The sequence below is a fragment of the Natronorubrum halophilum genome (genome assembly GCF_003670115.1).
Taxonomy (GTDB): Archaea; Halobacteriota; Halobacteria; order Halobacteriales; family Natrialbaceae; genus Natronorubrum; species Natronorubrum halophilum.
The window spans coordinates 614,991-729,914 of sequence record NZ_QQTY01000002.1; the positions used below are offsets into that span (position 1 = coordinate 614,991).

Genomic DNA, 114,924 nt, shown 5'->3' on the forward strand with positions numbered 1-114,924 from the left:
TATCGTGATATTCCTGTTGTCCCTCCTCGGAGACGTCGGCATCGTTCTGGCCCTTCTCGTCGTATTGGTGGCGTTCGCAGTCGTCCTGCTCTTCGTGGCGCTCGTCTGGACGCCCATCACCACCTACTTCCGGTACTACGCGCTGTTGGTGCTCGGCGATACGAACGCCGAACTCGACCTTATTCCCGACCAGCGTGCGGCGGCGCGGTTCGACGGCGGCGAACCGACCGGTCGCGACGATCACTGGAACGACGGACGTGGCGACGAGCGGGATCGATCGGATCGCGGCGACGGCTGGTCGACGGACGACGGCGACGCGTGGGATAACGACTCGAGCGCGTGGGACGACCCGAACGACGCCGCCGACCCCGATTCGGACGACCGCGACTCGGATGACGATCGGGGCTGGTAACGGCATCGATCGGTGACGTTCCGCCTCACTCGAGGCATCTAGTAGCCACTGGAACGAATTTACACTGATCGCAACGCCGCGGTTCGGAGCGAACGGAGTGAGCGAGAACCGCGCTGCCCTCGTGCGATCAGGTGTGTATTGACTTTCAGTGACTACTATAACTGTCGACGACCGCGTCTGTCGGTGCGTTTATTTCATACGGCGGCAAGTATTGCGTATGGACACCGATCTGCCTGACGAACACCGAATGATTCGGGAGTCCGTCAGGGACTTCTGCGAGACCGAGATCGAGCCGATCGCTCAGGAGATCGAGGACGAGCACCGTTTTCCCGCCGAAATCTTCGAGCAACTCGCGGATCTCGACATGATGGGTGTCCCTATCGCGGAGGCAAACGGCGGTCTCGGGGGAGACACGCTCATGTACGCGCTCGTCGCCGAGGAACTCGGTCGCGTTTCCGGCTCCATCGGTCTGTCGTACGTCGCGCACACGTCGCTCGCGTCGAAACCGATCGAACTGTTCGGAACCGATGCACAGAAAGAGCGCTGGCTGCGCCCGCTCGCGGAGGGCGAGCACCTCGGCGGCTGGGCGCTGACCGAACCGGCCAGCGGCTCCGACGCGTCGGACATGGACACGACCGCACGGAAGGAGGGTGGAGAGTGGGTGTTAAACGGCACCAAGCAGTTCATCACGAACGCCTCCGAGGCCGGTTCCGTCCTGGTGAAAGCCGTTACGGACCCCGACGCGGGCTACGACGGCATCTCGACGTTCATCGTTGATCCGCGCGAAGACGACGGCTTCGAGGTCACGACGATCTGGGAGAAGATGGGACTGAACGCCTCGCCGACCTGCGAAATTCACCTCGAGGACGTTCGACTCCCCGAGGACCGCCTGCTCGGCGGGGAAGGCGAGGGCTGGGACCAGACCAAAAAGACGCTCGACGGCGGACGGATCTCCATCGCCGCGCTCTCGACCGGACTGGCCCAAGGAGCCTACGAGCACGCGAAGACCTACAGCAAAGAGCGCGAGCAGTTCGGTCAGCCGATTTCGAAGTTCGACGCCATCCGGGACAAGATCGTCGATATGCATCGGAAAACCGAGCGCGCACGCCTGCTCACCTACCGCGCTGCCCGCACGTACGACAAGGGAGAACCGGTGACTCGAGAGTCCGCCCTCGCGAAACTCGACGCCAGCGAGGCCGCCCGCGAAGTCGCCGAAGACGCCGTACAGGTGCTCGGCGGGTACGGCTACACCACCGACTTCGCGCCCCAGCGGTTCTACCGGGACGCCAAGCTGATGGAGATCGGCGAAGGAACCAGCGAGATCCAGCACCTCGTGATCGGCCGGGAGCTAGGGCTCTAATCCGGACGCGAGTCGTCGCGCTCACAACACCATGTTCACACTCGCCGTCAGCCTCGTGCTCGTCGTCCTCGGAACCGCCGGAATCCGATACGCGCCGGCCGTCGTCGCCGCTCAGCACCGACAGGGGATGGCCCCGCTCGAGGACGACGACCACGGCGTTCTCGACGAGACCGACCGGAAACGGGCCACGAGAGGAACGGGCGTCGTCTTCGTGGTCGTCGGTTTCGCACTCCTCGCGTACGGATCTGGCGCTATTTGAGGAGAGACAAACGCTACTCGAGCGCACCGAGTATACCGCCGTCGTCGCTACCGTTGTCGTCCGCGTCGTTCCCGTCGGTATCGTCGTTTCCGCTTCCATCGGCGTCGTCCCCCTCAGTGTCGTTACCGCTATCCTCGTCGGTATCGCCGTCGTTCGACTCCGCGTCGTCCGTCTCGATATCCGTAACTACTCCCTCCATGAGAGCGACGATGTTCGCCTCCTCCTGCCCGCGGAGCTGTCGGGGGTAGACGCCGATCGTCACGAGCAGGTCGTCGCCCGCCTCGACGGCCTCGCTGACGTGGAGGTCGACCTCGAGGCTCTGCCCGGAGAAGACCGCATCGGCGCGAAACCGCGACCGGGTCGCCGTCTGCTCGAGGGACGTGACGTCGGCGTCTTCCTCGTGAGAGATATCGCTGATGTCGTCGTAGTTGTGCTGGATCAGTTCGACAAGCTCCGCAGCCGACATATCCTCGACGGGGTTGAAATTACGGCCCACCAAGCTGACCTTCGGCGTTGTGAGCACCATGAAGACGGCTCCGCGCTGACGACCGAGGGGGCCCATGTCCACCGCCTTCTCGTGTTCGGTGAGGTAGTTCGTGACGACGATGGTCTCCGACGCGGGTCCGATGCCGACGTCCTCTTCGACGACGATCTCGTCGACGTTCGTCTGGTCGTATCCCGTCTCCGAACGAACGTTTGCGTCGACGCCCGCTGGCGACGATTCGTGTTCGGCCATTCCGATCAGGCCGAGACAGCCGGAGAGACCGGCGAGTCCCGCGACGCCGAGTCCGCCGAGAAGCGTTCTGCGATTCATTTTCGAACTAATGGATGTTCATTTCATAAATGTGTATTGAATCGGTGATTGTCTGTTGAACCGTGAACACATTCTGCTCGAACTCGGTCACGCTCTGTCTACGCCGGGACGACTTACTCCCGCCGGAAGAATCCCAGTATCTCCGAAGCGAGTGACGAACCGGACTGTCGGCTGAACCGTTCACGATGTACGCGCGTCAGGTACAAGACGAGGACGTATCCGAGCGACGAGAGAATAACCGCGATAACGACGTTTCCGAGAAGCAGTTGCTGAATCGCGACCCACGCCGTCTCTGTGTTTATCGCGTCGCGCGAACGAACCGAATCCGAACCCAACAAGAACGCCCCGGTCTGAAAACTCGCGAGGTACACCAGGGGTTTGATGATCGGGTTGAGCACGGCAACGGAGGCGAAAATCGCGGGTTTGCTGATCCACGACCATATCGCGACGAGAACGAAAAACAGACCGATCCCGAGACCGCCGGTCGGGAGCGACGTGATGAAGATGCCGATGGCAAAGCTCAGGGCAACCTGTTCTGGGGTGTGTTCCTCGCGGAACGCCGCGAGGAGCTTTCGACGGACTCGATCGCGATACTGGGCGAGCCGTTCCCCTACCATTCACTCTACCCGTCGGTAACCAGCAATCGGGAAAAAGATACCGAGTTCCCCCGGTATATCAGGGGAACGAACCGGCTTCCTCGAAGGCGTCGGCGACGCGCTGGATCGCTACCACGTACGCCGCGGTCCGCGGATTGTCGAGTGCGTTCTCCTCGAGCGTCTCGACGAGCGCGACGAAGGCGTCGACGATGATCTCCTCGAGTTCGTCGTTAACTCGCTGTTCGGTCCAGGAGAAGCGCTGCCGGTTCTGGACCCACTCGAAGTAACTGACCGTGACGCCGCCGGCGTTGGCGAGAATGTCCGGAACGACGAACACGTCCCTGCGTTCGAGGAGCGCGTCGGCCTCGGGCGTCAGCGGCCCGTTCGCGGCCTCCGAGATGACGTCCGCCTCGACCGCGTTGGCGAGATCGGCGTCGATGGCGTTCTCGAGCGCGGCGGGGATGAGCAAGTCGACGTCCATCGTCAGAACCTCCTCGTTCGTCACGTCCTCCTCGCTCTCCGCGTAGCCGACGATGCTGCCGGTCTCGTTCTTGTGATCTTTGGCCGCGACCGGATCGAAGCCGTCGGGGTTGTAGATCCCACCGCTCGAGTCGCTGGCGGCGACGACGGTCGCGCCCATCTCGTCGATCAGCTTCGCGGCGATCCAGCCGGCGTTACCGTAGCCCTGAACGGCGACGGTCGCTCCCTCGAGATCTTTGTCGAGGTAGTCGAAGGCCTCGCGGGCCGCGATTACCGTCGATCGACCGGTCGCCTCGACGCGTCCCTCGCTGCCGCCGCTGGCGATGTTCTTGCCCGTGATGACGCCCGGTTCCGTGGTGTTCTCGAGCGTCTCGTAGGTGTCTTTGATCCAGTTCATCTCCCGCTGGCCCGTGTTCACGTCGGGGGCGGGGATGTCGCGGTCTTCACCGATCATGGGGCGGAGTTCCGTTGCGAACGCGCGAGTGACGCGCTCGAGTTCGCTCTCGGAGTAGTCGTCGGGATCGATGACGATCCCTCCCTTTCCGCCGCCGTAGGGAATCCCGACAGTTGCACATTTGTACACCATCCAGCCCGATAGCGCCTTCACTTCGTCGCGGGAAACCTGTGGATGGTAGCGGATGCCACCTTTGTACGGGCCGCGATCGCCGTTGAACTGCGAGCGGAAGGCTTTGAAGCGCTCGAGTTCGCCGTCGTCCCGTTCGATCGTGAGGTTGGTCTCGAGAACTCGCTCCGGGTGTTTGAGCCGCTCGATCACGTCGCTGCCAATCTCGAGGTGGGCTGCAGCCTCGTCGATCTGTGACTGCAGGCTTTCGAATGGGTTCACGCCCTCGGTCATAGTAGCCCGTTTACGGGACGCAAGGATAAGCATAGCGAATATCTATCATGCCATACTGTTGGCAATGTTACACCATCGTTTAACGATGATTAGATACTGGTCGATCGGTCGTTTTTCGTCGCCGTCGGCCGTCCGCCTGATTCGCGTGAGCAGCGTGGTATCGGTGGTCCCACTGGTGCTCGCGCTATTGACGCTGTTCGGCGCATCTCGAGACAGTCGACGGGATGTACGACGCGCGTTCGCGAACCACGATCCCGTCGACTGTCTCGACGTCATCTCTGATCGCTGTCTCGCAGAAGACGTCCTCGGTGAGAACTGGCGTCGCGAGTATCGACGGCCACCCCTCGTTCAGAGTGAAAAACGTTCGATGCGCTTCGCGTGGTCAGCGTGGAACTGATGCACCCGACCGGACCGATCGACTGCGGACGCGTCCTCGACGGTCGCTCGAGTTCGCCGTCGAAGGATCTCGAAGGTATGGCGTCGGTCGGTTTTGGAGCCGCCATCGGGACCGATGACGGTCTCAGTTGACCACCGGAGGGTGACACCCCTCGTTCAGAGTGAAACGGGCGCGACGGTGTCGCCTGCGTTCGAGGGAAGGTATCCAACGTTCGGTTCGAACGGGAACTAGGAGAAATCGGACGCTGAAATTCTACGCTGAGAGACGATCCGTGGAACGCTGGTACCCACACCCCCCGTTCAGAGTGAAAACGGAACGCGATGGGGTGCCCCGAAAACGAGTAGCGGGACTCGAGACTAATTCTCACTATCTCTGTCGAGATATGATATCCAATTCGAAGAGATCTTCCGGAAACAACATCCGGTATTAGAAGACATAATACTACTATGTTAGCTAGACAAGTGTTTCTAGAAGAAAGAGTGGTAAAAAACGGAGGCTGCGCTCCTCGAACTGCCGCTTCGATCGTTACCACTGTGATCGGAGATTAGACGCCGTTACGACGACAACCGCGTTCATAACCCGACGGCAGTCGCCGCAGCTTCGATCCCGTTTTCACTCTGAACGGGGGGCGTAGGGGTTCGACTCGAGACCATCACCGAGGTGGCAGTACAGTCTGCATGTGGGGTATCTCCCGATCGGGAGGAGACGGCCGAAAAGCCGGACAACGAAACGTCTGGCGAGCCGTTATCAGTCTGAACTACCTTCCATAGTTTTATTATGTCTGTCTCCAAGAACGGAGACATGGCTGAACAGGCTGGGGACCCGCTCTTCCACTCTCACGACCCCATCTTTAATCGGAAGGAACTCCTCCACGTCGGTCACGTGCCCGACGAAGACCGCATCGTCGGTCGCGACGACGAGATTGAATCCGTCGCCGCCGAAGTCGGCGCGATCACGCGCGGTGATCCGCCGAACAACGTGATGATCTACGGCAAGACCGGCACCGGAAAGAGTCTTATCTCTCGACACGTGGCCACTCGAGCGCAAAACGCCGCTCGAGGCAACGACATCGACTGCGGTGTTCTCTACGTCGACTGTTCCGAAGCGAACACGGAAACCCGTACGACGCGCCAGTTGGCGCTCAGTCTGAAAGATCAAACCGGCTATCAGGAGAGCATTCCGGTCCGCGGTGTCGGAACGATGGAGTACTACCAGCACATCTGGCAAATTCTCGAGGAGTGTTTTAACGCGATCATCGTCATCCTAGACGAGATCGATAAGCTGGACAACAGTAACATCCTGATGCAGCTCTCGCGCGCTCGAGAAGCCCAGAAGACGGACGCATACATCGGCGTTATCGGAATCAGTAACAAGGTCAAGTACCGCGAGACGCTCGACGAGCGCATCGACAGCAGCTTCGGTCACCGGGAGCTGTTTTTCCACCCCTACGACGCCTCGCAGCTCCGCGAAATCATGCGCAACCGCGAGGACGCCTTCCAGCCTGACGTCCTGGAGGGCGGCACGATCGAACTCTGTGCGGCGCTGGCCGCCAAGAAACACGGCGACGCTCGGAAGGCGATCGAGATCCTCAAGGAAGCCGGCGAACTCGCTCGTCGCACCGGTTCGGAAACCGTCTCCGAGAGCCACATCCAGCAGGCCCAGGAAGTCGCCGAGATCAACCGGATCGAAGAACTCACGAGCGGCGCGACCGTCCACGCGAAACTCGCCCTGTACGCGCTGGCGAGTCGCATCATCACCGGCGACCGCGAGACGCATAAGACGCGGAAGATCTACGAGCGATACGTCAGTATCTGCGACCTAGTCGCCACCGATCCGATCACCGAGAACGGCCTCTATCGACAGCTCAAGGAACAGGCCTTCCTCGGCGTCATCGAGTCCGAAAAGACCGGCGGCGGCCGCTCCCAGGGGAGTTACCTTCTGCACCGCCTCGTCACCGACCCGAAACACATCATCAAGGCAGTTCGACGGGACAGCTCGCTCGAGGACTTGCCGACGTACGATCGACTCGGCGATAGCGCAAGCGCGACGGCGGAGCGTGACGCCGAACTCTCCTCGTTCTCCTGAGCCGTTTACCGGCCCGAACCTCACTGCCGGAACTCGTGCGGTGGTTTCCAACGGAGAATCGGCCGCGATTGGCGTGGACCCCGCCACACTCCGTTACAGTCTGAACGAGGGGTGTGGGCGCTCGCTCGTACTGACGCTCGCGGCGATCTCACCGGCCTACGGCCGGAGTTGCTGCGCCTCGTGCGCTGCAGCCGAAGTCCCCGCACCTCGTGCGTTGCGACCGGAGTTTTCGCGTCTCGTGCGCTACAGCCGTAATCTCCACACCACGTGCGCTACGGCCAGAATCCCCGCGTCTCGTGGGCCTCGGCGATCCGCTCGAGGGCCACGATATACGTCGCGTCGCGCCAGGTCACGTCCCGCGCCTCGTACTCTTTGCGAACGGCGTTCCAGGCCCGGAGCATCTCGGTCTCGAGTTCTTCGTTGACGCGCTCGAGACGCCACGATCGGCGGTTGATGTCCTGGAGCCATTCGAAGTAGCTGACCGTGACGCCGCCGGCGTTGGCGATGATGTCCGGTATCACGCGAATTCCGCGCTCTTCGAGGATCTGGTCGGCGCTCGAGGTCGTCGGTCCGTTGGCTCCTTCGACGATCACGTCTGCGGAGACGTCACGGGCGTTTTCCCGAGTGAGGACGTTCCCGATCGCAGCGGGAATGAGAACGTCGACGTCTAACTCGAGGAGTTCGTCGTTCGTGAGCGTCTCGGGTGCCTCGTAGCCGGAGACCATCCCCGGCGTTTCGTCGTGATCTTCGACGTCGTTGGTGTCGAGTCCGTCGGGATCGTAGATCGCGCCATCGACGTCCGAAACGGCGACGACGGAGGCTCCGAGATCGTCGAGGTATCGGGCAGCGTTGGCTCCGACGCTCCCGAACCCTTGGACGGCGACCGTCGTCTCCTCGATGTCCCAGTCGTAGTACTGGATCGTCTCTCGAGTAACGATGCCGACGCTCCGTCCGGGCGCTTCTTCGCGGCCGTACGAACCGCCGACGACGGGTGGTTTACCGGTGACGATACCGGGGGTCGTTTCGCCTTCCTGCATCGAGTAGGCGTCCATGAACCAGGCCATCGTTTGCGGACCGGTCCCCATGTCGGGTGCGGGGATGTCCCGCATCGGACCGATAACTGGACGGAGTTCCTCCGCGAAGCGCCGAGTGAGTCGTTCCTTCTCGTCGGTGCTGAGTTCCTTCGGATCGACGACGACGCCGCCTTTGCCGCCGCCGAAGGGGATGTCCATCACGGCGCACTTCCAGGTCATCCACATCGACAGCCCGACGCACTCCTCCTCGCTCACGTCGGGGTGGTAGCGCAACCCGCCCTTGTACGGCCCGCGAACGCTGTCGTGGTGGGCGCGATACCCCGTGTACATCTCTCTGGAGCCGTCGTCGCGCTCGAGGGGTACCGTCACGCGATAGACGCTCGTGGGATGCCACAGCCGTTCGATGACCCCCTCGTCGACGTCGAGGTGGGCGGCCGCCCGCTCGAGTTGGCGGCGGGCCGTTTCGACCGCGCTTTCGGGCTCGTCCGCTTTTGTATCTGAGACAGTCATCGTTGTGAGTCCGTCTACGTCGTGACCGCCGAAGTACGTCGGCTTGCCAACTCACCCTCTCGTCGGGCGAGTGCTCGCGTCCGTCGCCCCCTCACTCGAGTCGTCCCTTCCATAGCCACCCTCACGTTTGAAGCGCCTCCTCGTGGTCGACTCTCCCATGTCGATCGAGAGCCAGAATCCGGCGACCGGTGAAGTAGTCGACACCTTCGACGAGACCTCGAACGAGGACCGGGAGCGCCATCTCGAGCGAGCGATCGAGACCTTCGAGGAGTGGCGGGACACGCCGGTCGAGCACCGCCAGCAGTTGCTGTCGACGGCGGCGGACGTGCTCCGCGACGGGGCCGACGAGTACGCCGAACTGATGACCCGCGAGATGGGCAAGCCGATCGGACAGGCTCACGACGAGGTCGAGAAGTGCGCGTGGGTCTGTGAGTACTACGCCGAACACGCCGCCGAGTTCCTCGCGGACGACGTCGTCGCCGGCGAGCCGAACGCTCGCACGCTGATCGCCTATCAGCCGCTGGGGCCGATCCTGGCGATCATGCCGTGGAACTTCCCCTTCTGGCAGGTGTTTCGCTTCGCCGCGCCGAATCTCGTTGCGGGCAACGTGGGCCTGCTAAAACACGCCTCGAACGTCCCCGGCTGCGCGAAGGCAATCGAGGACATCTTCCGCGAGGCGGGGTTCCCCGAGGGCGCGTTCACCGCCCTCCTGATTAGCTCCGACGAGATCGACGACGTGATCGCGGACGACCGGATCAGGGGCGTCACCCTTACCGGCAGCGACGGCGCGGGCCGCGCGGTCGCCGAAACCGCCGGCAGCGAACTGAAGACGAGCGTGCTCGAACTCGGCGGCAGCGACCCCTTCGTCGTCCTCGAGGACGCGCCGATGGAGAAAACAGTCGAGACGGCGGTTCAGGCGCGGCTCATCAACTCCGGCCAGTCCTGTATCGCGGCGAAGCGCTTCATCGTCGTCGACGACGTCTACGACGAGTTCGTCGACCGGTTCGTCGAGGCCATGGACGAGCAAACCGTCGGCGACCCGATCGACGAGGACACCGACCTCGGCCCGCAGGCCCGCGAGGATCTCATGGAGGACCTTCACGGGCAGGTCGAGGAGACGCTCGAGGCGGGCGGCGAGTGTCGCCTCGGCGGCGAGCCGATGGACCGCGACGGCGCGTTCTACCCGCCGACGGTGCTGACGGACGTTCCCGAAGACGCACCCGCAGATCGCGAAGAACTGTTCGGACCCGTCGCGACCGTCTTTCGGGTGCCCGACGAAGCGGCCGCGATAGAGAAAGCCAACGACACCCGCTTCGGTCTCGGCGCGAGCGTCTGGACGGAAGACCTAGCGCGCGGCGAGCGGGTCGCCCGCCGGTTCGAGTCGGGACTCGCCTTCGTAAACGAACTCGTCAAGTCCGACCCCCGACTGCCCTTCGGCGGCGTGAAGGACTCGGGCTACGGTCGCGAACTCGCCCGGGACGGGATCCGGGAGTTCGTGAACGCGAAGACGATCTGGGTTCAACACGAAGCCGGCGAAGAAACCGGAATGGTCGAGTGATACGGATCGTTGTACCGTTTTACCCGTGATCGCTCGACCGGGCTAGCGATCACCGGTAACGAATTACGACGGACCGTATGAGTGAGCGCTGACCCCTCGGCGAGCACCACGCTTTTGCCGTCGCTGTGCGACCTCGAACCTATGACCGGACTGTACTACGAGGAGTTCACCGTCGGGGAGACGATCGAACACGAACGTCGGCGGACGATTTCCGAGAGCGACAACCAGCGATTCTGCGATATGACGATGAACCAGCAGCCCTTGCACCTGGACGGGGAGTTCGCGGCCGAGACCGAGTTCGGCGAGCGACTGGTCAACGGCCTCTACACGATGTCGCTGGCCGTCGGCCTCTCCATTCCGGAGACGACCGACGGAACGATCGTCGCGAACCTCTCCTACGACGACGTCGAGCATCCGAACCCGGTCTTTCACGGCGACACGATCCGCGCCCGATCGACGGTGACGGACAAACGCGAGACCAGCGACGGCGAGCGCGGCGTCGTCACCATGCGCGTCGAGGCGTTCACGCAGGACGACGACCTCGTCTGCGAGTTCGATCGAACCGTGCTCTCGCTGAAACGCGAGCATGAGACGGTGGACTGAACGATGGCTGCACCATCATCGATCGACGATCAGGACCTCGAGTGGCTGTCGCTGGACGACAGCGAGTCCGTGCTCTGGTCCGGCGAGCCGGACCGTCGGACGATCGTACCGACGGCGTTACTCCTCGTGTTGCCGGTTCTCGCGCTCGCTGTCGTCCCGTTCAACTGGGTTGCGGGAATCGGTCTCACCGCCGTCCTGACACTCTTTACCGTTCCGACCGTCGCCTGGGCCGTTCTCTGGGTCCGGAGCACGGACTACGTCGTCACCTCGAACGGACTGTACGCGAAACACGGGGTCCTCTCGCGGGACGTCAAACGGATCGACTTCGAGAAGGTTCAAAACACCTCCTACAGCCAGAGCGCACTCGGGACGCACTTCGGGTACGGCCACGTCGAGGTTAGCTCCGCGGGCGGCTCGGGCGTCGAGATGCGGTTCCGATCCGTTCCATCCCCGCGGGAGATCCAGCAACTGATCAGCAGCCGCGTGAAACCGGCTCGATCGCCGGATCGAACCGACGCGAAGCGCACGGACGACGACGTGCTCGAGGAGATTCTCGCGGAACTCCGAGCGATTCGATCGACGCTGGAAGGCGGTACTGGTACCCCAGGCCGGTCGGACGAATCGCGGTCGACCGCTGCCTCGAGCGAGGGCGTCACCTTCGAGCGCGAGTCCTCCGACGGGGACGCGTCGAACTGAGGGGTCACACCGACCGAATCCGGTTTCGTGACCCGACTATATCGCGCCTCGCGTCGACCAAATCGCGTCTCGCGGTCCAACTCGAGCGCGTAGGGATCCCTCAGGTCGCCATCGAGATCATGTACAGGTTGATACAGACGGCGATCACCCACGGGATCGCGAGTCCGGCGGGAACGATGGGGCGGTAGGCTTCGGGGAGCATGGGTCGACAGATCAATCCGATACCGACCGCCACCCCTTTTAGCGCGAGCATGCCGGCGAGCCCGTGCCCCTCGATCGCGCCGCGGGCGACCGGGTTCGATTCGGCCAGCCCCAGATGGAGGCCGGCGAACGTCGTCACGACGTCGCCGACTAACGAAAGCACGACGAGCGCCCAGAGCGCTCGCTCGAGGGATTCCGGTGTCGTATTGCCCGGTAGCTGATAGCGCGGATACGCGCCGTCGGAACTCATAGTCTCCCCGCCGGAGTCGAACCGGTCGTCAGCGGCGTCGACCGTCGGGAGCCCGCCCGTCCGCACGCGACGGTTTCACCACTCCGGATATTGTTATGCTAACCGTAGACGTCACTCGAGTACCGTCGCAGGCGGGTAACCGGCGCAAAACGTCTCGAAACGGTCTCGAGTGAGCGGACGTTCGCTCGAAGTCCACGAACCGACGTCCCGCCGCTGATCGAAAACGAGTAGCCGACACCCTCACGCAAAGCGAAACCCGTCGGTAGCGCGCCCCCGTCTCAGAGGATCGTTCCGTGTTTCTTGTCCGGCAGGGACTTCTCGACGTCTTCGTAAAACGCGAATCGAGCGGCCAGTTCCTCGCGTAACGCGCTCGGCGGCACGATCTCGTCGATGACCACCTCGCTGGCCATCCGGTGGATGTCGATATCTTCCCGGTACGCCTCGCGGAGTTCCTGCTCCGTCCGTTCGCGCTCCTCGGGGTCGTCGATCTCGGCGAGCTTTCGGGCGTAGACGGCGTTGATCGCCGCTTCGGGACCCATGATGGCGATCTCGCCGGAGGGAAGCCCGATGACGCTCTCGGGGTCGTAGGCGGGTCCGCCCATCGCGTAGATCCCCGCGCCGTAGGCTTTGCGGACCACGACGGTCTGTTTCGGGACCGTCGCCGAGGACGTCGCGTAGATCATCTTCTTGCCCTGCTCGAGGATGCCCTCCTTTTCAACCTGCGAGCCGGCCATGAACCCCGGCGTGTCACAGAGGTAGAGTAAGGGAATGTTGAACGCGTCGGATTTCCAGATGAACTCGGCGGCCTTCTCCGCGGCGTCGGGGAAAATCGCGCCGGCGCGGTGGGCCGGCTGGTTCGCGACGATCCCCACCGGGCGACCGTCGATCCGGGCGTAGGCCGTGATGATCTCCGCGCCGTAATCGGGGCGTAACTCGAAGTACGACCCGTCGTCGACCACCCGATCGATGACCTCGGTCATGTCGTAGCCCCTGTTCGGCTCCTGCGGGACGACGGCGTCGATTCCCGCCGGCGAGCTAGCGGGCGGTATCGACGCCCGTCGCGGCGGCTTCTCGTCTGCGTTGTCCGGGAGGTACGTGATCAACTGCGCCACGAGTTCGCGGGCGTGCTCTTCGTCTTCGGCGACGAGATCCGCGGAGCCCGATTCGCGGGCGTGAACCTCCGGACCGCCCAGTTCCTGGAGGTCGATATCCTCGCCGGTGACCATTTGAACCATCCGCGGCGACGCGATCGCCATCGCGGACATGCCCTCGACCATGATCGTGAAGTCGGCGAAGACCGGGGTGTACGCCGCACCGGCGATAGACGGTCCGTAGAGCACGCAAACCTGTGGTACGCGTCCCGAGAGCATCGAGTGGTTGTAGTAGTACTTTCCGATCCCCTCGCGGTTCGCGAAGAACCCCGTCTGCTGGTCGATGCGCCCCCCGGAGGAATCCATCAGGTAGAACACGGGTTTTCCGGTCTTCAGCGCGCGCTGTTGCATCCGCAGGAACTTCTCGACGCCCTTCTTGGCCATGCTCCCGCGTTTGACGGTGTAGTCGTTGGCCATGTAGTGGACGTCGCGGCCCTCGAAGGTCGCCCCGCCCGTGATCAGCCCGTCCGCCGGCAACCGATCGTCCGTCTCCTCGCCCGCGCCGTCGGGATGCCAGTCGTCGAACGCCGCGAACTTGCCGTCCTCGAACTGAAACTCGCTGTTCTCTCCGTCGAACCACAACGCGAGGCGATCCCGGACGAACAGTTTGTCCGACTCGTCGAGTTGGTCGCGGTACTTCTCGGGGCCGCCCTCGAGGATGTCGTCGATCTCCGCTCGAAGCCGCCGCTCTCGATCGGTCGGGCCGAGGCCGGCGTCCGAATCCGACTCCGACTCCGGACCGGGACGAGGTTCCGACGGAGGGGTTCGGTCCGGGTCCGCGCTCGAGTCGTCCGTCGCGTCGTGGACCGCCAGCGGTTCGTCATCGTCGTCGGCGTACAGTTCGACCGTCTCGCCGACGTGTTCGGCGAGCGCGGCGGCGATGGCCGACGCTTCTTCGTCGGACGCCCCTGCGGAAATTCGGACTTTCATGATCGTTCCTGTGTCGGGTGGCTAAAAACCGTTTTCGCCCGACGCGGATGGCGACCCGTCGATCTCGTCCATTCGAGACGGATAACGGACATGAGTGCGGGAATCTGTCCATACGCCGACCACGCGACCGTCGTGCGATCGGGCGTGCAGTGACGTTCAGCGGCCGTTAGAGAATGCAATTTCGATAATTCCAAAACAACCGAATAACGTCGATTCGGACGGGTATATCCGTCGAACGCGTAGTATATAGCGCGCGGCATCTGCAGGCATAATGGCTATCCTCGATTTCGTCGTCTTATTCGACCACGAGAACACCTCCTGTGGACGTGAACAGTAGCGTCGGCGTCACGGCGCGACCACACGGCTGAGTCTCAGATATCGCGGTATGGAAGGCACACACACCGAGCATCTTGGCCACCGGCTTGCGACGATCCGTGACCGACTCGAGGCGGGCATGGACCGTCGCGAATTTCTTCGGACCCTCGTTACCGGCGGGTACGCGATCGGCATGGCCCAGTTTCTCGGCGTCGACGACTTCCTGGGAGCGGACGACGGTGAGGTCCCCATCGTCACCGCTCTCGTGAGATCCGATCCCGACGATCCGTGGTCGCTCGAGGAGCGGACGCGAACCGTCCCAGCTACGTGGTACGCCGCCGTCGAGAAAGCCTTCGAGTTGAACAATCTGCTCGCACGAACCGCGTTTACCGGCTATCTCGGGAGTGCCGTCGTTCCGGGCTCGTACAAGAGCGGAGCCGCAACCGTCTCCGTCGGCATCTCGGGCGGCGTGGACTCGTTTCGAGAGACGTTCGGTGGGCTCTTCGAGAACGTTTCGCTCGATTTCGAGACGATCCTCGATATCGGGGACATCGAGGAGACTCACGAGGGGTTCGAGCCGCGAACCGTCACCTCCGTCTCGAACAATGACATTCCGGGTGGCGTCGCCTGCGAAACGGCCGAGAGCATTGCGACGCTCGGTCCTGCACTGTACGATCCGGAGACGGAACAGCGGCTCTTCGTGACGGCCGAACACGCGTTCGAGGGCGGAGCCGATCCACACGGCGACCAGCTGTCGCTGCCGGTTCAGGGAACCGATTCCGCCGAGTTGGGGACCGTCGAGTACGCCCATCCCGTCGAGGATATCGCCGCCGTCGCCCCCACAACCCAACTCCAGCCGTCGAACGTGATCGATACGCCGTCGCCGACTCGCGTTCGCGGGCAACTCACTCGTCTCGGACTCGCGGATCTCTTGGCTCGCGGTCGAGAACTCGAGAAAGTCGGTGCGATGACCGGGCACACGGAAGGGAAAATTCAGGGCATCGACGCGGTCACCTGCTTTACCGACGATTTCTGTCGCCACGGTCAGATTCGCTGGGGCGGCGAGATGGATCTGACCGACGGCGACAGTGGATCAGTAAGCTACTACACCGATCCCGAAGGCGATGACGGGGACATCCTCATCGCCGGATTCAACAACGCCCGCACGTGGTGGCCGGGACAGAGCTACGTCTGGGGCGTCAGCGCCTACAAACTGACAGAATCATATGGATATCACTTCTGAGTCGACGCTCGACTCCCGACGAATCCCGTTGTACGACACCCTGACCGAACTCGCCGAGATCAACCTGACTGGCATCCGAGCGAAGAGTCCACCGATGATCGTCCGAACACCACTCCCCGACACGCACGCATCCGATGGCTACTGACGACGCTTCCGATTCCGATCGAATCGGTCGCACTGTGAAAGGGTTTGCGAGCACCGCCGCTCGACTCGTCGCCGACCTGTTCATCGCCACCTGCTGGGTCCTCCTCTTGACGCTGCTCTTCCTCGAGAACGGGTGGCCGGAATGGGCGTTTTACGCGCTTCTCATCGTCGGTATCGGCGTTTACGTGGCGATTACGGCGGCGTGGCGTGCGGACGATCCGTCGGCGTAGTCGTCTGTCGACGACTCGCGGGCGAACGACGGCGGCGAGAGCGGCCGGATCGCCGCCTACTCGAGTCGATCCTCGAGACGATCGATCAGATCGGCGTTGCCGACGTGGACCGGCGTTCGCTCGTGGATGTCGTCGGGTTCGACGGACAGCAGCGACTGCCGGCCGTTCGAGGACCGACCGCCGGCGCGTTCGATGATGTAGCCGATGGGGTTCCCCTCGAACTGGAGCCGAAGCTTTCCCTCGGGTCGCGACTCGAGGCCGGGGTAGCCGAAGATCCCGCCGTAGGTGAGCACCTGATTGACGTCGCCGATCATCGCGCCGCCGTATCGGAGTTTGAGCTCCTGTTCGATCTCGCGGGCGTACGCCTGAAAGGCGTCGGGCCAGTCGGGGATCCGACCGCCGAAGCCGTAGACGACCGGTTCGTCGGGGAGGGTGACGTTCCGTTCGACGATGGTTCGCTCGCCGCCGGTCAGTTCGTACTCGGAGACGGTCTCCTCGGTGGCGAGCACCATCGTCGTGATCGGGCCGTAGAGGATGTATCCCGCGGCCACGATGGACTCGCCGCGGGCCGGTACGGCGTCGTCGTAGATGCCGAAGATCGTCCCCATCGAGTTGTTCGACTTGAGGTTCGAGGAGCCGTCTAACGGATCGACGGCGACCGCGTACGCATCCGCCTCCGCGTCGGGGTCGCCGCCACAGTCGACGACCTCGGCTCGCTCTTCGCTCGCGTACTGGCCGACGCCGTCGATCGTGGCGAGGCGGTCCCCGAGCAGTTCGTCCGCCCAGATATCGGCTTCGACCTGAGTCTCACCGCTGGGATTTTCCTCGTCGACGGTCCCGCGGCGTCCGATAAGTCCCTGTCTGATCTCGGTCGCCGAGCGGCTGATCGTGGCGATAACCTCCTCGACGACTGGATCGGACACCGTCATCCCTACGCCTCGAGTGCGGCGTCGGCGGTTTGTTCCTCGAAGATGACCTTCTCGAGGGCGTCGAGAATATCGGTGGGGTTCTCGCGCTGCCAGACGTTCCGGCCGACGGCGAGACCCGTACAGCCGGCGCTGACGGCCGCTTCGACGGTCGAGAGGAACTCGTAGTCCGAGGTCTTCGAACCGCCGCTCATGACGACGTTCATGTTACCCGCGGCCTTGCAGGCGTGAGCCATCGCATCGGGATCGCCGGGATACTTGACCTTCGCGATATCGGCGCCGAGTTCGAGGGCGATCCGGGTCGCATAGGAGATGGTGCCGGGCTTGGTGTCGTTTTTCAGCCCCTGTCCGCGCGGGTAGGACCACATGACCATCGGGATGTCGTGTTCGCGGGCTTTCTCTTGGGCGTCGCGGAACTCCTCGAACATCTCGACCTCGTGGTTCGAGCCGCTGTAGACGGTGAACCCGACCGCGTCGGCGCCGAGTTCGGCGGCGTAATCGACCGAGCAGTTGACCGGCGAATCGGGTTCGCCCATCCAGAGGTTCGAGGTCCCGTTGAGCTTCAGGAGGAGGTTGACGTCGTCCTCGTAGCTCGGGTAGTACCCTTCGGCGATTCCCTTCTGGACGGCCATCGCGGTGACGGCGTCGTGGGTCGCCGTCTCGAAGACCGTCGACGGATCGAGTTTCGCCGGGACCTCCTCGAAGTCGACGGGACCGTGTTCTAACCCGTGGTCCATCGCGAGAATCAGTGATTTGCCGTCGCGTACGATCGGAGAGTCGTCGATCGGAATCATCTGTAAGACGGTCCAACAGGCCGCTATAAATCTCTGATGGTCCGCGTTATCGAAATTACGTACAACCGTAGTAACACGCGCTGCAACCGCTTCGGTTCCGCTCGAGACCGATCGGTCTCACTCGAGCAGTTCCCGCGCGTTGTGTCGCCACGTTCGGACGTGCAAGACGTTGATCTCGAGCACTCTGGCCACCTCGAAGGCGCTGATCGTCGCCAGTCGTTCCGCTGAACGGATGCCGGCTTCGGCCAGTTTGTCGGCGTCGTCGGGGCCGACACCCGTGACGGCGGTAACGGGCGTCGGCTTCGGCCACGGTCGCTCCGACGGTTTCTCCCGGACGACCGTCGTGATGGGCGAGCGCTCGTACTCGAAGGCCTGCCAGTCCTCGTCTCCGCTGACGGCGATCCATTCGCGTTCGGCGTCCCCGAGGCCGCGAACCTCCGCGGATCGCCGCTCGAGGTCGCCGTCGCTCTCGAACGACCACGGCAGCGAAAACCGCCGCCGAAGTGCGGCCGCAGTCGATTCGTCGATAGCCGCCTCCAGTAGCATTCGGTAGGAGTACTCCTTTTCCCGGACCGCATCGGGATCGATATCGGCCGCTTCGAGCACCTCCCGCGTCGCGGAGTCGATCTCGTCGGGATCGCGTCGTAACTCCTCGCCAGCCTCGTCCTGTCCCGACGCGTCCGCCGAGCCGAGGGCACCTTCCTCGTCGAGATCGAGTTCGATCCGGTCGGCGTCCTCCTCGGCGTCGACGTCGATAGCGACCGAGATGCCGATCCCCAGGTCGACGGTCTCGGTCGCGTCGTCCGCCTCACTCCCCCTCTTCGCGTTCGGCTCGCTGACGGCATCGTTCCTGCTCACGCGATTCACCAGTTACCGGTAGCTCACACTGTCGATCCTTGAAGGTTCCCCTCAAACGGCCGGTGCCGACAGCCGGACGGCGCGTTTCGGATCCTGCGGTCGGTCGTGACTGGTTTCTATGGCGGTTCGGTCTCGCCTTCAACGGCGCGGCGGTGACCGCGGGTCGTCCTCGAGCAGCGACTCGAGTTCGGCGGCGAGGGTTTCGCCCATCGTGATCATCGCGTTATCGCCGGGGTGGACCAGATCGGTCGTGAGCCCGTCGATGGTGGGAAGCAGTTCGGGTCCCTCGAGCAGGTGGACGTTTTCGTGGGGCGTTTCGGCGACGACCTCGCGCAGTTCTTGGCGGAATCGCTCGCACATCCCCTCCGGATCGGCGCTCCGACGGACGTCGCGGGCGTTCGTGAAGATGGTGATCGGGACGACCGGTTTCTCAGGGTTGGCACCCGCCACTCGGTCGATCAGCCGCGCGGCCCGCTCGCGGAACGTCGACGCAGAGAACGTTCCGACCATATTCACCGACACCGAGAGCGTTGCGACGTCCCAGTCGTCGCGCTGGGCGATGTGGTCGGCCATCGCACCGTCGCAGTAGGCGGTGCCACAGGAGCCGAGGTTGATGAGATCGGCGTCCAACCGGCGCGCCGTCTGACTCACGTAGGTCAGGTGCTCGGCTAGGGCTGCCTCGCCCTCGGTGATCGACGTCCCGTACGCGAGATACCGACGATCCGGGAGTTCGTCCTCCCGCGGCGGACGAACGTCGCCGTCGACGCCGTGATAGACCATCGGTCCGCCGCGGTGTTCGCCCGGCAACCGGAGCCGACAGACGCGGGGATCGAAGGGGAGATCCTCGTAGGCCGCCGGCTCGAGGTCGATTACCGATTCGGGGATCGAAACCTCGATCGGCGTCGGTTCCGGGCCGACGACGACTTCCGTCGGTCCCTGGATCGGCCCCCAGAAGACGCGGACGGTTCCTTCCTCGGCGCTCCCGCCGGGCATCGTCGAGAGCGTCACCGTCGCGGAACCGTCGGGAACGAACCGAAGTTCAACGCCCGCGGGGTGGCGCATCCGCGACTGCGAACCCTCGTTGAGCTCGCGTCGAACCGATTCCGGAACGCGTTGTAGCAGATGTCCGTCTCGGTCCTCGGCCGGTCGGCTATCGCCGACGTTGTGAAATCGGATCCCGTCTCGTCGCATGGTTCTACCGACGTTCCCACCGTCTTATAAGTTTAGTCACGGTTCGGCTGCGCCGGTGGATGAGAATTCCCCGCCGCCGCCGGCGACCTTTCCCTACGTTCCCCACCCGAAGCGCGTAACCCGAGACATGGGACGCGAGCGGATCGAAGGAACGACGACCACACTCCATCAATTCAACGGCAGATAAATTATTTAAACCTGACATTCCCATCTCGAGATGATGCGATCCGCTCGGTTCACGCTCGCCGTCCTCTGTTGCAGTCTCGTCGTCCTGATCGGTGTCGCGGCCGTCGTCGCCGCACCGCCGCCGACCCACCTCTGTGGCGTCTGCGGTTCCGGAGTCGCCGACGACGCCGAAATCGACGGCGCGGCCGAACCGGGGACGCTCGACATCTACGTCGACGAGTCCGGGGACTCGCTGTGGAGCGCCCGCGTCCCCGTCACCGACTCGGCCGCAGAGCGGTACCGATCCAACGGGACCGCACTCGAGGTCGCGGTCGACGACGCGTGGTTCCGCTCTCACGCGGCCAGCGGCGACGTCGAAGCCGCCGAGTCGACCCTCGAGGACGAAACCGTCGTCGTGAACTACACCGTCGCGGACGTCGCGCGCCCGGGTGTCGGCGAGTCCTGGATCGTCGATTACTTCGCTGCTGGATCCTCGAACACGCGGTATCAACTGGCCGCACAGCGGGTGACGATCCACGCACCCGACGGGGCCGTCGTCACGAATCAGCCCCGGCACGCGACCGTCGACGACGCGGCCACGTGGACGGCGAGCGCCGAGGACGCCTTCGAAAGCGACTTCGATGACCAGACGTACGTCACCTACGCGCCGTCCGGACTTCGGGGAACCGCGAGCGGGTACGCGACGATCGGCCTCGAGACCGGTCCGACCGCACTCGAGAAGGGCGTTACCGGCGGCCTCGTTCCCGGAGCGCTGATCGCGCTCGCGGGGATGGCGGTCGGCCGCGTCGACTGGGGACGCGATGCGTTCGACCTGGCGGGCTTCGAGCGACTGTTCGTCGCGATCGGATCGATCGGTGCGATCGGTCTGCTCGCCACGAGTGCGGTGGCGACCGGACGCCCCTTCAACCCCGTTTTCGGCGCACTGAGTGCGCTCGGTATCGGGTACGCCGCGATCGGGATCGCGGCTCGCCGGAGCGATTATCGACGCAGTACCCGCGGGTTGAGCGCTCTCGCGGCGCTCGTAACCCTGGGGACCGGCGCGTTGCTGTGGCTCCTCGGCGGTCCGGCAGCCACGTTCGTCCTCCCCTTCGGACTGGCGACTGCGCTCTTCTTGCCGATCGGGTACGCGTTCGAACGCCGCTCGAGGCCGCTCGTTCCGCTCTTCCTCGCGACTCTCGCCGCGTTCGCGTCGATTGCGGCGGCCGTGCTCCTCGCGCTGCTCGTCTCGCCGAGGGGATTCGGCGTGTTCATCTACTGGCTCATGGTGGCGTTCTGGGTCCCCGTTGTCGTGGTGTTCGGCTATCCGCTCGCGCTCATGGGCCGTCGCCTCGCGAGGGAGTAGTCACTGGCGCGGTTCGCGAACGACGGTATCGCGCGGCAAAAAGGATTTACGGACCGACCAGGCCGAGCGCCTCGGGGCGGTTCACTGGTGCAGCGGTTTCTCGGCCATCTCCCTGCGGAGTTCGGCCAGCGTCGACCGCGAGATATCCCCCTCGAACGTTTGTAAGAGCGCGTACACTTCCGTCCGCGAGATTTTGACGTCGCCCTCGCGGACGACGTCCTCCGGGCGTTCGCGAAGTTCGCGCATCGTCCCGACCGCGAGCAGGTACGGAATCGCCCACGCCGAGAGCCGGTTGCCGTGGGTCTCCGGCACCACCTCGAGGTAGCGCTGGGCGTCGTCGAGGTACGTCTCCGCCCGGCCGGTCACTCGCTTGATCACGTTCGTAACCCCGCCGTGGTTGTCCATGTCGGTGACCTGCTCGACGTCGACGTTCTCGGCCTCGAGCCACTCGGCCGGGAGATAGACGTTATTCTCGTCGTGATAGTCCGACTCGACGTCCTTGGCGATGTTGACCAGTTGCAAGAGCAACGCGAACGAGCGGGCGTTCTCTCGCAACTCCTCGGCGCGCTCCTGAGAGGCACCGCGGGCGACGAGCCCCGTGATCAGCGTGCCAACCGTGCCGGCGGCGTACCAGCAGTACTCCTCGAGTTCCTCGAGCGTCTGTAAGCGCAATCCGCCTTCGTCGGCGTACCGACTCGTGAACATCGCCATTCCGTCGACGAGTTCGCGGACGGGTTCGCGCATGATCTCCCGAGGATCGTCGTCGAGGGATTCGAACGTCCGCAACACGCGCGGGGTCTCGGCGACGACGTCCCAGTCTTCGTTGCGCTCGTCGGGAATCCACGGCTCGACGTCGTCCATGAACGCTACAGCGGTCTGATCCGAGTTCGGATCGAGCAACCGATCGTAGTCGGTCAGCAGTTCGGTCTGTACCTCCGGCGGAATGTGACCCGCGTCTTCGATCGTGTCGGCGACACGACAGAGGAGGTATCCCAGACAGATGTGTCTCGCCATCGGCTCCTCGAGTCGGTCGATAGTAATCGAGAAGGTCCGTGAAACGCCGTGAACCGCGTCGTAACACCACTTGAGGTCGGCGTCAGTTGGAGGTTCGGTCTGGCCCGTGGTCATCTACTCTCTGTGCGTTCGTTCCCGTTCCGGAAAAACGCCGCGGTCCCGGCGGGATATTCCGTTCGAGGATCGTTTCGAGATCCTTTCCGAGATTGAAGCATTGGTTCCGGAAGGGACCGGCCTCTAGTAATCGGTCCCCAGCGTGTTCCGACAATACGTCTATGGGAAGCGACGATGAGGCGCACACGTGACACGAACCGTACTCGTCGCCGGTGCTCACGGACAAGTGGGACAGCACCTCACCGAACTACTCGGCGAACGCGACCACGAGGTCAGGGCGATGATCCGCGACGAGTCCCAGGTCGAGGACGTGGAGTCCCTCGGTGCCGAGGCGGTCGTCGCGGATCTCACGGCGTCCGTCGATCACGCCGTCGAGGGCTGCGATTCGATCGTCTTCGCCGCCGGCTCCGGTGGCAACGACGTCTACGGGGTCGATCGTGACGGGGCGATCAACCTACTCGAAGCCGCGGAAGAGTCGGGAGTCGACCGATTCGTCATGCTCAGTTCGATGGGGGCCGACGACCCCGAATCGGGTCCCGACGCGCTCGAGGACTATCTGATCGCGAAAGCGGAAGCCGACGAACGGCTCCGACGGAGCGAGGTCGCACATACGATCGTCCGACCGGGCGAATTGACGAACGAGCCGGGAACCGGCCGGATTCGGGCCGCAGAGTCCCTCGAGTCGGGCGACGGCGACATCCCTCGCGAAGACGTCGCGCGGACGCTCGCGGCGGCGCTCGAGCGGGACGACCTCGCCGGCGAGACATTCGAGATCCTCGGCGGTGACGAGCCGATCGACGAGGAACTCGAAGCGGTCGGCTCGAGGTGAACCGCGACCGTTTTTTGAGCTGTGCTCCCCGGACTGGAGGCTACTCCCCGGACAGGAGAGCACAGCGGTAACAATAACAAGGCGACACCCCGATGACTCGAACATGGACTTTTCGCTCTCGGCCGAGCAACAGCAGATCCGGGACATGGTATCGGAGTTCGTCGACGAGGAAATCGTTCCCGTCGCGGAGGCGATCGACCACGAGGACGAGTTCCCAGCGGATCTCGTGGACGAGATGGCCGAACTGGGTCTGATGGGAATGCCGTTTCCCGAGGAGTACGGCGGTGCCGGACTCGATTACCACTCCTACGCGATCGGCCTCGAGGAGATTTCGCGCGGCTCGGGCGGCCTGGGAACGATCGTCGCGGCCCACACCTCGCTGGCGGGTAACATGCTCTACGAGTTCGGGGACGAGTCCCAGAAGGAGGAGTTCCTGACGCCGTTGGCTGCGGGCGAGGACATCGGCGCGTTCGCGCTCTCCGAAGCGGGTGCGGGCAGCGACGTCCCGGCGATGGAGACGACCGCGGAGAAGAGCGAGGCGCAAAGCGCCTCGGAACGGAGTAGCGCGGAACGACGTTCCGCGGACCGTTCGAACGGGCAACGCCCGCGAGAAGACGGCGCAGCCGCGGAGAAGGACGGCGACGAGTACGTCGTCAACGGCGGCAAGCTCTGGATCTCGAACGGCTCCGTCGCGGACACGGTCACGCTCTTCGCGAAGACCGATCCCGAGGCGGGCAACAGGGGGATCTCCTCGTTTATCGTCCGTCCCGAGGAGGACGACGGGTTCATCGTCGAGGGTACCGAGGAGAAACTCGGCGACAAGGGCTGTCCGACGGCCGAACTCCGGTTCGACGATCTGCGTCTCCACGAGGACCGCCGACTCGGCGAGGAGGGCGAGGGCTTCGTTCACGCGCTGAAGACGCTCAACGGCGGTCGCATCACGATCGCCGCCCGCGGCGTCGGCATCGCCCGCGCGGCCTTCGAGGAGGCCCGCGACTACGCGAACGAGCGCGAGCAGTTCGGCCACCCCATCGGCGAGTTCCAGTCGATCAAGCACAAGCTGGCGGACATGGACACGAAGATTCAGGCGGCCAGCATGCTGATGCACAAGGCCGCCGACAAGAAAATCCGCGGCGAGAACTACATCAAGGACGCCGCGCAGGCCAAACTCTACGCCAGCGAGGTGAGCCGCGAGGTTGCCAACGAGGGCATCCAGATTCACGGCGGCTACGGCTATACCAAGGATTTCCCCGCCGAGCGGTTCTACCGGGACGCCAAACTCAACGAGATCTACGAGGGGACCAGCGAGGTGCTCCGAAACACGATCGGCGACCAGTTGCTCGAGGAGTAGTCCTCGATATCGGCCCGTCGCGCTCACCGACAACCGGATTCTGTTCAATGGGTTCGGAACGAAGGCTCCGTGTCCGATACCGCGTCTGTACATCTCATCAACATATTTGCACCCTGATTGTCTACGTCGAAGTAGATGGACCGAACGGAGTTGTTTCTCGCGATCATCGCGTACACGCTGATCGTGATGGTCTTCGTGGATAGCGGTGAATACGGCGAGTTCGCGCTGATACCGCTTTTTGTACTGCTGTTTGCGCTCCCGATCTACGTCGTGATTCATCTCGTCAACAATCCATCCCTCGAGTGATCGATTCGGTCGACCCGTCCGGTTTCGGTCCGCCGTCTACGCTTGTCCCCCGTCGTCCTCGAGACACCCTCGTACCCACTCGTAGTGGTCTCGAACCCGTCGCTCGCCGCCGTCGGTGAGCGCGTAGACGTCGTGAATGCCGTCCGTTCGCTTTTCGACGAAGCCCGCGTCCACGAGCGCCGACAGCGAGCCGTAGAACGCCTTCGGCTCGAGGTGGGCGTCGTAGTGGGACTCGAGACGGGACTTCAACTGCTGGCTGCGCAGTTCGCCCTCGTCCGCGCCGGCGAGCAGGAAACAGATGTCGCGGCGGCGACCGCTTCGGAGCCACTTGGTCATACCTCGGCGTTGGGCGGCGGACGCTCGAGCGTTACGGTTTCGCCGTCCGGAACCCGACTCGCGTCGGCTCCGTCCCACAGGCACGAACCGCTCGAAGACTGAACTCGATTACTCGAGGCCGAGCGCGCGATACCCTTCGCGGCCGAGCGCCCACGTGATGCCGCCGAGCGCCGTGAGACCGACCACGAGGGGAGTCCCGATCTCGAGATGGACCTGGCCGTACGAGCGGAGTTCGTGCCGGAAGAGGAACCAGCGACCGGCCGGATCGCCGAGGACGACGGTTCCCGAGCCGACGGCGAGCGAGAGAAACACCATGCCGAGGACCGCGATCGAAAGTATCGCGAGCGTGCCGACAGCGCCGGAGATGACCGTCGAGAAGAGCTGCGTGCCGGGAATCCGGCTACAGCCTCCGTCGGTCGTGCTGTAGATGCCGAACCCTTGCGTCTCCGCGTCGGGGAGCGCGCCGACGCGAACGTCGGCGGGATACTGCAGGAGGACGCCGGCCATCCAGAGGTCGCCGATCGAGCCGGCGGCGTTGGCCGCCAGCGGGACGAGCAACAGGGCGGAGGGATAGACGACCAGTGCGGCGAGACCGACCGCCGTGATTCCGACGAACGGTGCCAACAGGGCGACGAGCAACTGGTTTCGCGTGTAACTCGTCCCCGCCGTCTCCGCGTAGGCGTACGGCAGGAGGAAGTACGAGACGCCGATACCGTACCCCGGATCGCCGCCGTATCGGGCCATGAACACGCCGTGAAGCAGTTCGTGTAAAATCACGACGAGCGCGACTACCCCGACCGAAACGACGAGCCAGACGACCGCGTCCGTCGGCCCAAGTATCGTGATGACGATCGGCTCGAGCGAACCGCCGCGGATCGCCGCGAGGACGTGGCCGAACGCGTACGCGGAAGCGAAAAAGCCGACTACGGAGACGACGACCCACTGGAACGCGACCGATCGCGTACGGCGGAACGTCGCGATCAGTTGTGGCGGGCTCTGGGGGACCGTATCGCTCACGGGCAGATCCTCACACGGCACCGAAAAATCGGTATCGGTTCCCGGCGTTCACGGTCGTCCCGCTATCTTCCAGTCGGACCCGCCGAAATCGATAGCTTCCCGGTACTCGGTCCGTGAGTCACGACCATGTCCGACGATCGAACGGCCGAGGCGAACGGCATCAGGGCGAGCTACGACGAGACCGAGACGGAACGCGTCCTCGAGTTCGAGGCCGCCGGCGAGGGGTCGGCGATCCGACCCGGTGCGACCGCGGCGATCGCGCAGAACCGCGAGGGGTACGCCATGTTGAAAGTGCGACCGACGGCCGACGGCGACGAACTCGAGCGCTACTACGGCTTCGATATGGCGCTCGACCACGCCGCGGAACTGCTGGGCGTCTCCCAGCGTGATCTGCCGGTACCGCCGGCGGCGGAAGATCTCGGGATGTAAGCGACCCGTTCGCTCAGCCTCACGTAACGACCGCATACAGAAACAGCATGCAAAAGTAAACGAGTATCAACGCGCCGAGCGCCTGCAGACGGAACCGACGGATCTCCGCTCTTTCCTCGAGATAGGCGCGTTCGAACGCCGCCTGTTCCCGATCGGAGATCCGGGCCGGATGCTCGAGGCCCCGATGGAGCGTCTCGAGTCGCGCGTCGTGAAACGGTTGTCCGCAGTAGGGACACTGAACGGCGGGTTCGTCACCGCGAACGACGGTGTTCGGGCCGTCGCTCTTGACGTCGCCGTCGTCGAAGCGCTCGTGATCGATCGCGTCTGGTTGGCCGGACGTGGTCACTGTCGAGTGGGTACGCGATCATTCCCTATCCGTGCTCGCCTTCGTTCCATATGTGTTACACTATCGCGACTCGAGACGATGCCGAACGATCGACTAACGCACAGCCTGACAGTCAGTGTCTCTCGGATAGTGGGTTCCAAAAGCGGGAGCCATAAATACACGGAGTCGAAGTTTTAGACAAGAATAGCCGTGGCAACCGCATCCGCGCCGTTTCCTCGTCCGATCGGCACCCGACAGCGCTTTTCTGCGCTTCTCGCAGCGACCGCGCTGGGCGTCTACCTCCTGTTGATCATCGGCGCAACGACTTCGATCACGAACGCGGCGTCGGCCTGTTCGACGTGGCCGACCTGTCACGCGCCGGTCGACCCGCTGAGCCAGACGGAACTCGCGATCGCGTGGGGCCACCGCATCGCGGCCGTCCTCGTCGGCGCGCTCGTCGCCGTAACGGCCGTTACTGCCCTCCTCGGTGACGTCTCGAGTCGCGTTCGGTGGACGATCCTCGTCGGTGCCGTCCTCTACGTCGTCCAGGTCGGCGTCGGCGCTGTCACGGCCATCTCCGGTCCCGCGGCCATCGCTCCCGGACTCCACCTCGGACTCGGGCTGGTGATCTTCGCGGCCATCGTGCTCGCCCTCGCGTGGGATCTCGAACTCGCGACCGGCACCGCGAACGATTCGATGGACGCGCCCGAACCGCTCGAGGCCGACGCGACCGGGGCGGAGGCGGGGAGCGCCCGATCCCTCCCCTCCAGCGGCCTCGCTCGCGCCCGACTCACCGCCTTCGCGTACTTCAAGATGATGAAACCGCGGCTGATGTGGCTGCTCTGTCTCGTCGCCGCCGCGGGGATGGCGCTGGCTGCCGGTCCCGCGCTCGATCGCTACACGATCGTCGCGACGCTCGGCGGCGGCGTCCTCGCGATCGGTGCGAGCGGGACCTTCAACCACGTCCTCGAGCGCGACGTCGATCGGAAGATGTCCCGCACGGCGGATCGACCGCTGGCCACCGACCTCGTTCCCGTCCGGAACGCGCTGGCGTTCGGCGGGCTGTTGACGGTCGTCTCGCTGGGCATGTTTCTGACGATCAACAGACTCGCGGCCGCGCTCGGACTCGCCGCGATCATCTTTTACAGCGTGGTCTACACGCTCATGCTCAAACCCAATACGGTCCAGAATACGGTTATCGGCGGGGCTGCGGGTGCGCTCCCTGCGCTCATCGGCTGGGCTGCCGTGACCAACGAGATCGGACTGCCCGGGCTCGCGCTCGCGGGCGTGATCTTCCTCTGGACGCCGGCGCACTTCTACAACCTCGCGCTGGCCTACCAGGACGACTACGCTCGCGGCGGCTTCCCGATGATGCCCGTCGTGCGCGGCGAAACCGAGACGCGAAAGCACATCATCTACTACATCGCGGCGACACTCGTCGGGACGGTCGCGCTCGCCTGGATTACGGACCTCGGCGCGCTCTACGCGGCGACGGTCGCGATCTTCGGCGGCATCTTCCTCTGGGCCGCCATCGTCCTTCACTTCGAGCAGACGGAGACCGCGGCGTTCCGCGCGTTCCACGCCTCGAACGCTTTCCTCGGTGCCGTCCTCGTGGTGATCCTCGTCGAGGCGCTCGTGTTCACCGGATCGATCGTCTGATCCGGTCGAGGCGGCGTTCTGATCGGATCACACAACGATATCCGGATTCCGGAATCCACACCCCTCACACGCTCTGGAACCGACACTCGCTGCCGACTGATCCGTCGGCGACGCCGCGTCGCTCTCACCGAACCGGGAACCGACTCATCGGGACGCAGCGATGAATCGGTTGACGGTTTCGTCGCTGCCGGCGACGATGAGGGCGTCGTCTCGCCGGACGGTGAACTCCGGACCGAGATCCGTCATCAACTCGCGGTTTCGCTCGGCCGCGACGACCGTACACCCCAGCCGTGCACGGACATCGATCTCTCCCAGCGTTCGCCCGGCGAACGCGGGAGCGTCCGTGCGGACGATCTCGAACTGGGTCTCCGGCGTCAGCACCTGCTCGTCCTCGAGCAGGATCGAGGAGAGCATCCGCCCGGTCACCGTCGACAACGCGAGGACGTATTCGGCACCCGCTCGGTAGAGTTTTCGAACGGTTTCGGTTTCGTTGGCTCGAGCGATCACCTCGGTCTTGGGCGCGATCTTCTCGATAACGAGCGTCGCGTAGATGGCGGCCGTATCGTCGTTCACTGCGAGAACGACTGATCGGGCGTTCGCGATATCCGCGGCGGCGAGCGTCGTTTCGTCCGTGATATCTCCGACGATATCGACGCTGTCGGCCTCACGCCTGTCGATGACCGTGTGGGCGAGGTCGTCCGTCTCGAGCGCCTCGCTGACGGTGCGACCGACCTCGCCGTGTCCGGCGACGATCACGCGGTTCGAACGGTCTTCCGCCGGTGCGACCGTTCGCGAGGTCAACTCCGTTAGCCGCTCGTGAGAGCCGGCGACGAGCAAGATCGTGTTCTCTTCGATGACCGTCTCGGGACCTGGCGCGGGGACGAATTCGCCGTTGAGCCACGTGCCGATCACGCTGATGCCCATGCGGTTCCGAATGCTCGACTCGCCGATCGTCCGTCCGATGAGCGCACTGCCTCGCTCGACGAGGAACTCGGTAATCTCGAGGCGTTCGCCGAGTTCGATCGTCTCCTGGAGTTCGGTGGTCACCGCCATCGCGGCCTTCGCTGCGAGACCGCGACCGAGAACCTGGCGCGGCCGAACGACGACGTCCGCGCCGGCGTAGCGGTGGTAGACCGTGACGCCCTCGTCCTCGGCGACGCTAATGATCTGTATGTCGTCGTGAAGCTCTCTCGCCGTGAGGATCACTTCGGGGTTGGCTTCGTCGGAGATGTCGACCACGAGAGCGCGCGCGTCGTCGATGTTCGCCGCTCGCAGCGTCTGTTCGTGCTCCGGATCGCCCACCATAGCCTCGATGCCGTCGTCGGTGAGTTCCATGACGGTCTCCGGGTTGTCGTCGACGAACACGGACGGAACATCCGCGGCCTCGAGTTCGTTTCTGAGAACGTCTTCACGTTCCCTGTGCGAACAGATGATGACGTGATCTGCGAGATCGGTCGACGCCGGCGGCTGCGTCGCAAGCGCCCGCTGAAAGAGCGGCACGACGAACAGCGGGAGCGCGAGAAAGACGAGCAACACCCCGCTGAGATTCATCCCGATCACGATGAGATTCATCGGGGTGGTGTTCCAGGCGTCCGTATCGCCGCCGAACCCGGCGGTCGTCAGCGACTCGATAACGACCTGAATCGACTGGTATATCGTTCGCTCCTCGCCCTCGAACGTCATCATCCCCCATCGGTAGATGTAGCCGTAGGCGATGACGATCCCGAAAACGGCGACGAGCGACAGCACGATCCGTCGCCACCACGTGTTCATTGCTCACTATACACGTTGGTGCGTGTGTGCTGTATAGGTTCGCCACGTCAGCGAGCGGCGATCAGCGGGCTCGAGTCGAGCAGTGATCGCTCGGAACCGACTCCCGAGAGATCGATCACTCGCTCGAGCGCGCCGCGTCGATCCGCTCGAACCGCTCGTCGCCGAGTTCGATCTCGACCGCGCCGACGTTCTCCTCGAGCTGGTCGGGCGTTCGCGCGCCGACGATCGGGACGCACGTGAACCGGTCCTGTTCGATCAGCCATCGCAGGGAGACCTGCGCCGGCGTGGCGTCGACCTCGCTTGCGACGGACTCGACGGCCTCGAGGACGTTCCACGCCCGTTCGGTCGCGTAGTACTCGTCGAACATCTCGTCGAGGCTCCCCCGGGAGCCGTCCGGTGCTTCGACCGATCCGTCCTCGGTTCGATCGTACTTTCCGGTCAGCAAGCCGCCGCCCAGCGGCGAGTACGGACAGACCGCGAGATTCTGGTCGGCACAGACGTCGAGGTAGTCGCCGACCTCGTCGTACTGGGCCGCGTTGACCATCGGCTGGGTGACGTCGAAGCGCTCGAGGCCCTCCGCGTCGCTCGTCCACAGCGCCTTCGTGAGCTGCCAGGCGGCCATGCTCGAGGCACCGAGATAGTTGACCCTTCCCTCGCGGACGAGTTCGGTGAGCGTTTGTATGGTCTCCCGAATCGGCGTGTTCTCGTCCCAGCGGTGGATGTAGTACAGATCGAGGTAGTCCGTACCCAGCCGCTCGAGGGTGCCCTCGATCTGGGCGCGGATGTGCTTGCGTCCGAGGCCGGAATCGTTCGGACCGGGTTCACCCCGGCCGTTGAAGGGGAAGTAGACCTTCGAGGCGAGAACGAGGTCCTCGCGGTCGTGGTCGCGATCCGCGAGCCACTCGCCGATCCACCGTTCGCTCTTGCCGTCGGGATCGCCGTAGACGTTCGCGGTGTCGATGAAGTTGATGCCGTGCTCCCAGCAGGCGTCGAGGAGTTCGTGTGCCTCCTCGCGGTCGGTTTCGACGGTCCCGCCGCTTTCCTTGCCGAAGCGCCAGGTGCCGAAACAGAGTTTCGAGACGGTCGTGCCCGTGTTGCCGAGCGTGGTGTACTCCATACGCGTCGGTTCGTCTGCGAGGGCCAAAACGGATGGGGAAGCGGCGAAGCCGGTCGATTACGACACGGACGGGCGCTGAACGTTTTACCGCTTCGCCCGTAATGTTGGCGTATGAACCGTGTTCTCGTCGCCATGGACGACTCCCGAGAGGCCCGCGATGCGCTGGAATACGCGCTCGAGCAGTTCCCGAACGCGACGGTTTACGCCGCTCACGTCCCGGAGGTGGCAAACGTTTCGTTCGATACCAGTCTCGGTGCATCGATGACCGACGAGGCGGAGGACCGCGCGGAGGACGTCCTCGAGACCGCGACGACGATCGCAGGGGAGCACGGACGGACGATCGAAACCGAACTGGTGTTCGGCCACCCGGCCAAGGCGATGGTTTCCTACGCCGAGGAGAACAATATCGACCAGATTATCGTCGGGAGCCGCGGCAGAAACAGCGTCGATCGGCTGCTGCTCGGCAGCGTCGCGGAGACGATTATCCGCCGAGCGAACTGTCCGGTCACCGTCGTTCGCTGATCACTCGTCCTTGGGGTACTCGAGTTCGTCGGTCGGTCGGTCGCCCGCGGCCTCGGTTCGGTCGGGTTCACGACCCGCCGGGCCGGTTTCGTCGTCCGATTGCTCGGAGTGGGCACCGGCGTCGCGCTCCGGTGTGTCTGCGGTCAGGTCCGGGCCGCTGGCCGGCATGGCCGGGACGTACGCTCGGCCGACGGGACCGCCGATGAGCCACTCGCGGATCGTCAACTGGCGCTCGGCCCCGTCCTGACGGGCGGCCTCGAGGCGTCGTTCGGTCGTCTGGAAGTAGTTGACGACAGTCACGAGCAACACACCGCCGATCGTATTGCCGAGCATCACCGGCAGGACGAACTCGCTCAGACCGACGAAGAGGTCGATCCGGCCGTTGAACACGAGGAACATCACCTCGGTGAAGGAGACGACGACGTGGAACAGGTCCGCGAACGGAATCATGAGGAAGGCCATGTAGACCAGGAAGAACCGGGTGATCGTATCGCGAGAGGCGAAGTCCAGCCAGACGACGCCGGCGACGATCAGTCCGGCGAAGGCCCCCTTGAAGAACAGGTCGGCGAACGGCGTCTCCATCCCTTTCATGGCGATTTCGGTCGCCGCGACGGCTGCATCGTCGGAGAACACGCCGGTCTGCGAGAGCACGAGCGCCCCGACCGTACCGCCGACGAAGTTGCCGACCAGGACGATCACCCAGACCCGAAACAGGGCGGGGAGACTCGCCAGCCGCTCGAGAACGAGCGCGACCGGCGGCAGCGTGTTCTCGGTGTACAGCTGGTAGCCGCCGAGGATGATGTAGATGAAGCCGATCGGATACATGAAGCCGCTCAGGATGGTATCGCCGTCGTACTTGGCGTACATCGTGGCGTATACGAGAACGGTCAACGTGATCGCAAAGCCGGCCGCGAGGCTGCTGAAGAACAGTTCACGAAAGCCCGTATCGATCTCGTCGTCCGCGGCCGCGATGATCCGCTGGAACACCTCGTTGCTCTCGAATCGGTCACGGACCACGGCACCCACCGCTGGCGCGCCGTGTCGCGATCGTTCGACGCTCTCTCGAAGGTCCCGATCGGAGTCCGGCATTGCTTCGGGTTCGGAGCTCTCCAGTGAAAACAGCTCTTGTTCCAGTTATTGTTGCGACATACTGTCGGCAGGAGAGACGGACCCGTGTCCTACGGAATCGCGACGCACCGATGGCCAAAGTCCGACAGGAGCAGCGTCGAAACGGGTCGTTACAGCCGCGGACGCGTTCACCCGCCGCTCGAGTGACGAGTCCGCTGCTAGTTCCGACCTGCCGGAACCGCGAACTGGAACGCGAACCCGTCGTCCGTCTCGGCGACTTCGAGAACGCGTTCGATGAATGCGGTCTTCTCCGTCGAATATGCGGCGAGATCGTCGTGTTTGGCCGCCAGTTCGCGTTTCAGGGCTTCGTACTCCGCACGGAGCGCGGGGTCGGCAGCGAGGACATCGCGCGTGGCGACGCTGATTTTCCAGCCGTCGCTCGAGAGTGCGAAAACGTGATCGTTGAACCGCTGGCCGCTTTCGCAGCGAAACACCGGCTGCCATCCCTCGGTGTTCTCGACGCGGGTACCGCCGAGTTCGGTCTCGAGCGTTCGAGATACGTCGCGAGCTGCATCGTCCGCGACGACGATATCGAGATCGACGACGTCTTTCGCCGCGAGATCGGGAACGGCGGTCGATCCGACGTGTTCGATCCGTTCGACGGCCGCCTCGAGCGAGGCGTCGGCCAGTGCGTCGTACACGCGGTCGCGTTCGGCGACGAACTGTTCGCGCCACGCCTCGCCTCTGGACGGAACGAGTTCGATCGGATCGTCGTTCGCGTTGACCATTGTTTCGCGAACACGTGTCTACGGTTTGAATCCTCCGCCAAGAGAGCATCCTTGTCGGAATCGTCGGGAGGGTGCCCAGTCAAGGCTGCGCGATTGACACCGAAACCCGGACCGGACTCCCTCAGTCGAACGACGGGAGGATCTCTTCCTCGTAGAACTCGATCGCCAGATCTTGTTCCGGACCGATCTGGTGGAAGTAGACGTGGTCGTAGCCGGCGTCGATGGCCTGTTCGATGCTGTCGATGTGATCCTGTGGATCCGGGCTGGTCGTCGTTCCGGCCTCGGCGATATCCTCCTTTTCGACCATCCCCGCGGCCTGCTCGAAGTGGGCCGGCGTGGGTAGCACCTGCGCGAGTTCGCCCGGAATCGAACCGTTGGGCCACTGCTCGTAGATGGTGTCGATCGCTTGCTCCTTCGTCTCGGCGTAACAGCCGTGCACCTGGGTGTATTTCGGCCCGTCGCCGCCCGCGCCCTCGTAGGCCTCCACCGGCGTTTCCTTCGGGCCGGAACACCAGAGGCCGTCGGCGTTCTCGGCGACCCACTCGGCCGTCTGCGGACCGAACGCGCTGCCGATCGTCGTCGGCTGCTCGTCGGGACAGGTGTACAGTCGCGCGTTCTCGACCGTGTAGTGCTCGCCGTGGTGGCTAACGGTCTCGCCGGTCCAGAGCTTCCGCATGACGTCCATCGCCTCGTCTAACATCTCGAGGCGGACGTCGTGTTCCGGCCAGCGCTCGCCCGTCACGTGTTCGTTTAAGTTTTCGCCGGTGCCGACGCCGAACGTGAACCGACCGCCGAACATCTCGTCGATCGTGGCGACGGCGTGAGCGACGTTAACCGGGTGGATGCGGGTCGTCGGGCAGGTGACGCCGACGCCAACCTCGATATCGTCCGTCGCGGTCGCGATGCCGCCCAGCGTGGACCAGACGAACGGTGACTCGCCCTGCGCCGAGACCCACGGGTGGAAGTGATCCGAAATCGAGAGGAAGTCGAACCCGGCTTCTTCGGCGCGGCGGGCAATGTCGACGAGTTCGTTCGGGCCGTGCTCCTCGCTCGAGAGGGTGTAACCGATCTGAGTCATTCTCGCGTCGCTACCACGAATCGGCAGGTAACGATTCGGCTTGCGAGGGCCGCACGCTCCGTTTGCCCGTGACCGGCGACGAGCAACGACCAGTTTACGTCGGCCGAGGCCGTACGAGCGGTATGGAATCGAACTGCCTGCTGACGGATCTCGAACGCAGCCGAGGTCGCGCATGATCGATCGGTCCCTGACTGTCGTCCCGGAGAACGGGCTGCACGCCCGGCCCGCGGCGCGGTTCGTCTCGACGGCGAGCCAGTACGACAGTGTAATCGAGGTATCGACGGAAGACGGCGAACCGGTCGACGCGAGCAGCATGCTCGCCGTCACCGGACTGAACGTCCGCAGCGGCGAGCGGGTCACGCTCTCCGTCGACGGCCCGGACGAGGACGCGGCGTTCGAGGCGCTCGAGGAGATTCTGACGACCCCGGAGGAGGAGTGAGGTGATCGGTCGATGACCGAGTCCGACGAGGAACGACGACTCGAGGGAACCGGCGTCACGCCGGCCGTCGGCGTCGGTCCCGTCCACTGGCTCGCGGCGGACCTCGAGTTGCCGGACCCGCCGGACGCCGACGCCGTCGACCCGTCGACCGAGCGTGAACGCGTCGCCGACGCTCGCGAGCGGGCGCTCGAGGCGCTCGACCGGGAACGGGAGGCGACCGCCGAGCGCGTCGGCGAGAGCGAAGCGGAGATCTTCGACGCGCACGCGGCGTTCCTGACCGATCCGCAACTCGAGGACGGCATCGACGAGGCGATCGACGACGGACTGCCGGCCGCACACGCCGTACGGGCGGCGTTCGAGGATCCGATCGCGCAGTTCGAGGCGATGGAGGGATCGATGGCCGAACGCGCCGACGACCTCCGGGACGTCCGCGACCGACTCGTTCGAACGCTCCTCGGACGCGAGTCGACCGGTATTCCCTCCGGTAGCGTGCTCCTCGCGGAGCGACTGACGCCGAGCGACACGACCGGGCTCGACCCCGACGCGGTCGCCGGCGTCGCGACGGTCACCGGCGGGCGAACCGCCCACGCGGCGATTCTCGCGCGGGCGCTCGGCCTCCCCGCCGTCGTCGGCGTCGGCGAGGAGTTGCGCGAACTCGAGGCGGGAACCCGCGTCGTGGTCGACGGCGAACGGGGTCTCGTAATCGTCGATCCAGACCCCGAGACGCGAGCGCGAGCGGAACGAGAGCGCGATCTCGAGCCGATCGCGGAGCCCGTCGAAACCGCCGACGACCGGCCGATCGAGGTCGCGGCGAACGTCGGCGGCGACGATTTCGCGGCCGCCGCGGACCGCGGTGCCGACGGGATCGGCCTCTTTCGGACGGAGTTCCTCTTTCTCGATCGCGAGGAGCCGCCGACCGAGGACGAGCAGTACGAGGCGTACGCGGACGCGCTCGAGGCATTCCCCGACGGACGAGTGATCGTCCGAACCCTCGACGTCGGCGGGGACAAACCGCTGCCCTACCGCGAGGGTGCGCCCGAGCGGAACCCGTTTCTGGGAGCTCGCGGAATTCGGGTCGCCCTCGGGGAGCTTTCGGACCTCTTCGAGACGCAGTTGCGGGCGATCTGTCGAGCGGCCGCGACCGAGGACGGGGGCGATCTCGCGGTGATGTTCCCGATGATCGCGACGATCGAGGAACTCGAGGAAGCGCTCGCCAGGCTCGAGGCCGCCGCGTCGGAAGTGGCCGAGGAGGGCGTCGATCGCGAGCGTCCCGAAGTCGGCGTGATGATCGAGACTCCGTCGGCAGCGTTCGTGGCCGACGAACTCGCCGCGCGCGTCGACTTCCTGAGCATCGGAACGAACGACCTCACCCAGTACGTGATGGCCGCCGACCGCGAGAACGAACGCGTCGCCAATCTGCAGGATCCGTTGCACCCCGCGGTGCTCCGGGCGATCGACCGGACGACGAGCCACGGCAGCGACGCGTGGGTCGGCGTCTGCGGCGAACTCGCCGGCGATCCGGCGGTGACCGAGTTGCTGATCGGTCTCGGCGTCGAAGAATTGAGCATGAGCCCGATCGCGATTCCGGCGGTCAAACGCCGAGTTCGTGAGATCGACTCGGCGGAGGCGCGGGCGCTCGCCGACCGAGCGCTCGAGGCGGAAACGCGCGAGGACGTTCGGACGCTGCTGGACGGCGAGTAGTCACGCTCACACCTTCGAGACGTCGCGCGCCTCCTCGGCGGACTCGCGGACGGTCTCGACGGTGGCCGATGGCGATGTCGCGGCGACCGCCGCGTTGAGCGCCCCCTCGAGGACGGGCGCGTCGGCGATGACGACGTCGTCGACGCCGGCCATCTCGATCGCGAGTTCGGCGTTCATGACGGCGCTGCCCAGATCGACGAGGACGACCACGCCGTCGCCGTCGGACGCGGCCTCGATCGCCTCCCCGATCGGGTCAGGGCTGGTGCCGATCCCGCCGTCCGGGTCGCCGCCGACGGGCTCGAGGCCGCCCCCGCCGCCCATCTCGCGGGCGATCTCGCAGATCCCCTCGGCAGCTTTGGCGCTGTGGGAGACGACGACGATGCCGACCATCAGTCGTCCCCCTCGCTCGGACTTTCGGCCTCGCTCCCGCCGCCGCCCGTCTCACCGGTCGGACCGGACTCGTCGGATTCGCCCTCGAGTTCCGCCGGATCGACGTCCGCTTCGGCGTCGACTTCGCCCTCGAGATCGCCGTCGAGTTCCTCGGCCGCCACCGCGAGCAACTCCTCGAGGATCATGAACGTGCTCGTCGCGCCGGGATCCTGGTGGCCGACGGAACGCCAGCCCAGGTAGGAGGCCCGCCCCTTCTTCGCGCGTATCGGGGTCGTGAACTCGACGCCGCGGCGGGCGGCGTCGACCGCCTTGGCCAGCGCCTCGAGCGGTTCTGTGTCGTCGACCTCGATCGATTTCTTGTAGGTGTGGACGGCCGGGGTGAGCGCGTCGATCATCGTCTTGTCGCCGACCGACGCCTTGCCGCGGCTCTCGACGGTCTCGAGGTAGGTCTCGGCGAAGGCGACGCTGGAATCGGCCGTGATCCCGCCCTCGAGTTCCTGACTGGCACTCATGATCGAACCGCCGTAGAGGGGACCGGAAGCGCCGCCGACCTCCGAGACGAGGGCGACGCCGATCGTCTTGACGAGGTCAGCCGGGTCGTCCGCGTCGCTCTCGGAAACTTGCTCGAGCGCCGCCTGAAACCCGCGGTTCATGTTCGCGCCGTGGTCGGCGTCGCCGATCGCCGAGTCCAGTTCGGTGAGCGTCGATTTCTCCTCGGCGAGCCGGTCGGCGACGGCCTCGAGCGCCGTGACGACGAGGTCGCACTGATGGTCGAGATCCGCCGCCATCTCACCGCTCACCCGCGACCGTCAGCCCGGGCGTTTCGGCCGGGTGGGCGAGCAGTTCCTTCAGTTCGTCGTCGAGTTCGAGCACCGTGATCGAACAGCCCTCCATGTCCAGCGACGTCATGTAGTCGCCGACCCGGGCGTCCCAGGTCTCGAGGCCCGCCTCGCCGAGCAGTTCCTGCAGCCGACGGTTGACGACGTAGAGCTCCATCAGCGGCGTCCCGCCCATGCCGTTGACGATCGTCGCGACTTCCGCGCCCGACTCGAGGTCGAGGTCATCGAGGACGGCCTCGATGAGGTGGTCGGTGATCTCGTCGGCGCTCATCACGTCCGTCCGTTCGGTGCCGGGTTCGCCGTGAATGCCGATGCCGAGTTCGATCTCGTCGGCGCTCAGGTCGAAAGTCGGCTCGCCCTTCTCGGGCGTGACACACGAGGTCAGGGCCATCCCCATCGTCCCGACGCGGTCGTTGGTCTTCTCCGCGACGCGTTTGACCTCCTCGAGATCGTCGCCGCGGTGGGCGGCCGCTCCGGCGACCTTGTGAACGAAGATCGTTCCGCAGACGCCGCGTCGACCGGACGTGTACAGCGAGTCCTCGACGGCGACGTCGTCGTCGACGACGACGGACTCGACCTCGACGTCGGACTCCATCCCGGCCATCTCGACGGCGGTTTCGAAGTTCATCACGTCGCCTTCGTAGTTCTTGATGACGCAGAAGACGCCCTCGCCGCCGTCGCAGGCCTGGATCATCTCGCTCAGCTGATCGGCCGTCGGCGAGGTGAACACCGCGCCGGCCGCCGCGCCGTCGAGCATTCCGTCACCGATGTAGCCGGCGTGGGTCGGCTCGTGGCCGCTTCCGCCGCCGGAGACGATGCCGACCTTTCCCTCGACCGGCGCGTCCTCGCGGACGACGACCTCCGTTCCGTCCAGTCGCCGGAGGTCGTGGGCCGCGACCATTCCCTCGAGCATTTCGTCGACGACGCGGTCGGGTTCGTTGATGAGTTTCTTCATGAATTACCTTTATGTACATATGGACGTAACCGCTGATAAGCGTTCTCGTAAGCCCGACTCGAGACGGAGCGGAACCCGCCTCGAGCGTCGGCAGACCGTCTCGAATCTCGAACGGTATAGTAACAACTGAAACGATTTACACACTGATCGCACAACAGTCGTGCGACCAGGTGTGCATTGATTTTCAGTGGCTACTATATCGAACACCGCAACTGACGGCGCGGCGAATCGAACACCTCACCCGCGACCGGGAGATACCGGGCCGGGTGGTAGCTGAAGTCGGCTTCCTCGGCCGGGCGATTATCGCTCGAGCCGGACCCGCGACTTCCGTGACCTAATCTTTCACCTCGAGAAACGAGAGCGACCAGTTCTCCGCGTCGGCGAGTTCCCGCCGCGAGAACGGACCCGTGCCCTCCTCGCTCCAGAGCGGTCGAATCGCCATATGGGTGGGGGTACAGAGCCGCGAGAGGATCGGCGTCTCGTAACTGACGAATCCAAAACGGGAGAGCAGCGTCGACGAGAGCGTTTGATCGGTCACCGACAGCGTGCTGGCACCCTCGTTGTCCGCGATGACCGCGGCGAGCAGGTCGGCGAACGCGTCGTGGTTCGCCCCCAACGGCACTGCATCGAACACCATCACGTCCCCGTCGCCGTTGGATCGCGTCACGAGAGCGGCGACGGGACGGCCGTCGCGGTTGGCCACGTACACGGTGTGGCCGGCGGACGGAGCGTCGAGAACCCACCGGTAGTACTGCGCTTCCCGGTGGACGTGGAAGGTGCGAGGAACGTCCGACTCGTAGATCGACTCGAGAGCGTTCCCGGGCGGCGACGCGTATCGTTCGACGTCGTATCCCGCGCTCGTCGCCGCGATCTGCTCCCAGAGTCCCAGACCCGTCCGTGCGATGGAGTCCGCCACGCGTCCGGCCGGAGCGGCAGCCTGACCGGTCGGTAACAGTTCGCTGGGACGTTGCAGCCGGTAGTACATCGGCACCACCGTTACCTCCGACCAGCCGAGTTTCTGCTGTGCGCCGAGCGACGCGGCGTTCGGAAAATTGAAGAAAAATGCCGACTCCCGATCGGTGTAGTGACGGATCCCCCGTTCGGTAATCCGTGAGTACAACCCCTTTCGGCGGTGGTCGGGGTGGACGACCGCGTCTACCGGTTTGAGCGCCGAGACGACGCGCTTGCCCCGGCGAACCCGACAGGGAACGTACCCCTGTATGGCGACGATTTCGCCGTCCCGTTCGGCGAGCGTGATCGGGACGTGCGAGAGGTACGGGTCGTCGACGTACTTCCAGTCGAACCAGTCGACGCTCGGTCGATACCCCCACTCGGTCTCCAGCAACGAGAGAATACCGTCACGGTCCCCCGGTTCGTACGTTCTAACCCGGTAGTCGTCTGAACTGCCCGTTTGATTCTCCAGCGCCATGTGACCGATTTCGACGGATACCTCCTTCGTTAAGTGGACGCATTGACGTTCTGCGCGAATGAAACGGGTGAAACCGAACCCGTCCCCGTCTCGTGTACGGCGAGAATACGGGCAGTAGACACGTCGTATTTCGAGAAGAGCGGAGACCGGATCCGATCCGAGAGCGATCGACGGCGAATTCGGATTCCGGGAGTCGAAGACGACCCTGGCGACGAATCGAACCCCTTACCCCCGGTCGACCGAAACCGGCCCGTATGGAAGCCGTAGTCGAAGCAACGGCCCTCGAGAAGTCCTACGGCGAGACGGTCGCGCTGTCCGGTGCGTCGATCTCCGTCGCGAGCGGCGAGGTCTTCGCGCTCATCGGTCCGAACGGAGCCGGCAAGACGACGCTCGTGCGCGCGCTGACGGGGACGACCGAACCCGACTCGGGGACGGCACGCGTCCTCGGAGAAGCGCCGACGGCCATCGACCGGGACCGACTCGGGGTCCTCCCGCAGGAGTTCTCGCCGCCGGATCGGCTGAGCGCCCGCGAACTGCTCTCCTACTACGCCGGACTCTACGACGACGCCCGCGAGGCCGACGACGTCCTCGCCGACGTCGGCCTCGCGGACGCCGGCGAAACGTGGTACGAGGACCTCTCCGGCGGCCAGCAACGGCGCGTTTGCGTCGGCTCGACGCTGGTCAACGATCCGGACGTCCTCTTTCTGGACGAACCCACGACGGGTATCGACCCCGCCGGCCGGCGAACCGTCTGGCGACTGATCGAAGACCTCGCCGCCGGCGGGACGACCGTCGTGCTCACCACCCACGATATGGCCGAGGCGGAACGGCTGGCCGACCGCGTCGGTCTCCTCGCCGACGGCTCGGTCATCGCGAGGGGGACCCCCGACGCGCTCGTCCGCGAGCACGGCGGCTCGAGTCGCCTCACCGTCGAAACGGCCGCCGGACTCGAGGCGTTCGCCGACCTCGAGCACCCGGTCGAACGACCGGAACGCGGTCGGAGCCGGAGTCGAAATCCGGACGACGCGGTCGTCGTTCGCGACATCGACCCCGTCGAGATCACTGCCGTCGTCGACTTCCTCGAGGATCGCGACCTCGAGTACACCGGGCTGACGTGGGCCGAACCCGACCTCGAGGACGTCTATCTCGAACTGGCTGACGAAACGGAACTCGAGCGAACCGATCGAGTCGGCGGCGACTCGACCGAGGAATCCGACCTCTCACAGACGGGTGAGACGGCGTGAGCCGACTCGGTCGCGTTCGGTCGGAGACGAGCGCCGGCTGGCGCTCGTTCATCCGCCGTCGGACGGCGGTCTTTTTCACCTTCTTTTTCCCGGTGATCCTGATCGTCATCTTCGGTGCGCTCGTGCGAACGGATCCGACGGGCGAGGGGCTGTTCACCGAGCCCGCGGCGTACTACGTCCCCGGCTATCTCGCCGTCGTCGTGCTCTTTACTCCCCTCTCGCGGATGGGCAGCGAGGTCGCCCGTCACCGCGAGGGCAACCGATTCGAGAAGCTCGCGACGACGCCCCTGACCCGGGGGGAGTGGCTGCTCGCCCAGACCGTCGTCAACGCGGTCATCATCGGCCTCGCGAGCCTGCTCATCCTCGCGCTCGTCGTTCTCCTGACCGGAGCCGAGATCGCGTTCTCGCCGCTGCTCGTGCCCTACATCCTCGTCGGCGTCGTCTGTTTCTGCGGTGTCGGCGCGATGCTCGGCAGCTACACCGACTCTCAAGACGGGGCGGTCGCCGCCAGCAACGCCATCGGTCTCCCCCTGCTCTTCCTCTCGGAGACGTTCATCTCGCTCGAGCAACTTCCCGGCTGGTTCGAGCCGTTCGTAAACCTCTCGCCGCTGACCTACTTCGCGCGCGGCGTTCGCGCGGCGACCTATCCGGAGGCCGGAACCGCCGCAGTGGCGGGCGTCGATCCAGCGCTAGCGAACCTCGGAATTCTCGCGGTCGTAGCCGTGATCGCGTTCGCACTCGGCGCCCGGTCGATCCCGCGGACCGACTGAGCCGGGTGGCTACTCGAGGTCCCGCATTCGGTCGGAAAAGTCCCAGCCGGAGACGACCGCGGGATCGATCGTTATCGTCACCTCGTCGCGTCGCTCGGACAGGAGGGTTCTCGCCAGTTCGGAGTCGGTCCCGCCGAAATATCGCTCGAGAAGCGCCCGCAGCGTCTCTTTCTCCGGATCGGGGTCGATCGACGCCGTCCCGCGGCCGCGAACGCCCCGGTAGGGCGGACGGTTCGTTGACACCTCGAAGGCGACGGCCGGATCGTCGCGGAGGAACGAGACGAGATCCGCACTCGAGGCGGTGGCACACTCGAGGACCCAGTCGGGATCCGCGCCGGTTTCGGAATCGTCCTCGATCGCGTTCGGGAATCTGGGCCGGTACCACAGCGAGACCATCCAGAGGCCGCCGGGCGTTCGGCAGGCCACCCGGACGGGGACCGTCGTCTCCTCGAGGAACGTCGCGATCTGGGTCGGGGAGCGAGAGCCGCGGATCTGCATACCCGCACTTTCGATCGCGATGACAATAATACCGCTCCCGCTACTGGACCGCGATTCGACCGTCGGCCTCCCCATTCTCACCGGGATCGATTCGCGTCCCTAACTGAACCGTCTCCCGCGTCTCTCCCGCGGGTCGACGGACCGTTAGCTCGGCGGTCTCTCCCGGCCACGTCTCCGTGAGCAGGTAGCTCGTCAATTCCTCGGTCGAGCGGACGTCCTCTTCGTCGATCCCGACGAGAACGTCGCCGCCGACCGGGACCTCGCGACCGCGAACGCGTCGGCTCGAGTGACAGCCGCCGAGTACGCCGCTGGCCGGTCCCTCCCGAACGTCGACGACGAGGACGCCGCCCGGCTCTGTCAGGTCGTTCGCGTCGGCGACCGCCGGCGAGACGTCGAGGGTGGTGACGCGCAGCGTGGCGTGTTCACAGCGTCCCGTCTCGAGCAGATCGGGGACGACGCGGGCGACGACGGCCGGCGAGATGGCGAAGCCGATGTTGTCGCCGCTGCGCGCGCGATTGACGCCGACGACTTCGGGCGTCCCGTCGGCCGTGACTGCGACCAGCGGGCCGCCGCTGTTGCCCGGATTGATCGGCGCGTCGGTCTGGACGACGTCGGGAATCGTGAAGCCGCCGCCGACGGGCATCGTTCGCGAGACGCCGCTGACGATGCCGGTCGTGATCGTCCCGTCGAGCCCCATCGGGTTTCCGAACGCGGCGACCGGCTGCCCGGGTGCCGGATTCGTCGACGCGACCGGTAACGGCGTCGCCGCCGCCGGGAGGTCGTCGACGGCGACGACAGCGAGGTCGGTGTACGGATCGGTTCCGACGAGGCGGCCGACGCGCCAGTCGCCGTCGCTGAAACGAATCTCGAGCGTTGGCGAGCCGGACTCGTCGGGGAGTCCGCGACTCCGTCCGGCCCCGTCTCGAGCGAGGCCGGCGATGACGTGGTGATTCGTGACGACGTGGCCGGTCCGGTCGTAGACGAAGCCGGAACCGGCCCCGCGGCCGGCTCGAGCGTCGGGTGCGTCGACGTAGATCGACACGACCGCCGGGACCACGTCACGGTACAGGTCGGTGTAGTGGAACTCTCCTTCTGACATTGAATCTCGGCGACCGAGGGGTCGTCGATTACCCGAGGTTAGGGACGGGCGGCAATAAACTGTGTCATACCATACCAAGACGTACTGTCGCGACGAACGGCCGGTCTCGAGTCGCCGCCCGCGGAGACGACGAGGGCGTTAGAACGTGTACCCGTAGATATGATTGAGCATCACGTACGTGACGACGCCGAGGACGAGGCTCAGGATCCACGAGGCGGCGGCGATGCGGCCGACCTTCGCGTGGACGGTCTGTCGAAGCTCCGCGGGCGTGTGCGTCAGCCCGAGGATCAGCGCGTAGAGGACGACCGGTACCGAGACGATCGAAAGCAGGATGTGAACGGCGAGCATCGCGAGATACACGTAGTAGACGAGATCGGGTCCCTCGAAGTACTTCTCGCCGCCGCCGCCGACCCTGAGCAGGTAGACGACCAGGAACAGCAAGATGAGCGTGAACGCGCTGATCATCGCCAGCCGGTGTTTTTCGACCTCGCCGGCTCGGATCCAGTACCAGCCGGCGATTAGACACACCGTCGCGGCCGTGTTGATCACCGCGATCGCATGCGTGAGCAGGTTGATTTGCTCGAGCGTGAGATCCGGATAGATCGGGATATCGAGGAGGAACGTACCGATAACAAGCGCGTAACCGACGATCGTCAGGAAAATCGTCGCACCGATCGGCTGTTCTCGAAGCCGTCGTCTCGCATCGGCGGTTGCCATTACTGACTGTTCGAACAGGCCCCGTATCTGTCTTGCTGTTCCGGACCGCGGCGACTCGAGGACGGTTTATGCCGAGAACGGCAGTCGATCGAGTCGTTCGCGGACGAGCGGACGCAGTTCGAAGAGGTAGCGCTCGATACCGTCGTCCGCGGTACCCTCCGGATCAGGAACGCGCTGGGTGTACATCACCGTCTCGACGGTCACGTCCGTCGGGATCTCCTGGGCGATGACGATCGCGTCGAGGGCCATCCCGGGAGCGATATCGACGTCGATCCCGCACCAGCGCTCCGGTAGCCGCTCGGCGTGGGGCGTCACGATGCTCGAGCCCTCGTAGAGAAACCCGTCGTCACCGATGAAGCTCGTGTTCGCCGTCCCCTGCCAGGAGAGCGTCTGCGAACCCGTATTCTGGACGCGAAAGAACGCGACCGTTCGGTCGGCCGCTGCGGGCACGTGACCGTCGACGAGACGCTCGAGGGGGACGTCGTGGACCAGCGCGGACAACGTTACCGCGAGATGCGTGCTGCTGACCGTCAGGCCCTCGAGACCGTGATTTCCGGTGGTCTCGCCGTCGCCCTCGTCGGGATCGTACGTCGGCCGGCTGGACTGACAGAGCTCTCCGTCGCTGTGTTCGATCGCGCTGGCGTTCGGTTCGTGGTCTTCGGGCGGCCGTTCGCCGATGATCGCTTCGTAGGCACCCTTGATCCGGAGGAACTGTTCTCGAGAGCCACCCTGATCCGGATGGTGATCCTTCAACAGCGCCCGGTAGGCTCGTCGAACCGCCCGATCGTCGGCGGTTAACGGGAGACCGAGGGCCTCGTAGTGACTCTCCATTCATCCGTAGTAGGATTCTTCGACGAAAAGAGTCTTTCCGTCCTTCGATTATTCAGTTGACAGTCACGACGGAGAACCTGTCGACGGCGTCCCGCAGAGCCGGCTCAGTCGTCCAGTTTCTCGAGCGTTACTGATTCGTCCTGACCGATAGTGACATCGTATCCACAGAATCGAAACGAGACTTCGCCGCCGGCCCGCGCCACATCGCCGGCTCGTGGTGCAAAGAGCGTATCAAGCGCTTCCGGGTCGATGACGGAGTGCAACGGTTCGTACGTTGGTGGTTGCAATTGCTCGGGCGGAACGCCTTCAGCCTCGGCGACGGCTTCGACAACTGCCTGACTCGGTACGTCCCGATACGCGATATCGATGCGGTCTCCATCCCCCGCTGTCATATCGCCACTGTACCGAACCCGGTCGAATAAAACTGTCCTTCCTAATCGCGTTTCCGACGGGAACGCGGACTGTTACCTTCGATATCGAAGGGTTACAGATCCGTCCGCTTGCCGGTGCTCTCGTTCGCCACCGACACCACCGAACGGACGGTCGACGACTGGCGTTTCGATTCCGATGCCATCGCCGCCACTCAATCGATGTGGATCGCCGGCTTCCCGGGTCGTGCCTTCCCCGCGACGTCGTCATCGTCGGCCGCCTGACGGACGACGATCTCGGCGTCGAACTCGTCGACGAGGAGCCACGCGCTTCGCTCGAGGATCGCCAGTTCGTCCTCGGCCGTGAGCACCCGCTCGAGGTCGCTCCGTCCCGTCCGTTCGGCCAGTTCGTCGACGAAAGGGGCGACGGTCTCGCGGTCGATCTCGAGATCGGCTGTCAGGACCTGGTCGACGAGCGCCTCGGTCCCTGCGACCTCGATCGTCCCGTCGACGTATTCGCCGACCAGCTGCGTCACGTCGTACTTCCAGGGTTGAGCAACGACGAGTTCGATCCGTTCCGGCTCGTCGATCGCTGCGACGTCGACGATGTCTCGAACGTCCTCGAGCGTCGTCTCCACGAGTCGGCGCTCGCGCTGTGCGGTACTCACGTCGTGTTCGGGCTCGGGCCAGTCGGCCTCGACGACCAGCCCTTCTCCCCGGAGCTTGTTCCAACATTCCTCGCCGAGGTGGGGTGCCATCGGGGAGATCAGGGCCGCAAGCGTCAGCAGGCCGCGCCGATAGATCTCGCCGTGTGGCTGATCGTACGCTCGGTAGCGACGGAGCAGCCGCGCTAACTCCTGAATCTCGGTGGCGGCCCGGTGGAACCGGAACCGTTCGTACTCGTCGGTGACTGCGGCGATCGTTCGGTCGGTCTCCCGAGCGATGTAGTCGTCGTGACCCCGTTTCTCGAGGCGCGTCTCGCCCTCGTCGACGAACGCGGCTGCCATCCCGTAGAGCGTCTGCTGAAGGTCGTAGGCCCCGCGGACGTTGTTCGCGGTCCACTCAAAGTCCTGTTCGGGGTGGGCCGCCGAGAGGACGAACAGCCGCGTGGTCTCCGCGCCGTACTCCTGGGGCGCGACGACGTTGCCCCTCGAACTGGACATCTTCTCGCCGTCGTACAGCACCGTTCCCTGGCTCTTGAGGTTCGTGATGGGTTCGCGGCGATCGAGCAAGTCCAGATCCGCGAGCGCCCGCGTGAAGAACCGGGTGTAGAGCAGATGGAGGATCGCGTGTTCCTCGCCGCCGACGTAGACGTCGACGGGCAGCCACTCGTCGGCGAGGTCGGTGTCGAAGGGCACATCCTCGAGGTGCGGCGAGAGGAAGCGCAGGTAGTACCACGAGGAGTCGACGAACGTGTCCATCGTGTCCGTCTCGCGACGGGCGGGGCCGCCGCAGTTCGGGCACTCGGTCTCGCGGAACGAGTCGTGCTCCTCGAGGGGGTTTCCGGTCGTCCGGACGAACTCGGGCAGTTCGACCGGTAGCTCGTCGTCCGGCACGAGTTCGTGCCCGCAGTCGTCGCAGTGGACGACCGGAATCGGCGTCCCCCAGTAGCGCTGGCGGGAGATCAGCCAATCTCGCAGCCGGTAGGTGACGTCCTCTTCGAGTTCGTCGTGGTCGGCGACGAGTTCCTCCCGGGCCGCTTCGCTCGGCGTCCCGTCGTACTCGCCGCTGCCCTCGAGGACGCCCTCGCCGGTGTAGGGGCCGTTCTCGAGACCCTCGTCCGCGTCCCCATGGGCGGCGCTCTCATCGCCGTCAGTAGCCGACGGCTCGGGAACGATCACCCGCTCGATCGGCAGGTCGTGCTCGAGCGCGAAGGCGTGGTCGCGCTCGTTGTGGCCGGGGACGCCCATCACCGCGCCCGTACCGACGTCTTCGAGCACGTAGCCGGCGACGTAGACCGACAGTTCCTCGCCGGTCAACGGATGGGCGGCCGTCGCATCCGTCTCGATTCCCGACAGTCCCACCTCGCCGGGTTCCTGTTCGCGAACCGTGTCGACGTAGTCGGCGACCGCGTCGTCGTCCTCGGCGAGCGCCCGTGCGAGTTCGTGGCCGGGCGAGACCGCGAGAAAAGTCGCGCCGTAGATCGTCTCCGGTCGGGTGCTGAAGACGTCTACCGACCCGTGATCGCGGACGTCGAACGCGATCCGCGCGCCCTCCTGTCGCCCGATCCAGTTGCGCTGGATCTCGCGAACCCCGTCGGACCACCCGTCGAGATCCTCGAGACCGTCGTGGAGCTCCTCGGCGTAGTCGGTGATCGTGAAGAACCACTGGTCGAGTTCCCGGCGGCCGACGGGCGTCTCACAGCGCCAGCAGACCCGATCGCCGTCCCGTTCGGCTACCTGCGCCGCGGCGAGTACCGTCTCGCAGTCGGGACACCAGTTGACCGACGCGGCCTCGTACTCGACGAGTCCCGCCTCGTAGAGTCGCTTGAACAGCCACTGGTTCCACCGGTAGTACTCGGGTTCGCAGGTGGTGATCTCCCGCGACCAGTCGTAGCCAAAGCCCATCGTCTCGAGTTCCTCGCGCATTCGACGGATACACGCCTCGGTCCAGGATCGGGGGTCGGTCTTGCGCTCGAAGGCGGCGTTCTCGGCGGGGAGTCCGAACGCGTCCCATCCCATCGGATGGAGCACGTCGTCGCCCTGCATCCGCCGATAGCGCGAGTAGGCGTCCGTAATCGCGTAGTTACGGACGTGACCCATGTGAAGCGTCCCCGACGTGTAGGGGAACATTCCGAGGACGTAGGTCGGGTCCTCGGCATCCTCGGGCAACGCGTAGACGTCGTCTCGCTCCCAGACGTACTGCCAGAACTCCTGCACCTGCGCGTGATCATAATGAGTCGTCATTGTAGCGAGTGGTCTTGGCGGGTACTGGGTGTGCCGGCTATATCATTGTTCGGCTGCCCGTCGCGATTCCCGCGAGAACGACGGATTCGCGTCTCGACGAGCGGCCGGTCCGATCGGCACGGGGACCGTACGAGATTCGCCCGCTTCCGTCACGAACGGTTGACATCGAGTCTCAGAAACCGCTTCTCGGTCGTCGTCCGCTGTTCGTGTCTCGGATCACTGTAGCAGGTGTTCGTCGGGACTCGTCACCGCCGCCGCATCCCGAGTCAGCGTCTCCCGCGTTTCGTCGCCCGTATCGATAGTCGACTCGTCGGTCCGGCGGGAGCCGCCAAACTGTTGTGCCGACTTCTCGAGGACGTAATCGCCGAGAACGAGCAAGTCGAGGCCCATCCCGTAGAAATCCTTCACCGCTTCCGTCGGCGTGTTGACGATCGGTTCGCCGTGGTCGTTGAACGACGTGTTCAACAGGACCGGAACGCCGGTGACGCTCTCGAACTCCGAAATGAGGCGGTGATACTGCGGGTTCTGGTCCGCTCGAACGGTTTGCGGGCGCGTCGAACCGTCCGACGGGTGAATAACGGCTTCGAGTTCGGCCGCCTTCTCGGGGCGGACGTCGAACGCGTCGACCATGAACGGTGCCGGCTGGCCGTCGACGAGGTACTCTTCGGCGGCTTCCTCGAGCATCGATGGGGCGAACGGTCGCCACTCCTCGCGATGTTTGACGAACCTGTTGACGCGGTCGCGCGAGGCGGCGGTCCGGGGGTCGGCGAGGATACTTCGCGACCCCAGCGCTCGTGGACCCATTTCCGTCCGTCCCCGAAACCAGCCGACCAGCGCCCCGTCCGCGAGTTGTTTGGCGACGTATCGCTCGAGGTGGTCGGGCTCTGCGTAGTCGATCTTGTTCATCTGCAGCTCCGATTCGATCTCCTCGCGGTCGTAGCCGGGCCCGAGGTAGACGGTCGACAGCCGCTCGACCGAAGACGGCTTCTGATCGGACCAGCCCGCACCGAGCGCCAGTCCGGCGTCGTTTGCGACGGGTTGAATAAAGGTCTCGTCGACGACGGTCGCCTCGCGAATCCGTTTGTTGAGCTTGCAGTTGAGCGCGACGCCGCCGGCGAGGGCGACGTTTCCGGAATTCACCGTTCCGACGTACGCTCGGACGATGTCCAGGACGATCTCCTCGAGGAGTTTCTGTGCCGTGTACGCCAGGTCTTTTTCCCACTGGTCGAACTCCCCCGGCGTCTCCTTTCGCGGTCGATCGAAGGCGTCCTCCAGCAACTCGATGCCGTGGCCGGTGCCCCAGCGTTTCGTGAGCGACGTTACGTCGTAGTCCGCGCCGCTATCGACGAACGTCCGAAGCGTGCGCTCGATATCGGGGTTCTCCTCGCCGTAGGGTGCCAGCCCCATCACCTTCCCCTCTCCGTTGAACATCCGGTAGCCGAGATACTCCGTAATAATTGCAAAGAACAGCCCGAGACTGTTCGGGTGTTCGTACGTTCGCACTCGCGTGAGCCCCCTGCTGTCGCCGCGCCAGACGACCGTCGAATCGTACTCCCCTTTTGCGTCGAGCGTTAGCACGAGCGCGTCGTCGAACCCCGACGGGTGGAACGCGCTCGCGGCGTGACAGCGGTGATGAGCGCGCAGTTCGATCGGCGGAACCGGGGTGTCGATCTCCGCGAGGCGACGCTCGACCTGTCGCGTCGGTGCAAACCGGCTCTGACACTCCGAGACGACCGTCTCCTCGAGCGCGGACAGCTTTCTCGCGAGCCCCGGCGCTTGGAGGGCGTCGGTGACGTAGTGCGAGCGAATCCGAGACCGGAGGCTGGGGTCGTACGGCAGCAAGATCGTTTCGATGTCGGTGAACTCGAGGTCTCGGAACTCGAGACAGGCCTCGATCGCTCCCGTCGGAAACGTCTCGGGAGCGTGCTTCTCCCGCGTCAACCGTTCTGCTTCGATACCGAAGACTGGCGTTCCGTCCTCGAACAGGACAGCACTGGGATCGTGCTGACCGTACAGACCGATCGCTGGTTTGAACGCGAGTCGATAGTCACTCATCTTCCTGGTATCTCCTTCCCCACCGGTTGATACTATGAGGCTATTAAACGCCACACCGAGTGGCTGCGCGAAAAGGGGCCCCGTATCAACAGTTGTTACAGTTACGGTACACCGGTTGGATGGGAGACGCGTTACGTGATAACGGACCGGCACATCGGCGTGTGGACACGCTGGTGACACGAGCGTTCGTAGCCGATACCGGGCGTACCGGTCACGCCGCACGGATCGTTCATGCGGATGAAACGATCTTAATAGCCGTATAGTGAACCGCAGAGCTACGAACAATTATCATAATGCAACGAAGCGTGTGGTACAAGAGCCCGCTTCGACAGTGTGCTCTGGCCCAACTATGCGTCCAGCCGCCGCCAGCGGGGCCATCGCCCCCGACGGCGCGAACGCAAACGATCAGTTCCGATCGGTTGGCTACCGCGGCGTCAGAATCGGTGGAAACGTCATCCGACGTGATGGCGAGCGTATCGCCAGACGAACACTAGATCTCAAAGACAACTATGCGTCGTAATGTTCAACAGGAGCGGGCGGAGACGCGATCGATTCAGACGAGTATCCAGATACTGCTTACTCTCAGCGGCGTCGTGTTGTTAGCCGCCGGCCTCGTGCTCGCTGCGAGTGGCGCATCGATAGGCGGCGCGATCGGCGCTGTCAGCGACGAGTTGGGGGGATCACAACCGGCTGACGACGATCCCGGTACTACCGGCGACGATGGAGCGAACGGGGGTGATGAAACCGACGGCAACGACAGCAGCAGCGATGACAGCGACGGAGATAGCTCCGGCGACGACGGGAGTAACTCCGGTAGCGATGATAGCGGCTCCGATGACGGGAGCGGGTCCGATGATGGCGATAGCAACTCTGGAGACGATGGTAGCGGCTCCGATGACGGGAGCGGATCCGGTGATGGCGATGACGGCTCTGATGACGGCGATAACGGGTCCGGTGGCGACGGGGGTGACGGGAGCGATAACGACAGTGGTGGGACGAATACGGTAACGGCTACCGTCGAAGACGACAGCGGTGATCCGATCGAAGGAGTCATCGTCGAAGTGGACGACTTCGGCGTCAGCGAAACGGGCACCACCGACGACGACGGCGAGGTCGAATTCGATCTCGAGGACGGCGAGTACACGATCACCGCCTCCACGGACGGCTACGAAACGGCCGAGAACGACGTCACGGTCGACGGCGACGACGAGACGGTCACGCTAACGCTCGAGGAAGAAGCGGACGACGGGACACACACGCTGACGACCGTCGTCGAAGACGGTAACGGCGACCCGATCGAAGACGCCGACGTCACCGTCGAGGAGGACGCCGGCTTCTTCGGCACGGGCGACACCTGGGACGGATCGACCGACGACGACGGCGAGACCGAGTTCGATCTCGAGGACGGCGACTACACGATCGCCGCCTCCGCGGACGGGTACGAAACGGCCGAAAACGACGTCGAGATCGACGGTGACGACGACACGATCACGCTGACGATCGAGGAAGACAACTAGCGTCGCTTTCACCCCGATCCGGCCAACGGAATCGATATCGTCGACCGCTCTCGTTCGCGCGGTTCGTCGAGTACGTGCCGACGACCTGCTTACTGACTTTCCGACTGTGGATCCCGAGCGCGTAGCTCGGCGCGTAACACCTCGTACTCGAATCGCGGCGGATCGTTCCCTCGTACGTAGATCGAAGTATCGTCTCGAGTCTCGTCACTGACGCGGCCCGGCTGACGACCGTTCTGGCGACGAGCGCCGATTTTCGATATTTGCCGATGGAGTAGATGGTCATAAAATAATATATTTGTATCTATCGTGCGTTGTCCTTCACAGGATGCTCACTTAGCAGACGGTCGTCCTACGTGAGGAAGAAGAGGCCGTCCTCGCGTGTCAAGCGGCACTACCAAAGACGGATGTTTTCCGAAGAAATCCTGTACGGCAGCATAGCGGTGCTGCATCTATAGCGTGGCTTCGAATCAACGGTCACGGGAAACCACAGATTCGAAACGCGGACCGCTATCTTTTGTTCCTCAGCCACTGGACTAACGAGTCGGATTCTCGACCGACTTCCGAGCCACTGCACTGTCGTTCGAAGTTCCGATGTGCACGTGATCGCCATCTTTCGCTGCAACTCGCCTTCTCAGAGCATCCTGAAGCTAGCACTCGAGGGGGATCACCAAGAGCCAAGAATCGATATGAACAGACGCCAACCTACGACCGATCCAGCAGTACAGCAGACTACCCAAATTACCCGCCAGAGCTCCCTTGATATCCAGCGTATCCAGTACGGAGCGAACCGATGACAAACGACAACATCACAGCAGGCGAAGACGTCGCGGCAGCCCTCATTAATGCGTTTCCCGAGCGAGAGATTGAGAAAGTGCTTCCCGCGGGACCGTCTTGGAACGACCGAAACGAGGCGGTGCGTGTCGAGTTCGCCGACGGCAAACCGGTGTTTCTAAAGATCGCCGCAGATAGTGATGGGGCTCGAATCACTCGGGAATGTGCTGTTATCGACTACGTCGGTACACACTGTAATGTAGTTGTGCCAACAGTGGTTACAAGCGGGACCACCGGTGAACCCCCGTATCTCGTTACGGCACCGATGCGCGAGCGGAGTCTCGCAGCTCAATGGCAGAGTTGAGCAAAACTAAACGAACGACCGTTCTCCAACAAATCGGGATCGCCCTCGCAGACGTTAATTCTCAGGAGTTCGAGCAACACAGTCACATCGTGGGTGGTGATGCGGACGGGTTGATCCTCGATACCGGATCGTGGACCACTATCCTCGTTGAGCGAATCGAGATGATGCGAGAACTGGCGTCTTCGGATCGCTTTGAGCATTATTATGACGAGGTGATCGAGGGTGTCAAAGCAAATCAAGAGCGTCTCGACCTCGCACCTGCGACTCTCGTCCACGGCGATCCGGCCATGCCAAACTCCTTCCGGAGCGAAACGACGCTCGGCTTCATCGATTGGGAAATTGCGCATATCGGCGACCCCGCCAGGGAGCTCCACAGAGCGCAAAACCAGCTACTCGAATCGAGAGACCTTGGAGATGACGAACGGCTCGTGACTGCACTCCACGACGGGTACCGACAACGCGCTGGGTCCTTACCAGTCGGACTAGATGAGCGTGCGTCAATTTATGATGCAGTTCGATTCCTCGGGACGGCTGGATTCTTCGACAAAGTCGTTGAGTTCTCCGACGAGTCGCCTGAAGAAGTTGCGACGTGGATTGAAGCAGAGATGACCGAACGCCTTACCGCCATTCAATAAGTAGACGATGGACAACAAAGATCGGCAGCCGAACGGGTCATACTGCTTCCTACGGGCCGACAGCGAGGAACGGTGGTCGTTCATTCAGCAGTATCTCGAAAACTCCCATCGAAGCGCTCTGGATATCGGCTATGCACAACTCGATTTTACCTATAAGAGACGTCGTTGTCTACGTGATCAGATGGCCGCGAGACGATCAGCGTGTCACTCGGTTCGGCTAGTACTACTGTGGCGTATCCACCGCGTCGGAGACGCGTCAAAAAGTCACTTGGTCCCGTTCGCGCCGATCATTCGACGGTGACGCTCTTTGCGAGGTTGCGCGGCTTGTCGATCGGCCGACCGAGCAGGTTCGCGGCGTGATAGGAGAGCAACTGGAGCTGAACGTTCGCGAGCAGCCCCGCCCAGACGGGATGAGTGTCCGGAACCGACAGGTGCGTATCGGCGACGTCGACGAGCGGGTGTTCGTCCGGACCGATGGCGACGATCGGCGCACCGCGCGACTGGGCCTCGATCGCGTTCGTCTTCGTCTTCTTGTCGTCACCGGTCGCGACCGCAAACAGCGGCGTCTGCTCGGTGACGAGCGCGAGCGGCCCGTGTTTGAGTTCGCCGGACGCAAAGCCCTCCGCGTGCTCGTAGGTGATCTCCTTGAACTTCAACGCCCCCTCGAGCGCCACCGAGTGGCCGAGCCCGTTACCGATAAAGAAGTACGACTCGCTGTCGACGGTCTCCCGGGCGAGCGCCTCGGCCTGACTCGTCTCGAGAACGGTTTCGACGTGCTGTGGAAGGTTTTCGAGGTCCTCGAGCATCGCGGCTCGATCCTCGGCGGGCGTCGCGTCCGGCACATCGGCGGCGATGCGCTGGGTGAGCAATGCGAGCGTAACGGCCTGCGAGGAGAACGTCTTCGTCGCGGCGACGCCGACCTCCGGGCCGGCCCGAATGTAGACCGCGTCGTCCGCCGTACGGGCAGCCGTCGAGCCGACGACGTTGGTGACGGCGAGCGATTGTGCGCCGCCGTCCGTCGCTCTTCGGACCGCATCGAGCGTGTCCGCAGTCTCGCCGCTCTGGGTGACCGCGACGACGAGCGTGTTTTCGTCGACCGGTCCGGACATGGACTCGTACTCGCTCGCGCGGATGACCTCCGTACGAACGCCGGCCGTCCGCAGGAGCTGTGCGCCGTACATCGCCGCGTGGTAGGACGTTCCACAGGCGACGAACTGCACGGTCTCGATGTCCTCGAACGAGTCGGCGGGGAGGGTTTCGAAGGCGACGTCACCGTCCTCGACTCGGCCCTCGATCGTGTTCGAGAGCGCCGTCGGCTGGGTGTTGATCTCCTTGAGCATGTAGTGGTCGTACTCGCCTTTCCCCGCGTCCTCGGGGTCCCAGTCGACGGTGTCGACCGGTCGGTCGACCGGCGATCCCTCGAGATCGGTGATCCGATAGGAGTCGGGGTTGAGGACGACGATATCGCCGTCTTCGAGGTAGATCACTTCGTCCGTGTAATCGAGGAACGCCGGGACGTCGCTGGCAAGGAACCACTCCTCGTCGTTGAGTCCGAGAACAAGAGGTGACCCCTTCCGTGCGGCGTACACCGCGTTCTCGCCGTCGACGATCGCGGCGATCGCGTAGCTTCCCTCGAGCGTGTCGACGGCTCGACGGACGGCGAGTTCGGTGTCGCCGGTTTCCGTCCGGTACTCGTCGATGAGGTGTGGGATCACTTCCGTGTCGGTGTCGCTTTCGAACTCGTGGCCGTTCGCTTTGAGATCCGCCTTGAGCTCGTCGTAGTTGTCGATGACACCGTTGTGGACGACCGCGACGTCGCCGACCGTATCCGTGTGGGGGTGGGCGTTCTCGTCAGTCGGCGGCCCGTGCGTGCTCCAGCGGGTATGCCCGATCCCCATGTTTCCGTTCGGATGGACGTCAAGGGTCGATTTGAGGTCGGACACTTCGCCCGAGCACTTGTGGACTTTGACTCCGGATCCGTTCTGGACGGCGATCCCCGCCGAGTCGTACCCTCTGTACTCGAGATTCTCGAGGCCCGAAAGCAGCGTCTCCGCCGCATCGTCGTGGCCGATCCGCGCGATAATCCCGCACATCAGCCGCTCACCCGCATTCGAGTGGCAGTTATCGGCCCTGGCACACTATTAGACGAGCGGTGTGTAACGGGGCGACTCGCGGCTGCGATGGTCGTGTCCAGTCGACTCGAGACGGCTGCCCGACGTACAGTGCTGTTGTGGTTCATTGTTGTTGTCTCCCCGTATTCGACGATTGCGAACGGGTCTGGTCTTCATCCGTCTCAACGCCAACTCGGGCCATTACTATACCACGAATAAGACGGTCACTATCGGTAGCATAATGCTGAGTTCGTTTGCACATTCTGCAATCTATGCTCCGTTCGACCCGTCGTGATGAGATATCATGACGTACGTCCGGTTCGACTCGTCTCGAAACGCGTGATCGGTGCAACTCTCCGGGAAGCCGTGCGGTGTCTCGGCCCGAAGGCCGTCGTCGGACGGTCTCACGAAACCGCGGATAGTCCGTGTGAGCGCCTTACTGGGATACTAAACGCTATCTCGACGAAGGCGGCGGACTCACAGAAAAACGTGTCTCGTCAGCGAACGCGTCCGAACCGGTCACGGGTTCACGAGTGCTTCCGAACCGGACTCGAGTATACGGCGGTGCGCGAGAACTGGATGCGCGATTACGGGAGCGGTCTTTCAGCGTCGTCCAACTGCGTCTCGTCGGTTGTCTCCCGATCGGACAGGGTAATGACGTTCTCTCGGCCGACCGACGTCTTCTCTATCGTGCCGTCGGAGTGCATCTGCGAACAGATCCTACTGACTTTCGACTTCGACCACCCGGTCTCTTCGGCGATCTGATGCTGTCGAATGCGACCGTGGTTTGCAACGAGCAGCCGAACCACCTCTCCCTCGTCGCTCAAGAGTTCGGGTGGTGTCTCGGGTGAGAGATACCGCTCGTACGAGTGGTGATCATCGGTAGGTGTGGTGTCCGTGCCTGTCGATTCGCTTTCACCTGCTGCGTTCGATACCAACGGGAGCGTGGATAACTCGATGTCACGTCTCGACACCGATTTGGTGAGACGAACACCGATGAGCCCGCCGATCAACAGAAACAACACCACGATCAGGGCCACTTCCGCGAACGCTGACGGACGGAGTAGCGACACCCAAGCTAACGGTCCACCGAATCGCTCGCCGAACGCAGGGAACGTCGATGCGATCGTGTGTGCGTCGAACTGGTGAATCGAAGCCAAAACCGTATCAGTCGAGACGGTGCTGTGAATCGACGTATGCGTGGTTTCGGCGCTGGTCTGGGAAGTGGACACCATGGGTTTCGGTTCTGAGGCGGCCGGTCCGTGGACTGAGCCACGTTGATCGTGGTTCGCCGACCGTAGCCGAATATCGGATCTACGGGGCCTTCATTATGGATCCGTATAATCCGGCTTAACAACGATTTAAACGCTCACGCCGGCGATTTCTCCATAACCGCCTGAGTCACCGGTATTCCCCCATAACGACCGGCGATTCTGTGAGATGCTACTGTTGCAACCGTTTATTCGAGCTATAGTAAACCGCCCGAGGCGACTTTGCCGATCTGAAGAACGTCCGTCGACTGCGAATCGAACAGTATCGGACAGTCACCGTCGCACTCCGCCGTGTGGCGGTCACACAACACCGTATCACCCATGACCACAACAATCAGCGACACGGAGAAGCGAGCGGACGAACGAGAGGACGAGCAGTACCCACTCCACTCGAGTGACAAAGGTACCACCCTCAGACACACCGAAGAGCAGTCCGCCCGAGAGGCGACGATCTGTGTCGTCGGGCTCGGCTACGTCGGATTACCGCTCGCGGTTGGCTTCGCACAATCGAACTACCGCGTCATCGGGTACGATGTCGACGAATCGACTGTCGACCAACTGCAGGAGGGTGTGGATACGACCGGTGACCTCTCCGACGAATCGATCCAGGACGGCGACATCTCGTATACGACCGACGCAACCGAAATCGCCGAGGCAGACTACGTCATCATCGCCGTTCCGACGCCGATCGACGAAGACGATCAGCCGGATCTGAGCTACGTCGAGAGCGCGGCGACTACCGTCGGCTCGAAGATGGAGCCCGGAACGACGGTCATCCTCGAGTCGACCGTCTACCCGGGGTCGACGCGAGAAGTCCTCATTCCGGAACTCGAGTCGGCGTCCGGGCTGTCCGCCGGAACGGACTTTTTCGTCGGCTATTCGCCCGAACGTGCGACGCCTGGCGATGCCGAACACGGGCTCAAAGACGTCGTCAAGGTCGTTGGCGGACAGACGGAAGAGGTGCTCGAGGACGTGGCCACCCTCTACGAGTCGGTCGTCGACGCGGGCGTCCATCGCGCCCCGTCGATAGAAGTCGCCGAAGCGTCCAAGGTCGTCGAAAACACCCAACGCGACCTCAACATCGCGTACGTCAACGAGCTCTCGATGGCGCTCGAGCGACTGGATATCGACGGGCAGGCGGTCCTCGAGGCTGCCGGCACGAAGTGGAACTTCCACGACTACCGGCCGGGACTGGTCGGCGGCCACTGCATCCCGGTCGACCCGTACTTCTTTACGTACCGGTCGGCCCGAGAAGGGTTCGATCCCGAACTGATGCGAATGAGTCGGAAGGTAAACGAGTCGGTCCCCGGCTACGTCGCCGACCTGACGATCAAAGCGCTCAACGAGTGTCACAAGACGCTCCGGGACAGTCGCGTGCTGGTTCTGGGACTGTCGTACAAGCCGGGCGTCGGTGACATTCGAAGTTCGAAGGTCACAAACGCCGTCGATACGCTTCAGGAGTACGATATCGATATCGAGGGATTCGACCCGTTCGCGGACAACGATGCGGTTCGAGAATCATTCGAAATCGAGGTTCAGGATCAACTCTCGTTCGAGGGCTTTGATGCCATTCTGCTCGCGACCCCGCACGCGGAGTTCGAGCAACTGGACCTCGAGGCCGTGGCAGGCGACCTCGCGGAGGATCCCGCGTTGATCGACGTGACGGGTGCCCTCGAGGAAGACGCGGCCGTCGAGGCCGGATTCGTCTACCGGAGGTTATGATGCAACTGGGTCACACACTCGACCGCCGGGACCTCGACACGATCGTGTCGGGGCTGTGGGGACCAGCGAGAGTCGTCCCTGGCCGAGACTTCGTCAGCGTCGCGGAGGTGACGTGAGGATGCAAGTTGTGATAACGATCCAGCATCCGGGACACGTCCACTTCTTTCGCCACCCCATCGACGAGCTTGAGTCCCGCGGCCACGAAGTCCACGTCTTCGCGCGCGAGAGCGACGTGGCGATCGAACTCCTCGAGGCGTACGGTATCGACCACGAGGTACTGGCCGGCGAGTCGGGATCGCTGCTCTCGCTGGCGACGGTCCAGGCGACCTACGAGATGCGACTGTTGCGTCGAGCACAGCGGATCGATCCCGACGTAATCACGGCTATCGGCGGCGTTGCCGCTGCCCACGTCGCCTCGGTGTTGGGCACGAAGAGCCTCGTCTTCTACGACACCGAGCACGCGACGCTCATCACGAAGCTCGCGTACCCGTTCGCGGACGTGATCTGTACGCCGTCGTGCTATCGGGAGGAGATCGGACCGAGCCAGGAGACCTACGACGGCTATCACGAACTCGCCTACCTCCATCCCGACCGGTTCGACCCCGACCCGTCCGTTCTCGAGGCGACCGACCTGTCGCCGTCGGACACCTTTGCCGTCGTTCGGCTCAGCAGCTGGGAGGCCTCCCACGACGTCGGCCACGGCGGGTTCGACGACCCTCGAGACCTCATCGAGAAACTCGAGGACGCGGGGGTTTCGGTCCTGCTCACGATAGAAGGGGAACCGCCGTCCGATCTCGAGTCCTACCAGTTTACGACGCCGCCGGAGAAGATGCACGACCTGCTCGCGTACGCGGACGTCGTCGTTAGCGAAGGGGCGACGACCGCCGCCGAAGCTGCGGTGCTCGGTACGCCGGCGGTTTACGTGAACCCGGCGTCCCTCGGCTACACGATCGAACTCGAGGACGAATACGGGCTGTTGTTCGGATTCAACGGGTCGGACCGCCACACTCGAGCGCTACAGAAGATCGACGATATCCTCGAGGAGCCGGACGAGACGTGGGAACGTCGTCGGAACCGCCTCCTCGAAGAGCGGATCGACGTGACCGAGTACGTCGTTCAGCGGATCGAGGCGCTCGCGCATACGCGCGCGATGAACCCAACTCCTGCAACCAATACGAGCTAACGATGAAGGTACTCCAGTTGGTCACCTCGCCGCGGCCGTTTTTCGACCAGCAGGTGTCCGTCCTCGAGGAGCGGGGCGTCGACTGCACCGTTCTCGGCGTCCCCGGAGCGCACAGCGGCGATTCGGGTCGGTCGGTGTCGGATTACGTCAAGTTCCATCCGAAGATCCTCTCAGCCGTTCGATCGACGGAGTACGATCTGGTCCACGCGAACTACGGTCTCGTCGCACCGTTCGCCCTCGCTCAACCCACCCGACCGGTGGTTGTGACGCTGTGGGGATCTGACCTGATGAGCGAGTTGGGTTGGCTTCGATCGCTCAGTCGATACGGTGCCCGCCGCTCGGACGCGGCGATCGTTCCGAGCCGAACGATGTCGCGCGCACTCGATACCGAGCACGAACTGATTCCCTTCGGCGTCGACACCGACCTGTTCAGGCCGATCCCGCGCCGGGAGGCCCGTGAGCACCTCGGTTGGGAGACCGACCGACCCGTCGCGCTCTTCCCGTACGATCGCGATCGATCCGTAAAGGACTTCCCGCGGGCTCGCCGGCTGGTCGAACGGGCCGACGCCGATATCGAACTGCGGACGATCACCGGCGTCGACCACGAGGAGATGCCCTACTACATGAGCGCGAGCGACGTCCTCCTCGTGACGTCGCGACGCGAGAGCGGCCCCATGGTCGTCAAGGAGGCCGCCGCGTGTAATCTCCCGATCGTCTCGACCGACGTCGGATTCGTCCGCGAGACGGTCGAGAACGTGACGAACTGTTTCGTCAGCGACGCCGACGGTGATCTGATCGCCGGACTCGAGACCGTCGTCGAAGCGGGCGGTCGTTCCAACGGCCGCGAAGAAATAGACGGGCTCAGCCTCGACACGCTCGGGGAAGCGCTCCTCGGCCTGTATCGACGAGTGCTCGATTCGAACGAACCGGCTGGCCAGCGAACGGGGGTAAGCCATGGGGTATAAGCGACTCTCGGAGCTGCGACCGCTACGCCTCGACACCGTCGCGGCGATCGGCGGTCTCCTGATCGCGCTGGCGCTGCTTCCGCTGCGGTTTTTCGCCTCGCAGATCTATCTCAAGACGGTTCCGATCGTTCTGGGGACCGCGTGTACGTTGTATCTCGTCTCGCTGTACCAACGGGAACACTCGAAAGCGTTCCCGAGGCTCCCCTCGGAAGTGTCGATGGCGCTTCCGAGCGTCGTCCTCGTCGGACTCTCGGCCCTCGTCCTGTTGACGGTGATCCAGGGCACGCGGACGATCGTCTTTTTCGGACTGGCGAGCGTCGTCGGGACGCTCGTGATCGGCCAGATCGTCTTCGCGAGCGAGCGGGATCTCAATCCGAAGCTGTTGTTGCTCCAGATCGTCCTCTTCGCGCTCATCTTCCGATTTACCGCGCTGTACGCGACCCCGGGATACATCGGAATCGACATCTGGACGCACGCGGAGCTGACGGAGGCGATCGTAACGGAACGGTCCGTCGGCGGAATCTCCGACGACAAACACTACGCCTCACCGTTTTATCACCTGTTAGTCGCCGCCTCGTCGCTGCTGTACGACGTTCCGCTGCGCGCCGCGTTGTATCTCTCCGTCGGAATCGTGATGCCCATCTCGGTTCTGCTCGTCTACGCGACCACGAACTTGCTCGTCTCACAGCGGTGGGCGACGCTTGCGGCCGCGCTCTTCGGCTTCGCCAACTACGTCGCGATGTGGGGGATGCATCTCATTCCGACGAGTCTGGGGTTGGTCTTCTTCCTCGCGATGTTGTACGCGTTGATCCGCGTGATGCGGATCGAGTACACGATGCGAGACTTCTCGTTGTTACTCCTGTTGAGCGTCGCCGTCATCCTTACCCACCAGGTGTCGACGTTCATCATGCTCGTGTTGTTGCTCGCGGCGTTCCTCGCGCAACTCGTCTTCGAGGTTGGCCCCCTCGGGTTAGCCCGATTCGACACGAGCGTCTTCCGAGCGAAGAAGCCGGTCAACCTCGTCGGACTCTTCGTCTTCGTCGTTGGCCTGACGATCTTCGTCTGGTCGCTGACGCCGTATCGCCAGCAGTCGTTCCTGGCGACCGTCCTGAGTTTCTTCACCGAAACGCTCGAGGAGAGCGCAGGCTTTCTCAACCTCGCGGGCGGGACGTCGGAAGAGGCCAGCGGGGCAGCCGAGGCCGCGCCGACGCTGCTCGAGCAGATCATCCCGTACGTGGATAACCTCGGCTTTCTCTTCTTGCTCGCCGCGACGTTCGCCGGCTGTCTGTACGTCGTCCACAGACGGCGTGCCGAACAGTCGGTGTTCACGCTCTTGCTGGCTGCGGCCTTCATGCTGGTGTTCGTGCTCGGATTGCCGATGTTCGGCATCAGGAACTTCATCCCGACGCGGTGGTTCGCGTTCCTCTTCGCGCCGATGGCGATCCTCGGCGCGATCGGCATTCGAACGATGGTTCGGGGACTCGAGCCGAGGATCGTCGTCTCCGTGCTCCTGGTGTTCGTCCTCATCTATCCGGGGGCGATGATATTCGCAGCCGAAAGCAACACCGATAACCCGGTCTTCAACGATCACCACGAACAGCTCGCGTACAACGAGGCCGAGCTCGCTGCGGTCGACCGGATCGGGGAGTTAACGGGTTCACCGAACGGAAGCGAGATCCGGCCCGATCAACGGTTCCACACGGATCACCCCTACCAGACGGTGATCTGGCGTACCGGTGCCTATCCGCGGTCGGGAACGGGGATCGCTGAAGTTCCCGACGGCGGCGCTGCCGACCACAACTACACGGTGTATCGGTCGACGCAGTCGACCGGTGCGACGTACTTCAACGACGCCGACGGAAACGGACGAATCAAGCAGATCTCTCAGGATCGACTCTGCAGTCCGGATCAGGCCACCATCTACACGAACGGGGACGTGACGATCTGTGCGGACTCGTCTGCATCCGGATAACGATTGGGAGAGGGCCCGTTTCGTCGGTTGATTTTCCGTGGAACTCGCAGCTACCAAGCAGCGCTCTACACACCGCCCCGCAACGATCGATCCAGTCGCTGTCGATCGGATCTGAGCGATAACGAGCCGATCGATGACACTACTCAAGGTCGTTACGAACGACGGTGAGCGACGGCTAAGAAGGTCTACGTTCCTCGCTGTCGGGACTCGTCGTCCCTGTCGTTAACTACTGCTACCATCGACGAGCGATGACCCGTTCGCGAACTGCGAAGCGTGAGCGGACCTCGAAGATCACCCAGCGGAGAACGTGGTCTCACGGGAGTCGAGCGCTTTCTCGAGTCGTGCGGACACCCCAGCCCCGCTGTCCCTCTCGGTTCCTGTAAGGAACGCTATGGAGATTCTCGGAACCCGAGGACAAAACGGGCACGACGATCCGAAAGCGGTTACGGGAGTCGCGTCAGCGGCTACGATAGCTATTCGAAATCACGGCCGGTGTTAGCTGCGGAGCCGCTCCGACGTCAGCAGTGATCGGCGCACCGCCGAACAGCCATAGCGGCGCTACCGCGATTCCCGCTACGAGTCGGATAAGCGGTCTGCGGCGACGTTCCGTCACTGAGAAGGAGGTTCGCATACCGGAGAGTAGACGAAGCAGGCGACAAAACCGCCGTGACCGTCCGTCGACCGCGATTCGAGTGCTCGGCCCGAGCAAAAGGGGTGAGCACGTCGGCAACGTGGTGAGAGAGATGCGAGCGAGAATGCACCGACGATAAGCCGGTTGCCGTTTCGGATAGCAATCGCGTACACGACGGGACGGACGACCGGCGCGACGAAAAACGAACGACAGAGCGCGTAGCCGGTCTCAGTGGTCCCGACCGTTCAGCGATTGGCTTATCGACGGGGTCGGGAAACGAAGAATCGATAGCGACGGCCGCGGCCTCACGACTCGAGGGAGCGCTCGGAAACCGCGTTCACAAACGGGAGTACAGTAGGCGGTAGTCGCGAGGCGTTCCCGCGACCACACCTACTCGAGCTCGATTGGCAGATTGATCGCACGGTATGCGTTCTCGGTTGTCGGATCCGACGGCGGATCGCCCTCGTAGAGGAGCACCGTCAGGCGGAACTCGTCGCCCTGCATCGATGGCGTGACGTTGAGCGTTTGCTGGTGCGTTTCGCCGTCAGCGACCGTTGTCGACTCTCTGACGAGTTCCTCCGTTTCGTGGACGGTCACGCCGTCATCCTCGTAGCTCACCTGCTCGAGCAGTACCACCGTCGTGTAGGTGCGCTCTTCGTTCTCCTGGTTGGTGATCGTCGTCTGCAATTCGTTGGGCTGGCCGGCAGTGTACGTCGACTCGTACATCGTATCGGTTTCGCCGGTCACGTCCTCGGTGTCGACTGAAAATTCAGTAAATCCGTCGTGTTCCGGCGAGTTGGCAACTGCAAAGCCGCCGCTCGCCACGAGAAGGATCAATGCGACAACGAGTGCGATGTTATACGGCCGCGGGTTCGTTCTCCTGAACGCGTTCTGTCGTTGCGTGAAAAACAGCGGTTCCGACGAGAGCCTCGGCACGAATCGTTGCTCCGGTGGACACCGATAGCGAGAACCGATCGCGATCAGTGATAGCGCGACGGTGAGTAACGCAATCCCGGAAAGCACCATTCCGAGCGTCAAACCCCTAGGGGTTGCGGACGCAATAAGGGCGGTCGCCGGAACGAGGGCGACACTAAACACCACTGACAGGACGAGCCGTTCGATCGTCTCGAGTCCTCCGGAAGCCAGCAGTGGATTTCCGAGTCCGGTTTTCTCCTCGTCGAACGACTGGTAGTTGTCGTTCGGTTTGTCGGGAAACATGGCCGAGACGAGCGCATACCCCGGAAGAAAGAGAACGAGCGGAATCGTTACCGCTATTCTTGTGATGCCGTCAACTCCGGAAAATACGCCGAACGTGAGGGTACCAGTGACCGCGATGACGACTGCCAGATCGAAAAACCACCAGTGGTTGTCGCTCATTTCGTGGATAATCGGTGTCAGGGTGGTTTATTATCACCCGAGTAAGCCCCGCGCAACCGGGTCGATCTGACGTCTGTCTGACCCCGATCTATAATCATCTCGATACTGGATCTGCTCTCGCCGCTTTCGATGGTCATCGACGGTTGCAAACAGCGAGATACTCACGGGTTCGTAGAGTATCTCGAGGAATATTTTCCGCCATCACTAGCGTAATAAACTTTGCACCAATACCGTATATTGCAGATAGAGAGTCCTAGAGGCGGAATTATTGGGTTATGAAATAACATAAAAAGTGATAAACTGCGATGAAACTATTGAAATCGTGTATTTCTGGGATGTGAGGACCAAACCCTTTATTACCCACTTCTGTTTAAGGGAGACTGGACCGATGAAATCGACACATATCAACTCGGAAGAACAGGATAGCCAGGAGATAGATACCGAGACGGACTGTCCTTCCGAAGCGTCTGCGTTCTCGAAAGACGAAATCTTTCATCTGCTGCAAAACGAACGCCGTCGGATGGTGCTCCGGTACCTACGCGGTACCGACGAACCCGTCCGCATGCGCGATATTGCGGAACAGGTTGCGGCCTGGGAACACGAGACCACCGTCAAAGAGCTCACGTCCACGCAGCGCCAGCGCGTTTACATTCCCCTCTATCAGTCTCACCTCTCGAAGCTCGATCAGGCAGGAATAATCGACTACCAGCAAAACCGCGGAATCGTCGAGCGAAAACCGCTCGCCGACCAGGTCGATCAGTACCTTCAGGTCGATCCGTCCATCGAATCGGTGAACGAGCAACGTAGCGACGAGGGGTGGGACGATTACTACATCGGCGCAACAGTCGTCTGTTACGTCTTCTTGCTCGGTGCAGTGATGGAACTGCCGTTTATGTCGTTCCTCTCGGGGATCGCACTGAGCGCGTTGATCCTGCTCCTCTTTACAGTGCTGACTATCAGCAGACTCATCAATTGAGAGCGTCGACGGACTAGATGAACGCCTGAAAGACCGAGATATCGAACGTCGTCGTCGCAACTGCGGCTATCACTCCGATTAGCAACATGGCAGCGATCAGTGCGATGAGCGTGTACAACACTTTCGCCCAGATTCTCCTGAGGCTGGCCAGCGAAAACCGCGACTCCGTTCTGGCATACGACGTCTGATACTCGACGAGACCGTCGTTCGTGTCGAACTCGATATCACCCGACGCGTCGAGTTCCGGAAGTCGGTCTTGATGGAGCCGTTCGTGAACGTTCGCCCAGGTATCGATCGGCGGTCGTGCCGGGTGAAGTAACTGATCCGTCACTTCATCGACGGTTGTTGGTGTCCCTACCTCGTCGAGCGCAGCTAACAGCTCGGTGTCGGACTCCGGGATAAAATTCGCCGCTCGCTGCGTATCCTCGGGATCACCCTCCTGGACGGTGTTCGGTGGGGCGTGATATATCGTAACCCCGGAAGTAGTATCCGAATTCTCGGATCGCTCCTCTGGGGAATCATCTGACGAAGAGCGAAGCCAAGACGGTGTCAGACGCATATTCCACGGTAAAACCCCTTGGCATATAAGTATTCTCACGGTTCTACAATCGCAAGCAATATATCTGGTTGTTAGCGCGGTTGCACCGATTTTTTACACAATTAACATCTGACAAATATCAAGGAAACAGACGGAAATTGGCAGCCAGCGAATGTGTTCTCTAACGTGCTATCCTACCGAGGACTCCGGCGGAGTCAACCACGGTAGCGGCTGCTTCTTCGGACCTAGCCCGCGCTCGAGCCAGCCACGAAGATCGGTAAGTCGCAGTTTATGTCTGGCCGGCAGTTGGTGGACGTACGCCATATCGGATAACAGCCGCTGGTCGAACCCGTACTGCTCGAAGAGCGTTTCACGATCCGGCCACGGGGGTTGGAACGCCGGGAGAAGCGGCGTCTTTCGACGGACGAATCCCTCGATCTCGTTGAGGAGGGTACTATCGTACGGTCGATCGGGTGGTCTGTATCGCAAGATTTCGTCGTCCAGTTGCTCACACGCTTGCAAGAAGGTGTCCGTCGTTCGGTGTGCTGGCGGCGTCTGTAGATGCCACTCGATCAGTTCGCGATCCGTCGCCAGAAACGACGTGATGAACTGATCCGAGAGGTGGTTGTGGAACGGAACCGACGGCTGGTTGGCGATCCCAACGCAGGTGAGCGTGTTCTGTATCGTCTCCGCGTGCGAGCGCCTCGAGTCGATTTCGTCGGCGAGTGCCTCCCTGACGAACGCTTCTGGATCGACGTCGAACGACGTTCGGTCGGCGAGTTCGAGGCTCGCCTCGCGGCTGTATCCGAACTTCTCGAGCAACACCTCGACCGGGTCCGGATCGGGATCGAGGCGACCGGTCGGAATGCGTTTATCGAGGACGTCGACGGTATCCTGTGCGGTAAAATGGCCCCGGAAGAAGGTGTCACTGAGGAGGCCGTGGTACATCGTGTCGACGTCGATCTCGTCCGTGTAGCCGGCGTGGTGGATGTGCAGCGATTCTTTGATCCCGTTCGAGTACCGTATCTTCGACTCGTCGGGACGGAGATACCGCTCGTCCGGCGGAAACGCGGTATGGCTCGCGCCGTACTGGTCGGCGAGCTGTTTCGCTCCCTGTACCTCCTGTGCGTTCGGTGCACCGACCGTGTAGCTGTGGTCGATATCGGTCACCTGCGAGAGGATGATCCGCGAATCGTATCCCGCCGAGAGGAGCACCCCCTTTCGTCCAGGGAGCACCGATCGCCGCTGAAGCGCTCGTTCGAGCCGATCGGCGAGCTCTCCCGCGTAGTCGAACTCGCGCGGTTGGTAGACGAAGCGATCGAGCGACTCGACTGATGCGGGCGTGAGCCGACTATCCAGCGGGAGACGATGCAGTTCCGTGATCGCCGTTTTTTCGCCGAGCGTCACACCCATGTGGAGGAACTCGAGGATTCCATTCCGGTTCACCGTCGGCTCGGTAATCGTGCGGCTGACCTCGGCGGCGTCGGTTCCGAAGACTCGAACCCCGGGTTCGTCGGTGTAGAAACACTCTCGAGATCGGACCGGATCCGTGGCGACGAACCCCCCGTCACTCGTCCCGTCGTCGAGAACGGCGACGTACGAGCCGTTGAGCGCCGATAGCGCGTCGCGTCCGTCCGTCTCGTAGCGCTCGAGGAGCCAGCGTGCGGCGTTAGCGCTGTCGTCGGGAGCGTATATCTCTCCCCAGATAACACAGTAACCGTCGTCGCTGGCGTACTGAGCGCTCCATCCTTGCGTTCCGAGATCGGCGTCCCTGATTCCGACCGTGATGGCCGGTCCAGTGAGCACCTCGTCGAACTCGTCACCGGATCTGAACCGCCCGAACGCCTCGATACCGCCGAATACGCCGAAGAGTTCCCTGTTCATGGTTGAAGAGTAGTTTGCAGACGATGTACGGTCGCGTCGTGAACCGGACGATTTCCGATCGCGATCCTCGCTCGCGTACGTCTCATTATCCTGTCTCCGGACGAGTCAACAATTACTATGGCATCGTTAAGGTCCGAAACAGCCGTACGAAAGCGGTCTTGACCGTTCACCGGTCCCGACTATAGGATCCATAATAATGGGTTCGCTGTCGGTAGTTTCGACCCGTCAATGTCACAGAAGCAACCAACGCGACGACGATTCCTCGCTCTGTCGAGTGCGGTTGGGATCGCCGGTATGGCCGGCTGTGCTGACCGACTCAACTCGGCGCTCGGCCGTTCTGACGGTGACTCCTCGGACGACCCCTCGGACGGTTCGGACGGGTCGACTGCGGCAGCGCTCGCGGACGGCGTCCCGCCGCTCGAAACCGAATACAATAGCCGAGAGCAGTACCGCCAGCCCGGAGACTCCTTCGACGATCTGAGTAACCTCGACGACTGGGAGGTCGTCCAGGGGTCGGGGGAAGCGGACCAGGACGTCGTCTTTGCGGGCGATCAGAGCCTCAAACTGCAGTCCAACGGCAGCGAGAACATCGTCGCGCAGCGATCCCTCTCGGGAGAGGACCTGACCGAGACGGACCTCTCCTTTGCGATTCGGACGACGACACCGCAGAGCCTCGCGGTCAATCTCCGACTCGTCGACCAGTTCGGGAGCGAGAAGGTGCACTCGCTCCGGGAGGTCACGTATCGAGCGCCGGACGTCGGCTGGTTCCGCTCGAGCCCCGGCGTCTTCCAACAGAGCGAGTACGAACCGGCGATGGATTCCCTCGACCGTCTCGAGATCCAGGTCCTGCACTCCATGGACGAGGCGGAGGTCTGGATCGACGACATACGCTCCCACGAGAAACCCGATCAGGGGTACGTCATGCTGACCTGGGACGACGGCAGTCTGGATTACTACGAGACGGCGTCGCCCCTGCACGACGAGTACGGATTTCAGACGGTTCAAGCTCCGATTCCACGGTGGACGGAGCAAGGTCGTGACGGAATCATGTCGGTCTCGGAACTTCAGGAGCGCCAGGACGAGGGCGATCAGATCGTCGTCCACGGCACGCACAACCCTATCCACGAGGAGGACGACGAAGAAGCAATGGAGGCTCGCCTTCGGCAGGACAAACAGTGGTACATCCAAAACGAGTTCGAGGGCGCGGATTACATCGTCTACCCGCACAACAGCTACAACAAGACCAGTCTCGAGTACACGACGGACTACCACTACTGTGGCGGCTTCAATCAGTCTGGCAACGTCAACACGACAAGCGTCTACGGCTTCGATCCGCTCGCGCTGCCGCGGACGATCGGCCACGACCTCGACATCTCGAAGCGCTGTGTCGACCTCGCCGCCGAACACAACCAGTGTACGATCTTGAACTTCCACACGTTCGAGGCGAACAACACGATGTCCGAGGGCGACTACGAGGACCTCCTCGAGCACATCGACAGCGCTGACGTCGAGGTCGTTACCTTCGACGGCCTCTGGAAGCTTCGGACGGACCAACACTACTAATTCTTCGCTACGCCCGCCGTCGACTCCTATCTCGACTCGTCGCAGGCGATTCTGCAGAGTGATGCCGGCGTTCACTCCGATAGCTACCGTGATACGTGACGGAAAAACAGCGGTGGAAACCGAATGATACGGCGTGATGTCCACGACCGAGCGCCCGAAAGCGCCGGTGACAAACTATTCCGTCGAGAGCGTGATCGAGTCGGTATCGGTCCGCCCGTCGTCGTCGACCACGCGCAGGACGACCGAGTCTCGAGCGTTCGCGCCGACCGTCACCGTAATCGTTTCACCGGTTTCGTCGAACTCACCGGTCTTGCCGACGTCCCACTCGTAGTCGACGATGTCACCGTCCGAGGCCGACGAGCACGAAGCGTTGAGTTCGATCGTCTGGCCCGACTCGAGGGCCCGTTCGTCGGCTCCCTCGGGAACCGTCTTGATCGTCGCGGTCGGCGACTCGGGTTCGTCTGCGTCGGCATCGTCGGACGCATCCTCGTCCGGTTTGTCCTCGTCAGGTTCCTCCGGCTCGTCCGGTTCCGCCTCTTCGGGCTCGTCGGGGGTGTTCCCGTCCTCGGGGAACAATCCGTCTGCAACCAGTTGCTCGGTGATTGCCAGGTGCCACTCGACGCGGGTTTCGAGGTCGACGTCGACCGAGAGCGTCTCCACCAGGAACGCGTCGGCACCCAGGTCTCGAGCGGCCTTGTGAACGAGCAGTCCCTGCGGGTCGTTGTCCGGCCTGGAGAACGGCCCAGTCTGGAACGCGCGCGTCGGATCGTCCACGTAGTTCCGAGTCACGTAGTCGGCGGTCTCCGCGGCGGCGTTGACGGCCTCGTCGTTGCTCGAGTGGAAGATCGCTTGTCCGACGCCGTCGACGGGATCGTCCGCGTAGATGCCCCTCGATTCGTGGAGATCGACGACGACATCGGGATCGTACTCGCTGATGACGGCCCAGATGGCCCGTGCGAGTTCCGTCTCCGGATCGTCGCCCTCGTGGAACTGCCGGTTGAGATCGACGCCCTCGTCGTCGGTTCGAGTCCCGCGATCGACCGCGACGGTATCCGCTCTGGGGATGGTGACGAGCGTCCCCACGTCGATCGCCCAGTCGGCGACCTCCTCTGCGGCCGCGTAGCCGGCGACTTCGTTGCCGTGGATGCCGCCGACGACGACGACCGTCGGACCGTCCGCGTCCGCAGTCGTGACGTGGACCGTCGTTTCCCGGTTCGTTCCGTCCATAATCGGGAACGAGTCTCGCGTGATACCCGCATCGTCCTCGTTCGATTCGTCGTCGTCCTGGCCGCTGACCGTGGCGATACCGATGCCCGCGAGCGCACAGCCAGCCGTAGTGGTTAGTACTGCTCTCCGCGAAATGTCATCACCTTGCATGTCAGTACGGAGTTTGAAACGGGTGATGTTTACTATCGCGAGTATAACCCAGGAACATTTTCCATTTCATTCGCGAAATGGTTAGCTCGTCGTCGATACGGCGGAATACGGCCTTTTAGCTCGCCTGCGACCGAAATCCGACGGAAGACAGGCTAACACACACCGTGTCGTTCGTAGAACTCCCGAACGCGGTCGTCCGTCAACAGCGGCCCGTGGACCTGGATCGACTTGAGACCGGGGTAGCTGTTCGCCTCGATGACCGAGAACTCCCCATCGTCGCCGGTGACGATGACGTCCCAGCCGATGTACGGCAGGAACGAGCAGGCGTCGGCCATCTCGAGTACGCCCGCTCGAATGCGGTCCCAGCCGGGAATTCGCACCCCTTCGACCGGCGTCCCGGTGTCCGGGTGGGTCGAGTGCCACCCGACGCGGTCGCCCTCGGGCGGCTGCGCACCGGGACCGAGTTCACCCGTCTCGAGGTCGATCTTCGCGGAGAGTCCGCCCTGCGTGAAGTTGTCCAAGGGGGCGGACCTCGTCGTCCCGATGCGCTGGATCGCCGCGGCGACGAACGGTTCGCCGGCCGCCTCGTCGTACATCGTGATGATTCGGAGGGTGTTCGGCGTCGACGGGTACAGGACGGCCGAGAACGAGCTCTGCGCGACGAACTCGCAGACGAGGTACTCATCGAGATCCGCGACCAGCGAACGGAGTTCCGCCTCGGTGTACTCGTCGCCGTTCACCCGGTAGCCGTCGTCGGTGTTCACACACAGGAGCACGTTGTGTCCGCCGCCGCCGTGAGCCCACTTGAGGACCAGTCGGTTCTCGTCCTCAAGTCGGTCGACGACTCGCTCGCCGGCGTCGTACGTTTCCGGCGCCTTCTCGCCGCCGGAACCGACCGCCGCCGTGGTGCTCGACCCGCCGTCCGTCAGCGGGAGATGGGACTCCGTCGCGTCGACCGAGTGGTACGTACCATCACGGACCATTCCGTAGACGGTCATTCGCCTGTCGTCGAACGGCTGCATCACCCGGTGAAAGAGGAGCTTGTTCGACAGCGCGACCGACCACGTTCCGTTAATCTTCTTCGTCCGCACGTACCGTTGATAGTCGCTCACGTAGTCCTGTGCCGTGGACTCCTCGAGGTCGTACACGGCGTCGGATTGGCTCACGAAGCCGCGACGCCAGAGCCAGAGCCGACGACGGAGCGATCGTGAAGCCGTCGACTCGCGTTCGGCCGCTGTGAATCCCTGCACTCCCCTGGCGGTGTGGTAGAGCGATCGGACGTTCATAGCCGATCCTGCCGTCCGGATCGTGTTAGTTACCGATCGGTAAAGATCGTTTCAGGTATGAGAGCGACGGGAGGGCGACGAGGTGGGGACGGATCCGCGAGGTGCCCTTGAGCGTTCGCCGACCGGTGCCGCCGGTGCGTTGCCCACCCGGTTGAAGCGCAGCTACTCGGTGAGAACGCGACGGGCGATCGAATACCGCCCCAGAACGGCCAGAACGGTCACGAGTGCGAGGACCGCAATCATTGCGACGATCGGAACCGGGCGACGCCGGACGCCGGTGCCGGCAGCCCAGCAGACGCCGGGAACATGTCGCGGCGACACCGACGCCTTTCGGCCGTGCCACGCGCCCCGCAGGAGACGCCCTTCGGCGAAGTACCGCTTCGCGAGGAGCAGTTCGTGCGTCGATCGAATGTCGTATCCCTCGGCCTCGAAGCGATCGACCGTTTCGTCGTACGCCGACAGGTACTGCTCGTCGGCGTCCCGGACGACGTCGGCCGGCGGGTGTCCCGTCTCCTCGCGGACGACGAGTTCCTCGTCGACGTACGCGAGTTTGCCAGCCTCGAGCACGCGCAGACAGAACTCGGGATCCTGGAACCGGTCGAGTTGTTCGTCGAATCCACCGATCTCGCTCGCGACGTCGGTTCGGACGAGCAGCGTCGAACCGGCCCCCGGTTGGACGTTGTCCGCCAGGATTTCGCCGATCAGTTCCTCACCCCCTTCCCTCGCGGGCTCCTCGTCCTCGCGAGCGAGCACGGCTGCGACGGCCGATCGGAGCCTGCCGCTCGCTCCCGACAGTTCGTACGCCGAGTCGCAGTACGCGCCGACCCACTCGCTCGAGCGATCCTCGAGGACGGCGAGTTGGCGCTCGAGTTTCTCGGGACGCCACTCGTCGTCCGAGTCGAGGAAGGCGACGTACTCGCCGCGGGCGTGTTCGATGCCCGTGTTCCGAGCGACGTTCGCCCCCTGGTTCGTCGCGTGGATGACCGGCCGAACTCGGGGATCGTCGTATCCGGCCAGTACCGAATCGGTGTCGTCGGTCGAGCCGTCGTCGACGACGACGACCTCCAGGTCGTCGACCGTTTGCTCGAGTGCGCTGTCGATCGCGCGAGGAAGCGTCGCCGCTCTGTTGTACGTCGGAATGATGACGCTGATACGAGTCATTTTTCGGTAGTAGTCGCTCGGATGGGATTATTATCGCGTGGGTAAACGCCGCGTCAGCGCACGTTCCCGCTTGCAGCGAGACGAGTTCTCGACGAGAGCAACACGAAACGACCCGATCACTACGCCCTGAGTGGGTGGCACCTCCTTCTAATAACTGTATAAGAAAGACCGAACGATTCGTGGCCGGTGTTAATGACGAACCGAAACCGACGAACGTTCATAACTACGGTTGCAGCGACCGGAACGCTCGGACTCGCCGGGTGCCTCTCGAGCATCCGCGAGTGGCGCGGCGGGGACGAGAAGTCGCCGTCTCAGCCGGGCGACGAGGACGACGAACCCGAGCCGAGCGATCTGCCCGATCTCCCCGGGGAGTCGATCGAGACTTTCGAGAACCTCGATGAGTGGGCATCGCTGATCGACGCCGGGGCGCTCGAGGCCGGAACGGACGATCCCTACGCGGGCTCTCAGTCCGCCCACCTCACAGCGGACGAGGAGACCGACTACGCGGCGATCTACAGGACGATCTCCGATGGGATGGACCTGCGGGATTCGAACCTCTCGCTCGCCGTCTCCTTCACCGGCCGCGACCAACTACGGCTCACCCTCGAGTTGTTCGCACCGAACTCGCGTAACGTGTACACGATGCGCCGGACGCTTACCGGACCCACCGACCGCTGGGTCCGCGTCGACTTCGGGACGACTCGCGTCGAAACCCAACCCGATCTCTCGGACGTTCGCGAGATTCGCCTGACAGCGCGGCGGCGCGGCAATCAAACCGGTTCGATCGACTGCCGAGTCGACGACCTCCGCACCGTCGACCGGCCCGAGACGGGACGGGTCATGTTGCTGTTCGACGGGACGCTCGAGAGCCACCGCACGAACGCGTTCGAGCGCATGCAAGAGTACGGCTTTTCGGGCGTCGAGGCAGTCATCCCCGAGGCCGTCGGTGAGCAGGGGAGGCTTACGATCGACGCGCTCAGCGAACTTGACGACGCCGGATGGGACATGGCGGCCCGTCCGCGAACGGGCGCACAATCCATCCACGAGTTCTCACCCGAAGAGCAAGAGGGGATGATCAGACGGACGAAAGCGTACCTCGAGAACCGCGGCTTCGCCGACGGTGCGAAACACTTCGTCACGCCCCGGAACGTGCTCGGGTCGGACACCATCGATCTCGTCAGGGAGTACCACGAGCAAGCGTTCCGGTTCGGCGGCGGTCCGAACGGCGTGCCGTTTACGGATCCCCACAACGTGGGATTCTTCTCCGGCGACGCGGGAGCGGAAACGGAGAGGTACGTCGATTACGCCGCCGAGTACGGCCAGCTCGCGGTGTTGCACTTCGAGTACATCGGGCAAGAGGGGCTGTCCGAACGAGCGTTCGATGACCTGCTCGAGTACATCGACGACGCCGACGTCGAGGTCGTCACCGCGACGGAACTGCTGGAGGGGTCATGACGGTGCGTACTCCCGACGCCGACACACCGGCTATCGAACGCGTTGACACGACGGAGGTGAGCTAATGTATCGAGACACTACCGTCGGCGTCGTGATGCCCGCCTACAACGAGGAGGGATTCGTCGGCGACGTGATCCGCGAGATGCCCGACTACGTCGATCGAATCTACGCGATCGACGATCAGTCGACGGACGGCACCTGGGAGGCGATTCACGAGGCGGCTCGCGAGGACGCGAGTTCGACGCCGACCGGCGACGTGGCGGGCGAAACCCAACTCGTGGCCGACGGCGGTGTGTCCACGCTCGCCGAGCGAGCGTCGGTCCTCGATAGCATCGGCCGCGTCGTCCCGATTCAACACCGTACGAATCTCGGTGCCGGCGGGGCGATCAAGACCGGCTACCTCGCCGCGCTCGAGGACGGCGTCGACGCGACGGTCACCGTCGACGCGGACGGGCAGATGGACCTCTCCCAGATGCCGCGGCTGCTCGATCCGATCGTCGACGGGAACGCCGACTACGCGAAGGGGAACCGACTCCTCTCGAAGGAGTATCGGGCGGCGATGCCCCGATTCCGGTTCGTCGGCAACGCGATCCTCTCGTTCCTGACGAAGATCGCCTCGGGCTACTGGAAGACCATGGACCCCCAGAACGGCTACACGGCCATCTCTCACGACGCGCTCGAGGCGATCGACGTCGACAACCTCTATGAGTACTACGGCTACTGCAACGACCTGCTGGTGAAGTTAAACGTCCAGGACATGCGCGTCGCCGACGTCGCGATGCCGGCCGTCTACGGCGACGAGGAGTCGAGCATCGAGTACTCCAGTTACATTCCGAAGGTCTCGACGATGCTGCTCGGGAACTTCCTGTGGCGGCTGAAGGCGAAGTACCTCGTCCTGGATTTCCACCCGCTCGCGCTGTTTTATTTCGTCGGGGCCGGGATGGCCGCGACGGGCGTACTCGGTGCGGGTCTGTCGGTGATCGCCGTCCTCGCGGGTCTTGGCTCCGCGTTCGTTCAGGGGTCGGCGAGCCTGTTGCTGTTCGTCGCCGGCATCACGCTGCTCCTGTTCGCGATGCTGTTCGACATGGCCGAGAGCGAACACCTCGAGAGCCAGGTGGAGTAACGTTCGCGTTCGTCGTAACGGCGAGCGTCCGACGACGGTCGCCGAGTTCGAGACTCGCGGTTCGAGACGTTTTTTCGCCGATGTGCTCCGCGTTCCGTCGTCAGTGCCCGTGGACCCGCCGTCGAGCCCGCTAACGAGGGCGTTGCGGTTAATTCTCCTCCAAGACTATCGCGCGCGAGATGCGCCAGTACCGACGTCTCAGGACACTCCTCGGGACGATCCATACGTCCCGAGACGCCGATCGGTCCCCTTGCTAACCGGACATCGAAGGGTGGGAAAACGAGACGGTCCGCCGAGCGCGGTCTTAGATCTCGGGACCCAGTATTCCGAGGGCGATTCCGGAGGCGAACAGCGCGATCCCGGCAGCGAGGAGCAGCGTCTGTATCCAGCTTCGCGACGATTGGTCGTTCGTCCTCGCCTCGAGGCGCTCGTAGATCTCGTTCGCCCTCGAGCCGATCGGATCGGGGAATATCGACAGGATCTCGAACGGCTCCGCCGAGTCGAGAGCGCCGACGAAAATCGCGAAGGCGACGAAAACCAGGAACCCGACGGGCGGGACGATTGCGAGGGCGAGCCACTGATTCGTGATCACCGACGCGAGGGAGACGATGGGAATGCCGGCGAGGATAGCCGCGATCGCACCGCGACCGAGTCGCGCATCCGCGAGCGGATCGAATCCGATGACTCGAGCGCTCACGCAGTGGAAGGCGAACATCGATCCGTAGCCGATGCTGGTCGCGACGGCCGCGCCGCTCATCCCGTACCGCGGGATCAACACGGCGTTGAGGATGACGTTGATCACGGCTGCGATGCCGGTCGCTGCGACCGGGTACCGGAGGGTTCCGTTCCCCTGTGAAATGGCGAGGATCGGTCTGGCGAGTGCGAACCCGAGCGCTCCGGGGAGCAACAACAACAGCGGCTCGATCGCTGGTTTCGCTTCGGCACCGAAGTATACCGGCACGGCGACATCGGCCAGCGCCGCGAGACCGACGGCCATGATGGCGGTCACGAGGAACGTGTATCGCGTCGTCCGCGATGCGAGCTCCGTAATCTTTCGATGACGGTTCTGGGACCACAGCTCCGACGTGGAGTGAACGTACACCGTCTGGAGGGCGATCGGAACGAACCAGAGGAACTCGGCGAGCGTGAGCGCCGCCCGGTAGTTCCCGACCGACGCGCTGTCCCTGAACTGCTGGAGCATCACGATGTCGATGTGGTAGAGCGACATCAGCAGGAAGACGAGGACGATACTCATCGAGTTGAACGTGAACATCTCTCGGCGCGGAAAGTCGCTGGTCGGCTTGCTGAACACGCACGACAACGGGATCCGACGATTGACGAGGGCGAGTCCGACGGCGGCCACGAGTATGCTCGCGAACAGGTGACCCGCGAGGGCACCTAATACGCCGGCACCGAAGTACACGAGCGGAATCGAGACGACGACGAAGCCGACCTTATCGAGTACCTTCAGCGGCTCCGAATAGCGCTCGAGGCCGAATCCCATGAGCGTCTTCCGGGCGTAGTCGCGAAACTGTGCGGTGATCACGAGGAGCGTGAGGGCGTAGAAGTAGATCGACAACCCGTCACCGAACACGGAGCTGACGATCCCGGATTGGGCGGCGATCAGGAGCAACACCGCGCCACCGACGGCGAGGATGGCGGCGAGTCGGAAGTAAAAGCCGACGACGTGCTCGCTCCAGTTCGCCGCGGTACGGTCCTCGGCGAGAAATTTCCGGACGCCATCGGTAATGCCGGAGCTGACGAAGATCATGTAGATGGCAAACACCGACATCAGGAACGAGTAGTCGCCGAAGCCGGAGGCACCGAGAAATCGGTACAGCAACGGCATCGAGACGGCGGTGACGACGAGAACGACGACCTTCGTACTGACGACGGAGAAGACACCGCTCGCGATACTTCTATTCACGGTTTCACCCATGGACGATCGAACCACCGATCGGTTCCCCACAGCGGCGACGTTCGAGTAACGTCCGACGTACTCACAGTACTTCCACAGTGACAGCTTCGAGGCGTTATTATACGGGTGTTAAACCCCCGAAGAGGTGATCTATCGGCGGGTGAGAGTGCCCGACTCCGAGCGGATTTCCGGAGATTCGATTACTCGTACGTGTTGTTCCACGTCGTGACCTCGCTTGCGCCGAGGTCACGTATCCCATCGACCAGCTGATTCTTTTTGAATTCCGGATTTTCCGCCGACGAGTAGAGACAGACCGCCTCGTTTCCGTCTGTGGATTCGAGAACCGAGTCACGAACGAGCGCGTCGGAGCCGAGGTCGACGTACGGGTACTGACTCGCACGTAGCTCACTCCGATAGACGGTCAGGTTATCACCCATATTAACGATGGCATTTCGATCGACTCCATCGCGGCCGGGTTGTTCGATATCGACGTGACTGAGCCGACAGTTGTCCCGCTCGCAGCGAATGCCATCGCGGAACCCCCCCGCATCTCCCGCTCGTCCCGTGATTGTGAGGTTTTCGGCGAGCACCTGCTCGGGTCTGTCGCTGTCCCGAATCCACACTGGATAGCCGCCCGCAGTCTCGTGCGTGATCGACGTGTCGACGATGATGGTCTCCCCGCAGTCGGGAGAAACGACGATACCGTGGTTCACATCCGAACCGCTCATCCGAATCCTGGTGTTATCGATTCGAGCACTTTCGCATGTGTTCATCGCCGAAATCGCGTGACTGGTAGGCTTCGGCGAGGTAATTTCGATAGCCGCGCCGTAGATCTCGATATTGCGACCGTTCTCGATCCGGATCCCGCGCTGTGTTCGGTCCTCCGGCCGCGTGTCGTTGACTTGGACGGTCGGCCACCGGATCTCGCTGTTCCGTCCGCCGACGCGGACGTTTGCGCCGTTGCTGTTCCGGTAAAGGCCGCCGTGAACGACGATCTTCCCGTCGCCGCCGGCCGCGTAGAGACCGTTGTTCGGGAACGCACCGAGTCCACAGCGTCTGAACTCGAGCGTTCCCCGGTTCTGGTTCGCCTCGATTCCGATGGGGCCGCGCCAGCGGTTGCCGGCGTACAGCGTATTGTTGACCCATCTAGCGCCGTCCATCGCCCGAAACCGTTCGACGATTCCCCACCCGTCAGGGTCGGTGATATTGAACTGTCCGGGCCCCCACGTCCCGCTGTCGTGCTCGCCGCGGACGGTGATGTCGCGAACCTCGAGTCGGTCGGAGACGTTCGCTTCGATCGTTCGAATTCCCGTGTTGGGAGCCGTCTGGTCGATGTCGAATCCCTCGAACCGGAGCATTCGTCCGGGACGGTACGACACACCCAGACGGAACAATCGGTACTGTGGACCGTCGAAATCGCGGTAGTTCGCCGGGACCAGCGTCGCGTTGTCACCGACGACACCGAAGTTTTCGAATCCGGTGAATCTGAACTGTTCGTCCATATAGTACCGCCCCTCGGGAAAGACGAGCAACGTCTCGTCGGCACGGAGGTCCTCGAGAACGGGCGTTATCGATTCGTTGCCGGTGTTATCGGCACCGGCCTCCACGACGTCGATGACGTTCTCGTAGTCACCGTAGTACTGTGATGACGGCGTCGATGCCGCACTAACGGCCGACGTTAGTCCGATTCCGGCGGCGGCTACGGCTGACGCACCCCGCAAAAACGTCCGTCGTGACCGTTGCGAGCGAGACCGTCCCGCGAAAGAATACTGCTCGTCTGGTTGACAAGTCGACTGAGAACACGGAAAATTCCCACGATCCGAGTTCCGAATACCACTTCGTTCCGACATTGATAGTCACTCTGTTCTGGTAATGAAAGGGTCCAGTAGCTATGGATTCGGATGGCAAGCTTTTAAAACCGGTCGGATATCGTGAGTGTGCCGAAATGCTGATATACTAATATAATGACATCTTTGCGGAGCGTCGAATTCGATTTCGCTCGGATAGGGCATCCCACCGGTATCGTTCCCCTCGACGAACGCTTACCATCCGTCTAAACCCTCGAGAATGACCGGCAAGACTGAGGAAGACTGAGGGCGTCATTCGTACTCCATGGGCGTGCGATCGTTCTTGATCGTTCCCGCAATTAACTCCGAAACGGCACGACGAAGTCGCTGTGAAACTGCCGAATCCGAGATATCGAGGTGCTCGGCGAGGTCGTCTTGCGTGACCGAACGCGGCGTATCAAAGTAACCGGTATCGTATGCCAGCGTGAGGATATTGTGTTGTTGTTCGGTCAGAACGTACGTTCCGTCGTCGGATACCGTCGAGTCGTACAGCCGTGTCACGTGGAACGAGATGCCGTCCCCTCGGCAATACTCCCGGAACGTGGCCAGTGCGTCGCGGTCCGGCAGGTGGACGCGGGCGACCCACCCGTGGCCATCGCTCGTGATCGTAAAGACGAACAGACCACGCTCTGCACAACAGCTGGGGAGGATCTCGAGTTCGGTCTCGACCGCTACGCGATAGATCGTCCGATTCTCGAACGTCGCAATTCGCGTCGGGTTCGAGATCGTGTGATCCGCCTCCATCGCCTCCTCGAGCGCCGAATGTTTGTCATCGAACGCGGAGATGAACTGCAGACGCTTCCCGTCGGTTGGCACCTCGTATTCGTATCTGAGCGTGACGTCGGGATGTCGCTCGATCGTCGGTACTAACGCGAGATCGGCGTGAGAGAGATGGATTTCAGCGATAAAGCCCATAGCGTTGTTCGTGACCTACCACAGCGTCTGATTCGGGTACCTTATTTACCGTCTGGGTAGCCGACAGTTGCACCGTCCATAACGGTCGGGAATCCAGCCTGTCGGTGCACTCGAACGGCACCGCTACGATAGGTATCCCAGATCCGCCAGCCGGTCCGTGACTTCCTCGTCCGGCGCTGTTTGCTCCCCGGTATCCGTGTCGTCGTACGCCGGATACGACATCGAGTCGACCTGCTCGACGATCGGCACGACGCTCCCGTCCATTCGGTCGCTGTGGGGGACTCCCATCGCAGCCATGATCGTCGGTGCAACGTCGAAGATGTGGGCCCGATCGAGCGACTGCTCCTCGTCGATCCCCTCGCCCGTCGCCACGAACACGCCATCGATTTTGTGGTTCCACGGCTCGACCGGACCGAAGTAGTCGCAACCGGTTACCTGCTCGGAGAGCGTGTGTTCGAACCCGTTAGGGATCGTCACGATATCGACGGTGTCGTCGACGTACGCCCCGTGGAAGTAGCGCTCGCGCGGTGCGACCGTCTCGAAGAACGGCTCTCCGTCGGGCGTTTCGATGGACTGGAGCGTCCGGATGAGCTCCTCGCGGAACTCGTCGTACTCCTCGGGCGGAACGACGCCCGCCGGATCCCGCCCCTCGAGGTTGATCCTGACGCCGAGTTCGGTGCGCGCACGGACGTACGCCTTCGATTCTTCGAAGTCGACCTGCTGGTTTGCCGTCCGGGAAATACCGCCCGGTGCGTACTTTATGGCGAGGTCGGCGAGTCCGACTCGCTCGAGCGCGATTCTGAGTCGGCGAGCGGTGATGCCGAATTGGGCAGCGACTGCGGCGACGCGCGCCGCCGTTCCTGGCTCCCACGTGTCGTACTCTTCACCTTCGCGGAGTCGCCTCCGCATCGGCGTCCACGACGGCATCCCCTTTCCGCCCGTCGTCGTTTCGAGGTGGCCTTCATCGCGAAGGAACTCGTTGAGGCGGAACTCGTAGCCGTCGTACGGCCCCATCCCGTGATCGCTCACGAGGAAGATGCGGTCCGGATCACAGGTCTCGAGGATCGACGCGATCTGTGCGTCGGTCGCTTCGTACACGCGTTCGACGCTCGTTTCGTCGCCGTCGAACTCGTGGAACACCGTGTCCGTCTTCTGGAACTGCACGAACCCGAGGTCCGGTTCGAACTCGTCGACGAGGTAGCGAAACGCTCGCCCGCGCATCTCGACCAGGCTTCGATACTCCTCGATCTTCTCGGCGTCGGAAATGGTGTCGTCGTCGCGCGTGTACGACGGATACACGCGATACTCGCCGATCGCGTCACGAACCTCGTCCAGGAGGCCGACGGGGTGACAGTCCGGATCCTCCGGACCGAGAAAGCCCGGAATCACCGCACCGTCGAACTCCTCGGGCGGATGCGTCACCGGAGCGTTGACGACGACGCTCGAGCGGTCGTGTCGATCCAGCAACGTCCAGAACGGGTGTTCGTTGACGTCTTCGTTACTCGTTACGTGCCAGTCGTAGCCGTCGTACCCGACGAAGCCAATCGCGCCGTGTTTCCCCGGATTGACCCCGGTGTAGATCGACGGCCACGCGCTCGGCGTCCACGGCGGGATCTGTGACTCGAGCGGGGCGGTGACACCGTCCGAACAGAGCCGCTCGATGGTCGGAATCCGATCGTCCTCGAAGAGCCGCTCGAAAACCGGCAAACAGCCCGCGTCGATCCCGATAACCAGTGTCTCAAGCGAATCCGATCCGCTCGCATCGCTTGAAGTCGATGCAACGCTGTCACGGTTAGACGTCCCGGTCATCGTTGTACTGATTCTCGTTTCTGGCCACTATTTCCGTTTGACCACTGCCGAGAACGCAGCGGCAGCGGCGTCGTTCGTTGCAACACAGCAATCTATCTCCAGAGGGGGGAACAGAATACTTCATTATCATCCCGTTAAACCGGCCTCAGCGCGAAAAAACACCGTTCCCGGTGACTGTGTGGTCGAATGAGAGGATTCCGTTCGCCTCGACGTCTCGTTATCGGCGACGATCCTGCACATCTGATCGAACGACAACCGGACAATGAGTGCGTGAGTCGCGCTAACTGATGCGAACGCCGGCTCGTCTTTTTGGACCCCTCACAACGCGGTCACGGATTCGCTTCGGTCGCGTTCTCGAGGATCGCCACGGCATCGGCTGCTAGTTGCTCGGCCCGAGACTCGGTTCGCGCCTCGGCCGTGGCCCGTACGACCGGTTCGGTCCCGCTCGCACGCAGGAGGATCCACCCGTCATCCACGGTGATCGAAACGCCATCCAGCGTCTCGACGTCGTCGTATTGCTCGCGGACGCGGTCGCGAACTCGAGCCATTGCGGCGTCTTTCTCCTCGACCGCTACCGACGTTCGACGGATGGGGTACGTCTCGACGCTTTCGACGAGCGACGAGAGCGGTCCTCGATCGGCGACGAGTTCGACGAGTTTGCACGCGGCGAGCGGTCCGTCCGGACAGAGCGTTTCGGTAGGCCAGATCCACGCGCCGCTGGGTTCGCCACCGAAGACGACGTCGGACTGCGTCGCACGATTGGCCACGAATACATCGCCGACCGGCGTTCGAGTGACCGACGCACCGACGGCCGCGAGCGCGTCGTCGACGGACATACTCGTCCCGACCGGTGCGGCGACGACGTCACCTTCGGACGCCGTATCACGCGCGAACAGCGCGAACAGGACGTCTTTCGGGACGAACGTTCCGGTGTCGTCGACGGCCAGCATCCGATCGGCGTCTCCGTCGTGGGCGATGCCGAGTTGGGCGTCCGTCGATCCGACGACCGAGGAAAGCGCGGTGAGCGTCTCCCGAGTCGGCTCGCTCGGCCTCCCCGGAAAGCTCCCGTCCTGTTGCCCGTTCAACGTAATGACGTCACAGCCGAGGTCGGCGAGCACGCGGGCGGTGATCCCGCCGGTACCGTTCCCGACGTCGACGACGACGCTCGGCGGGTCGTCGAGCGAGACGGCGTCGGCCAGTTCCGCCGCGTGTCGATCGACCGCGCCCTCGAGTCGCTGGCTCGAGCCCTGTTCGGTCCAGGGCTGCAACTCGTACTCGTCGCGTTCGATGCGGGACGCGATGGCGTCGCATTGCTCAGGATCGAAGGCCTTCCCGGTCGCGGTCCAGAGTTTGAATCCGTTGTCCGGTGCGGGGTTGTGAGAGGCCGTGACGACAATGCCCGCATCTGCACCTTCTCGCGGGACGGCTCTCGCAACCGTCGGTGTCGGTGCGACGCCGGCCTCGAGGACGGTCGCACCACACTCCCGAAGCCCGGCGGTCACTGCGTCGACGAGAACCGCACCGCTCTCTCGAGCGTCTCGGCCGACGACGACCCGGTCGTAGCCATCGGATGCGACGGCACGACCCACGGAGAGTGCGAGTGCACCGGTCACATCGTCTCCAACTGTTCCGCGGATACCGCTGGTTCCGAACATGGATGAACGCTCGCCGAAACGCCGATTACTATAGGGCTGCTAAGCCCTCGTCCGTCTCCGCTGCTAACAGTTACTTGAGAGTAAACCACGAAAATCACTAACTATGCGTCACATATGGTACTGATCGGAGACCGACACGAGACGCAAACGCGTCGGCGGGAACGTGGACCGAATATTCGCTGGCCGCGGGCTCGAAGGTAATCGCTCGAGCGGCGGTGAGACGTGCCTTATCTTCCCCTTCGGTGTACTACACGGCGGGCGAGGCTACACGACGCTTCTCTCCCGCACGAATCAATGCGTCGAGCGCGTGTCGATTGACCGGTTCGATGAGCGTGAGGTCGTGACGGTCGTCGCGACTCTGGCCAGTACGAACAGGCCGACGATGAGCGTCCCGAGGGCCACTCCGGAGATTCGAACGAAACCACCCGCGAAGGCGGCTAACAGGCTAATACTCGCACAGATGGCCGGAACGTTGTAGTCCCCGGCAGCGCGCATGACGATGGAATGGGACAGTCCGGCCGCCCGCCGATCGATATCCTCGTTTGTCGCCTCGAGATAGGGACGAAACTTCTCGACCTCGTCGGTCGGTCGCACGATCCCGCGGGGCTTGTCGTACTCGATGAGTCCCTTCTCGTCGAGCTTCGAGAGGTGCGACTGGTACAGCGGAATGTAGACCCGCTGGCGCTGCGTGGAGGTGAGGTTCGCCACGGTGGTATCGTTTTCCTTTGCTGCGACGTGTTCGGCGATCTCCCCCATCTTGACCGGTCCTGATTTGTCGAGCAGGTAATCGATCACGTCCCTTCGCCGACTCGTCTGAAGAATGTGAAAAATCTCGTCTTGAGAGAGGGTCAACGCCTCATCGGACTGTGTACTGTTAGCGGGGTCGTCGGAACAGTCTAGCGGGCGATTAGTTGTGGGCGTCATACTCTGCATGCTGAGTCGGAATCTATACCCGTATAAACCTTCTGTTCTAGCAGACCTATATTAATATTTTGTATATATAATTGAAAATAGCAGTTACTAGTATCGATCGGTGTTCACCGAGAAGTTGGGCGACGATACCGTCCATCGGAGCGGCGGGGAGATCTCATAATCTTGATTTCTTGTACTCCGTGTTTTCTACTTCGGACGGAGCAATCCGATCCCAATAAGCGTAGTTCCAACAATATTTGGGACAACGAGGATGTATTGCATCGCTATCACCAGTGATGGCAGTCAAAAAGGCGTTCCACAGTAATATCGTGACGACTGGGTCGTTCGTGGTCACTTAAAATGAGCGTACCATCGTCGGAACCGCTGAGTGCAATACAGCGTGGGTCTCAGGAAGTATCTGGAAACGTGTTCGAAAAGGTATGTCCCCAGAGCGGATTCGAACTATTCGCTCCTCAGTCCGTCGCAGAATAGTCCCGGGCGGATTCGAACCGCCGTCATAGGCTGTCTTCCGTGACGGACCGAACCGAGCACGTCCAAAGGCCCATATGATTGGCCACTACACCACGGGACTTCTCACTTCGTTCGCCGCCCCGCGCAACTCGCAAATCCATACGGACCTGCTCGCCATCACGGGACTTCACTTATCGGATAGACCGCCGCCGCACAATAGTGTTACTTTTCGTCTCGAGACAAAACGGCTATTGTTCCCGCTTCAGCACGTCGATGGCAGCGCCGGCAGAGTGTGATGACGTTTTCCATCGAGTGTGCTTTCTCGGGCTGTTCGAACGACCGAACGGGCTTCAAGTGGTGCACGTCCGGATTCCGGTCGAGTTCATCTTTGTCCACACCGCAGTGTTGACACTCGTACTCATCACGCTCGAGCGCCTGCCGTCGAATCCGCCACCATCGTTTTCCATACGTGATCGAGCCACCCTCCCACTGATGATGGTCGGGGCCGACGACGTTCTCCGAAAGCCATTCGCCGTAGCATTCGAGCGTGCAGAAAACGCTGTAGCGGCGATCAATCGCTCGAGACGGCACGACTTCGAGTCCCGTTTCGCAGTACTGGCAGGTTACAGCCACTCGCTCGCCCGGATCTGACGGATTCTCAGGCAAGAGACCGTCAGCCGACCTAACGCACTCTGGACAGTACGTTCCGTCCTTGTTCGAGGGATAGTACGAGAAGGAGTCGCCACAGCTCGTACACGTTGCCGTTTCACTCGCATCGGACCAGTTGCCGTTGTGCTTGCCGGCGTTCGGATTACACTCTTCGCAGAATTTCCGCCGCGATTTCGGATCGTAAAACTCCGACTCGCAGCCCTTGCACGTCCGGTTCGGCAGGGGATCGCCGTGAACCTTCGTGTGGTGCTGGCGCATCCCCTGTTCCGTCGCCAGCGATTTCCCGCACGTCGGACAGTCCATGCCCGGTTTCGTCCCGTGATCGATTATAAACTCACGGGCAGGAGCGGTGGCGCGAGCGCTTCGAGTTGACGCTTACAGGTAGCCTTCCTCGGCCAGTCGCTCGATCCCTTCCTCGAGCCGCGCTTCGCTCGCGGCGTAGGAGATCCGCGCGTAGCCGGGCGTGCCGAACGCGCTGCCGGGAACGGTCGCGACGTGGGCGTCCTCGATCGCCCCCTCACACCACGCCTGATCGTCGTCCGCGACGGGGAGCATCATGTAGAACGCCCCCTCGGGAACGGCGACATCGACGTCGTGCTCGTCGAGCAGGTCGACGACGAGATCTCGGCGCTCCTCGAACGCCTCGGTCATCTCCGCGACGGCCTCGTCGGTGTTCTCGAGCGCGTCGATGCCGGCGTGCTGGACGAAGTTCACGGCGGAGGAAACCGAGTGGCTGTGGAGTTTGCCGGCCTGCTCGATCAGCTCCTCGGGACCGGCGAAGTAGCCGAGTCGCCAGCCGGTCATCGAGTAGGCCTTCGAGAAGCCGTTGACCGTGATCGTGCGATCGGCCATGCCCTCGAGCGTGCCGAGACTCGTCGGTTCGACGCCGTAGGTGATCTCCTTGTAGATCTCGTCGGAGATCACGGTGATGTCGTGTTCGACGGCGAGGTCGCGGACGCCCTCGAGCGCCGCGTCGGAGTAGACGGCACCGGTCGGGTTCGACGGCGAGTTGACGATCAGCAGTTCCGTGTCGTCGGAAACGGCGTCCGCGAGGTCGTCGAGAGCGGGCTCGAGCTGGAACGCCGAATCGGAGAGATCGACGCGGGTGAGGTCGCCGCCAGCCATCTTGACCATCGCCTCGTAGGAGACCCACGCAGGGTCGAGGAGCACGACCTCGTCGCCCTCCTGAATGAGCGCTTGCACGATCTCGTAGAGGGCTTGCTTCGCGCCCGGCGTGACGATGATGTTCTCGGGGCCGTGGTCGAGGCCGTCGGCGGCCAGTTTGTCGGCGATCGCCTCGCGGAGTTCGAGGATGCCGGCGGAGGTGGTGTAGCCGGTGTGGCCGGCGTCCATCGCGTCCTGGCCGGCGTCGATGATGTTCTGTGGCGTCGGGAAGTCGGGTTCGCCGACGGAGAGGTCGACGACGTCTGCGCCGTCGGCCTCGAGTTCGGTGGCGAGCGCGGAGATGGCGAGCGTTGCGGACGGTTCGACTCGGGTCAGGCGGTCGGTAAATTCCATCGTCATTGTGAGGCTGAATCGGTATCTGGATCGGGAAGTTGTTCGACGAGGTCGAGCGCCCCGTCGACGGCTTTCGCCGCGTTTGCGACGCGCTCGCGCGCTTCGGCGGCGGACATGCCGGGGCCAGTCACGCCGAGTGTGACAGGGGTGTCACGCTCGAGACACACATCGGAGAGTCGCTGAGCGGTCGCGTCGGTGATCACCTGATCGTGATCGGTGTCGCCGGTGATGACCGTCCCGATGACGGCCACGGCGTCGACGGCCTCGAGGCGGGCGAGTCGGTCCGCCGCGAGGGGCGCGTCGTACACGCCCGGAACGGTGACCGTCTCGTACACCTCGGCACCCGCGGCGTTGGCGGCCTCGAGGGCGGCGTCTTCCATCTGCTCGGTGATCGGACGGTTGAATTCCGCGACCACCAGTCCGAGCGTGGTCATACGCGAGCGGTAGAGAGGGTGGGTAAAAGAGGTACCGTTCTCGATGGACGACGTAACTCGCCGCGAATATCTCGAGCCGGTTGTATCGGTTCGTCGGACTGTCTAGGAGATGCCAGATAAGAGTTTACCAGCGTGTCCACCGTATACCCGTTCACAGCAATTCACCATGAGCAAAGACAACCCCCACCAGAACCTGGCTATTATCGGTCACGTCGACCACGGGAAGAGCACGCTCGTGGGGCGACTCCTCTACGAGACGGGGAGCGTACCCGAGCACGTCATCGAACAGCACCGCGAGGAAGCGGAAGAGAAGGGCAAGGGCGGCTTCGAATTCGCCTACGTCATGGACAACCTCGCCGAAGAGCGAGAGCGGGGTGTCACCATCGACATCGCCCATCAGGAGTTCGATACCGACGAGTACGATTTCACCATCGTGGATACGCCCGGTCACCGGGACTTCGTCAAGAACATGATCACCGGGGCGAGTCAGGCCGACCACGCCGTCCTCGTCGTCGCGGCCGACGACGGTGTCGCACCCCAGACCCAGGAGCACGTCTTCCTGGCCCGAACCCTCGGTATCGACGAACTCATCGTCGCCGTCAACAAGATGGACATCGTCGACTACTCGGAGGAGACCTACAGGGAGGTCGTCGAAGAGGTCACCCAACTACTCAATCAGGTCCAGTTCAATACCGAGGACGCCTCGTTCATCCCGGTATCGGCGTTCGAGGGCGACAACGTCGCGGAACACTCCGAGAACACGCCGTGGTACGACGGCGAGATCCTGCTCGAGGCGCTGAACAGCCTTCCCGAGCCGCAGCCGCCGACGGACGCACCGCTTCGAGTCCCCATTCAGGACGTCTACACGATTTCGGGGATCGGTACCGTTCCGGTCGGACGCATCGAGACCGGTATCATGAACATCGGCGACAGCGTCTCCTTTCAGCCCAGCGACGTGGGCGGCGAAGTGAAGACGATCGAGATGCACCACGAAGAGGTGCCACAGGCAGCGCCCGGCGACAACGTCGGATTCAACGTCCGCGGCCTCGGCAAGGACGACATCCGCCGCGGCGACGTCTGCGGCCCGGCCGACGACCCGCCGAGCGTCGCCGAGACGTTCCAGGCCCAGATCGTCGTCATGCAGCACCCGTCCGTGATCACGGCCGGTTACACGCCGGTCTTCCACGCGCACACGGCCCAGGTCGCCTGTACGATCGAGTCCATCGACAGGAAGATGGATCCCTCGAGCGGCGAGGTCGACGAGGAGAACCCCGACTTCATCCAGTCGGGCGACGCCGCCGTGGTCACCATCCGACCACAAAAGCCACTCAGTATCGAGCCATCGAGCGAGATCCCCGAACTCGGGAGCTTCGCCATCCGCGACATGGGTCAGACAATCGCTGCCGGGAAGGTCCTCGAGGTCCACGAACGGGAGTAATACGTCCAATCCGACGGTGGAACGCCGTCCGCACTCCCGATTTGTCAGCCCCGTTCGAGACGTCCGAAAACCGGGGAAGCCGAGAGGAAGCAGCCGACTAGATGCCGGTTGTCGAGCCCGATCACCGATTACCAATTCTTAAGCGCAATCGCCGTCAACCGGCGCGCAATGACAACGATACGGACACCAGGGCCGACGCTCGGGGTCGTCGGCGGCGGACAACTCGGACGAATGCTCGCCGAAGCGGCGTCGCCGCTCGGCGTCGAAGTCGTCGTGCTCGATCCGACGCCCGACTGCCCGGCCGCGCCCGTCGTCCGCGATCAGATCGTCGCCGACTTCGACGACGAAGCCGGGATCCGCGAACTCGCCGCGCGCGCGGACGTTCTCACGTTCGAGATCGAACTCGCTGACCAGAACGTTCTCGAGCGCGTCAGCGAGGACTCGGGGACGCCGGTCCACCCGAAGCCGTCGACGCTGGAGACGATCCACGACAAACTCGTCCAGAAGCGCGACCTCGAGGCCGCCGGGATTCCGGTCCCGCCGTTTCGCGAGGTCGAGGACGCCGACGACATCCGCGACGCCATCGACGACTACGGCGCGCCGGTGATGCTCAAAGCCCGCACGGGCGGCTACGACGGCCGCGGGAACGTTCCCGTCGAGTCGAAAGACGAAGCAGCGGAGGCCCTCGAGTCGGTCGCCGGCCCCGCGATGGTCGAAGCGTTCGTCGAGTTCGAACGGGAGATCTCGGTGATCGCCGTCAAGGGCGAGGACGAGATCGCTACCTTCCCCGTCGGCGAGAACATTCACGAAGACGAGATCCTTCGGGAGACGGTCGTCCCCGCGCGCTCGAGCGCGGCCGCGACGGAGCGAGCCTACGAGGTCGCGCGCGACGTTCTCGAGGTCATGGACGGGCGCGGTGTGTACGGAATCGAACTCTTCGAGTCCGATGAAGAGATCCTGCTCAACGAGATCGCCCCGCGCCCGCACAACTCCGGCCACTGGACCATCGAGGGCGCACACAGTTCCCAGTTCGAACAGCACGCGCGGGCTGTCCTCGGCTGGCCGCTCGGCTCGACCGAACTCCGCTCGCCGACGGCCCTGGCGAACCTGCTGGCCGACGTCGAGGAAACCCAGGACGCACAACTGAGCGATATCGACCGCGTGCTCGAGACGCCCGGCGCGCACCTCCACTGGTACGGCAAACGGCAGGCCCGTCCGGGACGCAAGATGGGGCACGTGACGGTTTCGGCGGACGATTCGGACGCGGACGTCGAGACGCTCCTCGAGACCGCGCGCGAACTCGAGGGTGCGGTGACGTTCCGGTCGTAGCGTAGGTAGTGGCAGAGCAGTAGCCCTACTGTACCGTTATTGCGATCCATTGCGGCCCATTGAAGTCACCCGCGCGAGCATCATCAGCTATGAGCGACAGCGTTTCCGACCTGATCGACCGGCTACACCGGGAGGCCGAACAGGACCGTCCGACCGAAGAGACGCCCGACGTGGGCATCGTCATGGGGAGCGACTCCGACCTCGAGGTCATGTTGACCGGCGGGAAGCGGGGCGGGGCCTACGACGCCTTCATCGACGAACTCGGCTTCGGCGAACAGACGGACTACGAGAACGCGCCCGACGAGCGGTTCACGTTCGAGACGTACGTCACCTCCGCCCACCGCACGCCCGACTTAATGACGGCTTACGCCGAGACGGCCGAGGAGCGGGGGCTCGAGGTTATCATCGCCGGTGCCGGCGGCAAGTCGGCGGACCTGCCGAATATGACCGCCTCGATCGCCTATCCGCTACCGGTGATCGGCGTCCCGGTTCAGGAGAAGTCCGTCGACAGCGTTATCGGAATGCCCACCGGCGCGCCGCTCGTCGCGGTCGACGCCGGAAAATCGTTCAACGCCGCGCTCTCTGCGGCCCAGATCCTCGCCCGCCAACACGAATCGGTCCGCGACCGGCTCGTCGCCTATCACGACGGCCTCCGCGAGAGCGTCGGCACCGTCTCTCGAGAGCTTCACGACCGCGGGACAGAATCGTTTTCGAACGAGTAACAACTCGTTCTCGGGGTATTTATCGGCTATTACCGGCTGTGAACTCGCGATCGTTTTCGCCGCGGAACGGTCGATCCGGCGATAGTGGGTTGAAAAAGTGCTCGAGCGGTCGGAGTTTCGGACGTCTCCGGGAGATGTTCTCGATCGAGAATCGGTCGTTCGACTACCGATCGCAGCCGGATGTAACGAGATGCTACCGGTGTATTCACCCCTCGCTGGGCGATCTGTAATATCCAGGGAGGATTCAACTGCATGATTTGTCGCGGAAGACGGCGCTGTGTCCGCTATTTCGCCGAAAAACGAACAATCAACCCTTATATGCGTGCGGTTTGAACCCTCGAACGTTACGGAGATGAATGATTGGATCGCTATCGGGGCATTGGCGCTCGTCGGATTGCTGATACCGCTCGGAATGATGGCGGTATCGTACCTCCTTCGACCGTCCGTCCCCGAAACGAGTAAACGTGCCACCTACGAGAGTGGCGAGATTCCGACCGGTGGAACACGCATCCGGTTCAACATCCAATACTACATGGTTGCGCTTCTGTTCGTCGTTTTCGATATCGAAACCGTCCTCCTGTTCCCGTGGGCGGTCGTCTACCTGGATGCCGTCGAATCGGATACCGTCTCGCTGCTCGGGATTCTCGGACCCATGCTGTTGTTCGTCGCCATCCTACTGGTCGGACTCGCGTGGGCGTGGCGCAACGGTGCAGTACAGTGGGCACAGACACCGCGTCAGGCAGCGTCCGACACTGATCGACAATGAGTAGCAACAATCCACGACAATCGATCCACGATAGCACCGCCCCGTCGACGGATACCCGCGACTCGCGGATCGGCGAAGGACCCGACGACCGGTTCAACTCCAAGCTTCGGGAGGCCTTCGGCTCGACGCCGTTCATCCTCACGAAGTTCGACAAGTTCATGAACTGGGTACGGGGGAACTCGATGTTCATGCTGCAGTTCGGGATCGCCTGTTGCAGCATCGAGATGATGCACACGTACGCGATCAAACACGACCTCGATCGCTTCGGTGCCGGCGTTCCTCGCGCCTCACCGCGACAGGCCGATGTGATGATCGTTCCGGGGACGATCGTCTCGAAGTTCGGCCCCCGCATGAAACGCGTCTACGACCAGATGCCCGAGCCCAAGTTCGTCGTCGGTATGGGCTCGTGTACGATCTCCGGCGGCCCCTTCCAGGAGGGCTACAACGTCGTCAAGGGTGCCGAGGAGATCATCCCGATCGACATCCACGTTCCTGGCTGTCCGCCCCGACCGGAGGCGCTCATCTACGGCGTCGCCAAACTCCAAGAGCGGATCCAGAACGGCGAATCGTCACCGGTCGTCGTCAAACCCTACGAACTCGAGCAGTTCGGCGACCTTCCGAAGGACGAACTCGTCCAGAAACTCGCGAGCGAAATCGACGAAGACGACCTCGTCATGCGCTACAACTGGGCTGATTCGCCATGAGCACGGGACTCACGCGACGGTCACAGCCGCCGATCGAAGTCAGCGAGGACGAACTCGAGGCGCTGATCGGTGATCGCGCGCTCGCACGCGACGATCACCTGAACGCTCCTGGTTTCGTTATTCGACCGGACGCCGTTCAGGACGTTCTCACGGACCTCAGAGACGAGGCAGGGTTCGATCACCTCTCCTGTCTCACCGCCCAGGAGTACGCGGATCGGTACGAATCGATCTACCACATGAAGAAGTACGCCGATCCGACCCAGGAGGTCTCGATCGTCGTCCCGACGTCGACAGACGACCCGGTTAGCCAGTCGGCCGAACCGGTGTTCCGGACCGCGGACTGGCACGAACGCGAGGCGTTCGATCTCGTCGGCATCGACTACGAGGGCCATCCGGATCCGCGCCGGATCCTCCTGCCCGAGACGTGGCAGGGCCATCCGCTCTCGCGGGGATACGATCAGGAAAAGCCGCAGGTCGTCACCCTCACGGAGCACGCGAACCCGATCCAGCCCGATCACCACGAGGCCGAGTCGGACACGATGTTCTTGAACATCGGACCCCACCACCCGGCGACCCACGGCGTGCTCCACATCAAGACGGTGCTCGACGGCGAGACCGTCGTCGACGTCGATCCCGACATCGGCTATCTCCACCGCTGTGAGGAACAGATGTGCCAAAACGGCACGTATCGCCACCAGATCATGCCCTATCCCGACCGCTGGGATTACGTCTCGGCGGGGCTGTTAAACGAGTGGGCCTACGCTCGCGCAGCCGAGGATCTGGCCGATATCGACGTCCCCGAGTACGCCCAGATCATCCGCACGATGGGCGCTGAGCTGTGCCGGATCGCATCGCACATGCTCGCGCTGGCCACGTTCGCACTGGACGTCTACGGCGACTTCACCGCGGTGTTCCAGTACGGGATGCGCGACCGCGAGGTCATTCAGGACATCCTCGAGGATCTGACCGGACAGCGGCTGATGTTCAACTACTTCCGGCTCGGCGGGGTCGCCTGGGATCTGCCCGAACCCCGCGAGGAGTTCGTCGCGAAGACGCGTGACTTCCTCGACGAACTGCCGGCGAAGGTCGACGAGTACAACGCTCTCATCACCGGCAACGAGATCTTCCAGGTCCGGTGTCACGACACCGGGATCCTAGAACCCGAGATGGCCAAGGAGTACGGCTGTACCGGCCCCGTCGCCCGCGGCTCGGGGATCGACTACGATCTCCGACGCGACGACCCCTACGGTTACTACGAGAACCTCGAGTGGGACGTCGTCACCGAAGACGGCTGCGACAACTACAGTCGCGTCCTCGTGCGCATGCAGGAAGTCGAGGAATCGGCCAAGATCATCGAGCAGTGTCTCGACTTGCTCGAGGAGTGGCCCGAAGACGAACGGGAGGTTCAGGCGAACGTGCCACGAACCCTGAAACCCGATGCCGACACCGAAGTCTACCGCGCCGTGGAAGGCGCGAAGGGCGAACTCGGAATCTACATGCGGTCCGACGGGACGGACAAACCCGGTCGGTTCAAGATTCGGAGCCCGTGTTTCCACAACCTCTCGGCGCTCGAGGTCATGTCCGAAGGGGAGTACATTCCCGATCTGATCGCCTCGCTCGGTAGTCTCGATATCGTTCTTGGGGAGGTGGATCGGTAAGTATGGTCGGTGGAGTAACAGCAGTTCCGTTACAAAACGACGAGACCGTCCTGCTTCCCGAGCGAATCGGCGACCTGACGGGATTGGATGGGCTCGGCGTCGGCGGCGAACTGCTCGCGACGTTCCTCGCGGCCTTTCTCATCGGCAACCTGATGTTGGCGATGACCGGTATCGCCGGCCCGTGGGCGAAGCGAAAGATCACCGCCGCGTTCACCGACCGAATCGCGGTCAACCGGCTCGGACCGGCCGGGTTGTTTATCATCGTTGCCGACGCCGTACGACTGCTCTCGAAGGAACTCGTCATTCCCGAGAACGCGGATCGACCGGCCTACGATCTCGCGCCGATCGTCGTCGCGTCGTCGGCGCTCCTCGGGTTCGCCGTTATTCCGATGGGGAGCGGCATCCAGCTCGCCGATCCCGAAGTCGGACTGGCGTACGTCTTTGCGGTCGCCGGTATCGCCAGTCTCGGACTGGTGATGGCCGGCTACGCGTCGGCGAACAAGTACTCGATGCTCGGCGGGCTTCGTGCGGTGGCACAGAACATCGCCTACGAAATCCCGCTGGTCGTCACCGGGATGTCGGTCGTCATCTTCGCCGGCTCCCTGCAGATGAGTACGATCGTCGACACGCAGGCGGCGACCCTCGTTTCGCTCGGCGGACTCGACATTCCGGCGTGGTACGCGCTCGTCAACCCGTTCGCGTTCGCCCTCTTTCTCGTTGCGAACTTCGCGGAGGTCGGCCGGAACCCATTCGACACGCCAGAGGCACCGACCGAGATCGTCGCCGGCTACCAGACCGAGTACTCCTCCGTCTACTTCGTGTTGATCTACCTCGGGGAGTTCCTCCACATCTTCCTCGGCGGGGCGATCATCGCGACGATCTTCCTCGGCGGCCCGGCTGGACCCGGTCCGGCAGCGCTTGGGATCGTCTGGTTCCTCATCAAGATCTGGGCGGTGTTCTTGCTGACCCAGTGGCTCCGTTCGGCGGTGCCGCGCGTCAGAATCGACCAACTGATCGAGATCGGCTGGAAGGGACTGCTCGTCCTCTCCTTTGCGAATCTCGTGCTCACCGCGGTTATTGTGGGGCTGATAGCATGATCGGACTACTCAAATCCATGGCTACGACGATGAAACACGCACTGGATGGCTCGACGTTCACCGTCGAGTATCCGGAGACCGCACCGGACGTCTCGCCGCGGTTCAGGGGCGTCCACAAGTTCAGCCAGGAGCGCTGTATCTGGTGTCGACAGTGCGAGAACGTCTGTCCGAACGACACCATCCAGATCGTGATGGACGACCAGCGCAACGGCGAACAGTACAACCTCCACATCGGACAGTGCATTTACTGCCGGCTCTGCGAGGAGGTCTGTCCCGTCGACGCCATCTTGCTCACCCAGAACTTCGAGTTCACGGGTGACACCAAACACGATCTGGTCTACAACAAAGAGCAACTGAAGGCCGTCCCGTGGTACAAGGATATCGACCCGCTCGAGTCGCGCGAACCCGACCGTGGTGCGTGGATCGGCGAGGGTGACGGGGAGGTTGATTACCAGTAACAATGTTGTATACGATCGCATTTGCGGCGTTTGCGTTCGTGACGCTCGCCAGCGCAGTGGGTGTTGTCCTCCTACAAGATCCCTGGCACTCGGCGCTCATGCTCGGCGTCTCGCTACTGAGCATCGCGGTTCACTTCGTGATGCTGGCAGCCGAGTTCGTGGCGATGATGCAGATCCTCGTCTACGTCGGCGGGGTGCTCGTCCTCATCACGTTCGCCGTGATGCTCACCCAGCGCGAGGAGCCGGCGTCCGAAGAGGTGGTACAGACATGACGGACGGACCGAAACTCAGACTCGGACCGTCGTTGCTTCCGGGCGTGCTCGCCGTCGCCCTGTTCGGGCTGATGGCGCTGGTCGTCCTCAACACGCCGTTCGAGTCGATGGCGGACGGCGGCTTCCCGGGGGTCGAATCGATCACCGCCGGGATCGGTTACGCGCTGTTCAATCTCGAGGCGCTCCAGGAGGCAAACGGCGTCCCGGGAACCGAGCTGTTCCTCGCCGCGTTCTTCCTGGTCGCGCTCGCGCTCGACGCTGCACTCGACGCCTCGCTCGTCCTCGCGAAACGCGAGGAGGACGGCGAACCGGTCTCTGCGCTCGAGAGCACGAGTCCCGGCGACACCGCGGCACCCGACTCGAGCGGTTTTGGCCGCTCCGAACCGACGGTGACGGACGGCGGTTCCGCCGATACCGAGACGGAATCGACCGGCGATACCGCTGCCACCGAAACGGAGTCAGCGGACGGCGCGGCCGACACCGAGTCGGCCGGGGGTGAGGATCGATGAGTGTCGGCGTCGAGTACTACGTGTTACTGTCGATGGCCCTGTTCTGTATCGGGCTCTTCGGCGTGCTGACGCGTCGCAACGCACTGATGTTCCTGATGTCCGTCGAGCTCATGCTGAACGCGGCGAACATCAACCTGATCGCCTTCGCGTTCTACCACGGCAATCTCACGGGGCAGATCTTCGCGCTGTTTACGATGGCGCTGGCTGCCGCGGAGGTCGCCGTCGGGCTCGGGATCATCCTCGTGTTGTACCGCAACTTCCGTGATATCGACGTCACGGTTCCGACGACGATGAGGTGGTAAGATGGCAGGAACAGGCGCATTTGGCTACGCACCGGTAATCGCAGTGTTCCCGCTCGTGGCGTTCGTCGTGACCCTCACGTTCGGCAAGTACTTGCCGAAGAAGGGCGCGATTCCGGGTATCTTCGCGACGGCAGGCTCGTTGCTGTTCTCGCTGTGGATGCTCGCGACCGTCGCTGGCGGCGAAGTGTATCACGAGACGTTGTACGAGTGGACGGCCGGCGACGCCGCGAGTGAGGTCGGGACGGAGGGAATCGCGTTTACCTTCGGGCTCCTGATCGATCCGCTCTCGGCGCTCATGCTGGTCATCGTTTCACTCGTCGCCGTCCTCGTCCACGTGTTCAGTCTCGGCTACATGAACGCGGAGGGCGAAACGGGGCTGCCCCGGTACTACGCCGGACTCGGCCTCTTTACGTTCAGCATGCTCGCCTTCGTCTACGCGGACAACCTGCTGATGGCGTTCATGTTCTTCGAACTCGTCGGCCTCTGTTCGTACCTGCTGATCGGGTTCTGGTTCCGCACGCGCAGTGCCCCCTCGGCCGCGAAGAAGGCGTTCCTCGTCACCCGCTTCGGTGACTACTTCTTCCTGATCGGGGTCGTCGCGATCGCAGCGACGTTCGGCACGGTCGCGTTCGCCGGCGACGACTCGTTCGTCGTGGCCGCCGAGACCGCGATCGACGACGGTAACACGCTGTTCGGGTTCGACGCCCGGACGTGGGTGACGATCACCGGGCTGCTCGTGCTGGGCGGCGTGCTGGGTAAATCCGCCCAGTTCCCGTTCCACACCTGGCTGCCCGACGCCATGGAGGGTCCGACGACCGTCTCCGCGCTCATTCACGCGGCGACGATGGTCGCGGCCGGCGTCTACCTGGTCGCCCGCATGTTCGGCTACTACGCGCTCTCCCCGACGGCACTCGCGATCATCGCGTTCGTCGGCGGCTTCACCGCGCTGTTCGCCGCGACGATGGCCGTCGTCAAGGACGACATCAAGCAGGTGCTGGCGTACTCGACGATCAGCCAGTACGGCTACATGATGCTCGGACTCGGCGTCGGCGGCTACGTCGCCGGCGTCTTCCACCTCATGAATCACGCCTTCTTCAAGGCGCTACTGTTCCTCGGTGCCGGGGCCGTCATCCTCCTCATGCACCACGAACAGAACATGTGGAAGATGGGGGGACTCAAGGACAAAGCGCCCGTCACTTACTACACGTTCCTCGCCGGCGCGCTCGCGCTCGCGGGAATCGTCCCCTTCTCCGGCTTCTGGTCGAAAGACGAGGTGCTGTTCGACGCGCTCATCGTCGGCTTAGAGCAGCCGGTCATCCTCCTCGCGTACGCGATGGGGCTCATCGCCGTCTTCTTCACCGGCTTCTACACCTTCCGGATGGTCTTCCTGACCTTCCACGGCGAGCCGCGGTCCGAAGCGGCCGAGGAGCCACACGGGGTCGGCTGGCCGATCAAGCTCCCGCTCGTCGCCCTCGGAATCCTGGCGACCGTCGCTGGGCTCGCGAACCTCGCACCAATCGCTAAGCTCGCGGGCGCGGACATCACGTTCCTCGAGTTCTGGCTCGACGGGGAGTACGGTGCCGTCGACGGGCTGACCTACCACGCCTATCACGAGATGGTCGCCTTCGAAGAGGGCTACATCGGCTCCGAGACGGTCACCATGTTGCTCGGTGCGGGACTCTCGCTCGGACTGGCACTCGCCGGCGCGTTCACGGCGCACACGCTCTACAACGTGCCCGAGCCGACGCGTCACATGACGAAACTCGGTGGCGCGTACGACGTCTTGCGAAGTAACTACTACCAGGACGAGTACCAAGTCTGGCTCGCGGAACGAGTCACGGTCCCGCTCGCACGCGCGGCGGATCGATTCGATCAGACGGTCATCGACGGTACCGTCAACGGCGTCTCGAGCGTCAGCCTGTTCAGCAGTAGCTGGATAAAGCGCATCCAGACGGGGATCGTGACGAACTATGCGGCACTGCTGGTGGCCGGATTCATCGGCTTACTGGTCGTTCTCGGGTTCTATGGAGGGTGGTTCCTATGATGATCGAAGCACTGATCGCAGTTGCACTGGTCGGCGCGCTCGTCACGTTCGTCGCGCCGAATCGCGTCGCGGGAAAACTGGCCTTCGCGATCAGCCTCGTTCCCGCTGCACTCAGCCTGTGGATGTTCACCGCGTTCGACGGCAGCGGGAACGCCCTCCTGAACGGAACGCTCGCCTTCGAATCCCACCTCGAGTGGATTCAACTGGCCGACTACTCGATTTCGTGGTTCGTCGGCGTCGACGGAATTAGCCTGCCCCTCGTCGTCTTGACGACGATCCTCACGTCGCTCGCCATCATGAGCTCGTGGACGCCGATCGACGACCGCGAGTCCCAGTTCTACGGACTCGTCCTCTTCATCGAGGCGAACCTGATCGGCGTCTTCACGGCGCTGGATTTCTTCCTCTGGTTCATCTTCTGGGAGGCCGTGTTGATCCCGATGTACCTGCTGATCGGTATCTGGGGCGGCCCCGACCGGAAGTACGCCGCCATCAAGTTCTTCGTCTACACGAACGTGGCGTCGCTGCTGATGTTCGGCGCGTTCATCGCGCTCGTCTTCGGCCTCGGCGACTCCGTCTCGAGCTTTGCACTCCCCGAAATCGCGGATGCGATGCTCACCGGTGGCCCAGAAGGACTGTTCGGACTCGAGGGAACCACCCTTGCGTCGGTCGTGTTCGTCGCGATGTTCCTCGGTTTCGCGGTGAAAGTACCGGTCGTGCCGTTCCACACGTGGCTGCCCGACGCTCACGTGCAGGCACCGACACCCGCGTCGGTGCTCCTGGCCGGCGTGCTGTTGAAGATGGGGACCTACGCCCTGCTCCGGTTCAACTTCACGATGTTCCCGGATCAGGTCGAGACGTACGCGGTTCCGATCGCCGCCATCGCGGTGGTCAGCGTCATCTACGGCGCGATGCTCGCGCTCGCTCAAACCGACCTGAAACGGATCGTCGCCTACTCCTCGGTGTCGTCGATGGGGTACGTCATCCTCGGATTGGTCGCCTACACCCAGTTCGGGATCGGCGGCGCGACCTTCCAGATGGTCTCTCACGGCCTCATCTCGGGGCTGATGTTCATGGCCGTCGGCGTCATCTACAACGCGACCCACACCCGACTCGTCACGGATATGTCCGGGATGGCGGATCGGATGCCCGTCGCCGTGGGCATCCTCGTCGCCGGCGCGTTCGGCTACATGGGACTGCCGCTGATGAGCGGCTTCGCAGCGGAGTACTTCATCTTCTTCGGCGCGTTCGGTGCCGGCTTCGACTACGCTCCGCTGTTCACGGCGCTGGCGATGTTCGGCATCGTCATCGTCGCCGGTTACCTACTCTTTGCGCTCCAGCGGGCGGTCTTCGGTCCGTACAACCTGGAAACCGACTACGAGGTGGGTCGCGCGCCGCTGCACGACATCGCACCGATGTTCGTGTTGCTGGGTATCATTATCGCCCTCGGCGTGGCTCCCGATCTGATCTTCGAGATGATAACCGACGCAGTCGATCCGATCCTGACCGGAGGTGAGCTGTGATGGAACCGTACCAACTGCCCGAGTGGGCCGCACTCGCGCCGGCGCTGATCATGGCGGCGACCGCGATGGCGCTGTTCATCTTCGACAGCATCTCGCCGCGGTCGACTAACCGCTCGCTGCTGGCCACGGTCGCAGCCGGCGGTTCGCTCGCTTCGCTCGCCGTCGCCGTTTGGTTCATCTTCGCCGGCGTCGGCACGCCGACCGTCGACGGCGGACTCGGCGTCGTTGATATTCTCGGGGGCCAACTCGTCGTCGACCAGCTCGCGCTGTACTTCATGATCGTCGTCTCGATCGTGACGGCCCTGGTCGCCGTCGCGAGCTACGACTACCTGGTCGATCACGCCTACCAGGCGGAGTACTACTCCCTCGTCGTCCTCGCCGCGACCGGCATGTCGATGATGGCCGCGTCGAACAGCCTCGTGACGGTCTTCATCGCCCTCGAGCTGGCGAGTCTCCCATCGTACGCCCTCGTGGCGATCCTCAAGGACAATCGCGGCAGCGTCGAGGCCGGTCTGAAGTACTTCCTGATCGGCGCGCTGTCCTCGGCGATCTTCGTCTACGGGATCTCGCTGGTCTACGGCGCGACCGGCCACCTGCAACTCGAAAACATCGCAGCGGTCATCGAAACCGGGGAGGCGGATCAGTACGGCGGTCTGCTCGGTCTCGGCATCCTCATGCTGATCGGCGGCTTCGCGTTCAAGACTGCGAGCGTCCCGTTCCACTTCTGGGCACCCGAGGCGTACGAAGGGGCTCCCGCGCCGATCAGCGCGTTCCTCTCCTCGGCCTCGAAGGCCGCCGGCTTCGTGATCGCATTCCGCGTGTTTACGGAAGCGTTCCCGCTCGCCGCCACGGCCGACGTGATCGGCCTCGACTGGACGGTCGCGTTCATCATCCTCGCGATCGTCACCATGACGGTCGGGAACTTCGCGGCGGCGACCCAGAACAACGTCAAGCGGATGCTCGCCTACTCCTCGATCGGCCACGCCGGCTACGCGCTGATCGGCCTGGCGGGGCTCTCCGCCGAAGGCGGCGAGTTGGTGATGGGTGCCGCGATGATGCACCTGCTCGTCTACGGCTTCATGAACACGGGCGCGTTCCTGTTCGTCGCGCTGGCCGAACACTGGGGCGTCGGCCGCACCTTCGAGGACTACAACGGCCTCTCGACGCAGGCGCCCGTCGCCTGCGCCGCGATGGCCGTCTTCCTGTTCAGTCTCGCTGGCGTCCCGCCTTTCGGCGGCTTCTTCAGCAAGTTCTTCCTGTTCACGGGGGCTATCGAAGCGGCGTCAGCCAACACCGCGATGCTCGCCGTCGCCGCCGCGCTCGTAGTCAACAGCGCGCTCTCGCTGTACTACTACTCGCGGCTGGTCAAGGCGCTCTGGATCGAGGAGCCCGCCGCGACTCGAGACCGACTCGCCCAGCCCACCGGGCTCTACGCGGCGATCATCGTCGCCGCCGTGATGACGATCGTCATCCTCCCCGGCTTCGGTCCGGTCGCCGACGCCGCGCTCGATGCTGCGGCGTCGGTCGTCGGCTGAGGCGGACAACCCGGTAGCTTTTCCCCGTCGGGGCTGCAAACCGCGATATATGCTTTTTCGGCTCGTGCTCGGCTGTGGAACCGTCGGCCGCCAGGTCGCCGAGCAGTGCCCCGAGCGCGACGGTGACGACCGCGAGCGACTCCTCGTCGTGACCGACGACGAGACCGTCGTCGAGGCGCTTCGGGACGAGAGCATTCCCGCCCGTTGTGCCGACCCGACCGATCCGTCGGTGATCGCGAACACCGACACGCCGGACGTGATTTTCGTCGGCAGCGATCGAACCGACGTCAACCGAACCGCACTCGGACACGCCCGGGAACGCTTCCCGCGGGCGTCGATCGTCGCCTATCTGGGCGGGAACGCGACGCCAGCGGACCGGGCGACCTTCGACGAACTCGCGGATCACGTCGTCGACGCGGAAACGGCGATGGTCGAGCACGTACTCGACGGCGTGGCCCGACCGTCGGCCGACGCCGCCATCGGGCTCCGGAAACAGCTGGCAACGATCGACGACCGACTGGCCGTCGTCATGCACGACAATCCCGATCCCGACGCGATCGCCAGCGCCGTTGCGCTGGTTGACATCGCCGAGGAAGTGGGCGTCGGCGCCGACGCGTGTTACTTCGGGGACATCTCTCACCAGGAGAACCGCGCGATGGTCAACCTGCTCGAGCTCGATCTCAGAAACCTGTCGCCGACCGATTCGCTCGAGGAGTACGACGCGTTCGCGCTGGTCGATCACTCCCGTCCGGGCGTCAACGATCAGCTACCCGAGGAGCTTCACGTCGATATCGTCATCGACCACCACCCGCCCCGCGGACCGGTCCCCGGCGACTTCGTGGATTTGCGCGAACACGCCGGCGCGACGAGTACCGTCATGACCGACTACCTCGATCGATTCGGCCTCGAGCCCAGACGGGCGACGGCGACGGCGTTACTGTACGGTATCCGGATCGATACGAACGACTTCACTCGAGAGGTTTCGCCGTCGGATTTCGACGCCGCATCGATCCTCTGGCCCCACGTCGATACGTCCGTCATGAGCCTGATCGAGCAGCCGACGGTCGAAGGCGAGACGTTAGAGACGATCGCTCGAGCCATCAAGAACCGTATCCAGCGCGGTTCGGTCGCCGTCGCGAGCGTGGGTCGGGTTAGCAATCGCGACGCCTTACCGCAGGCGGCCGATCAGTTGCTGTCGATGGAGGGTGTCGAGACGACTCTGGTCTTTGGCTTCCGGGAGCAGATGGTGTTTCTCTCGGCACGATCGCGAGCGGGTGACGTCGACCTCGGCGAGACGCTCAGGGACGCGTTCGATCGGATCGGCAGCGCCGGCGGTCACGCCGATATGGCCGGCGCGCAACTCGAGATCGGTATTTTAGGGAGCGCCGACCACGAGGACGAGGTCGAGTCGATCGTCAGCGTGGTCGAGGAAGTGATCACGAACCGGTTTTTCGAAGCGATCGACACCCGACCGGGGGCACCGGTCGGAGCGTACACCCAGACCAGCGAGTGGCTGTTTTCGCTCGATCAGGACGGCGGGTCCGCGTAAGTACCAGGTTCGGCCCGTAAACGGGAAGACAGTCTTTTCCACGCGGAGGCCCTCGTCTCCACCATGGAGGTCGCGTCGGACAGGAACAAACCGCAGGTCAAAGACTACATGACACGCGACGTCGTGACGGTCGCCCCCGACGAAACCGTCGGCGGCGTCGCGACGCGGATCGCCGAGAGCGACGAACACAGCGGGTTTCCCGTCTGCGAGCGTCGCCGCGTCGAGGGCTTCATCAGCGCCCGCGATCTGTTGTTGGCCGACGAGGACGACCTCATCTTCAAGGTGATGGCGACGGATCTGCTCGTCGCCCATCCGGACATGAAGGTGACCGACGCGGCCCGCGTCATCCTCCGATCCGGCATCCAGAAACTACCCGTGGTCGACGACGCCGGCAACCTGGTGGGGATCATCTCCAACGCCGACGTCATCCGCAGTCAGATCGAGCGCGCGACGCCCGAGAAGGTCGGAAAGCTGATGCGGACGCTCGAGCAGATTCACGGGATCGAACTCGAACAGGAACGACGGACGGTCTCGCTCGCGGCGCTGACACCGACGCAGGGCCGGGTCTACGCCGACGAACTCGAGGGGCGGCGGTACGAACTCGAGCACGGACTGGCGGAGCCGCTGGTCGTCATCGACAACAACGGAACGCTCTTGCTCGCGGACGGGCACCACCGCGTGCTCGCATCTGACCGACTCGGGATCGACGAGATGGACGCCTACGTCATCGTGATCGACCAGCAGATCGAACTCGGGATGGCCGAAACCGCGCGAAAAGAAGAACTCGAGCGGATCGACGATATCGACGTCGTCGACTACGCCCGGCACCCGCTCGTCCAGACGACGAAGCGACTCCAGTCGGACGACTAACCGGAAGACGACCGCGTTCGTTCCGGATCCGTAGCACCGTCGTGTCCGCGTTGTGACCGCGAGCGGGACTGTCGCGTCCGTTGATTACTGGTGAAGATTATCCGTATCCGGACAGTATCTCGGTCGATGACCGACACTGGATCCCGACCAGCGACAGCCGAACGCATACTCATCGCCGGAGCGAGCGGTGATACCGGGCACGAACTGCTGTCCGTCCTGCGACCGACCGATCTGACCGTTCGCGCGACGACGCGCTCCTATGCGAACGTCGATACGTTAGAGCGACTCGGAGCCGACGAAGTGATCGTCGCCGACTTCTTCGAGTCTGCCGACGCCGTCGCTGCGGTCGAGGACTGCGATATCGTCTACTGTGCGCTCGGTACGCCGCCGAGCCTGCGGCACACGATCGGCGGCAAACTGGTCGACCGAACCGGGGTTATCAATCTCGTGACGGCCGCGATGGGCGCAACTGCGTCGTATTTCGTCCTCGAGAGCGCGATCGGCGTCGGAAGTTCGAAGGCCGGGCTGTCGCTGCCCGCGCGACTCTTGATCCGCGGCTCGCTGCGTGCCAAACGGGACGCCGAGACGGCCCTCCGCCGCTCGGGACTGGCGTACACGATCATCCGACCCGGGAAACTCACCACCGGCCCGCCGACCAACGACCCCGTCGTCGGCGAGGGAGGGAACTCCGTGTCGGGATCGATCCCGCGAGCCGACGTCGCACAGCTGATGGCCGCTGCACCGTTCACCGACGAGGCAGCCGGCCGGACGCTCGAGGTCGTCAGTCGGAGCGGCCTGGCCGAGACGTCACGGAACACGGTCGACATCGACTGGGAACTCGACCGGCTCAACGGCCCCGAAACGACCGAGCGGGATCACACGCACCGCTGAGCGGCGCGACGCTGCATCGCCGAAATCGTTACTTTTGCGGTCGAAAAATAGTTCGCCTATGGACGAGGAGGATCTCGAGGTGATCCGTCGGGCCACGGACGCGTGGGAGCGGGACCCCTCGAACCGACACTTTCGTGCCAGTGGTACTCCCGCCGCTGTTGCAAGCCTCACTTACGGTCACGCCGCCCTCCGCCGGCCCGGTCGGCCACAGTTAAGTAATACCAGGAGAATACTGGAATATGACCGAACGAGCAGCCGACTCCGATCCTGCGCCTGTGGTCGACGACGATCCGATCGTCGGGACGGAGCGCATCCTCCACGTCGGCCGTGATCGACCGATCAGGATCAGCGCTGGTCACCGGATTCTCCACCACGACGGGAAGTGTGCGCGACCGCACGGTCACAACTACGAGGTCGCCGTCACCGTCACCGGCGAACTGACTGCCGAAGGGTGGGTTGCCGACAAGGGCGAGATCACCGACGTGATCGACGACTGGGATCACATGTTCCTGCTCGAGGAGGGCGATCCCCTCGTCGACGCCTTCGAGGCCGCGGGCGACGACGACGGCGTCGTCGTCCTCGAGCACCCGCCGACGGCGGAAGTGATGAGCGTCCTTCTGGAGCGCAAACTCGAGGCCGCGCTGCCCGCAAACGTCACCGACGTTGCGGTCCAGGTCAACGAGACGAGCGAACTCTGTGGCGGGAGTCGGTTCTGAGATGCCAGTCTCGAACTCGGTCGATCGGGACGGCGGCACGGACGAGGTCGCGGGCGACGGCCTCCCGATCAACGAACTGTTCTACTCGCTCCAGGGGGAGGGAACGCTCGCCGGCGTTCCCTCGGTGTTCGTCCGCACGAGCGGTTGTAACCTCCGTTGTTGGTTCTGTGACTCCTATCACACGTCCTGGGAACCCACCCACGCCTGGATGGATCTCGAGGCGATTCTGGCGGAGATCGAGTCGTACGAAGCGGCGGACCACGTCGTTCTCACCGGCGGCGAACCGATGCTGCACGAGGCGTGCGTCGACCTGCTCGAGGCCCTCGACGAGCGAGGTTATCACACGACCGTCGAGACCAACGGGACGATCTATCGGGACGCGCCGATCGATCTCGCCTCGGTGAGTCCGAAACTCGAGAGCAGTACGCCGACGCCGGAGCGCGCGCCGGACGACGCCGACGCGGGCCAGTGGGAAGACCGCCACGAGAACGATCGGATCGATCTCGAGGCACTCGCTCGCCTCGTCGAGACCTACGAGTTCCAACTGAAGTTCGTCGTCACCGACGGCGACGATCTGCCGGAGGTCCTCGAGTTGCTCGCGAGCCTTCGCGAGGCGGCCGCCGTCCCGATCCGGGACGACGACGTTCTCCTGATGCCCGAGGGAGCGACCCGGGAGCGACTCGAGGAGACTCGCGACCGCGTCGCACGACTGGCGATGGACCACGGCTTTCGGTACACGCCGCGACTTCACGTCGACCTCTGGAACGACGCCCCCGAAACGTGATTCGACCATGACCGAGACGACACACTCCACGACCGACGAACCGACCGACAAACGCGCCGTCGTCCTCCTCTCCGGCGGGATGGACAGCGCCACCGCCGCCGTCGAGGCCCGCGAGCGCGGCTACGAGATCTACGCCTTACACACCTCCTACGGCCAGCGAACCGAGGACCGCGAACTCGAATGCGCCCGCCGACTCGCCGACGAACTCGACGCGGCGGAGTTCCTGCGGATCGAGACGGGCCACCTCGCCGAAATCGGGGCCTCGAGTCTCACCGACGACGAGATGACCGTCGACGACGCGGACATGGAGAGCGACGAGATCCCCACGTCGTACGTCCCGTTCCGGAACGCGAACCTGCTCTCGATGGCCGTCTCCTACGCCGAGGCCAACGACTGCGAGGGGGTGTTCATCGGCGCACACAGCGAGGACTTTTCGGGGTATCCCGACTGTCGACCCGAGTTCTTCGACGCCTTCGAACGGGTGGTCGACGTCGGGACGAAACCGGACACGGAGATCACCATCGAAGCGCCCTTCGTCGAGTACTCGAAGACCGACATCGCCGAGCACGGAGTCGACCTTGAGGTCCCGTACGAACACACGTGGAGCTGTTACCGCGAGAACGAACCCGCCTGTGGAACCTGCGACTCGTGTGCGTTCCGCCTGCAAGCGTTCCAGAACATCGGCGTTCGCGATCCGATCGAGTACGCCGAACGGCCGTCGTACATCGACGCGTAGCACTTCCAGCAGCGATCGCTCGATCGAACGTTACTCTTTCCGTTCTCCGTCTCCCTCGTCGGCAACGGCTCGCCGGCGGAGCCACTCGAGGGAGAGTGCGCCGCCGGCGACGCCGACGCCCGTGGTGAATCCGGGCGTGCCGTCGGTACCGTCGTCGGATTCGGTCGCTCCGCTTTCGGGTGCGGTCTCGCTCTCGTTTTCGGCTGCGGTCGTCTCGTCTCCGGAGGAGTTTCTCTCCCCCTCTTGGGCTGCGGGCGTCTCGTTTCCGGACGAGTTGTCCGTCCCGTCTTGGACTGTGGTAGTCTCGTTTTCGGAGGGGTTTACGCCTCCGTCTTCGGTCGTATCGTTTTCGACGGGGCTCTCCGCTTCGTCTTCGGTTGTGGTGGACTCGTCTTCGGGGGCGTCCTCGTTTCCGCCTCCAGCCGCGCTGCGAATCGCGTGCAGGGCATCGCCGCTCGCGTAGACGGTTTCGTCGATGACCGCCACCTGATTCGGACGCGCATCGATGTTGATTTTCCACCGTTGGTCCCCGTTCGCGTGGTTGAACGCGACGACGCCGGTCTCCGTCGCCGTCTCTTCGAAACCGACGTAGACGGATTTGTCGTCAACGGCCACCGTACCGAGTGAAAGCGCACGTACCGATCGAAGCCAGATACCGTCTCCCGTTTTTCGGTCGTAGCCGGTGATAACCCTGTGCTCGTCGTCGTCACGGGTATCGTCTTTACGAACGGTGTAGATGCGGTCGTCGGTGAGAGCATCGACCGAGTGGCCGGGAACGGTCGCCCGTTCGGTGCCAGTGTCCGTCTCGAAAATCGTCACGGTGTCGGCTTTGACGACGGCGACGAACCCGTCTGCGGCGACCGCCGGCCCGGAGAACGTACTGGCTGCCCAGTTCTCCCGAATCGTGTCCGTCCACCGTTCGTCCCCGGTTTCGACGTCCCGTGCGAACAGCCGATTGTTGCTCAGGACGAAGACCGTCCCATCCGCGACGGCAACCGGGTTTCTCTGGAGTGGATCGTCGTGTTCCCGATCGTCGTCGAACGTCGCCGGTTCCGGCTCGAAGCTCCATTGTTTCTCACCGGTATGCGCGTCGAGGCAGTACAGGACCCTATCAGCGACGAGAAAGACTCGCTCGTCCGCGACGATGGGTGCCAGATTCGTCTCGTAGCCGAGGTCTCCGAGCTGCCAGCGGATTTCCCCGGTCGCAGCGTCGAGGGCGGTCAGGTCCGGATCCCCCCGCTCGCCGCTGACGTACACGGTATCGTACGCCACCGCCGGTGACCCCGCCGCCGCCATCGGTTCCGCGTGCTCCTCCCTCGTGACTCCGTTTTTCCACTCGAGGGAGCCGTCGGTTGCGTCGACCGCGTGTACCTGACCGTCGGCCGTGAGATAGATCGTCCCGTCGACGACGGCGAACGGACCGCCGTGGTCGTACTCCCAGGCGGTCGTCACCGGCGGTTCCGGTCCCGTTGCCCGCGAAACGTAGCCGGTGTTCCCCGCGTTCCCGCGAGTGGATACCCACCCGTTCGAATCGCTGGATACCGCCGTCCCGTCGTCGCCTTCTTCGGCGGCGGTTTCGTTGGCAGTTACTACGCCCCACGCGGGGGCGGTCCCGGCGGCTATCGCGAGTCCGGTACCCTTCAACACGTCCCGTCTCTCGTACTCGGTCATGGTCCTACTCGAAGACAGGCATCGAGGGGGGTTACTTATCGATCCGATAGGACTGTTTCACCGAGGAACACGGTTCGAAAAAATCGATTATCCAGTTCGATAGTCGACGACGGCGGTTCGACGACGCGCGTTCCTAGGGGTGTCCGGAGGTTACCACGCTCGCTCGAGGATTCCCTCGAGATCCTCGAGCGAGGGATCGAGTCTCGGCGGCGCGTTCGGCATGAAGTGATCTGCCAGCACCCACTCGGCGACGACGGGGAACTCGTCGGGCTCGGGTCCGTCGACGTCGCGCAGTCGCGACGGGAGGCCGAGTCCGTCTCGGATCTCGGTGACCGCCTCGATGACCGCAGCGCCGTGATCCGCGGCGTTGCCGACGCCGAGTGCGTTCGCGAGCGTCCCCGCTCGAGCGTCCACGCCGTCCTGTTCGAAGAGGTACTCGAGGACGTGCGGAACGATGACGGCGTGGGCGGTTCCCTGTTGTACGTCGTACGTCCGCGTGAGTCCGTGCCCGAAGGCGTGGACGATCGAGAGCATCGTCTCGCCGGGTCGAGAGATGCCGTACTGAACCAGCACGATCCCCTCGAGGACCGTTTCGAACGTCTCGGTATCGCGCTCGCCGTCGCCGAACGCGCGGAGGCCGTCTTCGAGTTTCTCGAGGCCGTGTCCGGCCGTGGCGTCGGTCACCGGTGTCGACGTGGCGGCGTAGATCGCCTCGAGTCCCTTGTCGAAGCCGTTCATGGCCGACCCGGCGAGGATCGAGTCGGGGGTGGTCGCGACCAGTTCCGGATCGTAAACCGCAGCGGCGGGCATGAGGCCCGGATCGGAGATCCCGCCGCTGACGTCCGCTTCTACCAGCCCCGAATCGGGTGTCGCGGTGATCCCCGCACCCATGGAGAGATCGGCACCGGCGAGGGTCGTCGGAATCGCCACGATCGGGATCAGTCCCGAATCGGGAACGGTGATCGTGCCCGTCTCGGCGAACGCTGCACCGATATCCGCTGGCTCCCGGTCGCTCGCTGCGAGCACGCTGATCGCCTTCGCGACGTCGAGGCTGCTGCCGCCGCCGAGGCTGACGAGCGCGTCGGCCCCCGCGTCCTCGAGGCGGGCGAGCCCGTCGAACGCGGTTTCCAGACGCTTCTTCGGCGTCGTTTCGTCGAACACGCCACCGAGCCGATCGCCGAGCCCCGCCGTGACCGGATCGATCACCTCGGGCGTGCTCCCGACCGTCGACCCGCAGACGACGAGTCCTCGCTCGAGACCCTGCGCCTCGAGTTCGGTCTCGAGGTCGTCGACGCAGCCGGATCCGAACCTGATCGTCGACGGCTCGTACTCGAATCGAAAGGACGGATCTCGGTTTCGGCGACGGTTGCTCGACCGTGGTGGAGTCATGCTCGTCCGTACGGAGCGAGGGGTGTTAAAAGCGAGAACATCGGCGATCGACGGTTGATTCGTTCGAGCGATACGCTGTCGGGAGACCCGGTTACGGGAGCCGCCGTCACCGTCCGGCGATGCCACCGCACTGCCGACTCGTCGACGGTATCGCGAGCAGTGAGAAACCAGGAGCGGTGACCGTGAACGGATATGATAGAACTCCTATAGATTGATAGTTATTGACTACCAAGGGCCAACTATGGACCGTCGAAGGTTCATCACCCACGTAGGAGCGGGACTTGGGGCCGCTGGCTACGGGGGCACGACGGTTAGCGCACAGGGCGACGATCCGGCGCTGTTCGAAGTGACGTTCGTCGGGACGAACTCGCCCGTCGGTGGGGGCGAACTGCTCGAGGTGGACGCGACCATCGAGAACGTCGGCGGCGAGACGGGGAGGACGGATATCGAACTCGTCGTCGGGTACAGTCCGGAAGTCGAGGACAGCGAGATGTTGACGCTCGGACCGGGCGACAGTCAGACGATCACTCTCGTATTCCGGGCGGGACAGCCCTCGGGCGGTCGTGAGGAGTTCCCCGTCCGGGTCGACACCGGCGCGCACACGGTCACTGAAATGGTCGTCGTCACGGACGAGCAAAACGGAACGGCGGATCCGGCGCTGTTCGAGGCGACGAACTTACAGACGAACTCGCCCGTCGGCGGCGGTGAACTGCTCGAGGTAGACGCGATCATCGAGAACGTCGGCGGCGAGACGGGGAGGACGGATATCGAACTCGTCGTCGGCTACAGTCCGGAGGTCGAGGACAGCGAGATGCTGACGCTCGGACCGGGCGACAGTCGGGCGATTACCCTCACGTTCCGGGCAGGACAACCCTCGGGTGGTCGCGAATCGTTCCCCGTCCGGGTCGACACCGGCGCGCACACGGTCAGCGAGATGGTCACCGTCACGTGAGTGCGCTCACAACCGAACGCATCGACTCGAGAAAACCGATTTTTCGCCCGATCAGTCCTCGACGGTCGGTCCGTCGAACGGCGGTAACTGCGCCTCGATCCGCTCGCGCTCGTCCTCGAGCCACTCGGGCAGCGCTAGGCTCGATCCCAGTTCCTCGCGGTCTTCGTCGGCGGTAAAGCCCGGTTCCGTCGTCGCCATCTCGAAGAGGACGCCGCCCGGTTCGCGCGTATAGACCGACTGGAAGTACGTGCGATCGATGACTTCCGAGGGGGACAGTCCGTGCTCGCCGTACGCCTCGCGCCAGCGCCGCTGTTCCTCGAGGTTTCGAGCCGTGAACGCGACGTGATGGACCGTCCCGACGCCCATTCGCCCGCGACCCGCGTCAGTTTCGACCAGATCGACGATCGAACCCGGCCCGCCCGCCGCGCTCCGGTACCGGTGCCGGCCGTCGGCTTCGGTCTCGAGGTCGTAGCCGAGGACGTCGGTCAGGACGGTCGCCGTCGGTTCAATTTCGGCGACGGCCAGCGTCACGTTGTAAAAGCCCTGTAGCTGGTGGTCCCGCGGGACCGGACTGTCGTCCCACGGCGTGGCGACCGGACCGTCGCTCGCCGCGGTATCCTCCGCTGCGTCGTCCGGGTTTCCGTGTGCCCGCTCGTCGTCGGCCGCGACGAGTTCGAGACCGATTCCGTCGGGATCCGCGAATCGAAGGATCGTTTCGCCGAAGCGCTCGTCTTCCTCGACGTCGACGCCATTCGATTCGAGGCGATCGAGCCAGTAGTCGACCGACCCCTCGGGGATTCGATAGGCGGTGGTCCGCGTCTGACCGGCGCCGAACTGCCCCTCGCGACCCTGCTCGGTCCACGGGAAGAACGTGATGTTCGTGCCGGGAGTTCCCCGCTCGTCGCCGAAGTAGAAGTGGTAGGTTCCCGTATCGTCGTGGTTGACGGTTTTCTTGACGAACCGCAACCCGAGCGTCCCGACGTAGAAGTCGGCGTTGCGCTGTGGATCGCCCGCGATCGCCGTCACGTGGTGGAGCCCTGGCGTGTTCGGTGACATACCGGTACTACGGGCTCGCGACTTAGGACGTTTTGCTCACGGTGATGTCACCCGGGGACGTTCGGGTTACCGTCGCCCGAGGCGCTTCGGTGCGAGAAAAATCGGATGGCTACAGTCGGCCGTCGGGATCGAATCTCGCCGCTCACGGACCGTTTCGTCCCCCGTGCTAACCCGAGGCCACCACGGCGTTCGAGCCTCGCGTTAGTCGTCCGTCGCGACGTCTTCTTCGTCGACGTCGACCGCGGTCGCTTCCTCTTCGGCGACTTCCTCGGGGTGGGCCTCGAGCGTCGTCTTCTGGATCTCGACGCGGCGAAGCGGGTAGATCGTCTTGGCTTCGCCGTAGATGCCGGAGGAGAGTCGGCCTTCGACGACGCTGTCGATGAGCTCCTCGAAGTCGCGTTCGGCGGCGGCCTCCTCGATCATCTGGACCATCTGTTCGCGGATGGCCTTCTCCTGACTCGCGTCGGCCTTCTTGGTCGTGAACGCGACGGGCTGGATCTGAACGCGGTAGTCGTCCGTCGTGAGGACGGTGACGTAG

General features: G+C 63.4%; 102 protein-coding genes, 1 tRNA gene and 3 pseudogenes (2 of these 106 running past the window's edge). 54 read left to right on the top strand and 52 right to left on the bottom strand.

The genetic code is table 11. From position 1 onward, the window contains the following. From DWB23_RS09095 to DWB23_RS09105, 3 genes are all read left to right on the top strand, one after another. A protein-coding gene (locus tag DWB23_RS09095; RefSeq protein ID WP_121742497.1) for a DUF7544 domain-containing protein crosses the window boundary here: on the top strand, window positions 1-412 show its end. 761 nt of this gene lie to the left of the window's left edge; only the last 412 of its 1,173 coding nucleotides appear in the window; the start codon falls outside the window, past its left edge; its stop codon occupies window positions 410-412. Window positions 413-629: 217 nt separating this feature from the next. After that, window positions 630-1,772, top strand: coding sequence for an acyl-CoA dehydrogenase family protein (locus tag DWB23_RS09100; RefSeq protein WP_121742498.1), 1,143 nt, complete (start codon window positions 630-632; stop codon window positions 1,770-1,772). A gap of 31 nt (window positions 1,773-1,803) precedes the next feature. Beyond that, on the top strand, window positions 1,804-2,031 hold the full coding sequence (locus DWB23_RS09105; protein WP_121742499.1) for a hypothetical protein: 228 nt from the start codon (window positions 1,804-1,806) through the stop codon (window positions 2,029-2,031). 13 nt (window positions 2,032-2,044) lie between these two features. Here DWB23_RS09105 and DWB23_RS09110 read toward each other — a convergent pair whose 3' ends face one another. The 3 genes from DWB23_RS09110 to DWB23_RS09120 all read right to left on the bottom strand — a co-directional run bounded on the left by DWB23_RS09110 (window position 2,045) and on the right by DWB23_RS09120 (window position 4,777). Then, window positions 2,045-2,845 (bottom strand): DUF6517 family protein, encoded by an 801-nt coding sequence (locus DWB23_RS09110; protein ID WP_121742500.1) that lies wholly within the window; start codon window positions 2,843-2,845, stop codon window positions 2,045-2,047. 113 nt (window positions 2,846-2,958) lie between these two features. Further along, on the bottom strand, window positions 2,959-3,462 hold the full coding sequence (locus tag DWB23_RS09115) for a DUF2062 domain-containing protein (protein WP_121742501.1): 504 nt from the start codon (window positions 3,460-3,462) through the stop codon (window positions 2,959-2,961). A gap of 58 nt (window positions 3,463-3,520) precedes the next feature. Next, window positions 3,521-4,777 carry a Glu/Leu/Phe/Val family dehydrogenase gene (locus tag DWB23_RS09120; RefSeq protein ID WP_121742502.1) on the bottom strand — a complete coding sequence of 419 codons (1,257 nt, stop codon included), beginning with the start codon at window positions 4,775-4,777 and terminating at the stop codon, window positions 3,521-3,523. A 1,198-nt stretch (window positions 4,778-5,975) separates the two neighbouring features. Here DWB23_RS09120 and DWB23_RS09130 point away from each other — a divergent pair. After that, window positions 5,976-7,259: a Cdc6/Cdc18 family protein gene (locus DWB23_RS09130; RefSeq protein WP_121742504.1), complete on the top strand. Its 1,284-nt coding sequence runs from the start codon at window positions 5,976-5,978 to the stop codon at window positions 7,257-7,259. Window positions 7,260-7,531: 272 nt separating this feature from the next. Here DWB23_RS09130 and gdhB read toward each other — a convergent pair whose 3' ends face one another. Further along, window positions 7,532-8,803: a glutamate dehydrogenase GdhB gene (gene gdhB, locus DWB23_RS09135; RefSeq protein WP_121742505.1), complete on the bottom strand. Its 1,272-nt coding sequence runs from the start codon at window positions 8,801-8,803 to the stop codon at window positions 7,532-7,534. A gap of 157 nt (window positions 8,804-8,960) precedes the next feature. Between gdhB and DWB23_RS09140 the strand changes: the two genes are divergently transcribed. The 3 genes from DWB23_RS09140 (at window position 8,961) to DWB23_RS09150 (ending at window position 11,660) form a co-directional block, all read left to right on the top strand. Next, window positions 8,961-10,361, top strand: coding sequence for an NAD-dependent succinate-semialdehyde dehydrogenase (locus tag DWB23_RS09140; protein WP_121742506.1), 1,401 nt, complete (start codon window positions 8,961-8,963; stop codon window positions 10,359-10,361). Window positions 10,362-10,502: 141 nt separating this feature from the next. Continuing rightward, complete coding sequence (locus DWB23_RS09145; RefSeq protein ID WP_121742507.1) at window positions 10,503-10,964, top strand: MaoC family dehydratase; 462 nt, start codon at window positions 10,503-10,505, stop codon at window positions 10,962-10,964. A gap of 3 nt (window positions 10,965-10,967) precedes the next feature. After that, window positions 10,968-11,660, top strand: coding sequence for a PH domain-containing protein (locus DWB23_RS09150; RefSeq protein ID WP_121742508.1), 693 nt, complete (start codon window positions 10,968-10,970; stop codon window positions 11,658-11,660). Between the two features lie 100 nt (window positions 11,661-11,760). On the opposite strand, the gene DWB23_RS09155 is transcribed toward DWB23_RS09150, so the two are convergent. Both DWB23_RS09155 and DWB23_RS09160 read right to left on the bottom strand, forming a co-directional pair. Then, the gene (locus DWB23_RS09155) at window positions 11,761-12,111 is read right to left on the bottom strand and encodes a DUF5658 family protein (protein WP_121743063.1); all 351 of its coding nucleotides are present in this window, start codon (window positions 12,109-12,111) and stop codon (window positions 11,761-11,763) included. A 278-nt stretch (window positions 12,112-12,389) separates the two neighbouring features. Beyond that, window positions 12,390-14,192 (bottom strand): acyl-CoA carboxylase subunit beta, encoded by a 1,803-nt coding sequence (locus DWB23_RS09160; protein WP_121742509.1) that lies wholly within the window; start codon window positions 14,190-14,192, stop codon window positions 12,390-12,392. Window positions 14,193-14,577: 385 nt separating this feature from the next. Between DWB23_RS09160 and DWB23_RS09165 the strand changes: the two genes are divergently transcribed. The 3 genes from DWB23_RS09165 to DWB23_RS09170 are packed head-to-tail and all read left to right on the top strand — an operon-like array spanning window position 14,578 to window position 16,124. Next, window positions 14,578-15,750 carry a hypothetical protein gene (locus DWB23_RS09165; RefSeq protein WP_121742510.1) on the top strand — a complete coding sequence of 391 codons (1,173 nt, stop codon included), beginning with the start codon at window positions 14,578-14,580 and terminating at the stop codon, window positions 15,748-15,750. Next, on the top strand, window positions 15,734-15,895 hold the full coding sequence (locus DWB23_RS22965; RefSeq protein WP_162989779.1) for a hypothetical protein: 162 nt from the start codon (window positions 15,734-15,736) through the stop codon (window positions 15,893-15,895). Before DWB23_RS09165 ends, DWB23_RS22965 begins: the two co-directional genes overlap by 17 nt. Continuing rightward, window positions 15,885-16,124, top strand: a complete 240-nt coding sequence (locus DWB23_RS09170; RefSeq protein WP_121742511.1) for a hypothetical protein — start codon at window positions 15,885-15,887, stop codon at window positions 16,122-16,124. Before DWB23_RS22965 ends, DWB23_RS09170 begins: the two co-directional genes overlap by 11 nt. 56 nt (window positions 16,125-16,180) lie before the next feature. On the opposite strand, the gene DWB23_RS09175 is transcribed toward DWB23_RS09170, so the two are convergent. From DWB23_RS09175 to DWB23_RS09190, 4 genes are all read right to left on the bottom strand, one after another. Next, entirely contained in the window at window positions 16,181-17,053 is an 873-nt protein-coding gene (locus DWB23_RS09175; RefSeq protein ID WP_121742512.1) for a class 1 fructose-bisphosphatase, read from the bottom strand. Between the two features lie 2 nt (window positions 17,054-17,055). Next, window positions 17,056-17,844 carry a class I fructose-bisphosphate aldolase gene (locus DWB23_RS09180; RefSeq protein ID WP_121742513.1) on the bottom strand — a complete coding sequence of 263 codons (789 nt, stop codon included), beginning with the start codon at window positions 17,842-17,844 and terminating at the stop codon, window positions 17,056-17,058. A 117-nt stretch (window positions 17,845-17,961) separates the two neighbouring features. Further along, window positions 17,962-18,702, bottom strand: coding sequence for a DUF7409 domain-containing protein (locus tag DWB23_RS09185; protein WP_121743064.1), 741 nt, complete (start codon window positions 18,700-18,702; stop codon window positions 17,962-17,964). 138 nt (window positions 18,703-18,840) lie between these two features. Beyond that, window positions 18,841-19,893 (bottom strand): SGNH/GDSL hydrolase family protein, encoded by a 1,053-nt coding sequence (locus DWB23_RS09190; RefSeq protein WP_121742514.1) that lies wholly within the window; start codon window positions 19,891-19,893, stop codon window positions 18,841-18,843. A 217-nt stretch (window positions 19,894-20,110) separates the two neighbouring features. Between DWB23_RS09190 and DWB23_RS09195 the strand changes: the two genes are divergently transcribed. Next, window positions 20,111-21,421, top strand: coding sequence for a hypothetical protein (locus DWB23_RS09195; RefSeq protein ID WP_338067807.1), 1,311 nt, complete (start codon window positions 20,111-20,113; stop codon window positions 21,419-21,421). Window positions 21,422-21,502: 81 nt separating this feature from the next. On the opposite strand, the gene DWB23_RS09200 is transcribed toward DWB23_RS09195, so the two are convergent. Beyond that, window positions 21,503-22,549, bottom strand: coding sequence for a phytoene/squalene synthase family protein (locus tag DWB23_RS09200; protein ID WP_121742515.1), 1,047 nt, complete (start codon window positions 22,547-22,549; stop codon window positions 21,503-21,505). 187 nt (window positions 22,550-22,736) lie between these two features. Between DWB23_RS09200 and DWB23_RS09205 the strand changes: the two genes are divergently transcribed. From DWB23_RS09205 to DWB23_RS22970, 4 genes and pseudogenes are all read left to right on the top strand, one after another. Next, a complete protein-coding gene (locus tag DWB23_RS09205) occupies window positions 22,737-23,378 on the top strand; it encodes an SDR family oxidoreductase (protein WP_121742516.1) in 642 nt (213 codons plus the stop codon). Between the two features lie 103 nt (window positions 23,379-23,481). Then, window positions 23,482-23,823 (top strand): annotated as a pseudogene (locus DWB23_RS23960) (acyl-CoA dehydrogenase family protein); the annotation flags it as partial. A gap of 180 nt (window positions 23,824-24,003) precedes the next feature. Then, window positions 24,004-24,729, top strand: a pseudogene (locus DWB23_RS23965) (acyl-CoA dehydrogenase family protein); the annotation flags it as partial. Between the two features lie 135 nt (window positions 24,730-24,864). Continuing rightward, window positions 24,865-25,035, top strand: a complete 171-nt coding sequence (locus DWB23_RS22970; RefSeq protein WP_162989780.1) for a hypothetical protein — start codon at window positions 24,865-24,867, stop codon at window positions 25,033-25,035. 36 nt (window positions 25,036-25,071) lie between these two features. Here the strand turns inward: DWB23_RS22970 and DWB23_RS09215 are convergent, their stop codons facing one another. Both DWB23_RS09215 and DWB23_RS09220 read right to left on the bottom strand, forming a co-directional pair. Next, complete coding sequence (locus tag DWB23_RS09215; protein WP_121742518.1) at window positions 25,072-25,371, bottom strand: PadR family transcriptional regulator; 300 nt, start codon at window positions 25,369-25,371, stop codon at window positions 25,072-25,074. 108 nt (window positions 25,372-25,479) lie between these two features. Beyond that, window positions 25,480-26,388 carry a DUF3267 domain-containing protein gene (locus tag DWB23_RS09220; protein WP_394341744.1) on the bottom strand — a complete coding sequence of 303 codons (909 nt, stop codon included), beginning with the start codon at window positions 26,386-26,388 and terminating at the stop codon, window positions 25,480-25,482. A gap of 126 nt (window positions 26,389-26,514) precedes the next feature. On the opposite strand from DWB23_RS09220, the gene DWB23_RS09225 reads away from it, so the two are divergent. Further along, window positions 26,515-26,817 (top strand): DUF7111 family protein, encoded by a 303-nt coding sequence (locus DWB23_RS09225; protein WP_121742519.1) that lies wholly within the window; start codon window positions 26,515-26,517, stop codon window positions 26,815-26,817. 19 nt (window positions 26,818-26,836) lie between these two features. Here the strand turns inward: DWB23_RS09225 and DWB23_RS09230 are convergent, their stop codons facing one another. Beyond that, a complete protein-coding gene (locus DWB23_RS09230) occupies window positions 26,837-27,163 on the bottom strand; it encodes a DUF7410 domain-containing protein (protein WP_238717378.1) in 327 nt (108 codons plus the stop codon). 189 nt (window positions 27,164-27,352) lie between these two features. Here DWB23_RS09230 and DWB23_RS09235 point away from each other — a divergent pair, with 189 nt between their 5' ends. Further along, on the top strand, window positions 27,353-28,801 hold the full coding sequence (locus DWB23_RS09235; protein ID WP_121742520.1) for a heme o synthase: 1,449 nt from the start codon (window positions 27,353-27,355) through the stop codon (window positions 28,799-28,801). Between the two features lie 144 nt (window positions 28,802-28,945). On the opposite strand, the gene DWB23_RS09240 is transcribed toward DWB23_RS09235, so the two are convergent. Both DWB23_RS09240 and DWB23_RS09245 read right to left on the bottom strand, forming a co-directional pair. After that, the gene (locus DWB23_RS09240; protein ID WP_121742521.1) at window positions 28,946-30,574 is read right to left on the bottom strand and encodes a potassium channel family protein; all 1,629 of its coding nucleotides are present in this window, start codon (window positions 30,572-30,574) and stop codon (window positions 28,946-28,948) included. Window positions 30,575-30,689: 115 nt separating this feature from the next. Continuing rightward, window positions 30,690-31,691: an aldo/keto reductase gene (locus tag DWB23_RS09245; protein ID WP_121742522.1), complete on the bottom strand. Its 1,002-nt coding sequence runs from the start codon at window positions 31,689-31,691 to the stop codon at window positions 30,690-30,692. A gap of 111 nt (window positions 31,692-31,802) precedes the next feature. On the opposite strand from DWB23_RS09245, the gene DWB23_RS09250 reads away from it, so the two are divergent. Continuing rightward, window positions 31,803-32,213, top strand: a complete 411-nt coding sequence (locus tag DWB23_RS09250; RefSeq protein WP_121742523.1) for a universal stress protein — start codon at window positions 31,803-31,805, stop codon at window positions 32,211-32,213. A 165-nt stretch (window positions 32,214-32,378) separates the two neighbouring features. On the opposite strand, the pseudogene DWB23_RS09255 reads toward DWB23_RS09250, so the two are convergent. From DWB23_RS09255 to DWB23_RS09265, 3 genes and pseudogenes are all read right to left on the bottom strand, one after another. Further along, window positions 32,379-33,302: pseudogene (locus DWB23_RS09255) on the bottom strand (formate/nitrite transporter family protein); the annotation flags it as partial. Window positions 33,303-33,499: 197 nt separating this feature from the next. After that, on the bottom strand, window positions 33,500-34,069 hold the full coding sequence (locus tag DWB23_RS09260; protein ID WP_121742525.1) for a GrpB family protein: 570 nt from the start codon (window positions 34,067-34,069) through the stop codon (window positions 33,500-33,502). A gap of 121 nt (window positions 34,070-34,190) precedes the next feature. Then, window positions 34,191-35,147, bottom strand: a complete 957-nt coding sequence (locus DWB23_RS09265) for a TIGR03557 family F420-dependent LLM class oxidoreductase (RefSeq protein ID WP_121742526.1) — start codon at window positions 35,145-35,147, stop codon at window positions 34,191-34,193. 172 nt (window positions 35,148-35,319) lie between these two features. On the opposite strand from DWB23_RS09265, the gene DWB23_RS09270 reads away from it, so the two are divergent. Continuing rightward, complete coding sequence (locus tag DWB23_RS09270) at window positions 35,320-35,586, top strand: HPr family phosphocarrier protein (protein ID WP_121742527.1); 267 nt, start codon at window positions 35,320-35,322, stop codon at window positions 35,584-35,586. A 12-nt stretch (window positions 35,587-35,598) separates the two neighbouring features. After that, window positions 35,599-37,287, top strand: a complete 1,689-nt coding sequence (gene ptsP / locus DWB23_RS09275; RefSeq protein WP_121742528.1) for a phosphoenolpyruvate--protein phosphotransferase — start codon at window positions 35,599-35,601, stop codon at window positions 37,285-37,287. A gap of 6 nt (window positions 37,288-37,293) precedes the next feature. Here the strand turns inward: ptsP and dhaM are convergent, their stop codons facing one another. From dhaM to DWB23_RS09300, 4 genes are all read right to left on the bottom strand, one after another. After that, entirely contained in the window at window positions 37,294-37,677 is a 384-nt protein-coding gene (gene dhaM, locus DWB23_RS09280; protein ID WP_121742529.1) for a dihydroxyacetone kinase phosphoryl donor subunit DhaM, read from the bottom strand. Further along, a complete protein-coding gene (gene dhaL, locus DWB23_RS09285; RefSeq protein ID WP_121742530.1) occupies window positions 37,677-38,465 on the bottom strand; it encodes a dihydroxyacetone kinase subunit DhaL in 789 nt (262 codons plus the stop codon). Before dhaL ends, dhaM begins: the two co-directional genes overlap by 1 nt. A 1-nt stretch (window position 38,466) precedes the next feature. Further along, window positions 38,467-39,471 (bottom strand): dihydroxyacetone kinase subunit DhaK, encoded by a 1,005-nt coding sequence (dhaK, locus tag DWB23_RS09290; protein ID WP_121742531.1) that lies wholly within the window; start codon window positions 39,469-39,471, stop codon window positions 38,467-38,469. 334 nt (window positions 39,472-39,805) lie between these two features. Beyond that, window positions 39,806-40,900, bottom strand: a complete 1,095-nt coding sequence (locus tag DWB23_RS09300) for a GNAT family N-acetyltransferase (protein ID WP_121742533.1) — start codon at window positions 40,898-40,900, stop codon at window positions 39,806-39,808. A 254-nt stretch (window positions 40,901-41,154) separates the two neighbouring features. On the opposite strand from DWB23_RS09300, the gene DWB23_RS09310 reads away from it, so the two are divergent. Then, on the top strand, window positions 41,155-42,144 hold the full coding sequence (locus tag DWB23_RS09310; protein WP_121742535.1) for an ABC transporter ATP-binding protein: 990 nt from the start codon (window positions 41,155-41,157) through the stop codon (window positions 42,142-42,144). Then, on the top strand, window positions 42,141-42,914 hold the full coding sequence (locus tag DWB23_RS09315; RefSeq protein ID WP_121742536.1) for an ABC transporter permease: 774 nt from the start codon (window positions 42,141-42,143) through the stop codon (window positions 42,912-42,914). The genes DWB23_RS09310 and DWB23_RS09315 overlap by 4 nt, the downstream gene beginning before the upstream one ends. A 9-nt stretch (window positions 42,915-42,923) precedes the next feature. Here DWB23_RS09315 and DWB23_RS09320 read toward each other — a convergent pair whose 3' ends face one another. The 7 genes from DWB23_RS09320 to DWB23_RS09350 form a co-directional block, all read right to left on the bottom strand. Next, window positions 42,924-43,412, bottom strand: a complete 489-nt coding sequence (locus tag DWB23_RS09320) for a pyridoxamine 5'-phosphate oxidase family protein (RefSeq protein ID WP_121742537.1) — start codon at window positions 43,410-43,412, stop codon at window positions 42,924-42,926. 40 nt (window positions 43,413-43,452) lie between these two features. Continuing rightward, entirely contained in the window at window positions 43,453-44,511 is a 1,059-nt protein-coding gene (locus DWB23_RS09325) for a S1C family serine protease (protein ID WP_121742538.1), read from the bottom strand. Window positions 44,512-44,649: 138 nt separating this feature from the next. Next, on the bottom strand, window positions 44,650-45,228 hold the full coding sequence (locus DWB23_RS09330; RefSeq protein WP_121742539.1) for a DUF420 domain-containing protein: 579 nt from the start codon (window positions 45,226-45,228) through the stop codon (window positions 44,650-44,652). Between the two features lie 66 nt (window positions 45,229-45,294). After that, the gene (locus tag DWB23_RS09335) at window positions 45,295-46,059 is read right to left on the bottom strand and encodes a J domain-containing protein (protein ID WP_121742540.1); all 765 of its coding nucleotides are present in this window, start codon (window positions 46,057-46,059) and stop codon (window positions 45,295-45,297) included. Between the two features lie 104 nt (window positions 46,060-46,163). After that, a complete protein-coding gene (locus tag DWB23_RS09340) occupies window positions 46,164-46,451 on the bottom strand; it encodes a HalOD1 output domain-containing protein (RefSeq protein WP_121742541.1) in 288 nt (95 codons plus the stop codon). 191 nt (window positions 46,452-46,642) lie between these two features. Beyond that, window positions 46,643-49,333, bottom strand: a complete 2,691-nt coding sequence (gene leuS / locus DWB23_RS09345) for a leucine--tRNA ligase (RefSeq protein ID WP_121742542.1) — start codon at window positions 49,331-49,333, stop codon at window positions 46,643-46,645. A gap of 216 nt (window positions 49,334-49,549) precedes the next feature. Beyond that, window positions 49,550-51,388: a carbamoyltransferase family protein gene (locus tag DWB23_RS09350; RefSeq protein ID WP_121742543.1), complete on the bottom strand. Its 1,839-nt coding sequence runs from the start codon at window positions 51,386-51,388 to the stop codon at window positions 49,550-49,552. 509 nt (window positions 51,389-51,897) lie between these two features. On the opposite strand from DWB23_RS09350, the gene DWB23_RS09355 reads away from it, so the two are divergent. The 3 genes from DWB23_RS09355 (at window position 51,898) to DWB23_RS09365 (ending at window position 54,675) form a co-directional block, all read left to right on the top strand. Continuing rightward, a complete protein-coding gene (locus DWB23_RS09355) occupies window positions 51,898-52,905 on the top strand; it encodes a carboxypeptidase-like regulatory domain-containing protein (protein ID WP_121742544.1) in 1,008 nt (335 codons plus the stop codon). A gap of 790 nt (window positions 52,906-53,695) precedes the next feature. Beyond that, entirely contained in the window at window positions 53,696-54,040 is a 345-nt protein-coding gene (locus tag DWB23_RS23430) for a protein kinase family protein (RefSeq protein WP_238717379.1), read from the top strand. Then, the gene (locus tag DWB23_RS09365) at window positions 54,028-54,675 is read left to right on the top strand and encodes a phosphotransferase family protein (protein ID WP_238717380.1); all 648 of its coding nucleotides are present in this window, start codon (window positions 54,028-54,030) and stop codon (window positions 54,673-54,675) included. Before DWB23_RS23430 ends, DWB23_RS09365 begins: the two co-directional genes overlap by 13 nt. A 287-nt stretch (window positions 54,676-54,962) precedes the next feature. Here the strand turns inward: DWB23_RS09365 and glmS are convergent, their stop codons facing one another. After that, window positions 54,963-56,768: a glutamine--fructose-6-phosphate transaminase (isomerizing) gene (gene glmS / locus DWB23_RS09370; protein ID WP_121742546.1), complete on the bottom strand. Its 1,806-nt coding sequence runs from the start codon at window positions 56,766-56,768 to the stop codon at window positions 54,963-54,965. Between the two features lie 605 nt (window positions 56,769-57,373). After that, window positions 57,374-57,613 (bottom strand): helix-turn-helix transcriptional regulator, encoded by a 240-nt coding sequence (locus tag DWB23_RS23855; RefSeq protein WP_338044145.1) that lies wholly within the window; start codon window positions 57,611-57,613, stop codon window positions 57,374-57,376. Between the two features lie 765 nt (window positions 57,614-58,378). On the opposite strand from DWB23_RS23855, the gene DWB23_RS09380 reads away from it, so the two are divergent. From DWB23_RS09380 to DWB23_RS09395, 4 genes are all read left to right on the top strand, one after another. Further along, window positions 58,379-59,779, top strand: a complete 1,401-nt coding sequence (locus tag DWB23_RS09380; protein ID WP_121742548.1) for a nucleotide sugar dehydrogenase — start codon at window positions 58,379-58,381, stop codon at window positions 59,777-59,779. Window positions 59,780-59,897: 118 nt separating this feature from the next. Continuing rightward, on the top strand, window positions 59,898-60,962 hold the full coding sequence (locus DWB23_RS09385) for a DUF354 domain-containing protein (protein WP_121742549.1): 1,065 nt from the start codon (window positions 59,898-59,900) through the stop codon (window positions 60,960-60,962). Window positions 60,963-60,964: 2 nt separating this feature from the next. Continuing rightward, window positions 60,965-61,927 carry a glycosyltransferase gene (locus DWB23_RS09390; protein ID WP_121742550.1) on the top strand — a complete coding sequence of 321 codons (963 nt, stop codon included), beginning with the start codon at window positions 60,965-60,967 and terminating at the stop codon, window positions 61,925-61,927. Further along, complete coding sequence (locus DWB23_RS09395) at window positions 61,917-63,899, top strand: hypothetical protein (RefSeq protein ID WP_121742551.1); 1,983 nt, start codon at window positions 61,917-61,919, stop codon at window positions 63,897-63,899. Before DWB23_RS09390 ends, DWB23_RS09395 begins: the two co-directional genes overlap by 11 nt. Window positions 63,900-64,920: 1,021 nt before the next feature. Here the strand turns inward: DWB23_RS09395 and DWB23_RS09400 are convergent. Then, window positions 64,921-65,907 (bottom strand): DUF1616 domain-containing protein, encoded by a 987-nt coding sequence (locus DWB23_RS09400; RefSeq protein ID WP_121742552.1) that lies wholly within the window; start codon window positions 65,905-65,907, stop codon window positions 64,921-64,923. Window positions 65,908-66,295: 388 nt separating this feature from the next. Between DWB23_RS09400 and DWB23_RS09405 the strand changes: the two genes are divergently transcribed. Further along, on the top strand, window positions 66,296-66,883 hold the full coding sequence (locus DWB23_RS09405) for a DUF7344 domain-containing protein (RefSeq protein WP_121742553.1): 588 nt from the start codon (window positions 66,296-66,298) through the stop codon (window positions 66,881-66,883). A 13-nt stretch (window positions 66,884-66,896) separates the two neighbouring features. On the opposite strand, the gene DWB23_RS09410 is transcribed toward DWB23_RS09405, so the two are convergent. Beyond that, a complete protein-coding gene (locus tag DWB23_RS09410) occupies window positions 66,897-67,442 on the bottom strand; it encodes a hypothetical protein (protein WP_121742554.1) in 546 nt (181 codons plus the stop codon). A gap of 168 nt (window positions 67,443-67,610) precedes the next feature. Continuing rightward, window positions 67,611-69,305: an asparagine synthase-related protein gene (locus DWB23_RS09415; RefSeq protein WP_121742555.1), complete on the bottom strand. Its 1,695-nt coding sequence runs from the start codon at window positions 69,303-69,305 to the stop codon at window positions 67,611-67,613. 228 nt (window positions 69,306-69,533) lie between these two features. On the opposite strand from DWB23_RS09415, the gene DWB23_RS09420 reads away from it, so the two are divergent. Further along, a complete protein-coding gene (locus DWB23_RS09420) occupies window positions 69,534-70,868 on the top strand; it encodes a polysaccharide deacetylase family protein (RefSeq protein ID WP_121742556.1) in 1,335 nt (444 codons plus the stop codon). A 174-nt stretch (window positions 70,869-71,042) separates the two neighbouring features. On the opposite strand, the gene DWB23_RS09425 is transcribed toward DWB23_RS09420, so the two are convergent. The 3 genes from DWB23_RS09425 to DWB23_RS09435 all read right to left on the bottom strand — a co-directional run bounded on the left by DWB23_RS09425 (window position 71,043) and on the right by DWB23_RS09435 (window position 74,692). Continuing rightward, entirely contained in the window at window positions 71,043-72,245 is a 1,203-nt protein-coding gene (locus DWB23_RS09425; RefSeq protein WP_121742557.1) for a PKD domain-containing protein, read from the bottom strand. Window positions 72,246-72,397: 152 nt separating this feature from the next. After that, window positions 72,398-73,531: a sugar-transfer associated ATP-grasp domain-containing protein gene (locus DWB23_RS09430; protein ID WP_121742558.1), complete on the bottom strand. Its 1,134-nt coding sequence runs from the start codon at window positions 73,529-73,531 to the stop codon at window positions 72,398-72,400. A gap of 162 nt (window positions 73,532-73,693) precedes the next feature. Then, window positions 73,694-74,692 carry a glycosyltransferase family 2 protein gene (locus DWB23_RS09435; RefSeq protein ID WP_121742559.1) on the bottom strand — a complete coding sequence of 333 codons (999 nt, stop codon included), beginning with the start codon at window positions 74,690-74,692 and terminating at the stop codon, window positions 73,694-73,696. Window positions 74,693-74,884: 192 nt separating this feature from the next. Between DWB23_RS09435 and DWB23_RS09440 the strand changes: the two genes are divergently transcribed. After that, window positions 74,885-76,147: a polysaccharide deacetylase family protein gene (locus DWB23_RS09440; RefSeq protein ID WP_121742560.1), complete on the top strand. Its 1,263-nt coding sequence runs from the start codon at window positions 74,885-74,887 to the stop codon at window positions 76,145-76,147. 64 nt (window positions 76,148-76,211) lie between these two features. Then, window positions 76,212-77,270, top strand: coding sequence for a glycosyltransferase family 2 protein (locus tag DWB23_RS09445; protein WP_121742561.1), 1,059 nt, complete (start codon window positions 76,212-76,214; stop codon window positions 77,268-77,270). A gap of 304 nt (window positions 77,271-77,574) precedes the next feature. Here DWB23_RS09445 and DWB23_RS09450 read toward each other — a convergent pair whose 3' ends face one another. The 10 genes from DWB23_RS09450 to ribH all read right to left on the bottom strand — a co-directional run bounded on the left by DWB23_RS09450 (window position 77,575) and on the right by ribH (window position 89,418). Beyond that, a complete protein-coding gene (locus DWB23_RS09450; protein WP_121743067.1) occupies window positions 77,575-79,197 on the bottom strand; it encodes an oligosaccharide flippase family protein in 1,623 nt (540 codons plus the stop codon). A gap of 191 nt (window positions 79,198-79,388) precedes the next feature. Beyond that, entirely contained in the window at window positions 79,389-81,038 is a 1,650-nt protein-coding gene (locus DWB23_RS09455; protein WP_238717381.1) for a right-handed parallel beta-helix repeat-containing protein, read from the bottom strand. Between the two features lie 249 nt (window positions 81,039-81,287). Further along, complete coding sequence (locus tag DWB23_RS09460) at window positions 81,288-81,950, bottom strand: helix-turn-helix domain-containing protein (RefSeq protein ID WP_121742563.1); 663 nt, start codon at window positions 81,948-81,950, stop codon at window positions 81,288-81,290. Window positions 81,951-82,073: 123 nt separating this feature from the next. Then, on the bottom strand, window positions 82,074-83,759 hold the full coding sequence (locus DWB23_RS09465; protein ID WP_121742564.1) for an alkaline phosphatase family protein: 1,686 nt from the start codon (window positions 83,757-83,759) through the stop codon (window positions 82,074-82,076). A 329-nt stretch (window positions 83,760-84,088) separates the two neighbouring features. Beyond that, entirely contained in the window at window positions 84,089-85,414 is a 1,326-nt protein-coding gene (gene glmM, locus DWB23_RS09470) for a phosphoglucosamine mutase (RefSeq protein WP_121742565.1), read from the bottom strand. Window positions 85,415-85,705: 291 nt separating this feature from the next. After that, window positions 85,706-86,338: a DUF7344 domain-containing protein gene (locus DWB23_RS09475; RefSeq protein WP_121742566.1), complete on the bottom strand. Its 633-nt coding sequence runs from the start codon at window positions 86,336-86,338 to the stop codon at window positions 85,706-85,708. 477 nt (window positions 86,339-86,815) lie between these two features. Continuing rightward, a tRNA-Gln gene (locus DWB23_RS09480) sits at window positions 86,816-86,918 on the bottom strand. A gap of 101 nt (window positions 86,919-87,019) precedes the next feature. Next, a complete protein-coding gene (locus tag DWB23_RS09485) occupies window positions 87,020-87,769 on the bottom strand; it encodes an HNH endonuclease (RefSeq protein ID WP_121742567.1) in 750 nt (249 codons plus the stop codon). 72 nt (window positions 87,770-87,841) lie between these two features. Further along, window positions 87,842-88,990 (bottom strand): pyridoxal phosphate-dependent aminotransferase, encoded by a 1,149-nt coding sequence (locus tag DWB23_RS09490; protein ID WP_121742568.1) that lies wholly within the window; start codon window positions 88,988-88,990, stop codon window positions 87,842-87,844. Next, on the bottom strand, window positions 88,987-89,418 hold the full coding sequence (ribH, locus tag DWB23_RS09495; RefSeq protein WP_121742569.1) for a 6,7-dimethyl-8-ribityllumazine synthase: 432 nt from the start codon (window positions 89,416-89,418) through the stop codon (window positions 88,987-88,989). Before ribH ends, DWB23_RS09490 begins: the two co-directional genes overlap by 4 nt. Before the next feature lie 166 nt (window positions 89,419-89,584). Between ribH and tuf the strand changes: the two genes are divergently transcribed. The 20 genes from tuf (at window position 89,585) to queC (ending at window position 109,318) form a co-directional block, all read left to right on the top strand. Beyond that, entirely contained in the window at window positions 89,585-90,856 is a 1,272-nt protein-coding gene (gene tuf, locus DWB23_RS09500) for a translation elongation factor EF-1 subunit alpha (protein ID WP_121742570.1), read from the top strand. Window positions 90,857-91,024: 168 nt separating this feature from the next. Further along, window positions 91,025-92,185: a 5-(carboxyamino)imidazole ribonucleotide synthase gene (locus DWB23_RS09505; RefSeq protein ID WP_121742571.1), complete on the top strand. Its 1,161-nt coding sequence runs from the start codon at window positions 91,025-91,027 to the stop codon at window positions 92,183-92,185. An 89-nt stretch (window positions 92,186-92,274) separates the two neighbouring features. Next, window positions 92,275-92,907 carry an AIR carboxylase family protein gene (locus DWB23_RS09510; RefSeq protein ID WP_121742572.1) on the top strand — a complete coding sequence of 211 codons (633 nt, stop codon included), beginning with the start codon at window positions 92,275-92,277 and terminating at the stop codon, window positions 92,905-92,907. Window positions 92,908-93,259: 352 nt separating this feature from the next. Further along, window positions 93,260-93,673 (top strand): NADH-quinone oxidoreductase subunit A, encoded by a 414-nt coding sequence (locus tag DWB23_RS09520; RefSeq protein ID WP_121743068.1) that lies wholly within the window; start codon window positions 93,260-93,262, stop codon window positions 93,671-93,673. Beyond that, complete coding sequence (locus DWB23_RS09525; protein WP_121742574.1) at window positions 93,670-94,377, top strand: NADH-quinone oxidoreductase subunit B; 708 nt, start codon at window positions 93,670-93,672, stop codon at window positions 94,375-94,377. The genes DWB23_RS09520 and DWB23_RS09525 overlap by 4 nt, the downstream gene beginning before the upstream one ends. Beyond that, window positions 94,374-96,035 carry an NADH-quinone oxidoreductase subunit D gene (locus DWB23_RS09530; protein ID WP_121742575.1) on the top strand — a complete coding sequence of 554 codons (1,662 nt, stop codon included), beginning with the start codon at window positions 94,374-94,376 and terminating at the stop codon, window positions 96,033-96,035. The genes DWB23_RS09525 and DWB23_RS09530 overlap by 4 nt, the downstream gene beginning before the upstream one ends. 2 nt (window positions 96,036-96,037) lie before the next feature. After that, entirely contained in the window at window positions 96,038-97,132 is a 1,095-nt protein-coding gene (locus tag DWB23_RS09535) for a complex I subunit 1/NuoH family protein (RefSeq protein WP_121742576.1), read from the top strand. Next, a complete protein-coding gene (locus DWB23_RS09540; protein ID WP_015320303.1) occupies window positions 97,129-97,590 on the top strand; it encodes a NuoI/complex I 23 kDa subunit family protein in 462 nt (153 codons plus the stop codon). The genes DWB23_RS09535 and DWB23_RS09540 overlap by 4 nt, the downstream gene beginning before the upstream one ends. A 2-nt stretch (window positions 97,591-97,592) precedes the next feature. Beyond that, a complete protein-coding gene (locus tag DWB23_RS09545) occupies window positions 97,593-97,862 on the top strand; it encodes an NADH-quinone oxidoreductase subunit J (RefSeq protein ID WP_121742577.1) in 270 nt (89 codons plus the stop codon). Continuing rightward, the gene (locus DWB23_RS09550; RefSeq protein ID WP_121742578.1) at window positions 97,859-98,371 is read left to right on the top strand and encodes a hypothetical protein; all 513 of its coding nucleotides are present in this window, start codon (window positions 97,859-97,861) and stop codon (window positions 98,369-98,371) included. Before DWB23_RS09545 ends, DWB23_RS09550 begins: the two co-directional genes overlap by 4 nt. Then, on the top strand, window positions 98,368-98,673 hold the full coding sequence (gene nuoK, locus DWB23_RS09555) for an NADH-quinone oxidoreductase subunit NuoK (RefSeq protein WP_121742579.1): 306 nt from the start codon (window positions 98,368-98,370) through the stop codon (window positions 98,671-98,673). Before DWB23_RS09550 ends, nuoK begins: the two co-directional genes overlap by 4 nt. 1 nt (window position 98,674) lies before the next feature. After that, window positions 98,675-100,717: an NADH-quinone oxidoreductase subunit L gene (gene nuoL / locus DWB23_RS09560; protein ID WP_121742580.1), complete on the top strand. Its 2,043-nt coding sequence runs from the start codon at window positions 98,675-98,677 to the stop codon at window positions 100,715-100,717. Then, window positions 100,714-102,237 carry a complex I subunit 4 family protein gene (locus DWB23_RS09565; protein WP_121742581.1) on the top strand — a complete coding sequence of 508 codons (1,524 nt, stop codon included), beginning with the start codon at window positions 100,714-100,716 and terminating at the stop codon, window positions 102,235-102,237. Before nuoL ends, DWB23_RS09565 begins: the two co-directional genes overlap by 4 nt. After that, window positions 102,237-103,772 carry an NADH-quinone oxidoreductase subunit N gene (locus tag DWB23_RS09570; protein ID WP_121742582.1) on the top strand — a complete coding sequence of 512 codons (1,536 nt, stop codon included), beginning with the start codon at window positions 102,237-102,239 and terminating at the stop codon, window positions 103,770-103,772. The genes DWB23_RS09565 and DWB23_RS09570 overlap by 1 nt, the downstream gene beginning before the upstream one ends. Window positions 103,773-103,821: 49 nt before the next feature. Then, entirely contained in the window at window positions 103,822-105,321 is a 1,500-nt protein-coding gene (locus DWB23_RS09575; protein ID WP_121742583.1) for a DHH family phosphoesterase, read from the top strand. A gap of 63 nt (window positions 105,322-105,384) precedes the next feature. Then, complete coding sequence (locus tag DWB23_RS09580) at window positions 105,385-106,191, top strand: CBS domain-containing protein (RefSeq protein ID WP_121742584.1); 807 nt, start codon at window positions 105,385-105,387, stop codon at window positions 106,189-106,191. A 126-nt stretch (window positions 106,192-106,317) separates the two neighbouring features. Next, window positions 106,318-107,082 carry an NAD(P)-binding oxidoreductase gene (locus DWB23_RS09585; RefSeq protein WP_121742585.1) on the top strand — a complete coding sequence of 255 codons (765 nt, stop codon included), beginning with the start codon at window positions 106,318-106,320 and terminating at the stop codon, window positions 107,080-107,082. Window positions 107,083-107,321: 239 nt separating this feature from the next. Then, window positions 107,322-107,798, top strand: a complete 477-nt coding sequence (locus DWB23_RS09590; protein ID WP_121742586.1) for a 6-pyruvoyl trahydropterin synthase family protein — start codon at window positions 107,322-107,324, stop codon at window positions 107,796-107,798. A 1-nt stretch (window position 107,799) separates the two neighbouring features. After that, window positions 107,800-108,582, top strand: coding sequence for a 7-carboxy-7-deazaguanine synthase QueE (locus DWB23_RS09595; protein WP_121742587.1), 783 nt, complete (start codon window positions 107,800-107,802; stop codon window positions 108,580-108,582). A gap of 7 nt (window positions 108,583-108,589) precedes the next feature. Next, the gene (queC, locus tag DWB23_RS09600; protein WP_121742588.1) at window positions 108,590-109,318 is read left to right on the top strand and encodes a 7-cyano-7-deazaguanine synthase QueC; all 729 of its coding nucleotides are present in this window, start codon (window positions 108,590-108,592) and stop codon (window positions 109,316-109,318) included. Between the two features lie 30 nt (window positions 109,319-109,348). On the opposite strand, the gene DWB23_RS09605 is transcribed toward queC, so the two are convergent. Together DWB23_RS09605 and DWB23_RS09610 are read right to left on the bottom strand one after the other, a co-directional pair. After that, window positions 109,349-110,989, bottom strand: coding sequence for an outer membrane protein assembly factor BamB family protein (locus DWB23_RS09605; RefSeq protein WP_121742589.1), 1,641 nt, complete (start codon window positions 110,987-110,989; stop codon window positions 109,349-109,351). Between the two features lie 150 nt (window positions 110,990-111,139). After that, the gene (locus tag DWB23_RS09610; RefSeq protein WP_121742590.1) at window positions 111,140-112,378 is read right to left on the bottom strand and encodes an iron-containing alcohol dehydrogenase family protein; all 1,239 of its coding nucleotides are present in this window, start codon (window positions 112,376-112,378) and stop codon (window positions 111,140-111,142) included. A 241-nt stretch (window positions 112,379-112,619) separates the two neighbouring features. Here DWB23_RS09610 and DWB23_RS09615 point away from each other — a divergent pair, with 241 nt between their 5' ends. Next, window positions 112,620-113,330: a COG1470 family protein gene (locus DWB23_RS09615; RefSeq protein WP_121742591.1), complete on the top strand. Its 711-nt coding sequence runs from the start codon at window positions 112,620-112,622 to the stop codon at window positions 113,328-113,330. A 51-nt stretch (window positions 113,331-113,381) separates the two neighbouring features. On the opposite strand, the gene DWB23_RS09620 is transcribed toward DWB23_RS09615, so the two are convergent. Then, window positions 113,382-114,386 (bottom strand): ring-cleaving dioxygenase, encoded by a 1,005-nt coding sequence (locus DWB23_RS09620; RefSeq protein ID WP_121742592.1) that lies wholly within the window; start codon window positions 114,384-114,386, stop codon window positions 113,382-113,384. A 201-nt stretch (window positions 114,387-114,587) separates the two neighbouring features. After that, on the bottom strand, window positions 114,588-114,924 hold the 3' portion of the coding sequence (locus tag DWB23_RS09625; RefSeq protein ID WP_121742593.1) for a 30S ribosomal protein S3ae. The gene runs 305 nt beyond the window's last position; 337 of the gene's 642 nt are visible here — the last part of the coding sequence; the start codon falls outside the window, past its right edge; its stop codon occupies window positions 114,588-114,590.

Excerpts from the sequence above, each read along its gene's own strand:
- DWB23_RS09100 (WP_121742498.1), top strand. The coding sequence starts at position 630 with ATGGACACCGATCTGCCTGACGAACACCGAATGATTCGGGAGTCCGTC.
- DWB23_RS09105 (WP_121742499.1), top strand. The coding sequence starts at position 1,804 with ATGTTCACACTCGCCGTCAGCCTCGTGCTCGTCGTCCTCGGAACCGCC.
- DWB23_RS09110 (WP_121742500.1), bottom strand. The coding sequence starts at position 2,845 with ATGAATCGCAGAACGCTTCTCGGCGGACTCGGCGTCGCGGGACTCGCC.
- DWB23_RS09115 (WP_121742501.1), bottom strand. The coding sequence starts at position 3,462 with ATGGTAGGGGAACGGCTCGCCCAGTATCGCGATCGAGTCCGTCGAAAG.
- DWB23_RS09120 (WP_121742502.1), bottom strand. The coding sequence starts at position 4,777 with ATGACCGAGGGCGTGAACCCATTCGAAAGCCTGCAGTCACAGATCGAC.
- DWB23_RS09130 (WP_121742504.1), top strand. The coding sequence starts at position 5,976 with ATGGCTGAACAGGCTGGGGACCCGCTCTTCCACTCTCACGACCCCATC.
- gdhB (WP_121742505.1), bottom strand. The coding sequence starts at position 8,803 with ATGACTGTCTCAGATACAAAAGCGGACGAGCCCGAAAGCGCGGTCGAA.
- DWB23_RS09140 (WP_121742506.1), top strand. The coding sequence starts at position 8,961 with ATGTCGATCGAGAGCCAGAATCCGGCGACCGGTGAAGTAGTCGACACC.
- DWB23_RS09145 (WP_121742507.1), top strand. The coding sequence starts at position 10,503 with ATGACCGGACTGTACTACGAGGAGTTCACCGTCGGGGAGACGATCGAA.
- DWB23_RS09150 (WP_121742508.1), top strand. The coding sequence starts at position 10,968 with ATGGCTGCACCATCATCGATCGACGATCAGGACCTCGAGTGGCTGTCG.
- DWB23_RS09155 (WP_121743063.1), bottom strand. The coding sequence starts at position 12,111 with ATGAGTTCCGACGGCGCGTATCCGCGCTATCAGCTACCGGGCAATACG.
- DWB23_RS09160 (WP_121742509.1), bottom strand. The coding sequence starts at position 14,192 with ATGAAAGTCCGAATTTCCGCAGGGGCGTCCGACGAAGAAGCGTCGGCC.
- DWB23_RS09165 (WP_121742510.1), top strand. The coding sequence starts at position 14,578 with ATGGAAGGCACACACACCGAGCATCTTGGCCACCGGCTTGCGACGATC.
- DWB23_RS22965 (WP_162989779.1), top strand. The coding sequence starts at position 15,734 with ATGGATATCACTTCTGAGTCGACGCTCGACTCCCGACGAATCCCGTTG.
- DWB23_RS09170 (WP_121742511.1), top strand. The coding sequence starts at position 15,885 with ATGGCTACTGACGACGCTTCCGATTCCGATCGAATCGGTCGCACTGTG.
- DWB23_RS09175 (WP_121742512.1), bottom strand. The coding sequence starts at position 17,053 with ATGACGGTGTCCGATCCAGTCGTCGAGGAGGTTATCGCCACGATCAGC.
- DWB23_RS09180 (WP_121742513.1), bottom strand. The coding sequence starts at position 17,844 with ATGATTCCGATCGACGACTCTCCGATCGTACGCGACGGCAAATCACTG.
- DWB23_RS09190 (WP_121742514.1), bottom strand. The coding sequence starts at position 19,893 with ATGCGACGAGACGGGATCCGATTTCACAACGTCGGCGATAGCCGACCG.
- DWB23_RS09195 (WP_338067807.1), top strand. The coding sequence starts at position 20,111 with ATGATGCGATCCGCTCGGTTCACGCTCGCCGTCCTCTGTTGCAGTCTC.
- DWB23_RS09200 (WP_121742515.1), bottom strand. The coding sequence starts at position 22,549 with ATGACCACGGGCCAGACCGAACCTCCAACTGACGCCGACCTCAAGTGG.
- DWB23_RS22970 (WP_162989780.1), top strand. The coding sequence starts at position 24,865 with ATGGACCGAACGGAGTTGTTTCTCGCGATCATCGCGTACACGCTGATC.
- DWB23_RS09215 (WP_121742518.1), bottom strand. The coding sequence starts at position 25,371 with ATGACCAAGTGGCTCCGAAGCGGTCGCCGCCGCGACATCTGTTTCCTG.
- DWB23_RS09225 (WP_121742519.1), top strand. The coding sequence starts at position 26,515 with ATGTCCGACGATCGAACGGCCGAGGCGAACGGCATCAGGGCGAGCTAC.
- DWB23_RS09240 (WP_121742521.1), bottom strand. The coding sequence starts at position 30,574 with ATGAACACGTGGTGGCGACGGATCGTGCTGTCGCTCGTCGCCGTTTTC.
- DWB23_RS09245 (WP_121742522.1), bottom strand. The coding sequence starts at position 31,691 with ATGGAGTACACCACGCTCGGCAACACGGGCACGACCGTCTCGAAACTC.
- DWB23_RS09250 (WP_121742523.1), top strand. The coding sequence starts at position 31,803 with ATGAACCGTGTTCTCGTCGCCATGGACGACTCCCGAGAGGCCCGCGAT.
- DWB23_RS09260 (WP_121742525.1), bottom strand. The coding sequence starts at position 34,069 with ATGGTCAACGCGAACGACGATCCGATCGAACTCGTTCCGTCCAGAGGC.
- DWB23_RS09265 (WP_121742526.1), bottom strand. The coding sequence starts at position 35,147 with ATGACTCAGATCGGTTACACCCTCTCGAGCGAGGAGCACGGCCCGAAC.
- DWB23_RS09270 (WP_121742527.1), top strand. The coding sequence starts at position 35,320 with ATGATCGATCGGTCCCTGACTGTCGTCCCGGAGAACGGGCTGCACGCC.
- ptsP (WP_121742528.1), top strand. The coding sequence starts at position 35,599 with ATGACCGAGTCCGACGAGGAACGACGACTCGAGGGAACCGGCGTCACG.
- dhaM (WP_121742529.1), bottom strand. The coding sequence starts at position 37,677 with ATGGTCGGCATCGTCGTCGTCTCCCACAGCGCCAAAGCTGCCGAGGGG.
- dhaL (WP_121742530.1), bottom strand. The coding sequence starts at position 38,465 with ATGGCGGCGGATCTCGACCATCAGTGCGACCTCGTCGTCACGGCGCTC.
- dhaK (WP_121742531.1), bottom strand. The coding sequence starts at position 39,471 with ATGAAGAAACTCATCAACGAACCCGACCGCGTCGTCGACGAAATGCTC.
- DWB23_RS09300 (WP_121742533.1), bottom strand. The coding sequence starts at position 40,900 with ATGGCGCTGGAGAATCAAACGGGCAGTTCAGACGACTACCGGGTTAGA.
- DWB23_RS09310 (WP_121742535.1), top strand. The coding sequence starts at position 41,155 with ATGGAAGCCGTAGTCGAAGCAACGGCCCTCGAGAAGTCCTACGGCGAG.
- DWB23_RS09320 (WP_121742537.1), bottom strand. The coding sequence starts at position 43,412 with ATGCAGATCCGCGGCTCTCGCTCCCCGACCCAGATCGCGACGTTCCTC.
- DWB23_RS09325 (WP_121742538.1), bottom strand. The coding sequence starts at position 44,511 with ATGTCAGAAGGAGAGTTCCACTACACCGACCTGTACCGTGACGTGGTC.
- DWB23_RS09330 (WP_121742539.1), bottom strand. The coding sequence starts at position 45,228 with ATGGCAACCGCCGATGCGAGACGACGGCTTCGAGAACAGCCGATCGGT.
- DWB23_RS09335 (WP_121742540.1), bottom strand. The coding sequence starts at position 46,059 with ATGGAGAGTCACTACGAGGCCCTCGGTCTCCCGTTAACCGCCGACGAT.
- DWB23_RS09340 (WP_121742541.1), bottom strand. The coding sequence starts at position 46,451 with ATGACAGCGGGGGATGGAGACCGCATCGATATCGCGTATCGGGACGTA.
- leuS (WP_121742542.1), bottom strand. The coding sequence starts at position 49,333 with ATGACGACTCATTATGATCACGCGCAGGTGCAGGAGTTCTGGCAGTAC.
- DWB23_RS09350 (WP_121742543.1), bottom strand. The coding sequence starts at position 51,388 with ATGAGTGACTATCGACTCGCGTTCAAACCAGCGATCGGTCTGTACGGT.
- DWB23_RS09355 (WP_121742544.1), top strand. The coding sequence starts at position 51,898 with ATGCGTCGTAATGTTCAACAGGAGCGGGCGGAGACGCGATCGATTCAG.
- DWB23_RS23430 (WP_238717379.1), top strand. The coding sequence starts at position 53,696 with ATGACAAACGACAACATCACAGCAGGCGAAGACGTCGCGGCAGCCCTC.
- DWB23_RS09365 (WP_238717380.1), top strand. The coding sequence starts at position 54,028 with ATGGCAGAGTTGAGCAAAACTAAACGAACGACCGTTCTCCAACAAATC.
- glmS (WP_121742546.1), bottom strand. The coding sequence starts at position 56,768 with ATGTGCGGGATTATCGCGCGGATCGGCCACGACGATGCGGCGGAGACG.
- DWB23_RS09380 (WP_121742548.1), top strand. The coding sequence starts at position 58,379 with ATGACCACAACAATCAGCGACACGGAGAAGCGAGCGGACGAACGAGAG.
- DWB23_RS09385 (WP_121742549.1), top strand. The coding sequence starts at position 59,898 with ATGCAAGTTGTGATAACGATCCAGCATCCGGGACACGTCCACTTCTTT.
- DWB23_RS09390 (WP_121742550.1), top strand. The coding sequence starts at position 60,965 with ATGAAGGTACTCCAGTTGGTCACCTCGCCGCGGCCGTTTTTCGACCAG.
- DWB23_RS09395 (WP_121742551.1), top strand. The coding sequence starts at position 61,917 with ATGGGGTATAAGCGACTCTCGGAGCTGCGACCGCTACGCCTCGACACC.
- DWB23_RS09400 (WP_121742552.1), bottom strand. The coding sequence starts at position 65,907 with ATGAGCGACAACCACTGGTGGTTTTTCGATCTGGCAGTCGTCATCGCG.
- DWB23_RS09405 (WP_121742553.1), top strand. The coding sequence starts at position 66,296 with ATGAAATCGACACATATCAACTCGGAAGAACAGGATAGCCAGGAGATA.
- DWB23_RS09410 (WP_121742554.1), bottom strand. The coding sequence starts at position 67,442 with ATGCGTCTGACACCGTCTTGGCTTCGCTCTTCGTCAGATGATTCCCCA.
- DWB23_RS09415 (WP_121742555.1), bottom strand. The coding sequence starts at position 69,305 with ATGAACAGGGAACTCTTCGGCGTATTCGGCGGTATCGAGGCGTTCGGG.
- DWB23_RS09420 (WP_121742556.1), top strand. The coding sequence starts at position 69,534 with ATGTCACAGAAGCAACCAACGCGACGACGATTCCTCGCTCTGTCGAGT.
- DWB23_RS09425 (WP_121742557.1), bottom strand. The coding sequence starts at position 72,245 with ATGCAAGGTGATGACATTTCGCGGAGAGCAGTACTAACCACTACGGCT.
- DWB23_RS09430 (WP_121742558.1), bottom strand. The coding sequence starts at position 73,531 with ATGAACGTCCGATCGCTCTACCACACCGCCAGGGGAGTGCAGGGATTC.
- DWB23_RS09435 (WP_121742559.1), bottom strand. The coding sequence starts at position 74,692 with ATGACTCGTATCAGCGTCATCATTCCGACGTACAACAGAGCGGCGACG.
- DWB23_RS09440 (WP_121742560.1), top strand. The coding sequence starts at position 74,885 with ATGACGAACCGAAACCGACGAACGTTCATAACTACGGTTGCAGCGACC.
- DWB23_RS09445 (WP_121742561.1), top strand. The coding sequence starts at position 76,212 with ATGTATCGAGACACTACCGTCGGCGTCGTGATGCCCGCCTACAACGAG.
- DWB23_RS09455 (WP_238717381.1), bottom strand. The coding sequence starts at position 81,038 with ATGTCGGAACGAAGTGGTATTCGGAACTCGGATCGTGGGAATTTTCCG.
- DWB23_RS09460 (WP_121742563.1), bottom strand. The coding sequence starts at position 81,950 with ATGGGCTTTATCGCTGAAATCCATCTCTCTCACGCCGATCTCGCGTTA.
- DWB23_RS09465 (WP_121742564.1), bottom strand. The coding sequence starts at position 83,759 with ATGACCGGGACGTCTAACCGTGACAGCGTTGCATCGACTTCAAGCGAT.
- glmM (WP_121742565.1), bottom strand. The coding sequence starts at position 85,414 with ATGTTCGGAACCAGCGGTATCCGCGGAACAGTTGGAGACGATGTGACC.
- DWB23_RS09475 (WP_121742566.1), bottom strand. The coding sequence starts at position 86,338 with ATGACGCCCACAACTAATCGCCCGCTAGACTGTTCCGACGACCCCGCT.
- DWB23_RS09485 (WP_121742567.1), bottom strand. The coding sequence starts at position 87,769 with ATGGACTGTCCGACGTGCGGGAAATCGCTGGCGACGGAACAGGGGATG.
- DWB23_RS09490 (WP_121742568.1), bottom strand. The coding sequence starts at position 88,990 with ATGACGATGGAATTTACCGACCGCCTGACCCGAGTCGAACCGTCCGCA.
- ribH (WP_121742569.1), bottom strand. The coding sequence starts at position 89,418 with ATGACCACGCTCGGACTGGTGGTCGCGGAATTCAACCGTCCGATCACC.
- tuf (WP_121742570.1), top strand. The coding sequence starts at position 89,585 with ATGAGCAAAGACAACCCCCACCAGAACCTGGCTATTATCGGTCACGTC.
- DWB23_RS09505 (WP_121742571.1), top strand. The coding sequence starts at position 91,025 with ATGACAACGATACGGACACCAGGGCCGACGCTCGGGGTCGTCGGCGGC.
- DWB23_RS09510 (WP_121742572.1), top strand. The coding sequence starts at position 92,275 with ATGAGCGACAGCGTTTCCGACCTGATCGACCGGCTACACCGGGAGGCC.
- DWB23_RS09520 (WP_121743068.1), top strand. The coding sequence starts at position 93,260 with ATGAATGATTGGATCGCTATCGGGGCATTGGCGCTCGTCGGATTGCTG.
- DWB23_RS09525 (WP_121742574.1), top strand. The coding sequence starts at position 93,670 with ATGAGTAGCAACAATCCACGACAATCGATCCACGATAGCACCGCCCCG.
- DWB23_RS09530 (WP_121742575.1), top strand. The coding sequence starts at position 94,374 with ATGAGCACGGGACTCACGCGACGGTCACAGCCGCCGATCGAAGTCAGC.
- DWB23_RS09535 (WP_121742576.1), top strand. The coding sequence starts at position 96,038 with ATGGTCGGTGGAGTAACAGCAGTTCCGTTACAAAACGACGAGACCGTC.
- DWB23_RS09540 (WP_015320303.1), top strand. The coding sequence starts at position 97,129 with ATGATCGGACTACTCAAATCCATGGCTACGACGATGAAACACGCACTG.
- DWB23_RS09545 (WP_121742577.1), top strand. The coding sequence starts at position 97,593 with ATGTTGTATACGATCGCATTTGCGGCGTTTGCGTTCGTGACGCTCGCC.
- DWB23_RS09550 (WP_121742578.1), top strand. The coding sequence starts at position 97,859 with ATGACGGACGGACCGAAACTCAGACTCGGACCGTCGTTGCTTCCGGGC.
- nuoK (WP_121742579.1), top strand. The coding sequence starts at position 98,368 with ATGAGTGTCGGCGTCGAGTACTACGTGTTACTGTCGATGGCCCTGTTC.
- nuoL (WP_121742580.1), top strand. The coding sequence starts at position 98,675 with ATGGCAGGAACAGGCGCATTTGGCTACGCACCGGTAATCGCAGTGTTC.
- DWB23_RS09565 (WP_121742581.1), top strand. The coding sequence starts at position 100,714 with ATGATGATCGAAGCACTGATCGCAGTTGCACTGGTCGGCGCGCTCGTC.
- DWB23_RS09570 (WP_121742582.1), top strand. The coding sequence starts at position 102,237 with ATGGAACCGTACCAACTGCCCGAGTGGGCCGCACTCGCGCCGGCGCTG.
- DWB23_RS09575 (WP_121742583.1), top strand. The coding sequence starts at position 103,822 with ATGCTTTTTCGGCTCGTGCTCGGCTGTGGAACCGTCGGCCGCCAGGTC.
- DWB23_RS09580 (WP_121742584.1), top strand. The coding sequence starts at position 105,385 with ATGGAGGTCGCGTCGGACAGGAACAAACCGCAGGTCAAAGACTACATG.
- DWB23_RS09585 (WP_121742585.1), top strand. The coding sequence starts at position 106,318 with ATGACCGACACTGGATCCCGACCAGCGACAGCCGAACGCATACTCATC.
- DWB23_RS09590 (WP_121742586.1), top strand. The coding sequence starts at position 107,322 with ATGACCGAACGAGCAGCCGACTCCGATCCTGCGCCTGTGGTCGACGAC.
- DWB23_RS09595 (WP_121742587.1), top strand. The coding sequence starts at position 107,800 with ATGCCAGTCTCGAACTCGGTCGATCGGGACGGCGGCACGGACGAGGTC.
- queC (WP_121742588.1), top strand. The coding sequence starts at position 108,590 with ATGACCGAGACGACACACTCCACGACCGACGAACCGACCGACAAACGC.
- DWB23_RS09605 (WP_121742589.1), bottom strand. The coding sequence starts at position 110,989 with ATGACCGAGTACGAGAGACGGGACGTGTTGAAGGGTACCGGACTCGCG.
- DWB23_RS09610 (WP_121742590.1), bottom strand. The coding sequence starts at position 112,378 with ATGACTCCACCACGGTCGAGCAACCGTCGCCGAAACCGAGATCCGTCC.
- DWB23_RS09615 (WP_121742591.1), top strand. The coding sequence starts at position 112,620 with ATGGACCGTCGAAGGTTCATCACCCACGTAGGAGCGGGACTTGGGGCC.
- DWB23_RS09620 (WP_121742592.1), bottom strand. The coding sequence starts at position 114,386 with ATGTCACCGAACACGCCAGGGCTCCACCACGTGACGGCGATCGCGGGC.